Source organism: Singulisphaera sp. GP187, assembly GCF_900129635.1.
Classification (GTDB): Bacteria; Planctomycetota; Planctomycetia; order Isosphaerales; family Isosphaeraceae; genus Singulisphaera.
This window is the reverse complement of sequence record NZ_FSRB01000001.1, coordinates 1,577,527-1,692,869: the sequence shown is the minus strand read 5'-3', so window position 1 is coordinate 1,692,869 and position 115,343 is coordinate 1,577,527. Positions and strand designations below refer to the sequence as shown.

The following is a 115,343-nucleotide window of genomic DNA, read 5'->3' as shown; positions in this document are numbered from 1 at the left end:
CTCCTGCCCGAGGACGACCTGATCGAGGCGGGTCGAGGACTCGGACTCGCCCTGACCGGCGTCAGTATCGCGGGGTGGAGGCGAATGCTCAACACCAAGGGCCAGAACGCCCTGATCGCCGCCATCAACACCGCCGAGTGGGCCTATGGCGCCTCAGCCGAGAAGACCGACTGGTATTTCGCCAGCCCGTGTGGCCTGGCGATGCTGGAACTCGGGCCGATGCTCTCCAGGCGCACGCTCGCGACGGAGCTCAAGGTCCAGTCCGATCTGTCCGTTTTCGCGGGCGCGGGCTTGCCCTGGGAAACGCTCTTGCCCTTGTTCCGGTACAGCACAATCAAGCGGATCGATCAGGTCTACGAATTCCGGCTGGACCGCAAACGAATCGCCGAGTCCTCCTCGACAAGCCAACCGGGGGAGGAGTTGCGGGAGGCGCTCCGCGAATCGGCCCCTTTGCCTTCCACGGTCGCGGATCTACTGACCACGAAATCCAAGGCAGGCGGCAAGATCGGCATCCGCTGGTGTAGCGCCCTGCTCAAGCCCGACAGCGCCGAGACGCTCGCGGCGATCCACGGACACCCGAAACTCAAGGGCTACCTTGAACCAGGCGCACCGCCCGGCTACCTGCTGATCAAGAGCCGCTCAGACCCCGACAACTTCATCCTCAGGTGCCGGTCCCTGGGCTTCAAGGTGACTTCGATGTAAGCCACCGCCCGGGCAGGCGATAAAAAAACGGCGAGCGATCACAATAAACATGCACAAATTCACAATCAACACAATTCACCCAATTTATTCCGTGGAGACTGAGCCATGACCAGGTTCATCGCCTTGGAGACGACCTTGGTCGTCGCGATGCTGGCTCAGTCATTCTCACCCGGCACGTCCCCGGCGCCCGTGTCGAGCCCAAGCCGATGCTCACCCTTCGCCCCCGGGTCGGGCTCCCCATGATTGTTCATCCGAGTTTTTATGGAACCATTGCCTGAGATTCCCTTGCTCATGCCGTGAACTCCCCATTCATTGAACAATGAAACGATCTGAGCGAGGGTGGCCGCAAAGGCTTGCAGTCGAGGTGGCAGCACCCCCCAAAAAAAGTCTCGACTTCAACCAGGGAGGAGCATCAAAGTCATACGTGCCAATCGAACTCACTTGGCAACGGGCGCGGCTTGCCGTCGAGAGTTGTCCCCTCAATCGGTTGGGGAACCGTGCCCGCTCCCCGGGGGGGGGATCCTTAGCGCGACGGCGATTGATCGTCCTCGTTCAATCTCGCGGCTTCGCTTGTGTTTGGCCGGTACACACCAATCTGAAGCGTCCCCAGATCGATCAAGCCAGGCGCCTTGGGCCGGACCGCTCCGGTCGCGGGGTATACGTTTCCCCGAAGGGTCGAGATGTAGTACGCTTGCCCGACGACCAGCGACGGCAAGGTAAATCGGCCCTCGGCATCGGTCACGACCTTCGGGGCAAAGCAGTCCATGAACAGGGTGGACGCGCCGGCGCCAAGAGGGACGCGACGGCCCCAATAGAGCTCAAGCTTCGGGGCCGGTTTGCCGCCTTCGTCGAGAAGAAGGCCGGTGGCCGTTGCCGTCGGGGCAACCGCGAGGACCACCTCGGAGTCGTCAGCCCCAGCCTCAACAATCGCTCCGAGCCTTCCGTCGGAGCTCTTCGCGCAAATGACCAGCGGGTCAAGCTCTCGTTCGGCATGAAACCGCCCCTCATCATCGGTGGTGACGGAGAAGGGGTTGTTGGTCCTGATGGCGGCGACGATCTCTACCTTCGCCCCGGCGACTCCCTTTTCTCTTGCACTCGCAAGAACAACCCGGCCTGTGAGTGGTCCCTTCTCCGGCCGAGGCATCCAGAAGTCGCGAACCAACTCAACCTCGTCCTTGATGGTGATCTCCTCATCACCCGTCCGCGGCGGCCCCAACACCGTGTAGGTCCCGGGACCGACCCGGAACGAATAATGGCCAACCGAGTCGGTCCTGATACCGATATGCCGACGGACTTGGTGAGTGAAGTGATCGCCCTTCTCACGCAATTCCTCCGGGGCCGGATCACCGGATTCGTCGAGCCCGACGGCAACGTTGGGTGCCGGCCTGTGATCGGGTCCGACAGTGACCGTCCCACGGAGTACAGTCCCCCGGGTGAGTGTGAAGTCAACCCCATCGGCCGGCTTCCCCTCGCGGACGGTGACGTCTAGGCGAGAGGGTGCGGCCCAGTCTTTGTCGTCGACATAGACGGCATAGACCTCGCCCGCATTGACGCGTAGCCAATACGACCCGTCGGTGGCCGTGCGAGTGCGATCCTCGCCGTTGTCCATCCCGTGGCCCGAGCCAGACGCGTGGACTTCGATACCTTCCGCGGGCGAACCGTCGGGGTGAACGACACGACCGCGGATCGACTCGATTGGGCTCAGCTTGGCAATCACCGGCCCTTCATGCCCCTCTTCCCAGATCACCCGACGATGGGCATAGCCATCGCCAATCGGCCAGAAATTGAGGGGTTGCTGCGCCCGCGGCAACCAGTCGAAATCGGCGACTCCGTCGGGTCCCGTCGTCGCGGTGAAGATCCGACTCGCGAAATTGAGATGGCTTCGCCGACCCTCCTTCTGCAAAACCCAGAGGTAGAAGTCAACCCCGGCCAACGGCTTACCGCCGCTGTCGACGGCCTTGATCCGTGCGGTCTGAGCGCCGTCAAGCGTGAGTGCGACCGACTCGGGGAGATCCGCGGCCGGGATCCCACCACGCAGCCGGCCCGCCTCATCGATCGGGCCGTATTCGGCGTAGTCGAACCCTCGCCCCGACTTCTGCGCGACCACCCACCCGACCGTGGCGTCGGCCGGGATGTGGAGCAATGCGGAGCCGTCGGGGCCGGTCTTCGCATCGTCATAGACGCACGACCCGGCGACCTCGACGGTGGCTCCGGGCACCGGGGCATTGTTCAAGTCGGTAACGCGGATCGTAATTTCCCGACTCGATTTCAGGACAACCTGGACCGGCACCTCGGCCGCCGTCTTGGTCAAACCGTGGTCAAAAAGGAAGACCCCAAGTCGATTCCCGTCGACGGAGCGGGCGAGGAGCGATGCGCCGTCGACTCGAGGGCGGCGGATCGGGATCGCGAACGACCCGTCCACCCCCGAGACGCCGCGGGCCTCGCGGTCGGTAAAAGCAAGGGCCCGAACTTCGGCCCCCGCGACCGGCCGGCCGGCCTCGTCGACGACGACCCCGCGGACCTGGATCGGCTGGGGCGTCGTTTTTTTGTCATTGGCCTCCGCCACGGCCGCCGGAGGGGCAGGCTTGGGATCAGGGGGTTGCCCAACCTGCGTTGGCCCGACGGCCACCGCAAGGCCCGCCGTCAGGCAGGTCGCCGCGCCGAGAAGGGCGATGGCCACGAGGATCAGCTTCAGCTTGGACATGATGATCATCCCGAGCACTCCTTCCGCCAGCGAGGCGACAGCCATCGGAACCGCCCCAGCGGTCGCACCCGTTGCCGCAAACTCCAAGGCAAGTCGCACGGTGGAGGCGGCGAGCGGCTCGGGCAACGAGGCGCTCGCAGGCTCGGAGATCAGCGTGGCGACCAGGCCCGTGCCGAGCCCGACGCCGCGCCGGGCCAGCCGATCGCGAAGCAGCGAACGGCCTCGAGAAAGCCGGCTCGAGAGCGTCCCCTCGGGGACCCCGAGTTGCCGCGCGGCGTCCTGCCGCGACGCTCCCTCCAACTCGCAGAGCAGGACGGGCTCGCGGTAACGGCTCGGCAACCGGTCGATCTCCTCGTCGAGCAGCGCGAGCAGGTCGCTCCGCCCCTGGTCATCCGGCGCAAACAGGGCCGCGGATTCGTCCAACGTTCCCCCCTCCCGCGCCCGCCGCCTCGCCGACCGCCTCCGGGCCTCCTTCGCCGTCCGGACCGCCACCCCGTAGAGCCATGCTTTCAGCCCGTCGACCCGGCGAACGGCCCCGGCCTTTCGCGCCAGGACGAGGAAGACCGCCTGGAACGCATCCTCCACGTCGGCCGAACCGGCGAGCATCCGCCGGCTGACCGACAAGACCATCGGCCCGTGCCGCTGCACCAGCGCCGCGAACGCATCCTCCCTGTCGGCCCCGTCCCGGCCGAGAAACCGTTCGACCAACTGCGCATCAGTCAGCCCTCCGACGGCCCCCGTCGCATAAAGCGTCTGGATCTGTCGGAGGACCTGATTCGCTGATTCTCTTGCCATCGAAAGGCTCCCGGACCCTCGACCCACGTCCCCGTAGTCTACTGGTCGCGAGAGGCCGGGCGCGTCCGGGAATCGGAAAAAAATTTGTAGGCGTTCACACCCCGAACCCAGGGATGTTAGCCTACAATTTCGCGACCAGATGGTGTTGGACGAGCAGGGAGATCGCGGGAATCCTTAAGGACATCCCATCGTCCCCTTTTTTTCGTACACCCCAATGACTCCCGGTGGAAAAACCCGGTAATTGGGCGACGGTCTCGTAATTCAAGCCCGCCGAGCCCCCTCCATGTTGATCCTGCCCCACTTACGATTCACGGTGTGGCGAATGATGGTCGGAGTGGCAATCGTCGGTGTTGCGCTGGGGGGCGCCGTTTGGCTCAGGCGGATCACGATCGCTGACCTTTGCGAGTGGGCCACGCAAGTGCCCTTCTTCGTTTTTCTCGCCCTACCGTTCGCTCTGGCGTTCGCCGCGACTTTGGCGGTGACGATGGCTCAACAGAAGGCTAAATGACACCTATAAACCGAATGAATGGTTAGCGATTCCCAACGTGAGTCTCCGATGCTCACGCCAGCCGACCATCGGCGATTATGCACGGGCGAGGAACCCACCGTCGACGACCAGGGTCGTGCCGGTCATGTAGCGGCCGGCATCACTGGCCAAGAGGAGCGCGGGGCCAACCAGTTCTTCAGGGTCAGCCCAACGGCCGAGGATGGTTCGCGCCGCGATGGCAGCCTTTTGCTCCTCGGTGAAGACGGCCGCCGGTAGGTCGGTCAGGAACGGGCCGGGCCGGGCCGGGGGCCAGGCAGTTCACCGTGATGCCGTCGGGGCCGAGTTCGATGGCGCTGGCACGGGTCAAACCCATCAGAGCCGCCTTGGTCGCCGAGTAAGACGCTCGGCCAGCCGTCGAGACGAAGCCCATGATCGAGCCGATGTGGATGATCCGGCCCCAACCATTGGCTCGCATCGCAGGGGCGAGAGCACGCGTCAGAGCCATTCCGGCACTAAGGTTCAGCTCGACCAGCCGGTCCCATTCCTCGTCCTGAATCTGCTCGACCGGCTGGGGGTTACTATTGCCGGCGTTGTTCACGAGGATGTCGATCCTCCCGAATGCCCCCAGCGCCTCGCGCGCAAGCCGCGCGGCCTCCTCGCGGCGAGACAGATCGGCCACGAACCAGGCCACACGCGACTTCCCACCGATCGCCTCAGCCGCAGCCTTGAGCTCGTTCTCGGTCCGGCTGGCAATCACGATGTCCGCCCCGGCCTCGGCGAAACCTCGAGCCATCGCCAAGCCCAAGCCCTTACTGCCGCCAGTCACGAGAGCCACCCGGCCCGTCAGGTCGAACTGCTTCCCGATCATCGCACTGCCTCATGTTCCGGTGGAATCGTCCCGCTGAGGCTGAGATTGTATCGCTCTGGAGGACTTGATGTGAGCAGGGGGCGGCCGAACACTTCTCGCCCCCGTCGTCCTCATCCATCAATTCAACCGATTAAGAGCGGCTGGACGCCTCGCGCGGCCGGAGCAAATGGTTTCGGGCATCCTCGAAGAGTCCGAACCGAATCGGGAAGTGCGGAGCCGCCGCGGCCCGACGCGCCAGGTGGACGCGAACCCGCCGGCGACTTCGCAATGTCGGCAGCTCTTTGAGCGCATCGAGCTTGCCAAGCAGGAACGGCCGCGCGCGACCGCGGAGCGCGCGCCACAGGCCTTGAGTGACCGTGAAGAGAAGGTGGGGGATGAGCGCAACGGCAAGCCAACGCTTCGGTAGATCGCTCCAGAACAGGATCTCGGCGTTCCGCGACATCCGGCGCTGGAGTGCGGGACGGCCGTGGTCGTAGCTCGCCGAGACTTCATGGAGGATCCGGCAGGCAGGGGTGAAGACGCAGCCGTAACCCGCCCAGCGGAGCCGGAACGCGAGGTCGACGTCCTCGTAATAGGAGCCGAACGAAGGATCGAGGGCGCCCACGGCTCGCAATGCCTCGGTCCGGTAGAAGGCACTCGACCCACTGGCGCCGAAGACTGGGTCGGAGGGATGCTCGAGCCAACGTTGCGCGGATTGTCCGTGGCCGCGCTTGCTCGGCCAACCGACCAACGAGTACGAATCGCCGGCGGAATCCACCCGCGAGGGGTCGGAACGCACGAGGACCAACGGGGCGACCGAACCGACCCGCAGGTCGACGAACGGAGCCAGGCCGGACTCGATCCAACCGGGGGTGACTTCGGTATCGTTATTGAGGAGCTGAACGTAAAGCCCGCGAGCTTCCGCGATTCCCGCGTTAGCCGCAGCACAGAAGCCCCCGTTACGCTCGAGACACACAAGGCGCACGTCAGGATGCGTCTGAGCGAGCCACTCCGCGGTGTCGTCGCTCGATGCGTCGTCGGCGACGATGACCTCGATCGCGGGCTGGTCGAGGCGGTGGCGCGCAATGCTGGCCAGGCAGATCTCGAGCAAGGGTCGGCCGTTATAGCTCGGGATGACGACCGAACAGACCGGCCGGACGGACGTCGAGGCCGGGCTCATTGCTCGCCGCTCCGCGGCTTCGGGCTCACCCAGGTGGTTTTTCCCCAGGCCACGTGCTGAACGGTCATCAGCAGGATCCGAAAGTCGAGCATGAACGACCAGCGCTGGATGTAGTCGAGATCATACTGGATCCGCTTGCGGAGCGAGGTCCGCCCGCGCCAGCCATGGACTTGCGCCCAGCCCGTCATGCCGCCGGGCACCGCGTGGCGGAGGTCATAGTCGGGGATCGTGTCGCGGAATTGCTCGACGAAGATCGGCCGCTCGGGGCGCGGCCCGACCAGGCTCATATCGCCCCAGAACACATTGAAGAGCTGGGGCAGCTCGTCGATGTTGGTATGCCGCAGCCAATCACCGATGGGCGTGCAACGGGCGTCGTGGTTCGAGGCCCAGATCGGGCCGGTGGTCCCTTCGGCGTCCGTCCTCATGCTCCGGAACTTGAGGATCCGAAATAGCTTCCCCCCCTGCCCCACGCGCTCTTGCGAGTAGAAGATCGGCCGCCCCGTAGTCACGAGGATCAAGAACGCGACCACCAGGAACAAGGGAGCGAGCAGGGTCAAGCCGATCGCCGAACCGATGAGGTCAACCAGACGTTTGCCCAACCGATCCCAGGGGAGCGACCAGGACGGTCGCTCCACCGGCACAAACGTCCCGTGCGGGGGCCGCGTGGCTCGATCGACTTGCTCGGTCACCCAGTGCACCGACACCTCGGGATTGGTCAGGTTGGGGATCCGGGTTCGAAGCCGCTTCGCCGGCCCCCCCGAGACCGCGACGACGACATGGGTGGCACGCGAGCGATCGACCAGTTCGTCGAGCCGGTCGATGCCCCCGAGGACGGGGACGGGATCGCTCTGGGCGTGGACGGCCAGTTGTCGTCCTCGACCGATGCCTCCCGAATATCGAGGGTGGCCCGCGTCGATAAAACCGACGACCGGAAGCCCGGCCCAGGGGCCTTCGCCCAGGCTGCGCGCCAGGCGACGGCTATCCCGGCGGGCTCCCACGATCAAGACGCGCCCCGCTGACGGACGACTCAATGGCCGCACCCGTCCGGTCAGTTCGAGAGGATTGTTCATGGGTTTCCACCGATCCATCGGTGTCTGGCGTAGGGGCGAGAGTCCGTCCGGGCCCGCGCCCGGCTCAACCCCAACGGTCTCCTTGGAGTCTCTCCGCCGATCCATGGCGGACCTCGATCGTAATTCCCTCAAGCTCTTCCATCGACCGAACCGACGCTTTATTCCAGTGAATTCGGTAAACTTGCCGTTATCGTTACCCCGATTGCCCGCAGCAAGGTCGAACGCGTGAATCGATCGTCCCTGAAAAATCCCGAATCCCCCACTGAGCGGACTCCGTTGCTGACGGTTGTCATCGTCAACTATGACAGTTGGCCCGAGGTGCGCCGGCTCGTCGAGTCGCTGGAGGCCACTCCGGAAGTGGCCCAAGGGATCTGCGAGGTCATCGTCGTCGATAACGCATCTCCCAACCGGCCCCCCACCGACCTCTTGCAGGCCATTGCTCGAGGTGCGGGAACCCAACTCCTTGCCCAGCCCGACAACGGAGGCTTCTCCGCCGGCGTGAACGCCGGTTGGCAAGCCGCTCGCAGCCGGTGGCTCCTGGTTCTCAACCCCGACGTCCTCATCCCGGATGGGGAACTCCGCTCGATCATTGACCGAATCGTTCGATTCGAGGCGGATCCGACCACCCAGGCGCCCGGCGTCGTCGGATTCAAGCTGCTGAACCCGGACGGCACCCGACAACCCTCGGTCGGCGTCTTCCCTAGCTTGGTCAGAACGGCCTGGGAGCAGTTGATACCGCGCTCGCGGCGGAAATACCAGCCCGGTTGGCGGACACGCCCCGGCCCGGTCGCCTGGGTCACCGGTGCCTGCATGCTCCTGAATACCCGCATGCTCGCCATGGTGGGGGGGATGGACGAAGACTTCTTTCTCTACCACGAAGAGGTCGACCTCTGCCGCTCCGCTCAAAATCGCGGTTGGTCGGTGATTTATGACCAGGATGTGCGGGTTGTCCATCTACATCCCTTGCAAAATCGAGCGATTTCCCCCAGAATGCGGGTCATCACTCGACACAGCAAGCTCTTGTATTTCCGTAAACACTTGCCCCGATGGCAGTTCCTAACGCTTTCGAGGATTATTTCGCTCGAAGCGATCGTAAGGCGCAGCGGGTCAATGGTCCAAGGAAGGACCGATGATGGACGAGCGTGGCGGACGATTGGAGAGATGGCACGAGCGTTTCGTCGAGGACTCGAACCGCGGGGTCGCCAAGTGTTGACCCTCGCCGATTCGATCACCGCGAAGTCTTTGGCCGTGACTCGTGGGTCCCGTGAGGGATCGCACACCACTCCTCAAATTGTTCCGGCAGGGAAGCGACGAGGACCGTCAACTGCGACGCTCCTCAAACCGCGAAAGGACGGACCGGCGTGTCGCTGATTCAACATGGAGTTCGAGTCGGCCTCCTTATGGTCGGAGTTGCTGGGCTTCTCTTGTGGCTCAGCTACCACTCGGACGCCACCTTCGCCGACGGCCTGCGCTATATCCACCAGGCTGAACGGATCGAACGCGGAGCCTGGTCCGAAGGCCTGATCAAGTCGGTGGATCATCCGCTCCACTCAATGGCAATCGCGGCGGTCCACCGGGTCATCGGCGGAACCGATCCGGTCTCCTGGCAGCGCTCCGCCCAGATCGTTTCGGCCAGCGCCATGATCTTGCTGGTCATCCCGCTCTACTTGCTCGGCCTGGAAATCTATGGCCCGACAACGGCCTGGATCGGCTGCCTGCTCTGCCTCGGTAACCCGATCTCCGGGTTCGTGGTGATCAACGTCCTGAGCGAGTGTACCTTCTTGCTCTTCTGGACGTGCGGCCTCTGGGCCGCGGTCCGGTTCTTACGCGAGGGCCGCTTCCTCTGGCTCCCGTTGATGATCAGCTTCAGTGCGTTCGCTTACCTGACGCGCCCCGAAGGGATGCTCCTCCCGTTGGCCCTGGTGGCGACGCTCCTGCTCCTGCCCCTCCACTGGGCGACTCGCATCTACTGGCCCCGTTGGTGGGCTGCGGTGGCCTTCCTGGTTGTCGGGCCGCTGCTGCTCGTCGGACCGTACATGGCAGCCAAAGGGGGGCTTGGGACGAAGCCGTCGATCGCACGGCTCCTCGGCACGGCGCCGAAGTCGGACGCGATGGCCATCGAGCGCGAACGCCCCCTGGCGCCAAACCAGACCACGCTTGAAACTTATCGGATGGCGACCCGCCGGATGCTCAAGGTCGTTCGGACCGCGGTGTCGACCGCGCTCTTACCCCTGGTCTTGCTTGGCCTGATCACCGCGCGTCCCTGGTCGGCCCGCGCTCGGGTCTGGCTGTTCATGGGGGTCATTGTCGTGGCTTCGACCCTCGGCTTGATCCGGTTGCACGCGACCGGCGGCTACTGTACGGTCCGCCACGGCCTCGTCCCGGCAATGCTCCTGACCCTTGCGGCCGCTAATGGCATCGCTTGGTTGATGCGTTCGATCGTGATCCCAGGGCAGTGGCTCGGGCAGGGCGAGGAACGGTTCCGGCTCGGCCCCGGGGTCTGGGCCGCCATCCTGGCCGGATTCATCGCCGTGCCGCACGTTCAGGGCATGACTTCCTATCACGGAAGTTTCTCGGCCTATCGCGACGCCGGTACCTGGATCGCACAGACCAAGGCCCACGACCACGGCAAGGTTCTCGACATGACCGACTGGTCGCTCTTCTTCAGCGGCCAGCCCGGCTTCCGTTTTTCCGAGGTGAATTGGGCCGCGATCGATCCGAACACCCGCTGGGTCGTCGTCCGAGACGCCCATCTTCGAGGGCGCTGGAACTACGGACCGGTGGTTCGCAAGATGATCGCGGGCCGCGACCCGATCCTCACGATCCCGGCGCACCCGAAACCGCGCGAGGTGCAGATCCAGATCTACGACCGCCGCGGCCCGTTGCGGCCCACCGTCGCCCAGCAGACCCCCGCGAAGGAAGATCCGGGCACCCCGCCAACGACTCGGCGATAGCCCACCCGTCCCGCTTGCTTTCCGGTTCCCAGCCTTGAGTTGTGATTGGTGGCCTGTTCGCAGGGACGCTCAGAACCGAAACGAGCGTCCGACAAGCGGCGGCGGATGCTCGTCAAGGAGGACAACACCCGATGCGGATCGCCTGGTTTACCCACCGTTATTACCCGTGTGTGGGTGGGGCAGAGAACTACGGACGGGCGATCGTCCGCCGGTTTGTCGCGGACGGCCATTCCGTGGATGTCTTGACGAGCGACGCCCACGACCTCTGGTATTTCACCGATCAGAGCCGTCGGCGCGTCGACGAACCGAGCGAGACCGAGGTCGATGGAGCGCGGGTTCGCCGATTCGCGGTCCGGCATCGTCCCCTCCAGCGCTATGTCGGACGGCTCTTGAGCTACGCGCCCCACTGGCCCACTCAATGCCGCGCCGACTCGTTCATGCCAATCCTGCCGGGCATCGAACAGGTCCGAGGCAACTACGACGCCGTTTTCGCGGTCGGGTTCCCTTACACCGTCTTCTCGTACGGTGCACTCCGGACCGCTCAGGACGCCGGGGCTCCGTTGATCCTCACTCCGTTCCTCCACCTGGCGACCCCCGGCGACCCGGTCCGCAAGTACTACACCAAACCGCACCAGATTCGCCTCCTCGCTCGCGCCGACGTCGTGGTCGTCCAGACCAGCCTGGAAGCCGACGTGGTTCGCGACTGGGGCATCGCCGACGCCCGAATCCTCACGCTCGGCATGGCCGTCGAGCATCAGGAAGTCACCGGCGGCGATCGCCAATCCGTTCGCCAAAAGTTGCGGATCCCGGCGGGACGGCCGGTGGTCGGGCACCTGGCGACCCTGGACCCGAACAAGGGAAGCAACGACCTGGTTCGAGCGGTCGCCCGTTTGAACGAAGCGCGGTCGTCGGACGATCCGATCCACCTGGTCATGGCCGGACCAAGCTCCCCCTGCTTCGAACGGTTCCTCGCCGAATTTCCCGGCGGAGTTCCCTCCTGGCTATCCCTCCTCGGTCCCCTTCCCCTCGACCAGCGCGCCGACTTCTTCGCCGCGATCGACCTCTTCTCGATGCCCTCCCGGACCGACTCGTTCGGGATCGTCTTCCTCGAGGCCTGGGCGAATGGCCTTCCCGTGGTCGCCGCCGACGCGGGGGGCGTACCCGAGGTCGTCCGCCACGAACAGACCGGGCTTCTCGTCCCCTTCGGTGACCTCGACCGCTTGAGCGAGTCGATCGGCGGACTCCTGAACGATCCGGCCAGGGCGCGGCAACTCGGCGAGGCAGGGCGAAAACTCGTCGATCAGGGCTATACCTGGGACGATCGGTACGCCACGCTTCGCGCCCGAACCGAACAGGCGATCGCCAATCCCCGACAGCACGCGCTGGGCTGGTTCGGTCGCCAGGCCGGGTAAGGAACGGGACGTAAATCACTTTCCGATTTCAGGACGATTCACGGGACAGCGGTTTGTCCTCGAGTCGCTCACGTCCTTGTCGCTGGGGTCTCCGACCCCGGGAGAAAAAAGGGGTCAGGAGCCGATATGGCCATATCGGCTCCTGACCCCTTTGAATTCCCAGGGGAGGCCACCCTCATTCCGGAACAAACGCTCAATCGCACGAGCACATAAAAAGTCCAATCGTATTAGCCATACCATCATGCCTGACGCCTTATCGCGTGTTAAAAAAATATTTCTAAATAAATAGTCGTATTATCCTCGTGCCATTCGCTCCTGACCCCCCTTTGAATTCCCGGGGTTTCTTCCTGATTCCGTAACGTTTTTTCTATCAACGAGTAAAGTGTGCGCTGGCCCTGGCTCAAAGCCTGTCCCAGAAGGCGAATCCGTCGGGTTCGTTGTGGCGGCGTCCCAAGCGCCCGGTTAAGGTGAGCCTCTGAACTGGGTCGATCCCGTTCGAGGGTGCTACGGACATGAGTCTGCATCGTCGAGACTGGCTTCGCCTGGCCGCTGTCGGCCTCGTGGGAGCGAAAACGCAGTCGTCGGTCCTCGCCGCTCAGGACGGTCAGGCGCCGCTCAGGATCACCGGGTTGAAGGTCACGCCGATCGCGCTTCCCGACCCACCGTTGCTCTTTGCGGGGGGCTGCCACGGCCCTTATTTCTTGAGGAACGTGGTCGAGCTGGAGACGGACGGCAAGATCATCGGGATCGGCGAGACCTCGGGGAACCGGGATGTGACGGATGCGCTCGAGCGGGCGCGGGCAATCGTCGTCGGGCGGAACGCTTTCAGCTATCGCGAGCTCGCGCGGGAAATCCTGCCGCGAGAGCCGGGGGCCTATGCGGCGATTGAGATGGCGTGCCTCGACGCTTGCGGGAAGGCGACCGGCCGGCGGCTCTGCGAGTTGGTCGGAGGCCCGGTGCGTGACCAGGTCCCTGTCGCGGCCTACCTCTTCTACCGGTATGCCGCCGACCATCCGACCGTCCTTGCCGACCCTCGGGTCAGCGATGCGCGGGGGCGGGGAGTTCGGGCGCTCGACGACTGGGGCGAGGTCCGAACGCCCGAGGCGATGGCTGCGATGGCAGGGAAGTTTCGCGAGCGCTGGGGGTTTCGAAGCTTCAAGCTCAAGGCGGGAGTGCTCTCACCCGAAGCCGAGCGCGACACCTTGAAGGCGATGGTCAGTACGCTCGGGACCGATTGCCTGCTCCGGATCGACCCCAACGCGCGCTGGCGAACGGAGACGGCGGTCCGGATCGGTAAGGAGCTGGCGGGCTTGCCGATGGAGTATTATGAAGACCCGGTCCGAGGCCAGACGGCCATGGCCGAGGTTCGCAAGGCGACGGGGCTCAAGATGAGCACCAACATGTGCGTGACCCGCTTCGCCCACCTAGCCGAGGCGTTCCGTCGGAAGCCGATCGACGTGCTTCTGACCGACCTTCATTACTTCGGCGGTTTTGCCGGCAACCTGGCGCTCGGGCCGATCGCCGAGGCGGCGGGTTGGACCTTGAGCCAGCACAGCAACAATCACGCGGGGATCAGCATGGCCGCCATGATCCACCTGGCCGCGAGCTTGCCCCAACTGACGATGGCCAGCGACACGCATTACGTGTGGCTGCCCGAGAATGCCGATATCATCGAAGGACCCAAGCTGCCGATCCAAGGGGGGACCATGGCGATCCCCAACGGGCCGGGCCTGGGCGTGACGCTCGACCGGGACAAGCTCGCCCGCGCCCATGAGGTCTATCGCAAATGCGGCATGGCGAAACGTGAGGACGCGTCGCTGATGCGGAGACTCGAACCGGGCTGGACCGGCGGCCTGCTCTGATCCGAAGCGCCCTTGGTAGCTCTACTTTAACGGATGCGGGGAATTCAAAGGGGTCAGGAGCCGACATGGTCATATCGGCTCTTGCCCCCTTTGAATACTCGTTCCCTAAATTCGCTCCATCCCCTTTGATTTTTCCCAGGCGCTAAGAGGAACAGGACAGGTTTGTTCAAGTAGCCGACAGCCTCAAGCCAAGTCTCACCGGCGCTGGTAGCAGTAACGACCGCCAATAACCCTGCGTCGGCATGAGGCCCTTTCTTACTGCGGACCAGCCGTTTCTGGTCAATCCCGCTCCCACTCACTCTCGCTGAGAGGCTCTGTGCCTTCATACGGCACGTCTAGGGTCATGGTCAACGTGGCACCTTGGGTGAACCCGGAAAGCGGGACGCTCTCGCAGCCAATTAGGTCACCGGCCATCGGACTGAGGTGGGCCGCCAAACGCGGAAGCCTACGAACAAGGCCGGTGGTCATGAAATCGTGCTCGTAAAACGGCACGGCCGATTGGATAAGTAGCTGCTCAATTCCGTAAAGCAGAATCATGTGTGGAAAAATAAAACTCGGCCAGACCCTCCGAAGAAGCATGACCCAGGGTTCGGTGTAGGGAATCCTCCTCAGATAGAGGTTGCAAGCTGGCCTGCCCCCCATAATCTGGTCCAGTCTTAATGGGAATCGTATAACTGGCTGACCCAGCCAGGGAGCGACCCATGCGAAAGCGGCCCAGACCCGACCAGATCGCCAAGATCCTCCGCGAGGTCCAAGCGGACCTCCAGGCCGGATTGAACATCAACCAGGCGTGCCGCAAGGGCGGCATCGGACTGACGACCTACTACCGTTGGAAGGCCCTCCAGGAGAACCCAGCATCGGGCGAACAAATCAAAATCACTGAACTTGAAAACGAGAACGGACGTCTCAAGGAACTCGTGGCCGAACTGGCGCTCGACCGTCGCATGCTCCAGGAGTCCTTGAAAAAAAAGCCATGACCGCCGCACGTCGCCGCACGATCGTCGCCGAGTTGTGTGACGCCTTCGACGTCTCGCAGCGCCGCGCCTGTCGCGCCCTGGGGATCAATCGCTCTGGCCTGCGCTACGCCCCCATGCACAGCGACGAGAGGCTCGCGTTGGCACGTCGCATTGAGGTATTGGCCGGCGAGCACCCTCGATATGAAGTGGTCCCCAATGTCCAGACCACTCGGCCCGGTTTTTAAGTTATGCTTCGTCCCTGCTCTCCCCTCTCAAGGCCCGACCGGCTCGGCACTATGGTAGACCTCGGCGGGCGTGCGATAGGCCAAGCTCTGGTGCAAGCGCTCGTGGTTGTAAAACGCAAACCACCTTTCAAGACCGGCTTCCAATTCTCTGACGCTACGATATGCTTTCAAATAAATGTCCTCGTATTTAAGAGACCGCCACAGCCGCTCGACGAACACGTTATCCAACGCCCTCCCGCGTCCGTCCATGCTCACGGCGATCCCTTCCGCCTCAAGCCGGCCGGTGAAGGCCCGCGCCGTGAACTGCACGCCCTGGTCGGTGTTGAAGATCTCGGGGCGTCCTCCCTCCAACGCCGCGTTCAACGCCTCCAGGCAGAACCGGCCGTCGAGCGTGTTCGACAGCCGCCAAGAAAGCACGAACCGGCTGTGCCAGTCGATCACCGCCGCCAGGAACATGAAGCCCTGGTTGAGCGGGAGGTACGTCACGTCGGTGGACCAAACCTGATTGCGTCGGTCGATCGTCACGTCTCGAAGCAAGTAGGGGTAAACCTTGTGGTCAGGGTTCCGCGTCGTGGTTCGAGGCCCGGGATGAAGCGCTTCCAAACCCATCAATTCCATCAGGCGGCTCACGCGTTTGCGGTTGACCTCCTCTCCCTGCCTCGTCAGCCAGGCCGTCATGCGGCGGCTGCCGTAGAACGGCGTCTTGAGATATTGCTCGTCGATCCGCCTCATCAGGCTCAGGTTCTCGAGGGTCTCCGTCGCCGGCTCGTAGTAAGCAGGTGGTCCTAGTTTTCGTTGACATTGAATCATGTGCAAGCCGCTGGGTGCCACGGGTTGTACTCAACCCGTGAGCCTAAAACCCGGGCGATCGCTCACGGGTTGAGTACACAATAGTGTCCGGGATTCCTGATGGCGAGGAGGCTTTTCGTCAGGACATCCCAGAATAATTCGATTTGAACAGCCTTGCAGCCGCCTCCTTCGGTTTGGAGGGCGATCCCGGCGCATGCCGCGGCATGACCTCGTCCGCAGCGCGTGGACGGGCCCTGATCGCTTATTTGGGTTTTTCGGCACGCTTCCGCGCAACGCGGTCACGCTGTAATTGGCACTGACGCTCCCGCTCGCGAAGGATCGGCATGATCTCGTCCATCGTCGCCGTGCCGTTGGCCACCATTCCCAGCAGGCTAAACATATACTTGCTGGGGCGATTTCCTGTATGGATGTGCATGAGCGTGACGCCGATCACGGCGACGTAGAAGCTCAACAGCACACCCTCGCGGCTGTGACTGATCAGATGATCGAACCGCGCGTAGCTTTTCAGCCAGCGGAAAAACAGTTCAACTTGCCATCTATGACGATATAATACTCCGATAATTGATGCGTCGGGCTCGAGCAGGGTCGTCAAGAGGTAGACCGGATTCTCGGGGTCATCCTTGGGGACGATGACCACTTCGCGAAGGACGATGCCCAGCGGTTTGCGATGCGTCGAGCCGGGAAAACGGACCAGTCGATCGGAGATGACGTCCGCGTCGCGGGCCTCTTGGGTGAGTTCCCTCGTCTCGGTCGTCTCGAGGTTGGGGGTGCGTTCTCCGGGTTTCCGGAACCGCATCACGAAATCCGCCGCCGGTTCTACGTGGGCCTTGATCAGCTTGAAGCTGAAGATCCCCCGGTCGTAGAGATGGATCGCCCCGGGGGTGATGGAGTACGCGGCGGTGGTCGCCTCGCTCTGGCCGGCCTCGGGGACGACGATCAGCTCGGGGAGCCAGGTTTGGGCATCGACATGGAAGTCGAGTCGAGCGCCGGTCTTGCCGCCGCGGCGGCGGACGCTCCAGGCCACTGAGGCGGCGGCATGAAGGAAGGTGCCATCGACGGCGAGGACCTGGCGGTGAAGCGAGCTCAGGGGATCGGCGGCCTGGTTCGGGTTGGGACTGGGCTTGAGAACGTTGCGTCGGAGCTGATCGAGGATCGGCTGCAAGCGAGTGTGGTCGGCCAACTTATTGAAGTCGGAGAGGGTGCTTTTGCAGAGTTTCTGGATCGAGAGGAATTTTTGGGCTTGTCGGGTTTGGCTGAAATCCTCGCTCGTCCTGAGGGTCCGCAGAGTGGGGTTGAAGAAGGCCAGGAGCATGGCAACGAAGACGTCGTCGAGGAAGAGGTCGCGGTTGCCATGGGGGTCCTGGTCGCGAAGTTGTGCGATGAGCCGTTCGATCGAATGGATGTGCTTGGCCCCGACCACTTGATCGGGCCAGATGGGCAAATCACGAGAGAGCCACCCCGGTGCCCCGACCCGTTCAGGTCGCTGGGAAGGGGGAGTGTCAACCAGGGGTGGTTTCTTGGCCGCCATGACGAATACTGTGGCTGACCGTAACCAAAAGCGCAAGCGAAGATTTGATGAAGGTCAATCCCGGACACTATTGTGAGTACAACCCGTGGCACCCAGCGGCCTTTTGCATCACTGCGGTCGCCCATCAAAAAGCAAAGAAAACCATGACCCATGGCTTAGAAGCTCGATCGATTGAGTCCCAGCAACTCACATTGGCGACGAACACTCAACTGAGGATGCGTGGATTCGATCAAGGCTCTTTTGACCTCGACCTCACAAGGCAGATTTTTTTTTCACCCAGGCCAGCTCCATCTGGAGCCGCCCGATCTGCTCGTACAATTCGGTCTGGAGCTTCTCCTGGTCGGGCCGGCGGGCGGCCGACCCGTTCTCGAAGAGGCCCTCCAGGCCATCGAGGAGTTGCTTCTTCCACTGGCTGATCTGCACCGGGTGGATCTGGTGCTGCTTGGCCAGTTCGGAGATCGTCTTGTCCTGCTTGGCAGCTTCCAAGGCGACCTTCGCCTTGAACGCCGCCGAGTGTCGCTTGCGGATTTGTCCCATGCTTCGCCCTCGATAAGATCTCCCTCGATGATAACTTACCGAGTGGTCCAATTTCCGGGGTCCACTATAGCCTATCGAAGAAGAAGAGGAGCCGCATGACGCACCACCTACTGAACAACCGTGCGGATAGATTTCCATTATGGCTGGACCAAGATATGGGGAGCAGGCCAACTTTGAAGAGTGAATTACAATAATTTCCTCCGTCCCCTTTTCTGCCTCCTGTGCGCTATCTTCGTGGCATTCCGCTATGACTCCTTTTTTCCCCCTCGTTCAGTCTACGGTGGGAACGCCTGCCCCGTTATTGCCGATCTGGTACTCACCCCCCGCAGGAGTCCAGCAGAATGTGCGTCCCTCGTAATCGTCAATACAACCAGAATACTTGCTCCAAAGATATTTGTAGGCTTCTCCCGGATAGAGCTCCTGCTGGGCCTCCGACGCCACAACGTTGCAACCAGATTCGACGGCCATGCTTCTGCAGAAGTCATGGCCATAGGGGAGTGCGGCCGCGCTACAACCATGTAGCCAGATGGTGCCGATGTCCTTAGCCCTGAGCTGTCTGAAGATGGCCACGTTTTGAATGTTGATGGTGCTGGCGATCGTTTTTGGAGGGTCCGCCCATTCGTCGAAGCCCTCTGGGTACCTCCCGCCGATATACAACTTGTTCCATATCGGCGGTTGGAAGCCGCCATGGGTATTAATGAGGACGTTAGGTAACATCTGTTCTGGCGCCTGATCACGAGCGTAGAGGATCCAATAAACGACATCTTCGGGGCGCGCACCCCTGGGCATTTGCCAGTTTTGCCACATCTTGAACCTGCGCATCGGCGGTTCCAGATCGCAGGCATGGAGACCCAACGCAGGTTGCCTGAGCTTGATCATGGCAAGCAGTCCTTCCAACAGCAGGGAACTGAACCGGTTGCTATAGTGCACTTCCGACAAGAAAAAGTCTGACGCGGGTCTCGGCGGCCGAGACTGCCAGCACGATGTGGATCCGGCAGTCGGCCTCAAGGGCCGCCTTCGGGTACTGGAAAGTGTCGCTTCCTGGGAATTGAACAGGTGACATTCCTATATCTTGACGTAGTTTGCGTAAACTGGACAAGATCATCCCCGAAAAAATATTCGAAAATATTCGGCGTCAGATCATGATTCTTCCTGGAGTCGAGATGATTTTTGACTAGCCCTGAACCAAGCGTAATTGGTTGGGGATTTTGGCCGATATTGCAGAAAAAGCTCGAAAGCCTCCTTGTTTTCAGGGATAATGAAGTTGTCGAGACATCATAATTCCTGAACGCAAAAGAGGCTTTCGAGTGACTCCTACTGTCCACAAGAAGTCCCAGCAACGCAAGCAGAGAATTCGCCGACGGAAATTCAAAGGGGGGCAGGTCAATCGGCCGGTTCCTCTCTTCTCAGGCCTTGCGTGTACCGCCCAGGAAGCCGAAGAAAAGGCCTTGGGGATCGTACTTGGCGCGAACCTCCTCCAACCGCTTCCACTTCTCGGCGGAATAGGATTCCTGCACCCGCGCCGGATCCTGGACGTAGTCGGTCTCGCCGATGTAGTGCTGGCTGGTGAACGGTTTCATGATCGCGATCACCTCGTCCTGCCACTTCCTGTTGGCGGCATCGTCGGCTTCGTCCTCCCAGATGGCCCACGAACCGCCGTACGAGGTGGCATCAATCGAAAGCGCGACCTCGGGATTCGGCTCGAGCAGATTCCTGGATCCGGTGCTCTGGCAGAAAACGATCACGGACTTTGCGGAGGGCGCCTCGACGAATTTATCACGCAAGGCCATCAGCATGTCGGAAGGCCTGGCCTTGGAGCACTGGTTCTCACAAAGGTTGCGATGGTTTTCCGGCCACGATTCCCCGGAGGCGATCGACAATCCTTCAAAATCGGTCGGCTCGTTGAAAGTCCTGGCGAGCGCCTTCTTGACCACTGTGCCCTGTTCCAGCGGCGCGAGTGCCGCTTCGGATTCTTCCTTCGTCATCCCGAAGGCCACGGCAACGACCATGCAGACTTTGCCGTTGTGATCCTTGCAGGCCTCGGCAAGCTCGGCCGGCGCTTTGATCAAGAAGATCGACAATTCCACATTGTCGGGCATCGTCCGCCCCAGCGCCACCACTTCATCGACGGCGGCTTTGAGGTCGTTCAGCGAATAGAAATAGTTGCTCGTGGCGATGGCCTTTGGCAATGGGTAACATTTCAAATGAAAACGTGTGGCTACGGCAAACATGCCCGGCCCGCATCCTCGGGCCGCCCAGTAGAGATCCTGGTGCTCGGTGGCGCTCGCCTTGATCATCTTGCCGTCGGCGGTGACGAATTCCACGGCCTCCACGCTCAAACAGGCCGGTCCCCAGTGACCCATATTCCAGGACATGCCGCCGTTCAAGAGGTAGCCGCCTGCCTTGACCGTGGGACAGTGACCGATCGGAAAGGCCAGGTTGTGCTCACCCAGCCGGCGTGCCAGCTCGCGGTTGCTGATCACGGGCTGGATCACGGCGGTTTGCGTGGCCTCGTCGATCCAGGATTCGTTGAGCCCCGAAAGATCGATCGTCATCCCACCATGGCGTACGGACAGGCCGCACCAGGTGTGGCCGCCTCCCTTGTTGACGACCTTCAGCCCGTTCTCACGCGCGAAATTGATGGCCTCGACCACGTCCTGCTCATTCTTGACCCGCACGATCACATCCGGCGAGCGGTCGGGCTTGATCTTGTTCCAGACCAAGGAACTTCGCACCGAGGCGAAATCAGGGTCATTCGGCGTGACGACCTCCCCCTTGATACGACGGCGCAGCGCCCCCCAATCGGGTTCGGCACGAGTCACGGTGGCTTCGGCTCCCGCACCTTCCTCCGGGAAGACCGCACCTCCCACGAGGAGCGAGCCCGCGGCCGCGACCGTCGAAGCGAGGAAGCCCCTCCGCGTGGCAGGATCCCCTTCGCTGGCTCCCGGATCCGAACACTCCACGAACTGAGCGATGGGATGGCCTGGCTCGGCCCAGGGTACGCGAATTGGGTTGACCCCGTGCTCGGGGCAGGAGCAGCGAGGCACGTTCCCTTCCAGCACGGTTTGGAACTGGTCCTCGTCGAGGAGTCGCCATCGCCGAGGTTGCGAATCGTAGCCGGCGCAGGGACGCTCACATTCGGGACACGTCAGGGGGGAATCGCCCGGTCTCGCCAGCCAGTACACCACGCTCCGGGCCGACTCATCCCGAAGGACGTCCGCGAGGGTCCAAGGTTGGACCATGTCCAGGATCCAAGCATCGCGCTCGTGGTTGTGCATTGCAGGCATCCTCTGAAGTGCTTGGGCGTCTCATGCATGATTCGCCGATGCAATACGGTAGTACAGCAACCCCCCTCAAGCAAGCGAAGGCCACCAATCACGCCCATTGGCGGTTTGTCCCCGCTCGGAGCGGATCGCGCGGGGAGCGAAATGAATTGCCACATACCAGGGTCAGGAACGAATGGTACGAGGAAAAGGATTCCGTACATTACCTTTCCAGGCTCCTGTACACTGTTTTTGTGACGAAAACCAGTGCACACCCGCTCGTAACCTCGTGCCATTCGTGTCAGCGCTCAAATCAGGTCGTTCCCGGGTTTTTTCAGTCAGACCTTGATTTTCAACCATTTGCAGAGCAATGTTGAACGGTGGGGAAGCGAGAGTCGTGGATTTCGGGTTCGTCGCCTCGACTCTCTCACTCCCTCACGGCTGATCGGTCCTTCCCCCCGCGCGTCTTTGGTTTCGCGACGAGGTCGGGTTCTAGCGACGACTCGAACGCTGCGAAAGCCTGCGCGGGAGCTCCTCCGACTCCGACGACGAGAGCCTACCCAATGCGCGTCCTTCGCTTCCTTGGCGTCAGCTTGGTGGCATTCGTTGGGCTGCCGGCCCCGGCCTTAAACGCGGCACTCGGGGCTCCTGTTCCCGCCAAGCTCGAGGTCTTGCCCGCCAAGGCGACCCTGTTCGGCCCGCAAGCCAGCCAGCGGCTGGTCGTCATCGGGACCTTCGCCGACGGCAGTCGGCTCGACCTGACGGCGGATGCGCAATTCGCGGTGGGCGATCCCAAGGTCGCGGCGGTCGATCCTCGCGGTTTTCTCCACCCGGTCGCGGACGGGAAGGCCGAGGTCCTGATTCGCGTGGGTTCGGTCGAGGCGCGCGTCCCGGTTGAGGTCAGCGGCGCGGTGTCACCCCGCCAGGTCAGCTTTCGCAACGAAATTCAGCCCGTGCTGACCAAGCTCGGCTGCAACCAAGGGTCCTGTCACGGGTCTCAGCATGGCAAGGGCGGGTTCAGGCTTTCGCTCCTCGGCTTCGAGGCCGAGCCCGACTACACGGCCATCGTCAAAAGCGCGGAGGGACGGCGAGTCACGCCGTTTGCCCCCGAGGAGAGCCTGCTCCTCCTCAAGCCGACCTTGAGTGTCGCCCACGGCGGCGGCAAACGGATGGAACCAGGCTCGCCCGAGAGCGAACTCTTGAAGCTCTGGCTCGAGCAAGGTGCCCCCGCGCCGAGCCGCGACGATCCGATCGTCACCGGGATCTCGGTTTTCCCCACTCAGCGGCGAATGGAGCCCGGTCAGGAGCAGCGGCTGATCGCGCTTGCCAGGTTCAGCGACGGCACGACTCGCGACGTCACCGACCAGGCCAAGTTCGACCCCCTGAACGAAGGCGTCGCCAAGGTCGGGCCCACCGGCCTGGCGACCACCGTCGGCCAGGGGGAAACGAATCTGATGGTGCGTTACCAGGGCCACGCCGCCCTGGCTCGGGTCACCGTTCCCTATGCCTATGAGAAATCGTTTGATTTCCCCGCGCATAACATCCTCGATGAAAAGGTCGCGACCAAGTGGCGCGAACTGGGACTCGTCCCTTCGGGGCTGAGCACCGACGCCGAATTCCTCCGCCGCGCCATGCTCGACACGATCGGGACCACGCCGTCGCGCTCCGAGCTCGAAGACTTTCTCGCCGACACCGACCCCGCGAAGCGCGCCAAGCTGATCGACCGCTTGCTCGATCGCCCTGAATATGTCGACTTCTGGTCGCTGAAGTGGGGCGATCTGCTGCGGATCGACGGAACCAAGCTTGGCGCCCAGGGAATGCTCGCGTTCAACCTCTGGCTTCGCGATGCGTTCCGCGCCAACAAGCCGGTGAGCGCGATGGTCGACGAGCTCATCACCGCGCAAGGATCAATCTACACCAACGGACCGGCCAACTACTTCCGAGTCGCAACCGGCCCCGACGACCTCGCCGAGACCACCGCCCAGGTCTTCATGGGCGTCCGGCTCCAGTGCGCCAAGTGCCATCACCACCCTTTCGAAGCCTACGGCCAGGATGATTACTACGGGCTGGCCGCCTACTTCGCCCGGATCAAAACCAAGCAGAGCCAGGAGTTCGGACTCTTCGGCCGCGAGCAGGTGATCTACGTCGCCAAGACCGGCGAAGTCGGTCAGCCGCGGACCGGGAAGACCATGAAGCCAACCCCGTTGGGGGACGAGGCCGCCGACGACCCGGTCGATCGCCGCCGCGCCCTGGCCCGCTGGCTCACCGCCTCGAACAACCCCTGGCTCGCTCGAAACGTGGTGAACCGGTATTGGGGCTACTTGCTCGGCAAGGGACTCGTCAACCCGATCGACGACCTCCGCGAGACCAACCCCCCCTCCAACCCCGATTTGCTCGACGCCCTTGCCCAAGAGTTCGTGGCTGGCGGCTTCGACCTCAAGAAACTCCTTCGTTTGATCCTCAACAGCCGGGTCTACCAACTCAGCTCGCTCCCGAATCCCGATAACCGGCTCGATACCACGTTCTTCACCCACTATCGCGTCAAACGCCTGACCGCCGAGCAACTGCTCGACGCGATCAACCTGGCGACCGGCACGTTTGAAAAGTTTCCGTTGAAGCCGGCGGGCACTCGGGCCATCGCGCTGCCCGACACCAATTATCCCTCCTACTTCCTCGACACGTTTGGCCGACCCGAGCGCGCCTTGGCTTGCGAATGCGAACGCGCGTCCGACCCAACCATGAGCCAGGCCTTGCACTTGATGAACGGCGACCTGATCAATCGCAAGCTCACTCAGGCCGACGGTCGCCTCACCCGGCTCTTGCGCGACCCGAGGCTGACCGATGAGACCCTGGTCGAGACCCTCTACGTCGTCACCTTCAACCGGCTTCCCTCGCCCCAAGAGAACGAGGCCGCCCGCCAGTTGATCGTCGACGCCCCGAGTCGGGCCCTCGGTGCCCAAGACCTCTTCTGGGGTCTCCTGAATTCCAAGGAATTCCTGTTCAATCACTAACAGACTTCCTCGAGCGTCACCGATGCTTCTCCCTGCACCCGCGAGACTCATTGAATGAGCCGTTTTCGTAGGGTGGGCACGGCCCACCATCCCTGGCCGCTGATGGTGGGCCGTGCCCACCCTACGATTGCATTCGCCACAAAGATGCGAACTGCGAGCGCACGTGTGGTGTTCGGCCTGATCGCCATAGGGATGGCGCTGGCCTCTTCGTCGGTCTGGGGCGACGAGCCGCCGACCTACGAACGCGACATCAAGCCGCTCTTCGCAAAACGGTGCACGGTCTGCCATAACACAAAAAAACTTAATAACATCGACATTTCCGGCGGCTTGGCGCTCGACTCGTTCGACGCGGTGCTGGCCGGCACGAAGGATCAGAAGGTCATCGTGCCGGGCCGGTCGCTCGAAAGCGCGTTGCTCAAGCGGCTCAACGAAGTGGACGAAGACACCCGGATGCCGCTGCTCGAGAAGCCGCTGCCGCAGGCGCAACGCGACCTGGTCCGCCATTGGATCGACGCGGGCGCTCCGCGAGGGGTTGTCGTCGCCGACGCGGCGGCAAGTTCCGCAAACCGACCGCGGCGAATCGTCCGGTCGCTCGACGTCGTCCTTGGGGTGGAGCGGAAGATCCCGCCCAAAACCGAAGGGTTCGGCAACGGGGGAGCGATGCAGGTCGTCCTCAAGGTCGGCCCGTTGCCGGCGATCTCCGCGCTTGCGTTTCGAGGCGACGGGAGGCAGCTCGCCGTGGGAACCCATGGCGAGGTCCTGATCTGGGACCTGGTTGACGCCCGCCCCGCCCTCGTCCTGAACGACGTCCCCGGACCAGTGCATGCGCTGGTGTTCAGCCGGGACGGCAAGCGGCTCGCCGTGGGGGCCGGCATGCCCGCGCGGAGCGGTTCGGTTCGGGTCTACTCCGTCCCCGACGGAACACTGATCCACGACTTCGCCGGCCACGATGACGTCGTCTTCGGTCTCGCCTTCCGTCCCGACGGCGGTCAACTCGCCTCGGCCTCGTTCGATCAGTCGGTTCGGCTCTGGAATCTGGCCAACGATCGACCGGACGGTGTCTTCACCGGTCATTCCGACTTCGTGTACGACGTGGCCTACGCACCCGACGGCCATTCGCTCCTGAGCGTGAGCAAGGATCGGACGATCAAGCTCATCGACGCGAAAACGCTTAAAGAAAAACGCACGTATAGCAACCACAACGAGGACGTCATGGCCCTGGCGGTCCAGCCAGGGGGCGCCAAGTTCGTCAGCGCGGGCCTCGAGCCCCAACTGCGGTGGTGGGGGCTCGACGACGTGAAGCCGGCCAACCGGATCGGCGGCCATGGGGGGCCGGTCCATCAACTCGCGTTCAGCGGCAACGGCAAGCGCCTGATCTCGGCCGGGGGCGACTCATCGGTCCGGCTCTGGGACGGAGCCTCCGGAACCTTTCAACGCAGCTTGCCGGGCCCCACCGAATGGCAATATGCCGTGGCCCTCTCGGACGACGCCCAGTGCGCCGCGGGCGGGGGCTGGGACGGGATCGTCCGGGTCTGGGATGCCGACTCGGGCAAGCTCCGAGCCACGCTCCTGCAACCCCCTTCGCCCAGCCCGTCGACCTTCGACTGGCTGATCCTCACCCCCAGCGGCTACTTGCACGCGTCACCCGACATGCGGGACCTGCTTCGATGGCGCATCGGGGGAGCGGACGTCCCCGGAACGATCCCCTTGTCTGTCTTCGACCGAGAAGAGGAGGTCGCCCACCAGCTCCGAGGGGAACCGGTCGCGGAACCCAGCTTCTCACAGCCGAAGCCTCAATGATGTGTATCGCGGAGCGATGAAACCCCGGCAGACTCTGCTCACCTCGAGATTCCGGAGCCCTTCGATGCCACGCCCCCACTGGATCGCCGCCGCGCTCGCCTTGCTCCTGGCTCCCGAACTCGCCCGCGCTCAGACGTCGTATCCGATGCTGACTCGGGTCACCCCCACCGCCGCGCGGAGGGGCGAGACGGTCGAGATCACAATCGTCGGTGGGGGACGGTTCGACGGGGCCTGGCAACTGCTCTGCGAAGGGCCCGGCCTGGCGGGAACGGTGCTCGACGGGGCGACTCCACCCGCCGGTGACCCGAAAGCGATGAGGCGAGGGGGACGGACGTCGGGCACCGTCAAGGCAAGCGTCACCATCGCTCCGGACGCCCCACTCGGTCCACGCGAGATCCGTGTCGCCACGCCGCAAGGGATTTCGTCGGTCGGGCTGATCGTCGTCGTCGACGACCGCGTCGTCACCGAGGCTGACGACGCCGCCAACGACCGGCCCGAATCGGCGCAAGCCCTCGAGCTTCCCGCCGTCGTCAGCGGTCTGATCGGAAAAACGGAGGATGTGGATTGGTATTCGTTCTCGGCGACCGCCGGCCAAACCCTCACGTTCAGCGTCTGGGCGAACCGACTCGAAAACAAGATCCACGACCTCCAGACCCACTTCGACCCGATCCTCGCGATCCACGACGCCCAAGGGCGCGAGCTTGCGGTCGACGACAATCACGACTTTGCGGACCCGCTGCTCTCGTACAAGTTCAAGGATGCAGGGACCTATCGACTCCAGATTCGCGACACCACGTACACGGGCAACGCGAACTGGACCTACGTGCTCCACGCGACCGGCGGTCCGGTGGCCACCTCCCTCTTTCCACTTGCCGTCAACCCCGGCACGAGCGCCGTGTTCGAAGCCCGCGGAGCCAACCTCGACGCAACGCAGAAAACACTTCCGCTCGAGATCCCGGCCAACTTGAAGCCGGGCGTTCAGTTGATGGCCTTACCCACGGAGCGGGGGACCACCTTGCCCGTGCCACTGCTCTCGACTCCCCTGCCCCTGGCCCTGGAAGTGGGGGATGCGCCCGCCGAGATTGAAAAGGGGCAAGCAGTCAGTCTTCCGGTCGCGCTCAGTGGCCGCCTTCTCGAACCCAACGACATCGACACTTATCGTTTCGATGCGAAGAAGGGGCAAATCTACGCCTTCGAGGTCGTCGCCCGACGCGCGGGAACGGCGACCGACCCAGTGCTCCGGATCGTCAACCTCAAGAATGTAACCCAGGCTGAGGCAGACGACTCACCCGGTAGTAAGGATCCGCGCCTCGAGTGGACCGCTCCGGCCGACGAGAGCTACGCGGTGCAAGTCCTGGACCTGCATAGCCGAGGAGGCGAAGGTTTTGGCTACGTCCTGCTGGCCGAGCCGGCAACGCCTGGTTTTTCCTTGAGTTGCGATCCCGACAAGCTCAACCTCGGCCCGGGTGCGCGGGTCCCCTTGTTTGTTCAGGTCGCCCGTCGCGCCGGGTTCAACGGGCCCGTGGCCATCGCTTGGGAAGGGCTTCCCAAGGGCGTTACGGCGAGCCCACTGACGATCCCGGCCAATATGACCCAAGGGGTCAGCGTGGTCTCCGCCGCCTCCGACGCCGCACCCGCCGCGGCGCTCTTGCGGATCTCGGGACAGGCGGAAATCGCCGGCAAGGCGCACATCGAAACCGCGGAGCCCAAGCAAGAGATCTATCTCCCGGGAGGCGGGCGCGGCCTCTACCCGGTCCAGACGATTGCCCTGGCGGTTACCACCGAGTCGGATATCACCGTCGAAGCCACCCCCGCCGCGCTCACGCTCGTTCCCGGCAAGACCGCCACCATCGACGTCACCGTGACCCGCCACAACGGCTATAACAAGGGGGTCAACCTCGCGATCCTCCTCCAGCACCTGGGCGGCACCTTCGCCAACCCGCTTCCGCCCGGAGTCAGCATCAAGGAGGCCGGGAGCAAGACGCTACTTGGCCCTACTGAGACCCATGGCAAGATCATCCTCGAGGCGAAGCCCGACGCCGCCCCGTGCGACAAGACTCCCGTCGCGGTCATGGGACATGTCTCCATCAATTTTGTGGTAAAAACAGCTTATTCGAGCGCCCCGATCTCCCTGACCATTCCCCCGAAAGCGAGTCAGGCGTCGAAGTGACGCCTTGACGGATCGAGCGCGAATGCTGGAATCACCCAGGAGCGGGGCATCCAACCGAACCGGCGATGAACCAGGCCTTTCTACGAGGGCGGACCGGGCGTTACACTGAAGCGGAGTGCCGCAGATCAAGCTCCACGGCGATCGGCGTTTGAGCGAAACGACATGGGTGAGTCTGAGACGGTCACGCGCGCGTCGCGTTACGATCCAAGAATGCAAGGGTTTCGGGACCGAACCCAGGTCGAGGATGTCGTTGCGCTGATCTCCCGAGGGATCCCACGCCTCGGCGTCGAACCGGTCGAGCTCCGTGAGACGGCGGGTCGTGTGCTGGGCGAGGAGATTCGGGCTGAGGCTCCCGTTCCCTCGTTCGATCGCGCAGCGATGGACGGATATGCGCTCCGAGGTCACGAGACCGTCAGCGCCACCGCACAGAGCCCTGTCCTTTTCCGTTGTGTGGGAGAGGCCCGCCCCGGACAGCTCAGCAACCTCACGGTGGGTCCGGGAGAAACGATTCAGATCACGACCGGCTCGGCCATCCCCAAGGGAGCCGATACCGTCGTGCGCGTCGAATCGACGCAACGCGACGGCCCCACGGTCCGCGTGTTCCAGGCCACGACCGTCGGACGGCATGTGGGTAGGATCGGCGAGGATATCGAGGCCGGGACCGTGGTGCTCTCAGCGGGCCGGGTGCTTCGCCCGCAAGACCTCGGTGTCCTGAGCGCGGTGGGTGCCGGCACCGTCGCCGTCGTTCAACGTCCCCAGGTCGCGGTGATCGTCACGGGGGACGAACTGGTCACGGCCGGTCATATTCCTGCCGACTATCAAATTGCCGACATGAATTCAGGAATGCTCGCGGCCCTGATCGTCCGGGATGGCGGCCTTCCTCGAGTTGTCGGCCCACTGCCCGATGACCGCGACCGCATTCGGGCGGAGATTGCCGAAGCGGCCAGTTGGGCCGATGTCGTGCTCGTCTCCGGGGGAACTTCGACCGGCCCTGAGGACCACGTCCCTGGGATCGTCGCCGAGTTGGGCGAGCTCGCCGTCCATGGCATCGCCCTCCGCCCGGCCGGACCGACGGGCCTCGGTTTCATCGGGGGAGCGGCCGTCGTGCTCTTGCCCGGCAACCCCGTCAGTTGCCTCTGCGCCTACGACTTCTTCGCGGGCCCGATCGTCCGGCTCCAAGGGGGACGACCCCGAAATTGGCCCTACCGACCGAGAGCGCTGCCCCTCGCACGCCCGCTCGACTCGCTCGCCGGCCGTGTCGACTACGTGCGGGTGACGATCGATCAAGGGAGAGTGGAACCCTTGGCGGCCAGCGGCGCCTCGATCCTTTCGAGCACCACCCGCGCGGACGGTTTCGTCATCGTACCGGCCGACCTGAACGGGTATCCCGCGAACGCCCTGGTCACAGTCTGGTTCTATGACTTGTTTCCCGGTTCGGATTCCGACGATCTGATCCGGGGAACAGGGTGAGACCGAATCGATTCGATCGAGACCGATTCATGCGAGGCGCTGTAGTCCTGTGCGGAGGTGAGAGTCGGCGGATGGGTCAGCCAAAGGCAGGGCTCGCGTTCGGTCCCGAGCGACTGCTCCAACGCGTCGTCCGGATCGTGAGCGAACAGGCCAACGTCATTGTGGTCGTCGCCGCGCCAGGACAAGTTTGCCCCCCCCTGCCCGACTCCGTCCGGATCGTCCATGACCCGGTCTCGGGCCGCGGCCCGCTTCAAGGGCTCGCCGCCGGCTTGACCGCCTTGCCCTGTTCCGTCGAGTTTGTCTTCGCCACGGCGACCGATACGCCCTTCCTCCGCCCCGCCTGGATCAAGCGGCTCCACGAGTTGATCGGAGTGAATGACCTGGCGCTTCCGTTCGTCGACGGTTTTCATCACCCCCTGTCCGCGGTCTACCGACGGGCGACCAGTCTGCCTGCCATGGAAAAACTTTTGCGCCAGAATCAGTTTCGTCTGCTTAATCTCATGGATCTGCTTCAAACACACGTCGTTGAAAGTGAAGAACTCCGCCATGTGGATCCCGAACTCGCCTCGCTGCGCAATCTGAACACCCCTGAGGAATACGCGAAGGCGCTGAGCGACGCGGGCCTTCCCGTCCCGTAGGGTGGGCACGGCCCACCAAGGAATCGGCTTGGGAGAAGGTCTTCACCTGGAATTCCAACAATAATCTGAGGTCAGCGGGGAACGAATCGTTCAGGGAGAAGCCTGAGCACGGATCTCGAGAGGAATCGAGACCGTTCCCGACTCGGTTCGACGCGTGATCGGGTGCTGGACATCGACCTCAAACGGGCGGGCGATACTGTTGCCCGCCAGGTCTTCCAAGGTGGTGTCAACCACGACCTGATATCGACCGGGTGTCCAAGCACGATCGGGGTGGAAGCTCCAGCGAGTCGCCAAGGCATTCAGCTCGACCCGGCCCGGTATCTCCTGCTTCTCGGGGTCGAGTACGGACAGGGTACGATTTAACATCGCGCGATCGAGCGACTCGGGAAACTCGAGCGATAACGGGTCGGAAGTCCGAGCCGCCGGCGGCTTGACGATCCAGTTCTTGGGGTCGGGCTGAGTCTCATCAGCAGGCCCCGTCTTGAACGACTTCCGATACGATTCCCGGAGAGGATGGCCCGTCGCGTCGGACCAACTCCGGTCGACGACCAGCGTATACGCCTTGCCGGCCTCGAGGATCGGCCCCAGATCCTCGCGCGGTTTGAGTCCGCGCTTGATCCGCCCCGGATCGAGCAGAAGTGTCAGTCGGGTCCCGGACGGATCCCAAAGCTCCTCGCCCACTTCCAGGAACGGGACATCGAGCGTTCGGCCTTGCGCGTTGATCAGGGTCACGCGTGCGTAGGCCTCTCCCCGGCTCATCGGCGCGGAGAAGTGGAGATAGAACTTGAGCAAGTTTTCAGGCAAGCGATCGCTTGCGGGGTCGACTCGGACGACGAACGCGGGTTCCGGAGGGGGCGGTAGCGGCCGCTTGAATTCCGTGACGACGTCCTTCAGTCCCTGATACGGCTCGAGAGGAAGCTGGGAGGGCCGGAACGCCGCGCGGTGCCTGAGCCCGGGCTCGATCGGGAACCGTGGCTCGAACCGCAACCGAGCGTCGACGACCCGGTACGTCCCCAGGATCGGCGGCCGTTCGTCCTCATCCTGGCCTTCCGGGGCGACGGTGACGGTGAAAACCCGCGACCACGCGAACGTCGTTGGCTTCACCTGGCTCAAGGCCGAAAGTGCGGCCAGGTCGGTCGGGTCGATCCCGTCGACCTCAATGGACGACGGGGCTGCCCCTTCGCCGGCCTGCCAGTGAATGACGAAGTTCGCCGGCCGCGCCGGACTGGGAACGTCCGGCGCGGCGGCAAGCAAGGCGATCGTCAAGCAAGGAACGAGATGCATGCTCAAAGCGATCATGGCAGCGCGATGGTCTCGAGGTTTTGCGCACCGGCCGGGGTCTGAACGAGGATCAACGCATGGTCCTTGTCGAGCTCATCGAGTTGGGTGACCCCCTTAAGGTCCTCGATCTTCTCATAAGCAATTCCATCTGTGTCTTTGACCTGCTTCGTGATCCCCTCCTGCGTCTCAACCTTCTCGGTCGGAATCTTCATGACTCCTCGGCTGCTGTTCGTCAGCAACAGGAAGGCCTTGCCATCCTTGTGGTAAACGATCAGGTCGAGCGGTTTGTTGTGATTGCCGAGCTCGGCGATCGTCGTCCCCTTCACGTGCGTTCCCGGCTTGAGCTGAGCGACGGGAAGCTTGACCAGCGGGGTGCAGGTGTACGCGGCGAGCAGGAACGACTCCCCCTTGATCTGATAAGGGGCAAACGTCCGGACCGGCGAACCGGTTTCAAAGCGGCCGTGGGCACCGTGGTAGATCTCAACACTCGTTCCCTTGCTGGCATCAGCAAACGGGTACGGGATCGACAACAGGCGTGACGCAAACTCTTCGTTGGACAGACCGGCGATGAACACGCGGCCGTCGACGAAAGCCAGGTCGGTGATCGACTCGGCTTTCGCCTTCTCCTTCGTGGGCGGATTCGGCAGGCTCGCCTTGGCAAACGGTACGTTCTCGAGCGAGACGATCTCGAGCTTGCCCGAGCGATCGACCCGAACAAGCACCGGCGCGGCGTCGGGGCCCTTCCCGCGGGCGACGGTCAGGTAGGCCTTGCCCGAAGCCGGATTGACGGCGAGGTCGGTAATCACGATCCCCTTGGAGGTCGTCCCCAACAGAGCGGCGACTTTTTCATCGATCCCGTCGACTTTCAGAGGTCCACCCGCCGAATCGGCCTGAACGTCGGCCGTATCAACCGCGAAAATGGCCGCGCCTTGCGAGTCGGCAAGGAACAAGACCCCCTTGGGACCAAACGAGATCGGCCCCGCGGACTTCCAGTCGGGCGTCCCCTTGGACAACCCCGCGGCGTCGGCGGATCCGGCCGCCAGCACCACCGCGGCGAGAGCGGTCGAGGCGATTCGCAGCTTCAGCATCGCTGTTCTCCCGGTTGAAATTCGAAGGACAAAAACAACCTCTCACCATCCGTCTGCAGAGACCAATGCGTCAAGTCGTGGTGCCAAGGCCCAATTACGGCAAAAACTCAGGCCTGATTCCCCGGACCATACGCGACCCCAACACGCTCTGCAACGAAATAGCGGCGGCAACTCCCAACGATCGTCGCCACTCGGTTCGGCACCAAATATCTACTATTCCGATCGGGATTGCAATACGCAAACCAGACGGGGCTGGTCTCGGGTTCTGAATGGGCGGGCCATCGCACGAGCATGCAGGTACTCTTATTGTTTTCTTCACGCGAGCTTCAGCGCGCGATGATACGATCGGTTATCTTTCCCTTGTCATAGGGTGCGGCCTGGCGATTGCGATCGTCGCGAGTTATAGACAAAGGGAACGGGTTCGGGAACCGTGTCCCGACGAGTTCTCAGTCCGGGCTGTTCGGAATCGTCCTTTGCTCTCCGGGAGTGGTCACGATGGTTTGGTCTTCTGGATTACTGATGCTTCTCTTGGCCGGGAGTTCGCCGGTGGAATTGATTGCTCATCGCGGCGAGTCGGCCGATGCTCCGGAGAACACGCTGGCCGCGTTCCGGCTGGCCTGGGAACGGAAGGTCCCCGCCATCGAGCTCGACGTTCACTTGTCGAAGGATGGCATCCTCGCCGTCTGTCACGATGCCGACACGAAGCGGACCACGGGGGTCTCGAAAAAAATCAAGGAGACCAACTGGGACGAGTTGCGAACCCTCGATGCCGGAAGCTGGAAGGCGGCGAAGTGGTCGGCGGAGAAGTTGCCCAGGCTCGAGGAGGCCCTGGCGACGATCCCCGCGGGGGCCCGTTGTTTCATTGAGGTCAAAGTCGGCGCCGAGGCGATCCCGGCCTTGGTGAAAGCGGTCCGCGAGTCGGGCAAGAAACCCGAGCAACTGGTCGTCATCAGCTTCCAGGCCGACGCGGTCGCCGAGGCGAAGCGCCAGCTCCCGGAGCTCAAGGCGTTTTACCTGGCAAGTTTCAAACAGGACAAGGAAACGAAGGTCTGGACCCCGAGCATTGACGACTTGATTGCGAAGGCCAAAGCGATCAAGGCCGACGGACTCGACCTCGCGGCCAAGGGACCGCTCGACCGCGCGCTCGCTCAGAAAATCAAAGACGCGGGGCTCGAACTCTACGTGTGGACGGTCGACGATCCCAAAGAAGCCCGCAAGCTGATCGACGCTGGGATCAGCGCGATCACCACCAACAAAGCCGAATGGCTCAAAGCGCAACTCGGGCAATAAAGGCCGCTTCGATCCACCTGCGCATCGAAGGAATGGAACAGAGCCGGCAAAACCAGGGGGGCCTCGACTCTCCCCGCGTTCACCGAGAGTCGAGGCCTGCCGACTTGTTCATGAACCGCCTTGACGGATGCTGGCGACAACCGTCTCAAACGCCGGCTTGAGGGTCTTCCAGTTGGTTGCGGGACAGGTGCAGACGACCGTGATGCGGCGGTCGTTGGCGAGCAAGGTCGCTCGGTAGCCGTAGATCTTACCTCCGAGCGTCTGGTCGGCGATGAAGGTCGACCGCCGCCCCTCGCCGATTCCCTTGGACTGGAACGACTTCGGTTCCCGTTCCTTGTAGTTGGTGAAATCCTCCTTCATCTGCCGCTCACCCATCGGGTGGATCCTGGCCACGGGCGGTTCTTCCTCGACCCCGAACGTGGAACCGGTGGACTTGGCCATATCGCCCAACAGCGAACCGGCGAGGTCGGCCTCAACCCGGATCTCCGCATGTCCGCTGGTGAATTTGGCCCACGCATTGGGCGATTCCGGCTTCCCGGCGCTCGTCGTCTCCCATCCTTGCGGATAGTCGCACGAGAATCGGCCGGACGGGGAATGGAACGCGACGAACGTTTTGGGGGCGGGAACCGCGCCGCCACATCCGGAAATCACGACGAGTCCAAATACCACGCCAATCGAGGCGAACGACTTCTTGAGGAACAATTGGGGAAGCATGGAGACGTCCTTCTCGATTCCTAATGGATGATCTGTCTCAAGTTCATCAAACAATCAAGCAGAGAACCGTTCACGGTCCCAAGGAATGGCCATTCCAGACCCGTTTGAATTCAGGAACGAATGAGGAGCACAGGCCCCGCGGTGGATCGGTAAAGCGGGCTTGTTCGAGACGGAGTCATTCGTCTCCGCTCGGAACGAGCCTGGGGAAAAGCGCCAGCGAGTGATGTGCGTCCACTTGACGGATCCTGGTAAGTCTGCGCCGCAACGTAGCGATTGGGTCGCGTGGTGTCAACGCGCAAGGGGAATTCGCATCACCGATGTTTGAGACAAAGTTGTCTCAGTTGACCCGAGGAAGTATGGTAGCTTCCCGGAGGAAACAGTTCCTCTTCTTTGCTGAGCCTGGCCATGATCGTCATTCCGACCGGCACTGACGCCCCGATCTATCACTGGCCGTACGTCACGGTCATGTTGATCGCGCTGAACGTCGCGCTCTTGTTCGTGGTCCCACCCGACACGGGTGTGATCTTGCTGAATGAGGACGACGAGGTCATTGAGAGTGTCGAAAGCGTCTCCCAATTCGATCGGTATGCGCTGGCATTGGGCGACGGCCGCCTGCACCCGGTCCAGTGGGTGACCCACAACTTTCTCCACTACGGGCTGGGCCACCTGGCCGGGAACATGCTGTTCCTCTGGGCTTTCGGAATCGTGGTCGAGGGGAAGCTCGGCGCCATCAAGTACTTGCTGACTTACCTGGCCATCGGCTCGCTCCACGGCGCATTCGTCCAACTCTTGTTAATGAAATCAGGGATGGATGGACACGCGGCCGGGGCCTCGGCCGCAGTCTATGGTCTGCTCGCGACTTGCATGATCTGGGCTCCGAGGAATGAGTTGAACTGCACGGTCGTCATGATGATCGGATTCCGTACATTCGTCTCTCACTGGGATCTCTATTACACAACGGTCGCCTTGCTCTATATCGGTCAGCAGCTTCTCGGCCTGGTGGTCTGGGGAACGCTCGGCAATCAGGTCATGGTCACCGAGATCGGCCACCTCTCCGGCGCCTTCTGGGGTGCCGTCGTCGCCATCACCTTGCTCAAGGTCGGACTCGTCGACTGCGAAGGATGGGACGTCTTCGCGCTCCTTAAGAAACGGGCCAAGCTCGCGCACGAATGGAACCAACGCGGAGAACGGCTCGATCGCGAGAAGCAGGTCCTCCGCTCCAGTCTCAAAGCCAAGGCCAGGGCGAAGGCAGGCGGCAAAGGGTCCCACGGTGAGGCTCAAACGGACGGCCCCAGCACGGACGATCGCGCGGCGGCGGCCGTCCGGCGGGTCCGCGCGCTCATCGACAAGGGGGATGTCGCCGGCGCACTCGTCGCTTATGACACGTCCGCCCGAACCCTGGTCAACTGGCCGGTGCAGCCCGAACTGCTCGGGATGATCAAAGCCTTCGGCTCGGCTGGCGCGGATTCCGATGCAATCCGCCTGATGCGCGACCACTGTCGCTACTACCCCGATGCATCGAACCGGGTTCGACTCAAGCTCGCCCAGGTCTTAATCCGCGACCGCCAGCGCCCCGCCGCCGCCCTTCGGGTTCTCGAGGAGATCAAGCCCGGCGCACTCCCCGCCGACCTCGAAACCGCCCGTCAAAAGCTTGCACTCCAGGCCAGTCGGATGTGCGAGGACGGTGTGCTCGAACTCGAGGACGATGACTGAACGGATCCGGCAACGAGCGAGCCGATTTCCCTGCCGTCTCAACCGTTCAGTGGACCTGCCCGTCAATCCCTCGAAGCGGCAGTTCCATACCATGTCTCGACGGTTTCTCGGTCAAGCTGCGGGGTCGAGTCGGACGCCCCACGGCCGCGTCGAAACCATTGGACATGGCGCGCATCACTGCGAGGGCTCCAACGGCTTGGGCGAGCGTGCCGATGCCCCAGAGGGCCAGCACCAGCCGCGCCTCGAGCCCCGGCTTGTAGCTGGACGGACCATTGCCGAGGGGAAAGAGGCCGCCGTTGAAAACCGTATGGATATCCTCATAAATGAACAGTGAGCAAAGCGCAAGAAGCGGAGGCGAAGCGGCCGCGGCCAGAACGCTCCCTCGTCCCGGCAGCAGGATTGCCAGACCCGACAGGCAAAGCAGATACGGTAGCGTCCCAATCAGATTCTTCGCATCGCGACCATTCACGGCCATTAAGCCTGCGTAAACTCCGAGACCCGCGACGAAGACCCCTGTCACGGCCATCCCCACCAGCGCCGCGATGAAACCGAGGGGGTGAACTGAGCCCGCCAAGACTCCGACCGTCCAGAGCCCGACCATCAAGATGACCGCGGGGCGGGATCTGATGAGAGCCCCCCACATCTTCGCCCAGACAATCTCCCACCCGGAGAGCGGAGTGGCGATCAGACCGGTCCAAGTGTCGCGTTCCCGCTCCGCCTCCATGCTCTGCATCGCTCCAACGCTGAGTGAACATACATAAAAGACCGCAAAAAATGCCGAGAAAGTTCGCAGCGCCAGGTTGAATTCAAGTCGGGCTTGGCCTGAACTCGGGCCCCCGGAGGTCCCGGAGAGTAATTCGTACAGGACTCTCGCCAACGGATTCGCATCCGGCATGGTGAACGCTTCGGGGGTCGCCCCATAGCCGCGAGTGGCGAGTTCCTTGAAGGCGGCCACCGCAAACCAACCCATGACGACACCCAGGACTCCGAGCCAACCGAGGTTGATCAAGTGTCCAAGAATTCGGGCAAACGGACTCGCGGTCCGGTTGGAATAGACCGTGTGCCAGAGCACCGGATCATCGCCGCACGGAGGGCGTGGTAATCGCCAACGGGCCGCCCGGAGAATTCTCCGTCCGGCGACCCGCGTTTCGTTGTCATAGTGGGCGCGCGACCGCAGGCGGAGTTGCCAAATCGCCCAGGCAACCAGCAGCAGCCCGCCGATCAACTCCCAACCGACCATCCGCCAGACCGCCTGGATCGGGCTTCCCCGCCGGACGATTCCACTCAGGTTGGCGACCAAGCCGAACGGGCTGCTCGCGAGCAACTCGATGGCAATCGTGACGATCCAGGCGGGCCCGGACGGCCAGAGCCGAGGTTTCATGATCAGCACGAATAGCGGTAGAGCGAACCACGAGGTCGTCAGCGAGATCGCCATGGCGATCGCCCCCCGCGCGGTCCGTGCCACAATCGAGGCGACCACGGAGATCGCGGCCAGAGCAAAGGCCGTCGATGCCAGTCCCACCCCGCCAAGCAAGATCAATCGCGGGTCGACACCCCCGAACGGGATCAAGAGGACAAGAACCGGCACCAGGGTGGCCAGGCCATTCGCCCAGCGAACCAGGCCCGCGGCCAAGGTGCCCAGAACAATCTCGGCAGACGAGAGCTGCGTGGCTAATAACGCATCCAGCGACTTCCGATCACGCTCCGAAGCGATGGCCTTCGAAACTTGCGCAATCACAAGGCCAAACGTCGCATTCAAGAGCACGCCAAGCGTCAGGACAAAGAGGGTGAGCGCAAATGCTGAGACCCCCGCAAGCGAGCGCCGGTCCCACTCCCGATGGTCCCAAACCCAGGCACACCCCAAGACGACCGCCAACTCCAGCACGATCGCGACATAACGATCCAGGAACGCCGTCTTGCGCCGCACCAAGGTGAGCAACTCACGTTCGAGAATCGGACCAATTCGCATATCCGGATCCTCGATCACGTCAACCGACAAACGTCATAGGTTTCACCAGATTAGACCCAGCGGGACGCAAAGTTTCAAGCCCGTGCCGCCCGAACCGGGAAGGCTTATCGAGTTCGCGGCGGATCCGGACATCAATCCTCCGATGACTCATCCTCGGTCGTTGTCGGATGGCACAGCTCTTTGCTTTCACGACAAAACCAACATTTTAATCAAACACAATTTCACTCTAAATTTTTGCCGTTATTTTACTATTATGATTCCAATGTGAGTATGGGCTGGCGCCCGCAGTCCCGGGATGAGCGATTCTCAGCATGATGACCGGACGGGCAGGGTCGCACCGCGACTCGAGGAATAGCTTCTGCGCAATCGATCGTGGGTCGTTTTTACAAACGAACTCCTGACACAAGGTGCACGCGAGCGTTTGATCGCGTTCCAGGAGCCGCGAGAATCCTGATTGGCGCACTCGATTTGCGATTCAAGGTCTCAGGCCTCGGAGGGGGGAAAACCCGGCTTGGATAGCCGTTTCGAACCGCTTGGACGGCCTGTGTCAGCCATGCGTGCCGACGAGGCCGGCCAACCCTCAAGGACGCCTTTGGCCCGCAAGCTTCCCCAGGCGAGACCAGCCCGGTCAATACGCAGAATCGGCCCCACAAAGGAGTCGGTCATGGCACGTCGACTGCGGCATCGATGCAACCGCCTGGAGAGGCAAGCGTCATGACGGGTTCAGGTCCGGCAGTGGCCGCATGAAATCGAAAGGGATGAACATGTTATACACAATCGCAAGTTGGAAGTGGGCGTCTGGCGATCCCCTGACCCCAGCCATGGCGAGAGGGGGACTGAGTCGGTGGCGGCCCAAGACCGCGGAGAGCGCCGCCGGCGGCCCGATCGTTGCCGTTGCATTACGGTACGATGAGACCCGTGGCCAGGTGGTCGCTGAAGGGGTGACGGCCCGAGGAAGTTGCGGTCCCTGGTCGGCGCCTGCAATCGTCGACTCTGCGGGGGGCGTGTTGGTCCTGGCGGCGATTCCCGCAGCACTCGTTCGAGTCATCGGTGAAGCCGAGATCCGGGTTCATGGAGCGACCAGCCCCGCCGTTGCTCGGGCCCACGTTTCCGTCGGCCAGCCGACACCGACGGGACGAGTTCGGGTCGTCGATGGACGTCCCCTGCCCCAATCCCAACCGCGGCTCATCTCCTTTGGGTTTGGGGAGTCGGCCTCCCGCCTTGGGCCGTCCCGCACCAACGCGGCCGTTCCTCAAACCCCGAGAATCGCTCAACCTGAAACGTGTGAACCGGTCAGCGAACAAGCCGGTACCGCAACTGCAATCCGGAACAAGGTCGAGGTTCTGTGCAGTTCCCGACCACCGCCGAGAGCCGCGCGAGGTCCGCAAAACGGGGACGCGAATTCCTAAAGGCCACGACCGGCTCCACGGCGACAAGTCGCTGACGCCCGCGGCACGGGAGTTGGAATGGCAAGGCGGCGAGATCGCCGTGCTGCCGATTCTGCAGAATTGTCGCTGCCGCCGCGGCCAAGACGAAGGCCGTGGCCCGAGTCGACCTCACCGTGGAGCGACCGAATCCATCCAGGCGGGTCGCCGCGGTCCCTGGGGACGGCAACCCAGGCAGATCGGATTTTCGAGTTGAACAGCCGTGATCGAAACCGTAGAGACCGTGAATCTCGCCACCACGCGGGCCAAACCTGACCCCGATCAATCCGGCGCATCCCATGAGAAAACCCGGCGATGTACAAAGGTTGTCATAACCTTTGGCATGCCGGGCCACTTCTCTCTCGTTGTCAGACGTCAGCGGAGGAGGTGGGATTCGAACCCACGATAGGCTTGCACCTATTCCGGTTTTCGAGACCGGCCCTTTCAACCACTCAGGCACCCCTCCGAAGGAATCTCTGGCTTGCGAACTGGCCTCCTGGCTTGGAAGAACTGCGAGAGCAAAGCACTGCAGTCTTCGGCCAAGACGCCGGCGGTGACTTTCGCCCGGTGATTGAGCCGGGGGTCGGTCACCAGTCGATAGAGGCTATCGCAGGCGCCTGCCTTGGGGTCTTTCGCCCCATAGACGACGCGAGCAATACGACTCTGAACAATCGCACCCGCACACATTGGACACGGCTCGAGTGTGACGAAGAGAGTATACCCTTCGAGTCGCCACGTGCCCAGAGCGCGTCCCGCAAAAGTGAGGGCGAGTCGTTCTGCATGCGCTGTCGGATCGTTCAGTGTCTCGCGCAAATTGAACGCTTGGGAAAGGATACGACCCTCCCGCGCCACAATCGCACCGACCGGAACCTCGCCAAACGACATCGCCTCGTGAGCGAGCGTCAGCGACCGGCGCATCATTTCCCGATCCCAAGAACTTTCGTTCTCCAACAACGATGGGGGAAGGTCCATGTCTCTTTGGCACCGGAAAAATCCAAGACACAGAGACGACCTAGTTTCACCCGCATCGACGGCAGAGGTGGATCGAAAATTTTCCGACACACTCCAAGGACCTGAACCTACGCACGATTCTAGCGACCCCGCTCTCATTTGCAAGGGGAGTTGGCCTCATCGGCGGGCACTTTCCCGACGCGCAACGCTTCGGCCTCTCGAACCTGGCTAGGGTTGCGACCCCGTCTCGAGTTTGGCTCCGACCCACCGGTTCGAATCCCAAAGCCTGGTCCTGCCGTCAGTGCCGCTGGTCACAAGCCAGTTGCCGTCGGGCGAAAAGGTCACGGCCGTGAGACAACGCCCCAACGGAACCGAGCCAAGTGGGCGGCGGCCTGACTTTGCGTCAAGGAGCTCGGCCCTTCCATCCTCGCGCACCACCGCAACCAATGCCCATCTTGGGCGAGTCATCAAATGCATTGTTCGCGGCCGCGGGAAGCGAGCCGAGCGAGGCAACACTCCGGTCGTCTCAAACTCGAACGACCCGATCCTGACGCGAAACGGTCAGGATCCGGGAACCATCGGGTGCGAACTCCATCGCCCCCCTACTCGACTTGCTCTTCGCGCCCGCCAATTATCCCACCAAAGCCAAGGCAATTCCCGAGACTCTGGTCATCGCGTTGTCAGGCAATGACTTTGCCGCCGGAGAGGATGAACGAACCGACGTCCACGCCCTCGGAGATCGTCAGCACACCCGACTTGAGGAAGTCAATGTTCGCATCGACGAGGGTGACAGCGGCGCGGACTTCTTTCTCATCCATTAGCCGGAGGGACCGCTTGAAAGCCTTCCCTCAGCGAAAGCGGATGTGGTAGCGACAGGATTGGGGCTCGAAGTCGAATGAGGTCATGCCCCCATTCCATGGCCCCTGCAAGCCCCCAAATGTGTCAGATTTGTGTCAGCGTTCCTGACACCAACGAAAAAGGGCCCGTGGGTGTTAGCCACAAGCCCTTGATCTGTTTCGACTTACGCTACAAAGTCGACAAGCTCCCCGACTAGGACTCGAACCTAGAACCTAGCGGTTAACAGCCGCTCGCTCTACCGATTGAGCTATCGGGGAATCGGCCCATTGAGCATATCGAGCGGGCCGGCTCGGCTCAAGGGCAATTCTTCCAAGTCTCACGAAAGGGAAGAAATTAAAAAAAGAAGAGACAAAAGTTCACTGGCCGAACCAATCAGGCCTTCGGCGTTTCGAAGAGCTTGAAGGAAACAAACTCTTCGTCACGGCGCGCCGACTGGCTATTCTTTGCTTGCCGTCTTCGCCTCGTGCTGCTCGATGGCCTTCTCGAGAATGCCAACGATCAGGGCATTCAACGACGCCTTGTCTTCTTTCGCCCAACTCGCCAGTTGCTCGTGCAAGACGGGGGGCATTCGGATCTGGAAATGAACCACAGTTTCTGGCATGGATTAGGCTCCTCTGCTCGATGGGATCGTAGAAACCATGCAGCAAGGGATTGAGTCAAGCCCCTCAACGGCTGCATTCGATCCGCGCGTTGGGGCATGCTCCCTTATTGTACCCGATAACGGCGCGGGCTTTTAAAACATTTTCTTCGCAACCCGATCGAGTTCGCAAATTAGGCTGGTCGGGGGGGGATTCTCCGGCACAACCTGCGTGCAAGAGAACGATCAGCGGAATGGAGTGACCCGTGAATGACGCACGATCCCCCTCGCTCTGGAGCGACGTGTCCGGATGCCTCGCGACACTTCTCGGCCGCTCCCCCCGGAAGTCGGGCGAGGCTTGAAAAGAATTCCCGTCCCTTTACAACCCCCGAGGTCATGGCAAATGGGGAAGAGCGAATCGAAGGAAGGCCCGTCGGACCTGCCTGACGTTCGGAGTGGGTCCGAGGTTGAGTTCCAATCCGACGACGTGGTGCGTCAGTTCGTCGAGCACTGGGGGATGATGGCCCGCTCCTGGGGAATCAACGCGACCATGGGGGAGTTGTTTGCGCTCCTCTACATCACCGGGACCGACTGGACCGCGGACGGGCTCCGCGAACGGCTCCAGGTTTCCCGGGGCAACGTCAGTATGAACTTGAGAGAGTTGATGGCCTGGGGCGTCGTTCACAAGGTCCATCGCCAAGGTCAGAGGCGCGAATTCTATCGGGCTGAGACCGACGTCTGGACCTTATTTCGCCGGATCCTCAGCGAGCGGAAACGGCGAGAGCTGGATCCGACACTCGTCGTACTCGAGCGGAGCGTGGAGACGATTCGGCTCGACCCCGAGCTCCGGGAGCTGGAAGGGCGGATCGCTTCGCTCCGTCAGTTCTTTGGGCTGATCAACGGGCTGGCCTCACGGCTCCTGACGCTGGAGTCGGACGACCTGGAGGAACTCCGCCACCTGATTGAGTTTTCGAACGGGGACGTTCCGCCCGGCTAGGGGAATTCTTGAAGGAAATTCCGGTCGTATCGGCCGATAAGAGTTTCAGAGTCTCTCCGTTTCGAGGCAGTCGCGACCGCAACAAGCCGTCGCGACCCTCCGTCTTAACCTAATGGTCGGGCCACGAGACGTTCGCGCGCGATCTGACGGAAACGTCGGTCCTTGTTTTCTCGACGGGTCATGGAAGCGCGGTGCCAATTGCTCTAAACTAAGGGGAGTGAGGGGCGTTCAGCAGTCGCTCGGACGAGACTTCCGGCGTTGGAATCGAATCCCGCCCCTGACCAGTCGGAACGTCCGTCGACGTCGGTTGTCGCTCGACGTCCTGGGATTTGTTACGACCCTCATTGATTCGTCCACAGACGAGGGTACGGACCGGATTTCGACGTTCCCTTCCCGTGCGTCCGGGCATCACGAGAGAACCACGCGCGCGGCGATTTTAGGCCCACCCTGAGCGGAGTCGTGTATGAGCACTGAGTCGGTGGATCGGTATTATCCTGGTCTGGAGGGGGTGATCGCCAACGAGACGGCCATCGCCAACGTGGAGGGTAAGGAGGGGGCCGGGGGGCTGGAATACCGCGGGTATCGCATTGAGGATTTGGCCGACGGCGTCTCCTATGAGGAGACCGCCTTCTTGCTCCTCCATGGCGACTTGCCGACTGCCAGCCAACTGCGTGAATTTGACGGCCGGCTCCGCGCGATGCGCACCCTTCCCCCCGCTCTCGTCGACCTCTATCGCCAGATTCCGGCGTCGATCCATCCCATGGACGTTCTCCGGACGTCCGTCAGCGTCCTTTCGCATTACGACCCCGAGGTCAACGCGCCACCGACTGACCACGCCGCAAACGTGCGCAAAGCGGAGCGGATGATCGCCCAGATGGCAACCGCCGTCGCCTACCGCGAACGGATCAGCAAGGGACTCGAGCTGGTCGCCCCTCGCGATGATCTCGACCATTCGGCCAACTTCCTGAACATGGTCAATGGCCAGGTCCCTTCCGAAACGATGCGCCGCGCCTTCGACCTTTCGCTCGTGCTCTACACGGAGCACGAGTTGAACGCGTCCACCTTCTCGGCCCGGGTGACGGTATCCACCCTCTCCGATATCTATTCAGGGATCGTCGCCGCGGTCGGGACGCTCAAAGGTTCGCTTCACGGAGGTGCCAACGAGGAAGCCTGGAAGGTCCTCGAGCAGGTGGGTTCCCCCGAGAACGCGGAGAACTGGATCCAGGATGCCCTCGCCCGTAAGGAGCGAATCATGGGCTTCGGCCACCGCGTCTACAAGACCGGTGACCCCCGCGCCCGGATCCTCAAGGAATACTGCACCCGGCTGGCGGCCGAGATCGGCGACGATCGTTGGGAACGGATCGCCGAGCCGATCGAGCAGGCCGTGACCTCGCAGAAGAACCTGCCCCCGAACGTCGACTGGCCCAGCGCGCGGCTCTACCACTACATGAACCTCGATATCGAACTTTACACCCCGATCTTCGCCATGGCGCGAGTCGCCGGGTGGTCCGCTCACGTGATCGAGCAGCTCGATCACAATCGACTGATGCGACCAAGGGCTCGCTACATCGGTCCGCCGAACCGTGAGATCAAACCGATCGACCAACGGTGAGCCCAATCGTCTCCGCGGCCTGAGGCGGCATTGGCGCCGCCTCAGACCGCTCGCGATCCGGACGGGAACGGGTTGCTCGCTCCGTCCTCGATTCAAGAGCAGCGCGAGGGGCACTTTCCGAAAAGTGCCCCTTCGCTTTGCGCATCAAAAACCCCCAGGACCTGGCCGAGTGAATCGACCGGGTCCTGGGGGTTTTGAGGAAAGGTCCGCAAGAGAAAGTCGTTATTTCTCTTCTTGCTTCTCCATCGGCGCCTCTTCCTTGGTGGCTTCGGCGTCCGGGGCCTTCGGCTTCATCGCGTCCGTGTGCTTCTGGAGCAAGTTCTTCATCGCGTTCGTATCGATGGCTTCGGCATGTCCCCGAACCGGTGCGTTATACGAATAGCCCAAGAAGTTGAGCAGCCGGCCGATCAGCAGCGGCCGTACGCCATTGTCGCGAGCGATCCGGATGGCGTCGGATCGTTTCTTGACGAAGTCGGCATGCTCGGCCGTCCCCAAGTCTTCGCGACGATTCTGATAGTCAACCAGCGGCGGCCGATCTTCCGGGTTGTCGATGACGTACCAGGAGTCATAGCCCGAGAGCTTGCCCCGCTCCTTGCCGGCGTCGGGCGGAGGAAGGTCGTAGTCGACGATTCCGCCGGCCGCCTCGATCATCCGGATCAGATCCGCCCGATCGTCCTTGCCGTCCCGATTGATGTCCATCTTGCCGATCAGGGCAAACCGCATCGGCTCATTCGGCGACCAGGCCGGGGAATAGACGATGTCGTTGACCCGAATCGGGTCGATCGAGCTCTTGGTCTCGACGATCCGAGCGAGGCTGTACTTGTCGCTCACGTAGGTCAGCTCGATCGTCCCCTTCGGCTTCTCGGTCGGGATCCCCGGCGAGCCGCTATCGAAGATGGTCATCTTCATCTGAGGCCGCGCGCCCATGCCGAAGGTCAGGTTCGTGCGAACTTCCCCACGGTTATAGTCGACGTAGGTGATCTTGCCGTCCGGACGATCGAGAACGGTTTCCTTCTGGGCCTGGGCATCGCGGAGGTCGCGAACCACCAGGTTCAGACGATTTCGCGCGGTGGTTGATTCTTCAACGTACTGCCGATGCTCGGCCTTGTTCGAGGCAAGCTCGGTATTCTTGGTTTCAAGTTCCGCTTCGGTATCCGTCACCTTGTTGTGAAGGTCCGCGCGGGCTTGAACGTGCTTGGTCTGTTCGCTCTCGAGGTCGGCCTTCGTGGTGTCTCTCGACTGCACGACCACGTCCATCTGCTGCTTGTTGACCGTGTTCGCCGCTTCGAGGCTGCGCCTCAACTCGGTGTAGTTGGCCGCCAAGACCGCAGTCATCTTGGCCTGGTTCTTGAGCAGGTCCTTGACGCGGCCGAGCGAAGACAGAAACGTCTTGTTCGGCTCGTTGTTGTAGGCCGCGGAAAGGTTGACCGCGGCGGTCTTCACCTCATCGAGTGCGGGATTGGAGCCCCCGGCGGCCTGCACCTTGGTCACCATGTCCACGACCATCGGACCGATCGTGGCCAGGTCTTCGTCGATCTTCTTGCGCTCGCTGGCGATCTCAGCTTTCACGGCCTCGTATTCTTGGGCGCGAGAGCCGATCGCCTTCTGCAGGTCTTCGGACTGCCGGGTCGCTTCGTCGGCCGTCTTCTGCGCCGTCCGCATCTTCTCTTCAGCGGCGGTCAGCTTCTGAAAGGTCTGATCGTAGTTGGAATAGAGGAAGTAAGACGTGACGGCCAGAATCACGGTGAGCGACACGAAGGCCGCCACGGCGATTTTGAGCCCCTGAGACTCGTTAGCTGCAGCCATGGGTGAAGTCTCCCGCCGATCGGACCGCTCGCGAACTGCGCTTGGGGATCCGCCGGTTTGCAGAAAATATGTCACATGGGAAGGGGCATGCGGCATCAAACTGAGAAATTCGTCGATTTCTCTAGGAAAGTTAGACGCGGAATCCTCAGAAAAGTTCCGACTCGTTTGATTGTAAAGGGCCGATGCCAATCAGTCAAAAGAAAACGACCAGGGGTTCTGGGCTGAGTTGTTAAACGCCGGGCGGGTCGGTGGGCCTCCTCAAGCCTCGGCGACTTGACAGTGCCAAGCCGTCCGATTACCGTTGAAACTTAATGGAGTCGATGGCTCCATCCCCTTTGAGAATTGCTCCCTATCGAACCGATCCCTCCCAACCGCCGACTTGGTCGGACGCGTTCCCCTACGACCCTCAGATCCCCAAACCACGTCTCAGAGCTCGATGAAACCCAGGCCGACGCTCTATATTCTCGATGCCTACTCGTTGATCTACCAGGTCTTCCACGCGATCCCCCTGATGACAGGGCCCGCGGGGCAGCCGACCCAGGCGGTCTTCGGCATTTTCCGCGACCTGGTGAACCTGGTCAGGGATCGCAAGCCCGACTACCTGGCCGCCGCGTTCGACGGCGCGGGGCGGGTCTTCCGGTCCGACCTCTATCCCGAATACAAGGCCCAGCGCCCGGCCATGCCTGAGGAGCTCGTGCCCCAAATCCCGGTGATCCGCCGGGTCTTCGACGGGTTCCGCGTCCCTGTGCTCATGGAAGCGGGGGCCGAGGCGGACGACGTGATCGCGACCGTCTGCCGGCGTGCCGAGGAGCAAGGACTCGACGTCGTCATCTGCACGGCCGACAAGGACGCCCGCCAACTGCTCAACGACCACGTGCGGATCTTCAACCTCCGGACTCAAAAATTCCTTGACGTGGCGGGCTTGAAGGGCGACTGGGGGATCCGCCCCGACCAGGTGGTCGACCTCCTCTCCTTGACCGGCGACACCGCGGACAACGTCCCGGGAATTCCCGGCATCGGCCTCAAAACCGGGGCCAAGCTCCTGGAAGAATTCAACGACCTCGAGAACTTGCTCGCACACGTGGATCAGGTTTCGGGAGCCAAACGCAAGGAAAACCTCCGCCAGTTCGCCGAGACCGCGCGACTGGCCCGGAGCCTGATCGTCCTCCGCGAAGATTTACCGCTCGAGCTCGACTGGGAAAGCCTGAAAACGACGGCACCCGATACGAAACAACTCAAGACGCTCTGCATCGAGAGCGGCTTTCATCGCTTCCTCACCGAGCTCCCCGAGGACGAGAAGCTCCCTGAGGCCGTCTGGCAGACCGACTACCGCACGATTGATACGCCCGAGCTGCTCCGTGAGTTCGTTGCGGAATTGGCCCAACAACCTCGGTTCTGCCTCGATACCGAAACCACCGCGATCGACCCGCTCCGCGCTGACCTCGTCGGCCTGGCATTTAGCTGGAACGAAGGGGTGGCCTACTATCTCCCGGTCCGCGGACCGATGTGGGACAAACACCTCGACGTCACGACCACGCTCGAGGCGCTCCGCCCCATCCTCGCATCGGATTCGAGCGAGAAGATCGGGCAGAACCTCAAATATGACATGCTCGTGCTCAGCCGGTACGGGATCGAGATCGGCGGCCCGATCTCGGACACGATGGTTTTGAGCTATCTGCTCGAAAGCGGTGAACGGAACCACAACCTCGACCAGCTTGCTCACCGGTTCCTCGACCACACGATGGTGCCGATCTCCGACCTCATCGGCAAAGGCAAGACGCAAAAGACCATGGACCAGGTCGAGGTCGCCCGCGTCGCGCACTATGCCGGCGAGGATGCCGACGCCACCTGGAGGCTCGAAGCGATCCTGGCCGCGAAAGTGCGCGACGAAGGGCTCTGGCCCCTCTACGACGAACTCGAACGGCCGCTCATCACGATCTTGGCCAAGATGGAAACGGCCGGAATCAAGGTCGACGTCCCCTTGCTCAGCCGCCTCTCCAAGGAGTTCGGCGGCCGGTTGAGCACCATCGAAGAGGAAATCTACGCGCAGGCCGGACACCCGTTCAACATCGGGTCGGGACCGCAGCTCCGCCAGGTCTTGTTCGAGGAGCTGAAACTACCGTCGCTCCAGAAAACGCCCGGCGGTGAGCCGAGCACCGCGCAAGAGGTGCTCGAAGAGCTCGCCGCGAAGCATCCGCTGCCTCGGCTCCTGATCCAGCACCGCCAGCTCGCCAAGCTCAAAAGCACCTACCTGGATTCCTTGCCGGGCTTGGTTCATCCGGGTGACGGACGGGTTCACGCGTCGTTCAACCAAGGGGTGACGGCCACCGGACGCCTCAGCTCGAGCGACCCGAATCTCCAAAACATCCCGGTGCGAACCGAGGACGGCCGCCAGATCCGCCAGGCGTTCGTGGCCGGCACCGAAGGGTGGTCGCTGCTTACCGCCGACTACTCGCAGATTGAGCTGCGGATCCTCGCGCACTTTTCGGGCGACCCCGCGCTCCGCCAGGCGTTCGCCGCCGATCAGGACATTCACAGCGTCGTCGCCGCGCGAATCTTCGGCGTCGCCGAGTCGGCCGTCGATTCCTCGATGCGCCGGGTCGCCAAGACGGTCAATTTCGGGGTGCTCTACGGCCTGAGCCCCTACGGCCTGGCGGGCCGGCTCGGCATCTCCCAGGTCGACGCCAACGCGTTCATCGAGGCCTATTTCCAGGAGTATGAAGGCGTCGATACGTTCATCACACGGACCCTCGAAACCGCGCTGGCCACCGGCCGGGTCGAGACAATTCTCGGCCGGCGCCGGCCGATCAATGGGATCAAGAACACAACCGGCCACAATCGTAACTTGGCCGAGCGCACCGCGGTCAATACCGTGATTCAAGGGTCGGCCGCCGACCTGATCAAACGGGCGATGCTGACCGTCGACCACCAGCTTCGCAACCAGGGTCTCCAGGCGAGAATGCTGCTCCAGATCCATGACGAACTGATCTTTGAAGCGCCCGATGAGGAAATCGCGGCGCTCGCGCCGCTGGTTCGCGACGCCATGGCAACCGCCCTGAAGCTCGATGTTCCGCTCAAGGTCGACCTCGCCGCCGGACCGAACTGGCTAGACGTCCAGCCCGTGAGTTGACGAGCCTCGTCTCCCTGTTATTTTTCAGGTGCAAAGGAAAACTTGACGACACAACCGGGCCGCGCGGATTCGCGCCGAGAGAATTTCCCTCACGACCACCGGAAAATCGTCCGGGAGCGGTCGAATGCCGTTGCAGCACGAGCGAAGATGGAGTATAAATAGTTCGTCTGTCTGTCATCCGCTCTTGCATCCTTCAATGCCCCTTTCGCGGATACCGGATCCCTCCCATCAACGGCCTGTGCGAGCCAATGAACGTCTCGAGCGGTAAGGTTCGGCGACGTGACACCGTCGGGGACCCGCCCAACTGGATCTGAACGGATCTAAGACTCTTCCCTTGGAACATTCATTCGTTCCCTTCAATGACAAGACTTGAGAATACGTAATCATCGCGCATACGCGACTTGGTCGGGCCTTGTCCCGTCACGATGATTCGCTTTGCTTGCCTAAATGTTCTGGATCGCCTCACCGGTCTGATTTGCCTCGGGCGATTCGACCATTCGAACGAGCGCCGCGGGCTGAAGTCGGCTCAAGGATCATCATGAAATCACGCACTCGCGCCTACCCACGGAACCGTCCCGAGCCGCGGCAAGGCCCTTGGAAGCACGGTCAGGTTCCCGTGATCGGGATCATCGGCGAGATTGGCGGCGGCAAGAGCCAGGTGGCCGCGTTCATGGCAGAGCGTGGCGCCTTGGTGCTTGACGCCGACGCGGTCGGCCATTCCTTGCTCAATCAGCGGCCGGTTCGCGAACAGGTGCTCGACCGGTTCGGGCCGGCGATTCTCGCCCCGGCGACGGATCCGGAGAGCGAGCCGCTGATCGACCGTGGCATCCTCGGTTCGCTCGTCTTCGCGCAACCGGCCCTCCTGGGCGACCTGGAAACGATCCTCCATCCGCGGATGCAGGTGACCTTTGAGAAAGCGATCGCACGCGCCCAGCGCCAGGGTAAGGTGAGCGCCGTCGTGATCGACGCCGCCATCCTGCTCGAGGCCGGTTGGGATTCGCTTTGCGACACGGTGCTTTATGTGGATGCGCCTCGACCCCAGCGGCTCACCCGCCTCGTGGAAACACGGGGCTGGACCGAGGAGAAGCTGGTTCTGCGGGAACGGGCCCAGTCGGCCCCTGAAGAGAAACGGCGGCAAGCCGACTTGGTCTTCGTCAACGATGGCAGCCTGGATCGCCTCAAAGAGGAGGTGAATCGTTTCTGGGACAAGAAGATCACTTCGGCCAACAAACGGGGCGGATCGCCTCGTTCCGACCGCCCGAACTCGCCCGGGCCTGGTCGCCCCTCGAACCCACGCTCGTCCTCGCCCTCGTCCGGTTCCGGCCCGTCGGCCGGCTCCTCCGAGGTTTGAGGACAGTCCCACGTTTTTTCCTCTCGTCCGGTCGCGGGCGAGCCGGATGACTTCGACCTGCATTTTCTTGTGACGTGACCGACCTGACGCCCCGATTTTTTTGATTCAATTGCCTGCCCAAGCTGACCCGCTTCACCCGTGCGGTGGGACATCCTGAAGTCCGCCCCACGGTCGGTTTGGACTTCCGAGCACAACCGTGGCTCAAGGGCAGGCCGTGATTTCGTGAGACAGAACGAACGAGGAGATTCGATCGCCATGGCCAACGAGACTCGCCCCCGCCGGGAGTCCTCCAGCACATCCCGCATTCGTAAGGCCGCTTCCCTTCCTCCCGCGGGCCAGCCTCCCGCATCGGCGGCCGCCGATGAGAACAACACGACACCACCGGTCCCCACCGTCTCCAACTCCGACGTCCCCGAACCGACGGGCGCGGGAAGCGACTATCGCGATCGCCCCGACCGCGACCGGGAGCCCTATCCCCAGGAACGACCCGCCGACCGCGAGCCGATCCGCTACATTCGGCCCGACCGCGACCGCGACCGGGACCGCGAGCCGATTCGCGACCGGACGGAACGCACCGAGACGGGCCTGCCGGTCCGTGAGCGGCTCCGCGACCGGAGCGAACGCGAAGCGACCGGAATCTCACGCGTTCGAGAGCACGAAACCAGCGCCCCGAGCCGCGATCGTAGCGAACGTGAGATTCCCCCGACGGCCCGGGATCGCGACCGCGATCGGGATCGGGACCGAGACTACAGTCCCCCGCCCCGGGTCGAGCGCGAGCCGATCGCAGCGATCGCCGAGGCGTTGGTCAACCCGAAGGCGCCCGGCTTCGGCCAAGAGGACGATGAAGACGTCTTCGGCGACGTGGCGATCCACGATCGCTATGAAGACATCAAGCGCGGTGAGATCCACCTCACCGAGCTCCAGAAGATGACCATGCCCCAACTGATCCGGACGGCCAAGTCCGAAGGGGTGGTCGAGTACACCGGCCTGAAAAAACAGGATCTGATCTTCAAGATCCTCAAGGAGCGGGTCAAGCAGAACGGCCTGATGTTCGGTGAGGGAACCCTCGAGGTGCTCCCCGACGGCTTCGGGTTCCTACGGAGCCCGGACTATAACTACCTCCCCTGCCCCGACGACATCTACGTTTCGCCGAGCCAGATCCGCCGCTTCGGTCTCAAGACAGGCGCGATCGTCGCCGGCCAGATCCGTCCGCCCAAAGAGAACGAGCGTTATTTCGCCCTCCTCCGGGTCGAGGCGATTAACTACGAAGACCCCGATAAGCTCAGCGAGAAGGTCGGCTTCGACGACCTCACGCCGCTGCACCCGCTCGGGCGAATTCAGCTCGAGACCAGCAGCGATGAGATCAACATGCGGGTTGTCGACATGGTCACCCCGATTGGCAAAGGCCAGCGCGGACTGATCGTCGCTCCTCCGCGGACCGGCAAGACGATGCTGCTCCAGAAGATCGCCAACAGCATCCTGACCAATCACCCCGACGCCTACGTGATGGTCTTGCTGATTGACGAACGCCCCGAAGAAGTGACCGACATGGAACGTTCGGTCAAGGGACCGACCGCCGAAGTCATCAGCTCGACGTTCGACGAGCCCGCCTCGCGGCACATTCAGGTGGCCGAGATGGTCATCGAGAAGGCCAAGCGGATGGTCGAGTACGGCCGAGACGTCGTGATCTTGCTCGATTCGATCACCCGGCTCGCTCGCGCCTACAACACCGAGGCGCCGCACTCGGGTAAGATCCTGACCGGTGGTATCGACGCCTCCGCGCTCCAGAAGCCCAAGCGGTTCTTCGGGGCCGCCCGCAAGATCGAGGAGGCCGGTAGCCTCACGATCCTGGCCACCGCCCTGGTCGATACCGGCAGCCGAATGGACGACGTCATCTTCGAGGAGTTCAAGGGCACCGGTAACATGGAGCTCCACCTCGACCGCCGCCTGGTCGACAAGCGCGTCTGGCCGGCGATCGACGTCAACCGTTCGGGCACCCGCCGCGAAGAACTGTTGATGGATCCCGAAGAGCTCCGTCGGGTCTGGATCCTCCGCCGCGTTCTGAACGACATGAACCCGGTCGAGGCGATGGAACTGCTGACGGGCCGGATGCGCAAGGCCAAGACGAACGCCGAGTTCCTGATGAGCATGAACCTGTCGTAACCGATCGGCTGGAATTGACGGGAGCCCGGTATCCCTTTTTTTTAAAAAAAGGGGTACTGGGTTCCGTTTCCCAAGCCATGGATGATCGGCCGACCTAACCTCCAGCACGCCCACTTCCCATGACAATCTTCGCCGGAGATTTTTCTCCACCCCTCGGCCGGTTCGCGATCGTGGTCGCGCGGTTCAACTCCCTGGTGACCGAGGCCCTTCTGGCCGGTTGCCGCGACGGCCTGGTCCGTCACGGCGTCCCGGACGAGAACCTCGACGTCGCCTGGGTCCCCGGCTCATTCGAGATCCCGCTCGTCGCGCGCCGGCTGGCGGAATCGGGCCGGTACGTCGCGGTGATCTGTCTCGGCTGCATCATTCGCGGCGAGACCGGGCACTACGACCACGTCGCCGGTCAAACGTCGGCAGGCATCCTCCAGGCGGGGCTAGCGACCGGAATCCCCGTGATTTTCGGCGTTCTGACCACCGAGTCGGTCGAGCAGGCGTTCGACCGCGCGGGCCTGAAAGCAGGAAACAAGGGGGCTGAGGCTGCCCTTTCCGCCATCGAGATGGTTAACTTACTGGGGAAGATTTCCCCGGCCGTCAATCCAGCGCCGCGCCGGGATGACTTGAACCAAGGCAAGTTGACGTGAGCGGAGCCAACCGACCTGGCCCCGCCCCTTTGGAACGGGAACCCGCGCGATCGAGGGAGCGATCTCCGATGACCACCCCCTTGCTACCCCAAGCCTTCTGGTTCCGGCTCTCCGTACCGTGCCGCAAGGTCTCCGGCCTCCCGAAGACCGGCACCAAGGGGGGACTACTCGGACTCGACGCGAGTTGTTCCCTGCCGGAAATCTCCACGCTCGACGACAAGCCGTCCTGGGCCGACGTCCGGGTCGCCTGGAACCCAGGCGGACTGGCCATCCAGGTCGAGACCGCGAACTCAACCACCCCCGCGCCCAAATTCGCGACCACGGACGACGAGGTCGAGGGAATGCACGGCCTCCAGGTCTGGGTCGATACACGTGACACGCGGAACGTGAGCCGAGCGACCCGGTTTTGCCACCGCTTCAGCGCCCGGCTTATCCGTGGCAATCAGGCTCGGTCGGCCCTCGACGTCGAAGTGACCCAACGGCCGATCGCTCGCGCGGTCGCCGACGCCCCGATCTGTCGGCCGGAAATTCTGGCCGCCCGGGCCGAGCGTCTGAAACAAGGGTGGCGGCTCGAGCTGTTCCTCCCCACCGAAGCGCTCCAGGGCTTCGACCCCGAAACCAACCGACGGCTCGGTTTTGCTTATCAGGTGACTGACCACGACCGCGAGGACCAGTTCCTCGGGGTCGGTCGCGAATTCCCCGTGGGCGAGAATCCGAGTCTCTGGACGACGTTGGAATTGCGTGATTAGGCCTTCCTTCGGGCCGTCTCATTTTGCACGATGGACTCTCTCATGGCCGACACGAACTTTCGGAATTCCAATACGAAGATCGACGACGCCCTCGACGCGGCGCTCGACGCCTCCAAGCAGGGAGCCCCCCAGCGGCCTGCCAACGAAGTCCCGCTCAAGCGGCAATGGGACGCCGAGCTCGAGGCTGAACTGGAAGCCGCGCTCGAAGGGTTCGACGCGTCGAAATTCGACGTCGCCACGCCTCGATCCCAGGCGGCCGGCGAACGCAAGAAACTGGCCGGCGGCGAGCGCGGTCAGGAGAGCCGGTCCGGCCCTCAGACCGGCAAAGTCATTGCCATCCGCGGCAAGAGCATCTTCGTCGACCTGGGCGCCAAGAGCGAAGGGGTCTTGCCGGTCGACCAGTTCGCGGACGCCTTGCCCCAACCGGGTGAGATGATCGAGGTGGTCGTCGACCACTTCGACACCGATGAAGGCCTGCTCATCCTTTCGAGGAAAGGCGCGGCCGTCGAGGCGAACTGGGAAAACCTCCGCAAAGGCCTGATCGTCGAGGCCCGGGTCACCAAGACCAACAAAGGGGGGCTCGACGTCGAGGTCGACGGCATCCGCGGCTTCTTGCCGATCGGCCAGATCAGCATCAACCGTGTTGAAGATGCCTCGGTCTACATCAACCAGAAGCTCCGCGTCGTCGTCACCGAGGCCAACCAGCGCGAGAAGAACCTCGTCGTCTCCTGCCGCGAACTCCTCGAACGCGAACGTGAAGAGCAACGGGAAAAGACCTGGGCCGTGCTCGAGGAAGGCCAAGTCCGCCACGGAGTCATCCGCTCGGTCAAGGACTTCGGCGCGTTCGTCGACATTGGCGGCGTCGACGGCCTGCTCCACGTCGGCGAGATGAGCTGGAGTCGCATCTCCAACGCGGGCGAATTCGTCAAGGTCGGCCAAGAAGTCGAGGTCAAGATCCTCAAGCTCGACCGCCAGACGAAGAAGGTCAGCCTCGGCCTCAAGCAGCTCACCCCCAGCCCCTGGGACCGGATCGGCGAAACCTACTCGCGCGGAATGGTAGTCACGGGCCGCGTGACCCGGCTGATGGACTTCGGCGCGTTCGTCGAGCTCGAGCCCGGCATCGAGGGCCTGATCCACATCACCGAGCTTTCCCCGAGCCGGGTCCGCCGCGTGACCGACATCGTCAAGCCCGAGCAGGAGGTCGAGGTCCGGATCCTCAAGATCGAGGCCGAGGCCAAGAAGATCGCGCTCTCGCTTCGCCCGCTCCCGACCGTTTCGACGGTCGTCGAAGAGGAGGAAGCAGAAGACGAGACGCCTGCCACCCCGAAGCCGGAACGCAAGGTGCCGCTCAAGGGGGGGAAGAGCGGCCCCGGGACCGGTGAAGGCGGCCTCTTCTCATTGAGCCCGAAAGAGTAAACAACAGCCGAGACCACCGGGCGACGCGAGCCAACCGCGCCGCGTCGTCCGGCTACGCCTCATTAACACTTCTGCTTGTTTAAATACATCAAAATCGGTTGTGACGACACCACCGGGCGACGCGAGCCAACCGCGCCACGTCGTCCGGCAACGCTTTATTAGCACTTCTGCTTGTTTAAATGTCTCAAAATCGGTTGTGACGACATTACTCCCTCTTACCCGCCGCGACCAGCATCGGTCACTTGATACGGATCTCTTCCGTAACCGTCTTTCCAGGCGCCAATTCGACCGAGCCGGAGCAGAGCACGGGACCGGCGCTTGGGATGACGTTCAGCATGCACTTGCCCAAGCCCTGCTCATCGTCCAGGGGGCGACGGACACAGCCACGTTCGAGGCCTACGTGGAACAGGCGTTAGCACCGCAACTGCATCCATGCGATGCGGTGATCTGGGACAACCTGAAGCCGCACAAAGCGAAGTCGATGGTGAAGGCGGTCAAGGGGGTTGGCGTGAAAGTGATCCCATTGCCGCCCTCAAGCCCGGATTACTCACCGATCGAGGAAATGTTCTCCAGAGTGAAAGACTCGCTGAAGTCGGCGGCGGCCCGAACGACGGATACACTCACGACCGCGATCGGCTGTGGCCTAGGTGACGTCTTGCAACAAGATATCATTGGTTGGTTCAAATCGCGTGCGACGTACGCTATGCAATCGTGAGACGCTCTAGAAACTCTGATCTCCGGGTTTTGTCTCTTGCGGCCGTTGCCGAAGCTTGCTCAAACTATTGATTTCTTGATTGAGCAATTTCTTCACTTCGAGGTAACTCTTGCGGGCCTCGTCGTATCGTTTCCTGGCGGCGTCGAGTGCCGTTTTAAGTTTCTCGTCCCCCTTGCTCTCGGAATCGGCGGCTTGAACTTGTAGTTTCGCGAGCTCATTCATTCTCAGATCCAAGGAATTTCTGAGAATATTCATTCGTGAATTCAAAAGATTGAAGTCGAGTTGGGCGGCTTCGAACTGGTCGCCAAGTTCCTCCTGCTTTGGGCCAACTTCGCGAGACTTTTGCTGCTCGACTTTCGTCGACCGCCCTTGCTTCATGAACTCCAGTTGCGCCTTGTCGGCCCGCGATATTTCTTCGGAGTAAGGTTGCTGTGTCTGTTTTTCGGATTCCGCCAACTCCTTCCTCAATCTTGCTGACTCGACCGCTTGTTCTTCGAGGTGCTTCCGTTCCTTCTCGACGAAATTCCGAAGAGCCTCCCGCTTGGCGTCGTCCTGTTTCAATTGCTCTCCTGGCCGGTCTCGATCGACTTGAAGTGTGCGTTCCGCTCGCCGTAAGAGTGAAAGGGTCTCCTTGAGCAGGTCCCGTCCGACCTCGTAGTCCAGTTCCGCGAGTTCCAGCCTGACCTTGAGGCGGATTCGATCTTCGGCCTTGTCTTGAGGCATTTGCCCCAGCGCCGTTGCCACCACGAGCGTGATCCCCAGCATGGTCCCAATCTGCATCTTCATCGTCGGACTCCTTTGCAACGCCGGCGTGTTCCGTTGAGCTTAATGAGATTGCCATCGGCACTTGTGCCTCAGGTAAGCCGCTTTACAGAATACTCCCCTCCTTCGATCGAAGGTTGGGCAAAATTATCAAGTGATCCACCCAAGGCTTGAGTGGTGCATCCGACAAGTCCTGAACGGCGGCAGTGCCACCCTGTTGCGCTCGAAGTTTAGCCGTGCTTCCCGCGCGACGACTGGCTGGCGACGAAGAACATACCGGATGAATCATGAAGTGAGTGGTCTCCTGTTCGTTGCACAGACTCCAGGAAACGAGGGGGCTGGCTTCCGGCACGATTGGTCCGGGTTCCCGATAGCCCGGCAGGCCCCTGCCAAGGCCGCGGTGAGACACCAGTGCAATACCTTCCCTGCCGAGAGATTCCGGCTGGCGTCCCGCGACGGGAAGTACGAGGTTAGGGGTTGCCCCCCGCTCGGCGCGTCGGCCAGAGCTTCAGGGCCGCGCGAGCGGCCAAGGGGTGGACCCAGTAACCGCCGCAGCACGACGGGGTGTGCAGCCGCGCAGCATCTGGGAACTCGAGCGGGGAGTGATGCCCCCACCCCTTGCCCGCCTCTACGATATCATCAATGCCCTCGACCTGGACGATACTGCGACCTGGTGAGACCCAAGGCCGAACGGACCACCACCGATCAAAGGAGTGATTCGTGTGCCACAAATTCATCCGGCCCCGATGACAACGATGAGGTATTACCACAACCGCCGGGACCGCGCTGGGTCGATGGCCAAGCTCATCGCCGAGGAGTGAAGACGCCTTGCGAATCGCCCGTATTCACAGGAGGGCTGGATGAGATCGCCAAGTGTGCAGTTTACGGTTCGAGGAATGATGGCCGTAGCGGCAGTCACGGCGGTCTACCTGCTCTTCTTTCGAACTGACATGATGCTTGGCCTATGGGCGATAGGGGTTTCCCTCCCGGGTTTACTTTGGACGATCGAAGCGGCGTGGTTGGCCAAAATGCGCAGTCAAATCATGACGATTGGGGAGCAGTCCGTCATCTTCGTCCGTGTCCTGATGTTGACGCTCGCCGTCTATGCCGTGGTCATCGCGACGTACATCGTGATCTTTTCACTGATTCGCAGGTGGTCTTGATAGCTAGTTCGCCTGACCGCCGACGAATGATCCACCATTCGGAACCACCCGCTTCCTCGCGTCGACTGGCGGGCGGCTGGATGCAATCACTCTAGTGCGAGAGGGCCACACTGAGACCATACAAGCACGTTTCCAGTCACTCTATCCGCGGGCAACGGGGCAATAAATTATTAATTCAACATTATTTCAACTATAACCTTGTCGTCCGGATTCCCAAATAGCGAAGACGTCTTCCCTGCCGCACATCGTCCAAACCTGCGAGCACGCACGTGCTTCGCCATGGATGTTTTTCGCTTTCTTGGATGATGATACCTGCCAGGCTCCATTCATTGGGGTGAGAAGGGGAGACGGAGGGAATAAAGAAGTAGATTCCCTCGAACCCTTTGATTTTCGCCCGCCCTACCCGACCCCGCGAGCGATTCGTCGCGTTTATCCAGCATCGGGCTGTAACGCCTGCCCCCGCCTGAGCGACTATCTAAGGGAAAGGGGGCATGATGACCGACTGGCAGAAGATCGTGGCGAAGCATGGCCTACCGGCTGCTGGACCACCACGCCGACGCGCTCGAGTGCTACCAGGAGACTTTCTTGGCGGCCTGGCGGTTTGTGGAGCGTCGGTCGGTTGACGATTGGCCCGCCTTCCTCGTCAGCTTGGCGACCCGTCGGGCCACCGACAGGTTGCGTCAACGATATCGAGAGCGGACTCGCATCCGCAGCATTGGTGCCGACACCGAGTCGTCCGTAGCGGCCGATTGCCCCATTCAGGAGGCCATGGCCGGCGAGCTTATGGACCGCGTGCGTTCGGGAATGGCCGAATTGCCGCCCAAACAAGCCGAAGTGTTCTGGCTAAGTTGCGTCGAAGAGCTGTCCCACCAGGGCATAGGCATACAACTCCGAATCAACGAGGGTGAAGTTCGCGTCCTGCTCCACCGCGCCCGATCGCGCCTTCGCGCGACGCTCGAGCCCAAGGTGCAAGACGAGAGGGAGAAGCGATGAGCGAAGACCATCGATCCGGGCACGACACGCTGGAGTCGGCGGTCAGGGAATTCCAGCGGATGCCCGCCCCGGACAGGCCATCGGACGAGGCACTGCTCGCCCTGCTTGCAACGCACCGGCCAGCTGCCGGCCGGAGTCTTCTCTTTCCCTACACCTTCACAAGGAGATTCCTTATGCGACCCGCGTTCCGTTACACGGTAGCAGCCGTCGTGGTCGTGGCCCTCGGCTGGCTGCTCATGGGCCCAGCGGGGACTATCGCCCTGGCCGACGTCGTCAAGGCCGCGAAGAAACACAGCTTCGTGCACTACACGGAGACACAAGTCACCGAGGGCAAAGGCAACGGAATGCGTGGCGAGCTCACTTGGTCAGTCGACGGTGACCTCAAGGTAGCCCGGTATCGCAAAGTGAGCCGTATCAAGTACGCGGATGGGGAGGCGATCCTCGTCGATGTCCAGGATTTGCCCCGGGGCGTTCACCTCATGACCAACTCCAGGGAGAAGACCGCCTGGATCTCGCGCCACGCACCGAAGTGGACCAAGACCTTTGTCGAAAGCCTGCAAGAGCTACAGCAAAAGAAGGGGGTTACCTCGGCGAAGGAACGGCTCGAAGAACGCGAGACGGTGAAATTCCTCGTGGAAAAGGACGGGGGCACTGTTACTCTCTGGATCGATTCAACGACGAGGCTCCCCGTCCGCTTAGAGTACGAGTTCCCCTTGAACAAGATAATCTGGAGTGACTTCCAATGGGACCCCGAGGTGAAGGAGCCCGACCGGCTCTTCAACACGGAGATTCCGGAGGGCTACGCCGTGACCGAAGACTCTGGGCCGGCCAAGAAGGACCGGTAATCACGACACAGATGCCGCGTTCAGGTAGGTAGGACCGGCCCGACCGTATCCCCCGCGGCCCATGGCAATCCCTCGGACTCGCGCCGAACTCGAGGGAAATACGGCCAGGCCGGCCGTGCTACTGCAAACCAACCCGTTGCGGAAACTGCGAAAATCATCGGTGCTTTCGCTCTGTCGCGGCTCGTCGAAAATGAATGCCCGCGCTCGAAGGGTTCGACGCGTCGAAATTCGACGTCGCCACGCCTCGATCCCAGGCGGCCGGCGAACGCAAGGTGCCGCTCAAGGGGGGAAGAGCGGCCCCGGGACCGGTGAAGGCGGCCTCTTCTCATTGAGCCCGAAAGAGTAAACAACAGCCAAATCCACCGGGCGACGCGAGCCAACGGCTCCGCGTCGCCCGGCTTCGTTCCATCAGCATTTCTGTTCGTTTAAAAAATCGAAATTGGCTGTGACGGCGTCACTCGGCGATTCGTACCAGCGTATGCAGCGCTTCGGGCTCGAAATCCAGATTGACCACAAGCGCCGATTTGTTCGCGGCATCACTCCTCCCCAGCGAACCGTGCTCGACGAGCAATTTCCGCCCAAATCGCCTGACGGAATACCGGCCGGTTCCTCCATGCCCGAAGACGGCCCGGACGAGGTAGGGCGTCTTTCCCCGCGGGCATCGAAAGTAGTGGCCGGTGAAATAGACGGCATCATCATGCATGAGCTTCACGTGGTTCTGACTTTTGAGGTCCCGGTCGGTCGCCACGTACTTCTTCGAGGCCACAACCTCATAAATCGCAGCGTCCTCCACATCCTGGGTTCCTTCCTCAGGAAAAAGGCCCTCGGGTGGCGGCTTGATCCATTCACGGCCGTGGTATTTCGACGCAGAACCGGAGCTGGCGGCAGGTGGTGTCTTCGTGGGGGCTTGGGCAAGCCCCAATTGATCGAGCCCCCCGTAAGCCAGCAAACCCGAGAGAATGAACAGAAATTGCCGGTAACTCATCATCCCTCCTTCTCAAGCAAACACTTCGCCGCCCCGAGTCGTCCTACCACGGGCCCAGAATCAGGCACTCCAGGATCGATACCGATCGGTCACACGTCTTGATTTTATCAAGACGGCTATCCTCCCCCAATCAGGGGCATCGTTCATCGATCGACAAGCCGTCACATTGAGGATTTCGCCGCTACGGCAAGGGGCAACGATCGCGTCGTCGTTCCCATCGCCGCAGGCTGAGTATTCCCCTTGAGGACGAGACGCCGGACGCGTCGAGGTACGAGTTCCCTACGCTCATCCAGCAAAAAAACGGCCAGGTCTTGACAGCGTTCATTTGAACACCACAATCACTTTCAAACCCTTTGCGCGTGGCGTGATGGGGTACGTGGCGAGTGCGAGCAAGGGAGGGACCGTCTGCGGGGCATTCTACGAGGCACGTCCGAACAACCAGGGACAGTTTCTCGGAGCCGTCCTGTCCGGGCCAGGGGTCCTCGGCTTCAGCCATCGGTGCCGACCTGGCGACGAGTCTCGTGCGGATCGTAAACCGGTGGTGGCCTTCCCCGACGGCGAGAACCACGTCGAGTAGACCCCCAACGACCACGGCGGCCCGATCGGATTCGTACCGATCAGCACGGATCCGCTGCTCTGGACGGACCTCCCCCTTGGCCAGTTCGATGCGGTGATCGCGATCGACCCGAGTGAAGACGCGAATGTGGTCACTTACGAGATTCGGATCCCCCGCGATAAGGAATAGGCCGGGGATAACTTCCGTGGTTGGCATCGGTTAGGATGTCAGACCAGATGTTTGGAGGGAGTATACGGGAGGGTCACATGGAAGCCTACACACCGACAGTCCAACGGATGATGAAACGGCTCTTCGGCTCGTTGAAAGAGAACGACCGGCGGCGGTATGCGGCGATCGAGGCCGCGAAGTTGGGGCACGGCGGGGTCGAATACATCGCGGGTGTCCTGGAGTGCGACCCGAAGACGATCCGGTTAGGCCTCGGGGAGTTGGAAGGCGAGGACGACCTGGACACGGGCCGCACTCGCAAAAAAGGGGCGGCCGGAAACGGTTGATCGAGGTCGACTCGGCCATCGAAGCGAACTTTCACAAGGTCCTTGAGGACCACACCGCGGGCGACCCGATGCGACTCGAAGTGAAATGGACCAACTTGTCGCGGCGCCAGATCGCCAAGCGGATGGAGGAATTGGGGACACGCGTCAGTCGCGACATCGTCTCGAAGTTGCTCCGGAAGCATGGTTACCGCAGGCGGAAGGCGGTGAAGAAGAAGACGATGGGGCCGCGCCACCCGGATCGCAACGCCCAGTTCGAGAATATCTCCCGTCTCAAGAAGAGGTACTTGAAGGCCGGCTTGCCGGTAATCAGCATCGACACGAAGAAGAAGGAATTGCTGGGCGATTTCCAACGCGACGGGGTGATCGATACTCAAGAAACGATCGTGGTCAACGACCATGACTTCGGGAGCATGGGCTCGGGTACTGTGATCCCGCACGGGATCTACGACGTGGGGCGGAACCTTGGATTCGTCCACCTCAACACCAGCCACGACACCAGCGAACTGGCCTGTGACAGCATTGCGGCTTGGTGGGAATACCACGGTCGGTTGGCCTATCCCGGGGCAAAGAAACTGCTGGTGCTGTGCGACGGCGGAGGTAGCAATAGTGCGTCGAGATATGTATTCAAGGAGCAACTTCAGAAGTTGGCGAATCGGCTGGGCATCGAGATCCGAATCGCCCATTACCCGCCGTACTGCTCGAAGTACAACCCGATCGAGCACCGCCTCTTCCCGCACGTGACGCGGGCCTGCCGCGGGGTGATCTTTCGAACGTTGGAGACCGTCCAGTACTACATCTCCAAGACCGAGACTGCCACGGGCTTGAAGGTGGCAGTGCGAATCCTTGAGAAGGTGTATCAGACCGGCATGAAGTGCGCCGAGGGATTCAAGGAGGGCATGAAAATTGTCTTCGACAAAGTCCTGCCCAAATGGAACTACCGGGCTCTCCCCAAACCAGCATGAAAACGGGAAGTTATTCCCGGCCTATTCCTAAGTTCAAGTTTCGCACTTTTCCCAAATGTCAAATTCCGACTTGTAGATTCAATAGGGCTCCAAAAAAAACGTCGGCGTCTCTGTCAGTTTTTGGCAAATTGTTTGGGCCTTACACCGAACAATTTCCCCTGACACAGGACGCCGACCCATGGAACTTACACCCTCCTTCCTCCTCTTGCTACAGCAATTCACACCCGTCTTCACCAATCCCTCCTTCCACACCTTCACCTTGATCGCCTCCGGCTGGATCCTCTCGAATCGCCACCGCTATATTACCGAACTCATCTTCTCCAGCGGCCAGGTTGGCATCGGACATTGGTCACGCTTCCATCGCTTCTTCAGCCATGCCGCTTGGGACCTCGATCACTTCTCGATGTCCCTGGCCAAGCTTGTCGTCTCCATCCTCGCACCGGGCGCCACTTTTTACTGGGCCGTCGACGACACCCTCTGCCGAAAACGCGGACTCACCCTCTACGGCGCCGGCATGCACTACGACCCACTCATCTCCAGTCGAGCCAAAGCTCTCGTCAGTTGGGGACACGACTGGGTCGTCCTCTGCCTGATCGTCGTCCACCCGTTCTGGGCACCGACCAAAGTCTTTGCCTTGCCCATCGCCATGCGGCTCTATGTCAACCGCCAAGGCTTAACCAAGGGCAAAAAGAACCAGAAAAAGAAAAAGGCAAAGCCCGATCCCAATCATCGCACCCGCCCCGAACTCGCGATGGAATTGATCCACTTGGCGGCGGACTGGTTCCCCGACGACGAGATCGTCATCACCGGCGACAGCGCCTATGGGGGCCAGAGCATCCTCGGCCAACTTCCGCCCACGGTCCATCTCATTAGCCATGTCCATCCCAAGGGGGCCCTCTATGAGCCAGCGCCTCCCAAGGAGGAGAAATCCAAAGGGGCGCCCCGCAAGAAAGGCCAGCGCCTCCCCGGCATGAAGGAGTGGGCCGAGGATGCGAATCAACCCTGGACCCCACACGACTTTGACCAGTTCGGGCTCCATGCCAGCTTGGCGGTCAAGACGATCCAGGCCCTCTACTACAAGGCCGGCAAGGACCGACTCCTGACGATCGTCTTGGTGCGTGACCTCCAGGGGAAACGTCCCGATCAGATGTTCTACTGCACCAAGCTCGATTGGACCGTCCCGCAGATTCTCTCGGCCTACTCGTACCGTTGGGCAATCGAATGTACTTTTGAAAATACCAAGCAACTTCTCGGCCTCGAGGATCCCGCCAATCGCCTCCCCAAGGCCATCGAGCGAACCGCGCCGATGGCGTTGTTTCTCTACAGCTTGGTGGTGGTTTGGTTCCACCAGACCGGTCATCGATTTCTTCGTTTTCCGGTCCGCCCGTGGTATCCGAAGAAGCAAGAGGCCTCGTTTGCCGACCTGCTGACGACCTTGAGGCGGGTCAGCTATGAGGAGAAAACCGAGGGAGCGCTATCCAACCGGTATGACCTAAAAGCCTGGATTGCGCAGCTCACCGAGTTTCTCAGCCGCGCGGGCTGAGCCGACATCGGCCGGAGATTTCGGCCCTCACTCGCACTTGATCAAGGGGTCGCCGGGGTCGATAACAGGCCTCGGGCCGCTCCCGATCCGTCCCTGTTTATGCGAAACTTGAACTAAGGCCACCAAATGATTGAGTGGAGCGACGCACCGCATCGAAATCGAAGACTCGATTCATCTCGATGAGTCGCCCCATGCACGGGCCAAGCCTCGGAGAGTTGGCCCGTGCAGTTTCGTGCTTTCTAACCTCACCAGCAGCCCACCGCCGGAATCGCTTTAGAGTGCGAGTCCCGTGGTCTCCGGATGCCCGAACATCAGGTTGAAGTTCTGGACGGCGACACCGGACGCGCCTTTGAGCAGGTTATCGAGACAGGCCAGGACCACGACCTTGCCTCGCACCACTCGTACGGTGATATCACAATAATTGGTGAACGCCGAATCCTTGGTCGCGGGAAGGTGGCTCACGACCCGGACGAACGGGCTTTGCTCGTAGAACGACCGATAGAGGTCGAGCAGGTCGTGCTCGACGACTGGCCCTCGGGGGGTCGCGTAGATCGTGGCGAAGATACCGCGATCCATCGGGACCAGGTGCGGGGTGAAGATGACTTCGACCGGATCACCCTGGGCGCGGCCGACATCGCTGAGGACCTGGTCGATCTCGGGTGTGTGGCGGTGCTTGCCGACGCTGTAGGCGGAAAAACTCTCGTTGCATTCGGGTAATGGGTGGACAACTTCGGCGACCGGCCCGCGCCCGAGACTCCGCTCTTGGCGTCGATCACGATCCCGGTCCGCTCAACGAGGTTCTCACGAATCAGAGGCGCCAGCGCCAGAATACTCGTCGAGGTATAACAGCCCGGGTTGGCGATCAGACCGGCCGGTGGGATCGACGCGCGATAGAGTTCGGGGAGCCCGTACACGGCCTCTTTCAGACCGGCGGAATCGGTGTGGGGGTGGCCGTACCAATCGGCATAGACTTGCGCATCGGTCAGCCGATAATCCGCGCTCAGGTCGATGACCCGGACGTCGCGCTCACGGAGCGACGCGACGACCGCCATGCTCGCCGTGTGCGGCAGCGCGAGAAAGGCCACGCGAGCGCGTTCCGCCAGCCGATCCGCATCGAACGGCTCGCAGGCAAGGTCGATCCGACCCGCCAGGCTCGGGTGCAGCGCATCGACCCGGGGCGACTCGTCCTGGCGCGAGGTCGCCACCCGGATCTCCGCGCCCGGGTGATTCAAAAGAATGCGGATTAGTTCCCGCGACGCATATCCCGAGGCACCGACAATCGCCACGCCCGTCTTCATGAGTGACCCTTCGTTCGTTTCACAATTCGAGAAGTGAGAAAATAAATCAGAAAAAGGACCGCCCAGGCGATCGTCGAGACGATCAGGCCGATTCGCACATCCCGGGCCTCGTAGTTCATCCGCAACGTCCAGCGCCCCGAGTCGGGTGTCTCCACCACCTGCCAGCCCACGTCGTCTTTCGCCGTGAAGATCGGCCTGATGGGCGCGTCTCGCTCCCCCTCGGGGCCGACCCAGCGGGCACGCCACTGCGGGTCGGCCAGTTGCGAGACGATCACGACCGCGGGCCCGGCCACGTCGATGGTGAGATTGACCTGCGTTGGGCTCACTCGTTCGGCCGGTAGAGGAGTGGCGTCACGAAGCGTGTGAAAAACTTGCTCCGTCTGACTCGTGCGGGATTTTAGGATCTCCGCTTTTCGCTCGGTCGTCAAGGGGATGAGCCAGGCAACCGCCGGCGCGTGCCGGGGACGCAAGAGCGAAAAGTGAGTGGCGCGCGGGCCTTGCTGGGCGACCCAGGCGTCGGAGTAGAGCCAGCCGGCGAGCGTGGCATCCTGCACGGTCTCCTGGACGTCCCATCCCGGCAGGCTGAGGGAAGAGTTCTGCCATTGGCGCGTCTCGAACGGGTCGAGGATCCGCGTGGAGACACCGCTGATCCGCAACGCCTCGGCGATCGCTGGGTCCCGCCCGGGAAGTCCCAGGGGCGAGACCGCCACACCGGTCAGTTCCGCCATGCAGGGCAGGTCGAGCGTGCGGTACGCGAGGATCGGCGCCGCGCCGGCGACCATCGGCATGTTCCGTAGCGTGTCGGCCGTTCGACTCCCCGGCCGTTTCGTAGCGAGGTTTGCAAGCACGGGACTCTGGTCCACCAAGGGTCGGATCGGTCCCAGGTCCGTCAAGCGATGACGCCCCGCAAGACAAAGATCGAGCGCGGTCAAACCGACAAGCGCCGTTGCGAAAAACCGCGTTCGCCCCGCAAACGGAGCGATCGCAAGTAACGCAACGACGAGGATCGATGACACCCCCAGTTCCTGGCGATAGATCGAAAACCGTTGTTTTTCAAACGTACGATCCGAGGCGCTCCGCCAAGGTCGGTTCTGCCGCGCGAGCGTCGCCTGGATCCGAAGATCGTCCTGCGGCGTTCGGGCGAGCCTCCTCATCGTTTCCAGGGAGGAGGAAGTCGCGGCAGGTCGACCGAGTGGATCGTCGCCCCCTTCTCGTGCGAAGACACGGGCCACCGAGAACGAGTTCAGTGTCCGACTGACCGTCGCGGCGATTCCCGAACCTCCTGCTGGCTGCGTGGGACTCGCCAGCGCAAGTTCCAGCACCAGCAGCACCAACAAGGGGGCCACCACGGCCATGCCGGCAAACCCGGCGAGAGTCATCCGAGTGCGACGCCACCCTTGCCAAAGATCGAACCCTTTTCCCGCCAACAGGGAGAGTGCCAGTCCGGTCGCCAGCGACCAGCGCGCCGACGCCCGAAAGAACGAGAAGCCGGGGACTCGGATCAAGAGCCGAAAACCTGGCACGTAAGGACCAAAGCTCAGGAGGGCCGTCACGAGCACCAGCAAGGCCAAGGCCCTGGCCGCCGGATCGCGGCGAAAGCCACGGAGGATCGCCACCAAGGCGAGATAAAGCGGGACAAGCCCGATGTAGCCGAGATACTCCTCCGGCGACGTATGAAACGGATCCCAGGCAAGCGGACGCCAGAGCGGGGAGCGATGAAAGAGCCCCGGCGCCACAAAACTCACCAGGTGAAGCGGCGTGGCGGAAAACCCGGAGAGATACTCGAAGTCGCGCGCGGCCGCGGCAAGATGCGCCAGGCGGGCGGTCGGAATCACCTGGAGCGCCGCCAAGGGGGCAACCGCCAGCAATGCGACCGCGACTGTCAGAGGCCCCTGCCAGGCCCTCGGACCTCGGGAAACCCCGGCCAGCGTGAGCACGATCACGCCGACCTCCGTGTAGAAGGCCAACTGGAAATGGCCAGGAAGAATCTGCAAGGTCAGAACGAGGGCCAGGACGAACGGGGTGCGCCAGGTCCCTTGGCCCCGGACTATGAGCCAGGCGAGCCCCCAGGCCCAGGGCATCCAGGCGCCAACGGTGTACCCCCACTGGTGCGGCAGATGGATGAGGAAGAACCCCGACGAGCACCAGGCGAACCCGGCGAAAGCCGACCCGACGGGCGACGCGCCGAACCGACGCGCGGCCCAGTATGTTCCCAGGCCGCCAAACAAGGTGTGAAAGACCAGGCTCGCGGTGTACGCCGCTTCGAGCGGGAAGAGTCCGTAGAGCACCCAGTGGGGCGGGTAGTAGACCCCCATCTGGCTCTCCGCCAGACCGGGAAAGCCGTACCCCCAACGGTCGTTCCAGACCGGGAGCCGGGCGGATCGAATGGCATCCCGAAGCACGGCCATCAGCCCAAGCGAAAACTGGGTGACATCCCCCCCAACCGGCATCTGCCCGCCGAACCCGATCGGCCAAAGCCAGGCGGCAATCCCGAGGCAGAGCAAGCCGACTGCGATCGTCGTGGTCCGTCCGGTTTCCGACAGTCGAAACTTCACTCGGCGCTCCCGAACAACGTCATGATTGGAACGAACGACACGAATCTGGGCATCTCTTTGGTCGATTTCGCTCAAGTCTGAAGGAAAAACTTACAATCAGGACGGACACTTTTACACAGACAGCCGTCCGAACAATGACCCTACGATCCTTTACAAAGATCCAACCCATGAGCCAATCATAGCTTGCAACTTTCTCCCATTCTTTCAATCGGGAGAACCGTCAAATTTGGCATGGCAGGTGCAATCACATCTCTCTCGTTGTGGCCAGTCAACTTCGGCTTTCCAGTTTCTGAAGTTCCTCAGGGAGGAGTGAGCCATGTTGGTACTGAGCAGGAAGCTCGGTCAACGGGTCAAGGTGGGGCAGGACGTCCGGATCACGATCGTGAAGATCGATCGTAACTCGGTCCGGATCGGCATCGAAGCCCCCAACGACGTGACCGTCTACCGCGAAGAAATCGTCCCGCTCGAGCTGGATCTCGCATTCGACTTCGACCTTGACCTCGATGAAGATCAAGAGCCGGCGCATGAACACGAGCCATCGCTGAACGCGGACGTGGCCTGACGCAAAACCAATGTCCGGCGCACTCTCCTACGCCGTTACAGCTTGCAAGCGTCGCTCCACCAAGTCATTTTTTTTTCGAGAGTCTGGTACTGGCCCGTCGATCCCGAGTTGGGGTCAAGTAGGTTGGAGTCCCCGTGTCGTTTCCGGTATCGTGGTGATTCTCGCGAATTCCACGAGATCGAGATTCAACAAGACCGAGCGGACGAACCGATGCGGGTCGTGGTAGCCCCCGATAAATTTAAAGGTAGCCTGTCCGCCCTCGCGGCCGCCCGAGCGATGGCACGCGGGATCGCTAAGGCATGCCCTCAGGCGTTGATCGACCCTGTCCCCATGGCCGATGGCGGCGAAGGGACCGTGGATGCCCTTGTGGAGGCAACCCACGGGTCGTTTCGTGAGGCCGTGGTCACGGGCCCACTCGGTTCCCCCGTCACGGCACGGTTCGGATTACTCGGTGATGGATCCACGGCCGTCGTTGAGATGGCCTCGGCTTCGGGCCTGGTCCTCATCCCGCGCGATTCGCGCGACCCGTTGCGAAGCTCAACCCGAGGAACCGGCGAGCTGATCCTCGCCGCAGTCGCCGCCGGCGCCCGGCGAATCATTGTGGGCATCGGCGGGAGCGCAACCAACGACGGCGGCGCTGGGCTCGCCCAGGCCATCGGTTATCGCCTGCTCGATGCGGCGAATCGCGAGATCGAATCCGGCGGCGGCTCGTTGAACCGTCTCGAGCGGATCGATGCCAGCCTGCGCAATCGAAAGCTCGACGACGTCGAAATCGCAGTCGCTTGCGACGTGGACAATCCCCTCTGCGGCCCCCACGGTGCCTCCGCCATCTACGGCCCTCAGAAAGGGGCCGACGCGGACATGGTTGCGGTTTTGGATCAAAACCTCGGCCACTTCGCGCGGATCATCGAACGCGACTTGCATTGCTCGATCCGCGACCTCCCGGGCGCAGGCGCGGCCGGCGGCTTGGGGGGCGGGCTCGTCGCCTTCACCGCGGGGAAGCTGGAGCCCGGGATCGCGCTCGTGATTCGCGCGGTGGGACTCGAAGCCCGACTCAAAGAGGCCGACCTCTGCCTGACCGGCGAGGGGGCCATCGATGCCTCGAGCGCCTTCGGCAAAACGGCGGTCGGGGTGGCGCGGCTGGCGCGATCGCTGGGCTGCCCCACGATCGCCCTGGCGGGCTCGATCGGGCCAGGAGCCGAGGCGGTCCTCGATCAAGGCATCGACGCCTACTTCAGCCTCTGTCCTGCCCCGATCGCGCTCGACGATGCGATCGCCCAAGGCGAACCCCTCCTCGAGCGGGCCGCCGAACAGGCGATGCGGGCGTTCCTCGCCGGTCGGAGACGTGCCACGTGACCGATCCGCTCAACCCGGCCCCTCCGACCGGGGAATTCTCCCTGATCGACTGGATTCGTCGCCGGTCAGGAGTCGGCCGAACCACGGTTCTCGGCATCGGCGACGACTGCGCCATCCTGCGGCCCTCACCGGACGCGAACTGGCTCGTCACGACCGACATGCTGATGGACGGGCGGCACTTTCGCCTCGACCACGACGGCCCGGAGGCTGTCGGGTTCAAGGCGCTCGGCGTGAACCTGTCCGACATCGCGGCGATGGCGGGCGTCCCGGTCGCGGCAGTCGTGGCGGTCGCCTTGCCCAAGGCCCACGCGGTCGCGCTCGCGCAAGGGATCCATTCCGGAATGGCCCCGTTGGCCGAACGCTATGGAGTCGACCTCGTCGGCGGCGACACGAATGCCTGGGACGGACCGCTCGTCATCAGCATCACGGTCCTCGGCGAGACCACCGCAAAAGGCGCGGTGCGACGATCCGGGGCGATCCCGGGGGACGCGATCGTCGTGACCGGACCACTCGGCGGCAGCCTCCAGTCGGGAAGGCACCTCCGTCCTCAGCCCAGGCTCCTCGAAGCGTTGGCGCTCCACCAGGCCGTTCCGCTGCACGCGATGATCGACATCTCCGACGGCCTCGCGTCCGACCTCGGACATATTCTCGAGGAGAGTGGCGGCCTGGGAGCGATCCTCGACGCCGACGCGATCCCAATCCACCCTGACGCGGTGAATCAAAGCCTCGACGATGGACGCTCACCACTCGACCATGCGCTCAACGATGGAGAGGACTTTGAACTTTGCGTCGTGGTCGCTCCCGAAGACGCGACTCGACTCATCAACGCTCCTCCGAGCCCGGCCACCATCCACCGCGTCGGTCAAATCCGGGCCGAACCGGGACTTTGGCTCCGCACCCGGGATGGCCAGCTCATCGCGATCGATGCCCGAGGGTTTGACCACCTCCAACAATAAAATGGATAACGCGATTGGCGGATCGAGCCAACTTCTCAACAGCGATGATTGTTTCCATGAACATCGAACGTACCGCCCAAGGTTTGACGATCCAGCTCGCATCCGAGCAGGACACCGACCAGCTCGGCCGTGCGCTGGCGGAGGTGGTCAGCCCCGGGGTGGTGATCGGCCTGGTCGGACCGCTCGGCGCGGGCAAAACGCGTTTCACGCGTGCGCTGGCCGAAGCGCTCGACGTCGACCCGACATGCATCGCCAGCCCCACCTTCGTGTTGATCCACGAATACGAAGGGCGGATCCCGGTCTATCACTTCGATGCCTACCGACTGCCGGACGCGGACGAGTTCGAAAATCTGGGAGTTTCGGACTATTTCGCGGGAGACGGAGTTTGCCTGGTCGAGTGGGCCGATCTCGTCCTCGATCGACTCCCGTTGAATGCCTGGATGATCCGGATTGAGCCGACCGGCCCAGAACAGCGAACCGCTCACGTCTGGATTCCCGACAATTCCAAAATTATTGATCGAATCGCGAGATTTCTCACCGAGGACTGAAAGGTTCGCTTCCTCCCCCCCCCTTTATTTTGAGACTGTAGCAAGGATACCGGGATCTCATTTCCCACGCTCTGCGTGGGAACGAGTTTCTCCCGCGAATTTCGGCCTCCGGGGCAGACAGACGGCCCGGTTTCCTCGCGACAGACTCTTTTTTTTCGGTTATTTCACGGTCATGTGAGTCTCACGGTTGTTCTTGTCGACGGGCAGCTCATCACACACTTCGGCCGGGAAGCATTCCGTCAACTTGTGCTGATACTGTTGTGCCACCTCGCGATATCGCCCCGAGAGCGCCTCGAGTTGCTCGTCTGTCAATGTTTCGATATTCACGAGCTCGTTGCGGGCACGATTGACCCCCATGATCAGCTCGTCGAGCTTCAAGTGGATCGCTTTCGACTCCCGATTCTGGGCTCCTTGAATGAGAAAGACCATCAAAAAGGTCACAATCGTCGTGCCTGTGTTGATGATGAGCTGCCAGTTTTCGGAATAATGGAAGAATGGGCCAGAAGCTGCCCATACAATGACGACTCCAAACGCGGTGAGGAATGCCCACCGCCCCCCCGTGATCCGGATCGTCCAGCCCGACACGCGCGTAAACAGGTCATGGCGAGAGTTCGGAGTCGGCGTGTTGGTCAAAGTCGCGGTCACCGGCGCTTGCCTCTCACTGTCTTTCATCGACTCGACCCCAAGGTTCGCAGAGAACCGCTGATTGAATGAGCCTGGGGGGATATGATCCACTCGGGGCAAATAGGATGCCAAATGGACGACGCCTCGCTTTCCTTTGACGTAGATGCGGTCATCCTCGGTGCCGGGGCTGCCGGCTTGATCGCCGCGATTCGCGCGGCCGAGCTGGGGCGGCGGATTCTCTTGCTCGAGAAGAATCGCCGCCCCGGTGTGAAAATCCTGATGTCGGGAGGGACGCGCTGCAACATCACCAATGCGCGTGGCGTGAGAAACTTGCAGGTGATCTCCGGGCCGATCGATCCGGCCTATGATCCGCATGAGGCCCGCGGCGCCCAGAGCATTCAGCAGGCGTTTGGAGCGGGGGGGCGATTCCTCGGTCCTTCGCTCCGGGCCCTGAGTGTCGAGCGGACGATCGCACTCTTCGAGAGTGAGGGGATCGCCACCAAGGTCGAGGGAAACGGCAAAGTCTTTCCCGTCTCCGATCGGGCGGCCGACGTCTTGCACGCCCTGCTTCAACGACTCGGGCGATCGCCCGCGGTGGTTCGCTGTGACAGCCCCGCGCTCGGGGTCGAGTCGTTGGGCGAGGGCTTTGCTATTCGGCTCGCGGATTCGACCGTCACCGCGCGCCGGGTGATCTTGGCGGTGGGCGGCCAGTCGTTTCCCGGTTGCGGCACCACCGGCGACGGCTATGCCATCGCACGTCGCTTCGGCCATACCATCGTCGAGCCGAAGCCAGCGCTCGTCCCGATTCGAGTGACCGATCGCTGGGTCCCCGAGTTGAAAGGGATCACGATCCCCGACGCCCTCGCAAGAATCCAAGGGCCTACCGGTCCGGTCTTGCTCGAGCGTAGAGAAGCGGTCCTGTTCGCCCACTTCGGCCTGACGGGTCCGGCCATCCTTGATGTGAGCCGCGCGGTCGCACGGCATCAGGGTCCCGAGGTCCTCGACCTCGTTCTCGACTTCCTGCCCGCCGATAAACGTGACGCCCTCGACCAGCAGCTTCAGTCGGTCTGCCGCGCGGGACGCCGCCAGGTGGTCGGACTCCTCCCACCCGCAATCCCGCGCCGACTGGCAGAGGCGATCCTGGCCGCGACCGGGATCGCAGCCGACCGAATGGGTCCCGACTTATCGCGCGACGAGCGGCACCGCTTGTTGACCGGTTTAAAGGGCCTGCGTTTACCAGTCGCGGGAACACTCGGATTCGCCAAGGCAGAGGTCACTTCCGGCGGTGTCGCTCTCGACGAAGTCGAGGCCGATACCCTGGAAAGCAAGCTCTGTCCCGGACTCCATTTCGCCGGCGAGGTCCTCGACATCGACGGCCTGATCGGCGGCTACAACTTCCAGGCGGCCTGGAGCACCGGCTGGCTCGCGGGGAGTTCCGTTTAGAGCGGTTTTCCTTTGCATTGCGCACAGCGGAGGAAAATGGGGACCGGCTCCCGGCCCCTGAGCCCTTGAATCTCGCCGAACGCTTTGGAGGCCGGGTGCTTGTCCCCTGGTATGTAGGTTTAATCTGAGAGAGAACTCTTCTCTCCCAGTCCTCCGGACTACTCTACGGTTTTGGGACCTTCCCGTTCCGATCCCGTGGAGGTGTCCGTATGACCACTGCAACCCCGCGAAGAACCCGCCGTCCCCATCGCCTCACCTCGGTCGCCAAGCCCTCCGGGGTCCTTCATCCCAGGGGCCTCAAGGTCGGCCCGGAGCACTTCGGCATCGTCGCCTTCGATTGTGCCAAGGCCCGCTCCAAGGGGATGCTCGCCGACTTCTACGGCCGCATCCTTGTCCCTCCCACCACCGTCGAACACTCCCGTCTGGGGTTCGAGAACGCCATCGCCGCGCTCCGCCAAGCGATCACCACTCACGACCTTCGCGACGTCATCATCGCCATCGAGCAAACCGGCGTCTATCACCGGCCCATCCAGCGCGCCTTCACCGCCGCCGGGTTCGAGACCCGGATCGTCCATCCCCTGACCAGCAAGCAATTCCGCCTCCCCGCCGATCCCCAGAACAAGACCGACGACACCGACCTGAACGCCATCCATCGCGCCGCCGTCAACGGCTTCGGGTTGATCGAACCAAAGCGAAACAGAACATATCAAGAATTGCAACTTATTGAACGGCATCGTCGCGATCTCGTGCGGAAGAACGCCACGCTCCGCAATCAGATCCATGTCGAGCTCGACGCCCTGCTGCCCGGCCTCTCCGCGGCGGTCGGCAACCTCTTCGACCACGAACCCGCCCGCGTGATCGCCCGACAAGTCGGCTCGGCCCAGGAGATCCGGGCCCTCGGCCTGGAGGGATTGGCAGCGATCCTCAAGGCCCAGTCGGTGCGTTATCAACGCCGCAGCCTGACGCGGATCCTGGCCTGGGCCGAGCAGACTCACAATGGAACTGAACTTTCAGGTGTTCACCATAAAATCTTCACGATCCTGGATGATGAGCGTCTCGCCCGGCTGCGGACGATCCGGTCCCTGGAACGCGACCTGGCGGCGCAGTTGGTGCAGACTCCCTACGTGCTCCTGATGAGCATCCCCGGGATCAACGTGGTCAGCGCCGCCGAGTTCGCCGGCGAGATGGGGCCGATCGAGAACTACCCCAGCGACCGGGCGATCACGGGCCGCGCGGGACTGTTCCCGGCACGCGACCAGAGCGACACGGTCGATCGCTGCAACGGTCCCTTGGTCCATCAGGCCAATCACGCCTTGCGGTACGCGATCCTTCAGATCGCGGACAACCTGCTGCAGTGCAACTCGTATTTCCGAGGGTTGTACGCCGGCTGGAACCAGGCGGGCGTGAATCGCCGTCTCATGTGCGTGCGGGCCGCGAAGCGGTTCTGCCGAATCGCCTACCGGATGGTGGCCGGAAGGCAGGTGTTCCGCCATCCGAGCTGTCGCGAAAGGCATTATATTATTGAGAAATTGAGCACGTTTTATGTTGAACATGAAACAGCAATGGATCAGGTCCTGCGCGACCTGGGCGCCGCCGCGGGGTGGATCCCGCTCGCCGAGCGCGGCGCGGAAGCCGTGCCGCTGAAGGCCGCGATGACCCAGGTTCCGAGCCGACGCCGATCCGGGCCGTATCGGCTGGGTGAGATCCTTCCCGAAGTGTTGCTCAGACTGGGGGTGCCGATGGTAGAATCGCAGTCGAAGGGGGAGGCCGACCTCACGTGACCGCGAGGGCCAAGGGAGCCGAACAACGCCTTCTGTCCCCGTGGCTGTTTGAAAGCCTTGGCAATAAAGCGTGGCGCTCTGTCGGATCACCGAACGCCTGATACGGCAGCGTGGGGTCGCTCCCCTGATGAACCAGTATGGCGAAGCGTGATCAGTACGCACGGCAGAGGTGGTCCCTTGACCCAGCGGTTGCCTGGTCAAATGTCTCCTGCAACCTCGCCATTCGGCGAGGCCGATGAAGGTACGCGCTCAGCTCCCCGTCTCAAAACCAGTATGGCAGTCTTTTTCCGTGCGCCAGCCGGTCGGGAACCGCTCTAGCCAGAATCGCGCGGCGACGAGCGCCCAGCCTTGCGAGGAGTCCTCGGGAGCATGGACCTGGAGAAAGTAGGATTCAAGCGGACGCCGGACAGGCCTCGTTCGGTTCCGGCACCCGTGAATGGTTCCACGCCCTGTGGGAACACCGCCGTGTCGGTCGCCTCACCGTGGGCAAGACCAGGCTGAATCACTTCACCATCGACCCTGTGCTGTTTCGCGCCCAGGGTGATGGCGAGTCAACGAACCGTAAAACTCGTTGAGAGAGTGCAGGTCGATCCGGGTTCTTAAGACGTGCCAAGCAACAGGCAGCCAAGGAACATGGCGACCTGCTTCAATCAGGTCGCCATGGTGGGACGGGCCGGCGAGTCGAATCGAATCGAGTCCCGTGAGGAACCTGGTCAATTCCAACTCACTTCGACGCCGCTGCGGATTTGACGTCGAAGTCTTGCTGGCCTCCCTCCGGGGGAACCTCGCGTTCGAATGTCCCTTCGATCTGCCCTTTGTCCTTCTTCTTACCGGAACGACCTGCAGCATCGGTCGCGGAAAGCTGGGCCATATACGGGTCGTCCCAATAGTGTTCGGCACTCCGTTTGCTGTGGGGGGGGGCGATCCGAGCAACGGCAAGCCGGCAACCCGGGGAACTCCCCCTCAGAGCGTTTCACACGACCCTGTGGGGCGGGCGGGGGACCTGCGGCCCCAGTGGGCACGAGCTTTCGGCTTTGCTGGGGGAGGGACAGGGAGCTCACGCTCCCCACTTGCCTTTCGCACAAGCGAAACCAGCCACCAGGCCAGCGCATGCTCGCCTCCCAGGCGAGCGGGGAGCGTGAGCTCCCTGTCTTCCTGAAGCGAGGAAGCCTGGCCGACACGGCCGCCCCGCAGAGGCGTGCGGGACGTTCTCGGTGACCTGGGGCGAGCCGACGACTCGGGTGAACTACAAACCACCGCGCAGCAGCGAACACCGCGGACTTGGGAGTCGAGCCGCGGGCACTACGTCTCTTCAGATTTTAATTTACTAATATGGTCCAAGAGTTCCTCAAGGCTCGCCCAGCCTGCGAAGTACAGACAGATCATCTCGTAAGACCGGAGCGTCGGCTTGCGGCCCGTCCACAGGCTGATCAGCAGACACGCGATGATCGCGCAGTACGCCTGGATCTCGATCCCCTTGGGATGCGTACTCAGCAGGTGGCGACAGCCGAGCACGTGCTTGAAAAATCTAAAGAAGAGTTCAATTGTCCACCTGTGTCGGTAGATGTCAGCGATCACCTCGGCGGGAACATCCAGGAGGTTCGTGGCGATCCGCAGCACGCCGTCGCTGGGAGGACCGGCCGTGCCCCCTTTGCGGCCCCCACGCTTGGTGTGGGGCGTCGTTTTCACCAGAATCACCCGCACCCGATGGGCCGGCCGCTCGTCGGGCTTCTTGGCGGCGCCGAGGTCCACGATGAAGTCGCGGAGGACGTCGGCAGCCGCGGCTGTCGCCGAGACCGGGCGCTCTTCGATGACCGCATTGAGGTTGCTGTTGTCGCGGATGCGGCAAACATAGCTGCTCCCCGCGGCCACGATGTCGTTCCAGAGGGTGAACTGGGCATACCAACGGTCCAGGACGTAGCAGTGGTCGGACTGCAAGGCGGCGCGGAGTCGGTTCTTCTCGTCGTTATGGCCACTGTTGGCAGCGGCGCTGACCTCGATCCGGGTGGGGACGTGGCGGTCGATGGCGAAGTGGGTGTGGAGTCGCCAGCCGCTGTGAGAGCCGCCGTTCTTGTCGTTCATGAAGGCGGCCTCGGCGATGGTCTTGAGCGTCTTGACCACGCTGCCATCGACGGCCGTCAGGGCATGGGCGAGGTGGCCGCCGCGCACGTCGCGGACGGGCTTCACTTCGGCGGCGAGGGACTCGATGATGCCGCGCAGCCGCTCGGGTTCGAAGACCTCGACGGCCTCGGAGAGCGACCCCAACGAGGCCCGGGCGCAGCCGAGCTTGCGCTGCACGTTGTTGAGTGTGCTCGCCTGTTGCAAGGAGCGCAAGGAACGGAGGACTGGGTTGAAGAGGAAGAGTAAGACGAGCATGCAATACTGATCGTAATGCAGGCTGCGATTACCGGACCTGTCGCGTTGGCAGCCGACATCGTGGAGTTGGTCGAGCAGCGGCAGTAACCGCTCGACGTACTTCAACCCCTGGAAATCTCGGGGTTTCAGAGGTTTTGCTGAGCGTTTTGCCATTCCCAAGGCCCTGCCAAAATGACGGCAAGATGCACTTGAGTGGAGAAGGCGCAAATTCTGTGCCGAAAGTCCTTGCGAAATCCCCGTTTTCGGCCCTTGAGGGCAAGATTGGCCTGGGTGGAGATGTCGCAAATTTCGTGCCGAACACTATTGGGGTCGTCCTTGAAATCCGCACTCAGATTGGCGGCGGCAACCTCCATCTTCGTCACAGACACATGATATTTCCCCGGGACGAGCCCGAAGCGTCCCTTCGTCGAGACCATGTAGTTCCCTGACTCACCCGTGATATCCTCACCGGGCTGGCCGTCTTTATTGGACGGATCGGGGTGGAACGCGATCACGGCTCCCTCGAGCGGCTTCCCATCAAGCGTCACGGTGCCTTTGACCGAAACGAGCCTGGGCCCCGACCCCCCACAGCCCGCGATCAGGCCCGCGACCATCGCTGCGGCCACGGTGCAGTGTCTTATCTTCATCATCACACAACCTAATGATTGATTGGGGACAGGAAGCACTAGACAACCACCCCCGTCGATTCCAGAGGTGGTTGTCTGTTGCGCCAACAGTGAGAAATGAAGCTCCGTCAGGAAATTCGCTCAGTAGGAGTCTGAGCTGACCACTTCACCGTTGTGAGACGTCTGGATCGAAAACCATGTGACGGGATTGATCGACGTCTTGATAAAGCGGACGCTTCCATCGGCGAAACCTGCATTGATGCCACCCGAGTGCGTGCTCCCGATCGACCAGGCATAACCGAGCCTCCGGGGATTGACCGCCAGTTGCGCGAGCGTCGCAGACCCGTTGGGCATCGTCGACGTCCAGTTCGTCGAGTAGGCGATCGTATTCCCTGGGTTCGAGTCGTAAACGATCGCGTGCGTGGACGTCCAGAGCCCCTGTCCCCAATATCCGCCGTACTGGACCGCAGTCTTCTCGAGCCGGGACTCAAGAATCAGGCAGGTATTACTCGTACCATCCTTGATGCTTGCCAGCGAGGTCGACCAGTCGCTCCCTGAGAAGATTGCTTCCTGAGCCGGTCGACCTCCGTATGTTGCCTGCATGTAACCAGGATTGTAGGCATCATACCAGCGGGTGCAAGGCAACAGATAGCTACAACGCGCGGCATTATTACCCGGGTAAGGCCCAGGCGTGTTGGGCGCGTTCGTGTAGGGTGTCGGCGTCATGTCGGATGGACAAAGGAACGTGGCGACCACGCTGCATGTGGTCGTGGTGTTCGCCAGGTAGGCCGTGGCACCACCGACCGGAGTCATGTTCGGCGCCTGATTGATTGCCGAGCACGAAGGAACCGAGAAGTTGTAAGCGTTCAGGAGGGACGTCTGCTCCATCGAGCCCAAAATCATCGTAAACGCGGTGGTATTCAGCACCCGGCCGACCGCCGCGGGGTCGTTGGCCGGAACGCCTGTGACGCCCGCGGAATAGATCTTCGCTGGCGGAAAGCCGCCGTTGGCGCTCTCTTAATTCATCATCGCCAAGCCCATTTGCTTCAAATTGTTGACGCACTGTGATCGGCGAGCCGCTTCGCGAGCGGCCTGAACGGCCGGCAACAACAGAGCGATCAAGACCGCGATGATCGCGATCACGACCAAGAGTTCAATCAGCGTGAATCCTCGACGCAAGCGCATAGCAAAACATCCTTCAAAAAAAAGAGAAATGTGAAGAATGCAGAAATGTGCCGACTGTCAAATCGAACCGTCGTCGAACCCGACTCGCCAATCAAGAGGATTGACACCCGACGACCAGAGCGGCCTGGGGAAGATTGTCGCCCGACGACTGAGGCACCAACGTATTTAGGCTACGGCCAACTCTAATCGTTTCAATGGCACCGTCGTGATAAGTCTAAATCAATCCTCCCACATTGCAATGCAAAATATTCCAAATTCCACAATGTTTGCAATCGACAAATACGCATCGCCCGAGCGAGCCAAAAATGACCCGACTCCACCAAAAAGACCCGCCTTCCCGCGGGTAGAGTCCCGTTCGCTCAACCTTTTCCACGCCATCAATGACCATTACCCCACAAATGCAACTCTTATTATCACCAAGCCTGACCCTTGAAAATCAGGCCTTTGCCGCAAACACGCTTGCACTTAACCCACGTCCTATCCCAGAATTTCTCGTGGGCGGCGGGCACGAGAAATTCTCAAAGGATTCAGCACCGAACAGTCTCCTCACGGGAGCCAAGGCGACCTCATCGCACAGACAAGCGTGGCTGCCAACAAGTACCTAAGCATGCAATCAAGGAGGCAGGATTGTAGAGGAGAGGGAGGCGGAGGATCATCACGAAAGGGCGGCGAGACCTCGAACGCATCGACGGTGAACTCCAACCGACTCGCCCTCCGCCCTTCCTCCCTCTCTCCCTTGGCCCGATTTCATCAAGAGTCTCGGACTCATACTCCTTACGGATGAGTCGACGGCGAGGCCTCCTCGGCTTTGGCTTCTTCCGTCCCCGATTCCGCAGCTTTCGCTTTGGGTGTCGCGAGATCCGCAACCGGGGACACGAGATTAAAATCGAAGGTTCCCCCAGAAGTGTCGACCCGGGCCGAAAGCTTGGTCTGCTTCAGGTCGGAGTACTCAGGCGGCAACTTCTCCACGGCGGACACCATTGTGGACGACGGTTGCATTGAGGAGCGGACTCCAAGTCCTTGCGGCTCGCCTTCAGGCGAGACCAGGTAGCTCACCGAAACCTTATAGTCCCCCGGCAAAATCCCTTTGTGCCCAGCCGATTCCACCACGTACTGGCCCTCCGCATTTGTCTCTCCCACACTGGACATCCCCGAGGAGGTCATAAAGGCCACGACCGCCTTGGCCAGAGGCTTGCCATCGAGAGTGACAACCCCTTTGGCTGGCACCAGTTTGGCGGGATCAACCTCCCACGGGCTCTGGCTCGGTTCAGAGCTCGAACATCCCAGGACGAAGGCGACTCCGCAGACCCAGGCGAGCCGGCGGCGCAACGGTTTGATCAAAGTCATGAGCAGGATATCCCCTTCCCAGCGACGAAAGTCACGTGACGCGAACGTTTGCAAAACTGGATGACGGCTCGAATTCCAATCGAAATGCATGAGCGGGCCGATTCATCGACGTGATTCTTCGCCATCTGCTCAAGCCAACGATAACAATGGATCACGATTGGCTTGAGCCAGCCCAGGCGAACGCAATTCTCCAACCAGGCTAAGCCCCGTTCCAGAGAATTCCGACAGAATTGTGGCACTCGGAAACGCATTCGCTTGAAACGTCGAGGGAGTTCTCAAGCCCGTCCGAACCGAAGCGCCCCCCTGGAGTTAAGTTCCGCCGACTTACACAGCCAGTAGCCATGACGACGAGGCTTACCGCCGTTTACTGTCGGTTTGGGCCTTCGATGCGAACATCCCCCCTTGCCAGCCCCAGAGAGGCGACCGTTTTTTCACTGGGCGCGAGCCTCTAAAACCAAATAAACCACAAATGTTTGCGTTTCGATCACTAAACACCGCCGCTGGTTGCACTGACGCGGATGACGTCGAGAACTCCCCTGGGCTTGCAAGGGAATTGCACGAGAGCTCGCAAGTCGTTTCGTGGTCATCACCATAAAAATTATTCCTAGTGCTCGGCAGTTGGCGCGCGAATCCGAGTAAGGAACGCTGCCTGAAAAGGAAGTTTACGGCCTGAACGGGTAGATCGGGGGACCTGGCGGTCTTGAGCGACCTCCGTCGAATTCAGACGCGCGCACCAACTGCCGAGAGTTTACAAAGAAACGGGAGGGGCACCCTTCACCTCTGGCTTACCTCGATCAGAGAAGAGTGTCAGTGCATCGGCTCTCGTAACGGCTCTTCGGACCGAAGCGCGGCGCTCTCCCGGCCAGCGAGCGCCAACACGTCATCGACGGACCACTGGTCGTACACATACACGCCGTATTTACACGCGAGGACACGGCCGTCAGTCGCGATCAGGAACTCGGCCGGCAGGCCGAACCGCCCCCCGTGCGGGTTGACCGTGGGAATCGGTTGCCGTTTGCGAACGACCGCCATGAAGCTGCGATAGATCCCCCGCAAGATGGGGAGCCAGGCGCGGGGATCGAGCAGGGCGCGGGTACCCGATTCGACGCCGAACTCGACGTAAAGCCGTTTGTCCGGGTCGGCGATGACGTCGAACGGGAGGTCGGACGCGTGAGCCGACAGTTCCTCGGCGGTCGAGTGGAACACGACCACCTCGCGAATGCCCGCCGCCACCAGTTCTGAATGCCGCCGCGCCACCGACCGCAAGTGCAGGTCGCACACCGGGCAGCCCGCGAACCGGCGGAACTGGAGGTGGACTCGTTGGTCGTCGGGAATCTGGACCGTTCCGCCCGAGATCGTTACCATCCGATGGTCGCTGACCACATCACCAGGCCGGAATCGACTTGAGGAGGGGAGAAGTGACACGGCTTGCCCCTTTCGGCCGTAGGAGTACTTTGTACGCCTAAAGTGTAGGTCCCATGCTCAGTGAGGTCAAGTCATGCCCCGCCCACGGTCGCTCACCCTCCCCGGGATCGCCGCCGCCGCGTTGGGGGTGATCGACCGCGACGGGCTCGCGGCTCTGACCATGCGGGCGGTTGCCGGCGCGCTCGGGACCGGCACGATGTCGTTGTACCGCTACGTCGATGACCGCGAGCAGCTCGAACGGCTGGTGGTCGATCTCGTCCTCCTTGGCGTCGATCTCGAACTGCCCCCCGGCGACCCGTGGGACAAGGGGGTGGTCGTGCTGGCCGAACGGGTCCGCGCCGCGATCGGGGCGCACGCCTCGGTCGTGCCGCTGCTGCTGGCCCACCGCCACGCCGCCGAGGGATCACTTCGGTTCGGTGAGGCGATGCTCGGCCTCCTCTCCGATGGCGGGTTTACCGGTGAAAACCGGGTCATCGCCTTCCGCACCCTGCTGAGCTACGTGCTCGGCGTATTGCAGTACCAGTACTTAGCACTCCCCGGGGCGGGCACGACGGTACTGGCGCAATTGCCGCAAGCCGAGTATCAACTCTTGGCCGAGACGGCCCGCGATGCACAGCGGATCGCACCGGACGAGGAATTCCGCCGGGGCTTGGAAGTCGTCCTGCGGGGGCTTCGTGCAGGAGGTTCTCACTGCTGATGGACACGTTAAAGTTACAGGTCCGTTTCGGCATAATATAAACACTCCAAAACCACAAGAAGATTTGCTTATTAAATCTGATCCGAGAGATCCTCCCGTGGCTCGGATTGACGGTGGCCGGAACGGTGTCGACCTTGATTAAAGCGTACGGGTTCAGGTCCGAACAATCCGTTCCGTCAAGGCGTTCGAGCACTCCACCGGGCACGGGCGCGATGAACCCCTTGCTTGGCGTCCTCGAAGTCTTGTCGGTCGTTGAATGGCACCTGTCCGTAGACATCGGCGGTTGCCTTGGAATCGACAGAAGAATCCCCCCCCTGCCCTTGAGGAGATCGCCGTGCGACCGCCCGAGATGAAACCACCGAGTTCCAAGGACGTCGAAGTGTTTCTCACTTCACTCGAGCACCCGTTGAAGCCGGAGCTTCTCGCCGTCGGTGAGATCATCCTCAGCGCTTGCCCCAGCATCATTGAGGGTATCAAGTGGAACGCGCCGAGCTTCCGCACGTCCGAATGGTTCGCCACGTTCCATCTCCGCGGGAAGACTGGTCTGCGGGTGATCCTCCACCTGGGCGCAAAGGTGAGGGGCGGACCTGACATCGCGTTCGATGACCCGCTCTTGGTCTGGCTCGGCAAAGACCGAGCGTCGGTCAGCTTCCAGGATGCGGGAGATGTCGCCGCAAAGCGGGACGCCTTCGCGGAGCTGATCCGCCGATGGATCAAGCTCGTTTAGCGCGGCTCCATGTCGGGTAGGTGTTCCAGCAGCTCAGAGCACGAGGAATGCCTGGTCAACGCTTCGACAACAACAGGAAGAGGCGAAGGCCAGACCTCGTCGAAGGTCGCCTCGCCGTCCAACCGGGGAGCGAAGGCCAACCGCTCGGAGGGCGGCTCGAATCGCGTGGTGATGCCCGGTCGATTCCCCCGAGCGTCAATCCGATACCAGCCAGTTCCCGGCAAGTGGACGGCGTTGAGCCCGTGCAGACAAAAGGGCGGCCCGGTGTCGTCGATGCTCAGACGCTGGTAGCAGAACCCCGCCGGTATCGCATTCGCCCTCAGCAACGCCGCCAGGAGATGACTCTTGGCATAGCAAAACCCCGTCCGGTGGTGAAGGACTTGAGAAGCCAAGCAGGTCACCGGGTCCAATCGGTAATCGCCGCTGTGCTTGATCTCGTCCCGCACCCAATCGAAACAGCTCCGGGCCACCGCGATTGGATCCTCCCGCCCGTCGGCCAACGCCTTGGCGAGGGCGAAGACTTCCCAGCTCTCCCAATCAACGATCGGGGTCGCTTCGAGATACTCGTGCACGATTTGGCCTCGGTCGGCTTCAGTGAGGGGCGTCAATCTCGTGGATGAGCTTTTTCAGGAAGGTGATCCGTTCACGAAGCTCGTTGGCCTTGGCCTGTTCAGGCCTCGTGTCCCGCAACGCGCTCTCCACCAGCTCGACTTCCAGTTTCAGGCGCCCGAGCACCCACGGGTAGAGCCGGGTCAACTGCCCCGCGTCGACCGCGGCCTTCCGTAACTCCTTTGCCTGGGCGTGGTCCGCGTCAGTGGCTTTGGCCGGAAGCCGGTATTCGAGTAACCGGTCAACCGCCTGGATCGACCGGCCGATCTCGGCAGGGTCGTCCGAGGATGCGACCAGGCCGATGAGTGCCACGGTGACGACGAGACTGGTCATGGGTATATGCCTCCGTGAGGGGGATCTCGCCTGGATCTTTACCAGCAGACCACCGGTTCGAATCCGGCCGTCCCAAGTTGCGGGAGAACAATTTCTCGAAGAAGATATCAAGGTGACCGTGGTTCACGACCGGTTCCCGTGGCGGAGCCTGTGCGTTCAACTGCAAGGGACAAAGTCAGACTCCCGAGATGCGTGCCCCCCCTCCCCCACTCGCTGAGCGCATTTTAACCCTCCTGGCAGGCGTCTTGATTCTCAAAGTCACGATGAGCATCGTATCGAATTATCACAACTACTTCCCACCCAATTTCACATCGGACTTCTTGCGTGGTCGCGAACGCCACTTCTTCGGCGTTTATCAATGGGCGTTCTGCACGCACATTCTGTCCGGACCCGTCTCACTGATCTTGGGGCTGTTTCTGGTCGGTGAACGGACTCGAACCTGTTTTCCGAAATGGCATCGATCGCTCGGCCGACTTCAAGTCGCGTGCGTCTTGTTGCTGGTGACGCCCAGCGGACTTTGGATGGCCGCTCATGCCGCGGGGGGCCCGGTCGCAGCGGGTGGGTTGGCAACTTTGGCAATCGCGACCGCGATCTGCGTCTCACTCGGCGCACGGTCGGCGGTGAAGCGCCGGTTTGCGGATCATCGCCGTTGGATGTGGCGTTGTTATCTTTTATTAGCCTCGGCCGTCGTGCTCAGGTTGATCGGCGGATTGGCAACGGTCACGGGAGTGGTCGCTCCATGGGTCGATCCCCTGGCGACCTGGGTGAGTTGGCTCGTGCCACTCACGGCTTTCGAGTTACGCGAGTGGACAAGGCGAAAAGCAGGTTTTCTCGAGTCCGATCGGCCACGAGCCCGAGCGACACACGGTCGGCGGGATACGTCGGTTCCTTGAGCTCAAGGCGGTCACTTCGCCCGCAGTGACGACCACCGCAACTGGGCACCAGGCCTGAGTGGGATGGTTACCGCTCGTTGGCGACGTCATCGTCGTTGCCAGAAATCGACATTAACGCTCGACGTACCGTGGCCGGAGTGTTGGCTTTCAGAAACGCCACGTGATTATCGACAAAGCATGCGTGCATGCCTCCCGAGTGATGGAGTTGGCTGGTCGGCCCAAGACTCAACACCAACGACTCGTCCGCATCCACCGGAGCCATCCAGAAGACGGCATTCTCCGCACCGGCTTCGATCGCCATGAGGGTCGACGCGTGAGCGTCCGTGATCTCCGCCAGGCGTCGAGACTCCCTGGGAAGAAAGCAGCCATTGGGAGCGGCGATCGCCAGGTAAGTCGTCCGGTTCTGTGGCCCGACCGCCTCGGGGCAACGAAAAACGGGAAGGTAGGTCTCAAGCGCCTTGACGTTGGCCGGGGCGTTCCAGGGTTTCGAGAGGTCAATTGTCTGGTACAGCGGTGCTTGCTCCAGATAGGGCAGGATCAAGGTGCGCCAACCGTGCAATGGTCTGCCGTTCGCGTCCACGGTGCATGCAGGTGGCAAGGCCTTGTATGCTTGTTCATAGCTTTGCAAAGCCAGCGCGATTTGCCGCAGGTTGTTGGCGCATTGGCTACGGCGTGCAGCAGGACGTGCGCTCCGAGTGGCCGGTATGAGAAGCGCGATCAGAAACGCAAGGATGCCCACGACCACGAGAAGCTCAACGAGAGTGAATCCTCGCACCAAGCTCAGCTCGGGGATGGGGGCGTTGAACTCTCGGTCGTTCTTTCGAGGCTTTCGCATGGTGAGACTCCTGCCAAGTTGTCGGGTCACTCGGGTGGGTCGTCTCTCCATGTTCCGTCAGAAGCAAAAGACAATCCAGTACTCGAGTGGGAGGAACGCTGATGAGCCTGGCGACAATTCAGTCGATTGAGGAGCGGCTTGGAACGCTCGAGGCGGCCAACGCCCAGTTGCGAATGGAATGTCGGCGGTGGCGCCACAGCGGGCTCGTTGCGCTGGCCGGGGTCAGTCTGCTGGCCATGGGGGCCGCGGCGGCCAAGGCCTGGCCCACGATCGAGGCCAATGCGTTCGTGCTCCGAGACGCAGAGGGACACGCACGGGGGACTTTCGCGATCCGCCCCGATGGTACCCCCGGCCTTACGCTCTTCGATCGGCAGGGCCAGACACGCCTCTCCCTCGACCTGGCTCCGAACCATGCGCCTGGGGTAAACCTCTACGGCCAAGAGGGAGCGCTGCGGGCGGCCATCGCGATCCGCCCGGATGGCACCCCAGGCATCGGCCTGTTCGACAGGCTGCGACGACCACGACTCGCGTTGGATCTCGGAATGGACGACGCCGCGGGTGTCAACGTCTACGGCGAGGGGGGAGTGCTCCGCGCGGCACTTGCCGTGCGAGCTGACGGCTCCCCGGGACTCGGTCTCTTCGATCGCCAAGGCAAGGTGGTCCAGTCGCTCGACCTCTGGCCCGACGCGAAACCCGCTCAGCCGCAACCCGGACTCCCATAAGTGAGCCCGGTCGATTCAGGGCTGATTGGGTAACCAAGGTTTGTGCATGAACACGTTGCGCCCCGTGCCGAATTCGCGATAGTGCGCGGGTTTGAAATCTTTGGTCGTACGGGTGGAATTGGCTCGAGCAGCCGGTCTCGGTTGGGAAACGACTCCCGGCCGATCGAATCGCCGGACCACCCCGGCGTTGGCTCCGCTCCGAGCCGTCGCCAACGAGTCGCCACGCCAAGTCGACTTCGGAGCAGGTTGCGCTGAGACGGGGGGCGTGTAGACATTCGGGCTGTAGCCACTCCAACCGTAACCGGGCGCATAGCCGTTCCAGCCCGGCGCGTATCCACCACCACGTTGATACTCAACGGTTTGCGCATCGGTCCTTGATGAGCCAATCCCCGTCAAAACATTCAGCGCCACGAGAGCAGCAAGGCCACTCACTTTTTGCAGTAATTGCATATCGATAGTCTCGCCTCTATCAACCTGTAAGCCTTGTCCTCCGGCCCGTACCGAGCTGCGAGAGCCCCATAATCAAAACCCATGCCTCGCAGAAAATGACGAGACGAGATCGTCCAGAAAATCGACGCAAGCTATTGATCTTGAGTACAATAGCTCAATCGATTGGCCATTGCGGGCACAATCAAATCAACGAGCAATGATTCGATAGAATGTTTGTTCCGGTCGACCGGCGATCAGCTTGGATGCCAATCGACCACGCCGTCTGACCCGAAATCGCCAGCGAGCCATTCCAGGAGTGGGGCGCATGGTCGTGCCCGTCGGAACCAAGCCCGCGCCAATGCTCAAGCCAGGTCCTGAGCCCCGCGGCGTGGAACAGGTTCGAACCGATCAGAATTCAACAAGACAAATCCATGCAGAGGACGGCGATTACCCGTCCTTGCGATCGGTCAGGGGGTGTAACCACTTGTAGAAGGCGCGATCGGAGAGGATTCCGGAAACGCCTCGGACCGGGTCAAACCAGAGATGTTCCCGGTTGTACTGGAACGAACGCGGGACGATTTGCCCGGTGTCATCGACGGCGAAACAGCCGACCAGGTCGCTCGCCGAGGGATCCAGGCTGTATTCGCCGGGGGTCCTTGGGTCGAGGAGATAGATCCAGTCGCTGATTCGGCTCGCCGCCTCCCGGATGATTTCGGGTGAATGAATGGCGTTCTCGTTCATGTACTGAACGAACACCTCGATGAAGGTGGGATTGACCTGGAACGTCTCGAGATCGAATGCGCCACCACTCGAAGGGGTGAACTGACCGATGACCGAACGCGAGTCGATCCCCCGACTTCCCGCGAGGATTACATCGAGGAAACAGATGAGGTGATGATGAACGCCATCGGTTTCCACCTCAAATACATTGAGGAGGGGAAGTTCGGTCTTGGACATTCGAATCGACTCGAGTCTCGACAAGAAAAAAGAGGCGCCTCGTCAGGGATCAACGAGGCGGTATCCCGTGCGTTTGGATCGATAAGACATTTACAAGATAAACCGACTGAGATCTTCATCTTTTGCCAGTTCCTCGAGCCGTTCGAGGACGTAGGCGCCGTTGATGACGACCTTTTTCTCGGTTCGATCGGAAGCATCGAAGCTGAGTGCTTCGACGACGCGTTCGAGGATCGTATGCAGGCGTCGGGCGCCGATGTTCTGGGTCGACTGGTTCACCTGGTGGGCCAGGTCGGCCATGGCGTCGATCGCGTCCGGAGTGAACTCGAGCTCGATGCCCTCCGTGGCCAGGAGGGCCTGGTACTGGCGGATCAGCGAGGCGCGAGGTTCACGGAGGATGCGGGCGAAGTCATCACGGGTCAGGTCCTGCAACTCAACCCGGATCGGGAACCGGCCCTGGAGCTCAGGCATCAGGTCGGAGGGTTTGCTTCGGTGGAAGGCACCGGCCGCCAGGAAGAGGACATGGTCGGTCTTGATCGGCCCGTATTTGGTGGTGACGGTGGTCCCCTCGACGATGGGCAAGAGGTCGCGCTGAACGCCTTGCCGTGAGACGTCGGGGCCCCGGCCGCCGCCGTCATCGCCGGCGATCTTGTCGATCTCGTCGAGGAAGACGATCCCCGACTCCTCGGCAAGGTGGACCGCGGCCTGGCTGACCTTCTCCGGGTCAATCAGGGCGTCGATTTCCTGAGCGATCAGGATCGGCCGCGCCTCGGCGACCGTCATGGTTCGGGTCTGGGACGACTTGGGCATGATCTTCTCGAACATGCCCTGCAAATCCATCTCCATCTGTTCCATGTTGCCCGCGCCGAGGATTGAGACCGGCGCCGCGGCCCGACCCGGCAGGGTGATCTCGACCTCGCGATCCTCGATTTCGCGGGCATCGAGCCGGTGCTTCATCTTCTCGCGTGAGCGTTGCCTGCGCTCGGCGGCCTCGGCCGCCTCCGGCGTATCCGGATCGTTCCACTGATGCGGCGGGGCGGGGAGGAGCAGGTCGAGCAACCGTTGGTCGGCACGGACCGCGGCCTGCTCGCTGACCCGTTCGCGCTCGGCCCCGCGGACCAGGGTCACGGCCGCCTCGACCAGGTCGCGCACCAGGCTCTCGACGTCCCGGCCGTAGTAGCCTACTTCCGTATACTTGGTCGCTTCCACCTTCACGAACGGAGCACCGACGAGCTTGGCCAGCCGGCGCGCGATCTCGGTCTTGCCTACCCCCGTCGGGCCGATCAAGAGAATGTTCTTGGGGGTGACCTGGGCCCGCAGTTCGTCGGAAAGCTGTCGGCGCCGCCAGCGATTCCGCAACGCGATCGCCACGGCACGCTTGGCATCGGCCTGCCCGACGATGTCATGGTCGAGTTCGGCCACGATTTCCCGAGGGGTCAGGTCGCGCACTTCAATTCCTCCACCGTCAAATGACCGTTCGTATAAATATCGATACCCGCGGCAATCTGGAGCGATTCGCGAACGATCTCGGTGGCGGAGAGCTCCGAGTGAGCCGACAGAGCCCGCGCCGCGGCCAGGGCATAGGGGCCCCCGGAGCCGGTCGCCAGGATGCCGTCGCTCGGTTGAATCACATCGCCCGAGCCGCTCAGCAGCAGGCTGTGGCGTGCGTCGACCACGATCAGGACGGCTTCCAGGCGTCTGAGCATGCGGTCGGTCCGCCAGAGCTTGGCCAGTTCCGTGGCCGCCCGAGGAATGTTATTCGGGTAGTCACGTAGCTTCGATTCAAAGCGTTCGAGCAATGCGAATCCGTCGGCCGCGCTGCCGGCGAAACCGGTGAGCACCTGGCCATCGAGAAGTTTGCGGACCTTGACGGCATCGGCCTTCATGACGGTCGTGCCGAGCGTCACTTGGCCATCGCCCCCCAAAGCTACCCGGTCCCCGCGCCGGACTGAAAGGATCGTTGTGGCATGCCAGTCCAAATTGGTGATCCTCCCGCTTGGAACCTGGGTCACTTTCGTTTCGTTCCCCTGAGCATACAGCCACCACGAAGTCATTGCCAGGCGACCAAGCGCTTGAACCCGTGACAATCGCGCCCCCCCCGGCAAGATGGCATGACTTGGGAAGTGGGGTCGATGCCGGATGTGCCGGAATATTCAATCCCGCGGAAAAACGTGACGATAACTCATTGTAGGGTTTTTGGGAGTGAGACGCCCGCTCCGCTTAGGACGAGGCAGGCAGGAGGCCACGATGCGCCATCGTTGGATCAAGACCGCACTGAGAGCAGTCATTCTGGTTGGGGTAACAGCGATTCCGGCGAGCGCGGCAACCTGGGCGGATCCTCTCTTCGCCGAGCAAGGGCATGACTTCGGAGCGGTGCCTCGAGGCGGTAAGGTCCGTCACAATTTCTTGATGACCAACCGCCTCAATGAAGCGATCACGATCGCCAACGTGCGGGCCTCGTGCGGTTGCACATCCGGTAAGGCAAGCGCCACGTTGGTCCAGCCCGGCCAATCGGCGGTCATCGAAGCCGAGATGGACACGAAGAACTTCGTCGGCCCCAAGGCGACGACCCTCTTCGTCTCCCTGATCTCGGCCAGTCGGGGCGAGGCCGAGGTGAGCCTGGCGGTCTCGTCGCTGATCCTGAGCGACATCGTCCTAAATCCGGGAGCGATCGACTTCGGTTCGGTCGCGCGGGGACAGTCGCCAGCGCAGACGCTCACGCTCGACCGCATCGGCTCGGCGCAATGGCGGGTGGTGCGGATGATCTCGGCCAGCCGAGTCTTGAACGCCACGCTCACCGAGACCGCCCGCCACGAATCCACGGTCTCCTACTCACTCACGGTTTCCATCAAGCCGGATGCGCCGGCGGGGGTCATCCGGGATGAGATTCGGCTCCTGACCAACGACAAGGAGACCGCCAACATCCCGATCCTGGTGACCGCCCAGGTACGGGGCGAGCTCTCGGCCAGGCCGAGTGTCGTGCCGTTGGGCAACGTCCATTCACCCTCCGGTGGCCAAGGCCGGTTCCTCGTGATGTCCTCGAAGCCGTTCTCGATCGTCGAGATCGAAGGCGCGGGGGATGGTTTTCAGCTCGGTCCGATTCCGAAAGAGCCCAAGCCGGTTCACGTCGTGACCTTCAGCTACAAGCCCGAGGAGGGCAAGACACGCGGCGACCTCCGTCATCTCTTCCGGGTCAAAACCGACCTCCCCGGCGAAGCACCGCTGGAAGTCACCGCCACACTGCACATCGACCCCTGACGACGATCGATCCGCCACGGTGGAAAACCCAAGTCGTCGATCGCTTCCATGGCGATCGACGACCTTGCATTTCGAAGAGTGAGTTAGCCGCGTCGAATCGTGGCGTCTGAGACGGCATCCCAACTTACCACAACAGACGAGGTCGTCCCGCCGCACACCGCACCATCCTATCCAAACACGATCCATTGCCAATATAACTTCAGGACGGGTTCACCATCGCCTCCCGAGGGAATCAGCCGTGCCACACGACCACTCCGAACCTCAACCGTGGAACGTTTTGTCGTCCCGTTACCTCTGCCGCAAGCCCTGGATGACGCTCCGGGAAGATCGGGTCCGATTGCCAACCGGGGCCGTGATTGACGACTACTTCGTGCTGGAGTACCCGGCCTGGGTGAACGTCATCGCCCTGACCACCGACGACGGGTTCGTCCTCGTGCGACAGTACCGGCACGGCAGCCAAGAGGTTCACTACGAACTACCCGCCGGGGTGTGCGAACCGAACGACCTCGATCCGGAGGCGACGGCTCGACGGGAATTGCTCGAGGAAACCGGATACGGCGGGGGCGACTGGACCGCCTTCATGACCCTCTCGGCGAACCCCGGAACGCACTCCAACCGATCGCACACCTACCTGGCCACCGGTGTGATCCGAATCCAGGAGCAGCAACAAGAGGACACCGAAGACTTGCGCGTCCATCTCGTCGGCCGATCCGAAATCGTGGAGGTCGTTCTCGGCGGCGGCATGCTCCAGGCCCTGCACGCCGCCCCACTCTTGAAATACCTGCTCATCCAGTCCCCTTCCCCGTAATTGATCCTCCCTGATCGAAGCGGGGAGCTTGTGCGACGCCGTTACTGCCCGGTCTCCAACGAACGCGGCCACTCATTTCGCATCAGCCAAATCACAATTAACTGCCATAAAATCACTCGTAACTTCCTACGTAACAATATCCAACTTGGCAATCTGGTTTACTCGTTCAACATTCAGTGACCCCGGATCGACCGGTCGTCGTGCGAAACGATTGTTGCCGGTTGATTTCATGTTTTTATGTCACAGCCGCGGCTCGACTCCGACAATTCGCCCCTCGGTCCTGTCATCCATCCAACCAGCCTCAGTTCCAGCAAAAGTGTGGGGCCGTGCTAAATGATGACCGCGAGACCAAGGTTCTGGCGGAAGTTGACGCATGGCTCGCGATTGGCGTCGCCGATACTCTTTTGATAGAGCGGCACGGGTGGCAAGTCCACGGGATTGGTCGCAGTTGGATCGTTGGCGTAGAATGTCATGTGTGGAGGAGCCAGAGCGCCGCGAGACCCACGAGAAAGGACTGACCCGCCATGGCGAGCGACGAACGTCGGACCTCGACGGACGATCTGGTCGGCGAGGATGTGGAGGTCCGCGGGCACATCATTGACTCGCTCCTCCTGCCCAAGATTCTCGACCGGATCCTCCAGATGGGAGGGAGCTTCGAGATCCGCGAGTGCACGATCGGCGCCCGCCGAATCGATCCCAGCTATGCGCGGATCACGATCAAGGCGGCGAACACTGAGAAGCTCGAGGAGATCCTCGGCGACCTCGTCGAGCATGGCGCATCGGCGGTAAATCCCGAAGACGCGCGGGTCGTCCTCGCCGACATTCCGGGGGCCTTCCCCGACGATTTTTACAGCACGACCAATCAGCGCACCCAGGTCCGGCTCGGCGGGCGTTGGATCGACGTCGCCGACCAGGAAATGGATTGCGGCATCGCCGTCGATCCCAGCGGCGAGACCGCCCGCTGCGTGGCGATGACGGACGTGACACCCGGTTTGCCGATCGTCGTCGGGCACGATGGAGTCCGCGTCGTCCCCGCGGAACGACCGCGAGGCGCCAACCTGTTCGGCTTCATGGGGTCGAACGTCTCGAGCGAAAAGCCCAAGGCGATCAGCTTTCAAGGGGTGGCCGACTCGATCCGGGAGACGCGTGCGGAGGGAAAAAAAGTGCTTTTGGTGGGCGGCCCCGCCATCGTTCATACGGGCTCGTCCGGCCATGTTGCGCAGTTGATCCGCGATGGGTGGATCCAGACCTTATTCGCCGGTAATGCCTTGGCCACCCACGACATCGAGCAAGCGTTCTACGGCACGAGCCTGGGCGTCTCGATCTCCAAGGGGGAAGCCCTCGAGCATGGGCACGAACACCATTTACGCACGATCAATACGATTCGACGGTTAGGAGGCATCAACAAAGCGGTCGAGTTGGGCGTATTAAAGTCGGGGATCATGTTCGAGTGTGTCAAGGCGGGCGTTGAAGTCGTCCTGGCCGGTTCGATTCGCGACGACGGTCCCTTGCCTGAGGTGATCACGAATACGTTACAGGCTCAGGCGAGGATGCGCGAAGCGATTCAAGGCGTTGGCTTCGCGCTCTTGATTGCGACCGCCCTGCACTCGATCGCGACCGGGAACCTCTTGCCGGCCTGGGTCAAGGTCGTCTGCGTCGACATCAATCCGGCGACCGTGACCAAGCTCAGCGACCGAGGCACCTTTCAAACGATCGGTCTGGTGACCGATGTCGAACCCTTCTTCCGCAGCCTGGTCGCCGAACTCGCGTAACGAGTTTCGCGGCCCGACGACCCGACGCAGCGAACACCAATCGAGCCGCGCGAGTCGTTCTGAGTGTATTCATCTTTACCTTCAAGATGAAGGGAGGCCCGCTCATGTCCTCCGCTCCTCAGTTCTTGATGTGCCCACCCGACCACTACGGGATCGAATATGAGATCAACCCGTGGATGAACCGTGCGGTCGGCACCGACCCCACCCGAGCGCAACAGCAGTGGTGGGCCTTGCACGACGCGTTGCATGCTTTGGGAGCGAGAGTCGAGCGGCTCGCGCCGGTGCCCGGCTTGCCCGACCTCGTGTTCACCGCAAACGCAGGGCTCATCCACCACCGAATCTTCGTCAGTTCGCAGTTCCGTCATGGGGTCCGCCAGGGCGAGACCCCTCACTTCGATCGTTGGGCGCACGACCACGGGTTCCAGGTCGTCACGCTCCCCGCCGGGCATTACTTCGAAGGGGCCGGGGATGCCCTCTTCCTCGGTGAGACCTTGTACGGCGGTTATCGGTTTCGGAGCGATGCGAAGAGCCACCTCTGGATCGGCCACCTGCTCAACGTCGAGGCCCTGCCGCTTGAACTGGTCGACCCGAGGTTTTACCACCTCGACACCTGCTTCTGCCCCATCGACCTGGAGACGGCCATTTATTATCCGGGCGCTTTCGACGAGTATGGACGATCGGTCCTCAAGGACCGAATCCCCCACTTGATCGCGGTCTCGGCCGATGAGGCCGTCTCGTTCAGTTGTAATGCGGTGGTGGTGGGCCGCACGATCCTGCTGAATGACGGAGCGCCGAAACTGGCGCAGGCCTTGCAAGCCTCGGGGTACGCGGTCGAGCCACTGCCGTTCAGCGAGTTTATCAAGGCGGGGGGAAGCGCCAAGTGTCTTACTTTACGACTCGACGGTGAAGAAGCCGCGGCCTGGCGGCTCGTCCCTGAGGTGGCGGGGAGCGCCGCTTGAAGCGCGAAGGCATCTCCCCGTTTCTTGGATTAAGGATGGCCGACCGCGATGAACCAACTTTATCTCCTCCGACACGGGGTCGCCGTTGACCATGGCGACCCCGGTTTCGCCGACGATGATCGTCCCTTGACGCCCGAAGGGGAGAAACGCGTAAAACAGGTGGCGAAGGGCTTGCTCCAGCTCGACCTGAAAGTCGATCGGATCTTCTCGAGCCCGCTGCCTCGCGCCCGGAAAACCGCGGAGATCGTCGCGGAAGTCCTCGCAATGAGCGACCACCTCGAGTTCACCGACGTCCTTCTCGCCGGCTCCTCGGCGCCGACGATCCGTGAGTGGATCGGCACCCGCACCGAGAATCGGATCATGCTGGTGGGTCACAATCCCGCTTTGTCCGATCTGATCAGCCTGCTAATTGTCGCCGGACCCCGCTCATCCCCCTTCGAACTCCGAAAAGCCGGAATCGCCGCACTCAGTGGAACGACCAGTGCGCCCATGACACTCGATTGGCTGGCTCGCCCACGGCTGCTCCGTAAGCTCGGAGGCGACTAGGCTTTGTTGGAGAAATTGGGTCTGGTCCAACTCCGGCGATGATCTTCGCATGAGCCGAAGCATGCACGCATCGCAGCAAGCAATCGCAGGACTGACGTCCCGACATGCCAAGCGCAACCTGATTGCTTGCTGCGCTGCGTGCGGGGCTCGGTTAGTAAGAAGCCGCGGCCCGACAGCAACTCATCGAAAAACGCCGGCCTGAGTGGTTCCCAGGGGGGTTACGGGACGGATCGGATCGGTACTCGAGAGTTCGCGGGCCATATTTTGAAACTCGACCTGGGAACGGACGACCGGTTCTCCCGACTCCGCGGAGGCGATTCGACGATAGGTCCCGTCCGGCTGAAGCACGCGCGCTTTCACATTGTCCATCAAGGCCACGCCAAGGATGCCGTCAACGATCCGATTCCGGAGTCGAGGGTCTTCGATCGGGAACATGATCTCGACCCGACGGCGGAAGTTGCGCGGCATCCAGTCGGCCGAGGAGAGAAAGACTTGCGGAGCGTCGTTGTTTTGGAAATAGGCGATCCGCGAGTGTTCCAGGAACTTGTCGACGATGCTGATGACGCGGATGTTCTCGGACAGTTTGGGCATGCCGGGACGGAGGCAGCAGATCCCTCGCACGATCAGATCGATGCGGACACCCGCTTGGGACGCGGCGTAGAGCGCTTCGATGGCTCCCGGATCGACCAGCGAGTTCATCTTGGCGATGATCCGCGCAGGCAGACCGCGCTCGGCATTTGACCGCTCGCGATCGATGAGCGCGGTGATTCGATCGGCCAGATGCATCGGCGCGACGATCAGCTTGTGCCAGCCATGCCCCTGGGAGTAGCCGGTCAGGAGGTTAAACAGGGCGCTTGCATCCTCGCCGAAGTCGGACCGGCAGGTGAAGAGGCTCAGGTCGGTGTAGAACCGGGCCGTGGTCGGGTTGTAGTTCCCGGTGCCGAGGTGAACATAACGGCGGATCCCATCATGATCGCGGCGCACGACCAGGGCCGCCTTGCAATGGGTTTTGAGACCGACCATCCCATAGACAACGTGGACGCCCGCTTTCTGAAGCGCACGAGCCTTGACGATGTTGTTCTCCTCGTCCAACCGTGCCTGGAGTTCCACCAGGGCCGTCACCTGCTTGCCGTTCTCCGCCGCGCGGGCCAGAGCGGTGATAATCGGATTATCGTCGGAGGTCCGGTAGAGCGTCTGCTTGATCGCCAGGACTTGGGGATCTTCCGAGGCCTGCTCGATGAACTGAACGACCGAGCCGAACGACTCATAGGGATGGTGGACCAGGATGTCCTGCTCGCGGATCGCGGCGAAGACGTTGGCCCGATTCGCTAACGACGCCACAATCTGGGGCTCGAACGCGGGCTCCTTCAGCTCCCGGAAGCCTTCGAGCTTATAGAGCGCCACCAGGGCGGTCAGATCGACGGGTCCCGAGACCTTGTAGACGTCGCGATCGTCGAGGTCGAGCGCGGGGGCGGTCTGGAGTTGAGCGAGGAAGCCCTCATCGGCTCGGTCGGAGATTTCCAGGCGAACGGCGGCTCCCCATTTCCGTTGCCGCAAGGTCTCCTGAATCGTCGACAGGAGGCTACTCTTGACCTCGGTCTCCTGGATCGTCAGATCGCTGTTGCGGGTGACGCGGAAAGCAGCTCGCGCGGCGACCTTGAACCCTCCGAACAGGGCGTCGAGCCGCGGTCCGATCACGTCCTCGAGCAACACGAACCGACGCTGGCCGTCCCCCTCGTCGGGCAGTGGCACCAGTCGATTCAGGACCGAGGGCACTTGGAGCACCGCATAGAGCTGACGAGGCGGATCCTGGCCGATCGTTTCGATCCGCAGGATCAGGTTCAGGCTCTTGTTGTGCAAGTGCGGGAACGGATGAGCGGGGTCGATCGCCAGCGGGGTCAAGACCGGATAGACCTGCCAGTCGAAATACTTATCGAGAAAGGCGTTCTGAGTCTCGGACAGCTCGTCGGGCCCACAGACATGGATTCCATGCGCCGCGAGTTGGGGGTGGATCTCGGTCCGATAGATTTCATATTGCCGGCCGACGAAATCATGAGCCCGGCGCGAGATTTCGGTTAACTGCGAGAGTGGCCCCATCCCGTCGGGCGGGGCGTCCTGGGGCTCGAGGTTGTCATAAAGCTGAGCCTGGAGCCCGGCGACGCGAACCTCGAAGAACTCGTCGAGGTTCGAGGCACAGATCGCCAGGAACCGGAGCCGCTCCAGCAGCGGATTCGACGGATCGCGTGCCTCTTCCAGCACGCGTTCGTCGAAATTGAGCCAGCTCAACTCGCGATTGATAAAGAGAGCGGGATCGAGGGGATTGGACGATCGAGCGACCGGAGCAGTGCCCGATCCGTTGAGTTGGTGTTGGGCCATGACCGACCGCGCTCCATCACGTTCGCACCGGCGACGACCGCTCAGGCCGTCTGGGACGATCGCGTTTCGAGTTGCCGAAGGAGGCGAAGGTTCACGGCGTCGAACTCCTCGCCCTGCTCGTCCGTTCCCTTGGGCGTCTCGAGGATCATTGGAATGTCCCGGAAACGAGGGTCAGTGACGACGAAACGAAACGGTTCCAGACCGAGATGGCCCTGACCGATCCCCGCATGGCGATCGACCCGGCTCCCCCGCTCACGACGGCTGTCGTTGAGATGCCAGACCCGGACGCGGTCCACGCCGACCGTCCGGTCAAAATCATGCATTGTCCCATCGTACTCATCTACGGTCGCGAGAGAATAGCCCGCCGCGAAAATATGGCAGGTATCGACGCAAACCCCAAGTCGGCTAGGATCTTTCACCAGGCCGAGGATCGTACCAAGATGCTCGAATTTGTGCCCCAGGCACGTGCCCTGCCCCGCGGTCGTCTCCAGATCGATCCGAACGGCAAAACCAGGGGTCCGGCGATGGATCTCATCGATCCCGGCCGCGATCCGTTTCAGCCCTTCGTCCTCCCCGGATCCCACGTGGGCCCCCGGGTGCGCAACGAGATCGAGAATCCCAAGCACTTCACAACGCTCAAGCTCGACGATCATCGCGTCGATCGATTTGTTCCAGAGCGTGTCGTCAGGACTACCGAGATTGATCAGGTAGGAATTGTGAGCAACCGGCGTACCAACTCCTGTCGTTTTCAGCGCGGCGCGAAACGCCGCGACGTGCGCGTCGGTCAACGTCGGCGCTTTCCACTGATTGTTATTCTTGGTAAAGAGTTGCACCGTGTCGAACCCAAACCGGTGCGCGGCCGTCACGGCGCGATCACAGCCACCGGCAATCGACATGTGAGCCCCAAGTCTCGCAGCTCCCAATGCAAAGTCCTTTCGCCCGAAACCCGAGGGCTCGTTCCGGAATCTTCCTCATTTCCAGACGAGTCCTTGCGGATCGCGTCGGGTTGGATCTAGAATAAAATTGCTCGAAATGCCCAAGGAATAGGCAGGAACTCCGCGATGATCCAGTTCATCTGGGTGGGAATTTTACCGGCCTGCCTCGTCGCGCTCGTCCTCATCCTCCGTCGCCCCGCGCGGCAATTCGCCGAGGAAATGCACGTCGACCATGCGCGCGACCTGTTTCGCCAGCAACGTGAGTGGCTCGAGGCCCGGTTTCTCACCGCGCTCGGCAAGGTCGATCCCATTGAGGGGCTGCGCTGGGAAGAGGCCCACTGGCACGATGAGGTCCTCTGGGCTCGCGATCGGCAGACGCGCAGGCTGCTCGCCTTGATCGGCGTCCACTTCGATTCGAGCCCGTTTGAGGACTTGCCCGAGGTAACGGCCCCGCGGCACGCCACCGCCCTGTTTGAATTCCGAAAAGGGCGCTGGTTCGCCGAAGGGAAACGCCTCGACGAGATTCGCCCCGACGAGGCGGTCCGACGCAACCAGCGGTTCGAACCGGTCGTGCTTCATCCCCGCCGCGGCTACTGAACCGAACCGACGGCGACCGCCGATTTTACTCGCGAATCTTCGCCTTCATCGCCGCGCGGACTTCCAGGAAGGCGTCCAGCGAGAACGGTTCGGTGCGGCACACATCCAACAAGGGTCGCTCCAGACGCTCAACCTCGGCACAGGCGTCGGCCAGTTGGGCCGCGATCGCGAGCGGGATGATACAGACGCCATGCTTGTCGGCATGGATCAAGTCGCCGGGCCGGATCTCAACTCCCGCGAGCTTGACCGGTTGGCCGAAGGAGACGAGCCGGACGTAGGCATGGCTCACGCACGGGTTGAGCCCGAAGAGCTGGAATCCCATCTCCCGGACCTCGTCGAGGTCACGGGGACAGCCGTCGGTAATGTGCCCAATGCACCCAAGCTTCTTGTGAATCGTCGAGTTGATCTCGCCGAACTGCGCCCCGAGCCCGGGAGGATTATCGACGTCCTGGCCGACCGCGATCTTGGGGCCGGGCTGTGCGGCCACATAGCGCAGGTAGTCGTCGGTGAGGTCGGGTGATGGATCGGGCGAATACGACGCCCGAGTCTGCGAGGTCACGGCATAGCCGACGATCGGCCCCATGTCGGGAAAGAGGCAGCGAATCTGGTGCGGGAGAAAACCGAGATGGCGCGATCGAATGTTGAAGATCTCGATCGCGTTGGAGATCGTGGGCGTGTTGTAGCGGCGCAGGGCGGCGAGTTGATCGGCGGTCAGGGTCTCTGTGGACGTGGACATAAACGAAAGTCTCCGACCTCGGTTGAAGGGCGATGGGGCGTCTGGTGCGGACGCCGATACCATCGTGGCTGGGGAGAGAAATCGATTGAGGCCCGTGCTCGTGGCGGAGGTTTCCCCCCTCCGCCCCAGCCTCAATTCATCGGACGGGGGGGCGGCGTCTTCAATTCCCAGCGCTCGTTGAAGAAGTCGGCGGCGACCACGGAACCAGGCGTTCGCGAGTCGGGCGGAGTCTCCAGGTTAATGACAGCCCAGTCAGGCAGCTTGGGAACTTGGCGGGCATTATTCAGATAGTCGTAATCGCGGTAAGTGAATCCACTGTTCAACACCACATAGCGATGGGTGTTGAGCGGGTTGGGGGCGACCAGAATCAGGCCATGGTTCTCTGCTGAGAACTCGTGGTCACCCGCCTTGATTCTCTCGTGATTCCAGGAAATTGGCAAGCGGTCGGCGATCCGGGTCAGCACCACGTTCGTGGTCGGGTCACCCCAGAGGACGAGGTTTGTGGAGGCGATGTCGGCCTCGGTGACGTCGACATCCTTTTTCACGCGCGGCTCCCCGCGGAATTGCCTCCGCCAATGTTCGATGGCCCGTGCCGACTCTTGATCGGCCCACGCGTTGAACCGGGGGTTGCCTCCCTTACCGGTGGGCAGGACGAAGACGAACGAGTCCATGAACGCATCATCAATCGGACCTTGAAGGTCGTGCCGCTTGCGGACTTCTTGATCGGAGGACGAACCGACTTTCCAGCCACCGTCCTTCCGTTCCAGCCGGCAGACCCAAGACTGGTCGGAGAGGGGACGCCCTCCATCCAGCTTGACCCCGTCGATCGTGACCTCGACCGGTGCGTTGACCTTGAACGGAGCCCAGCCTGGCGGAAACTCCAGGGAGAGCGCATCGACGTTTTCGGATTTGACCGTTACTTTTTGGTCGCCCAACGACGCATCGACCCGTGCCCGTTTCCAATGCTCGCCCAAGCCGTCAATGGACAGCCAGTGCATGCGATTATACTTGAGCGTGTAGGCGACGAGTGTGACTTCGGAGGGGAACTTTTGCCGACCTCGGGCCGCCAGGCTCTCCATCCGCCGTTCCACCTCGCGCTTCGCCTCGGGATGGTAGGCATGCTTCGTCTGGGGACCGATGATGTGAGTCAGCTCGATACCTTCTGCCTTCAGCGCCTCGGCCATCACGTCGGCCGCCTGCTTCTGGCTGTCGTTCTCGCCGCTGTAGGCGACGGTCGGACACGCGATCAAGTTCGCCGCATAGTCCGTGCAGTCGTAGAGGTGCCAGAGCGTCTTCTCATAAACCGACGGTGTCAGCGTCTCCTTCTGAAACTCCTTCAGGAATCGGGGCGTCTCCGAAAAGCCCGCGCCCGGGTTGGCGGCGAACCAACGGTCCGGGTAATGGACCGCGAATTGCCAGGCCGCCGCGCCTCCCATCGAGAAGCCGCGAACCGAGATCCGATCTTCGTCGATCCGATAGCGCCGCTTGACCGACTCGAGGGCCTCGAGAACATCCACCTCGCCGGCAAACTTGAAGGCGTTGCAGTACCGACCGTAAGGCTTGAGCACGATCGTGTCAGCCGGGGTGAACTGGCCCGGCTGGTGGCTGTGCTGGTCGACAAAGTTGACTTCGCTGAGCGTTTCGCCGCGGCCGTTGAACCAGACGTCCAGCCGATGCTCGGGACGCACGCCCCCCCGCTTCGACTCCGGCACGACCAACCCATAAGGCTGCACCGATCCGTCGATTTTTGAGACGTAGCCCCGCACGACGAGTCCGGTCTGATCACTCCAGGGCGCCTGCTTCTGGCTCAATTGCTCGGCACGTTTCTGGCCCTCCTTGAGCAACGCCTTCGCCTTGCCGATTTCTTTGGCATCAAAAAATTCGTGATATTTCAAGGCATCGTGAACCGCCCGCTGATAGATCTGCACGTCGGGGATCAGTTCGAGAACCCAGGCGTCGCGCCCCTCTTTGAGCTTGTCGATCACGGCTTGAAGCTCGGTCAGTCCCGTTTCGAGCGCCTCGCGATCGGCGGGGGGGACCTCGATTCCGAGCTTCGGGATCCGGCGCACCGCTTCTGGCAGGTTGTCGTTGGGACCATCGGCCCCCGCGAACGTCGCGGTCACGACGACGAAGAATGCGGCAAGTCTCACTCGAGGCATCATCACTTCTCGATCCTCTCCTGGTTACGACCGTCTTTTCTAGACGTCCAGACCAACCGCACGCATCAACGCCAGTGCATTGCTCTTGCGGACCACCCCCGGACGCATCAGGTAGTCGAAGTGCAACGTTCCGTTCTCGAAGTGATCGACGAAGTGGACGTTTTTCGCGATCGTGCCCAGCCGATCGGCAATCTCGGCGAGCGCCAGGTCGTGCGTTGTCACCAGCCCGATCGCCCCGCGACCGATCAAGCCTCGAATCACCGACTCGCCCCCGACACTTCGATCGTGCGAGTTCGTCCCGTTCAGGATCTCGTCGATCAGGAAGAGCAAAGGGATCGGCCCCCGCGACAGGTCGACCAACTGGCGTAAGCGCGTGATCTCGGCATAGAACCGGGAACGCCCCGCCTGGAGCGAATCCTGCACCCGAAGCGTGGCGCCGATGGCGAGCGGTGAGAGGGTCAGTTTTCGCGCGCAGACCGGGGATCCGGCCAGAGCGAGCACCGTGTTGATCCCGACCGAGCGGAGCAAGGTGCTCTTGCCCGACATGTTCGATCCGCTCACCACGAGCACTTGCAAGTCGCCCCCCAGAGCGACGTCGTTGCGAACGAGGACGCTCTCGGCGAGCAGGGGATGTCCCAGGTCAAGCGCCTCGAAGCGGGCGCCCTCTGCCTGGATCGTCGGGAAGACGTCGGTCGGGTTCTCCCAGGCATAGGCCGCGAGCGCACACAAGGCCTCGAACTCGCCGATCGCGGCGAGCCAGCCCGCGATCGCGGGCCCCGACTTGGCCCGCCAGGAATCGATCAAGGTCGCCAACTGGAACGACCAGAGGAGCATCGCCGCAAACGGCAAGAAGAGCTGATTCTTCTGGGAGTCGAGCAGTTGCAGGAGTTGAGCCAGCTTCGCGATTTGCCGCGAGGCGGGAACCCCCTCGCACTGGAGTTGCACCTGGAGCCGACGAAGCGCCGGGGCCTGGAACGTTTCGCGCTCGAGGCGTTCCAGGAGATGCGAGAGCAGCACCAGTTCGGGCGCTCGGCGGTCGAGCGGAGCAAGCACGTGATGAATAGATCCCGACATCTTCCAAGCAAACAGAAGTTCAATAATAACAAGCACGAAGAACGGGGCAGGACCGAGATCGATGAGCTCCCAAGCGATCAGGGCGGCGACCGTCAGTGCGGAGAGCAAACCCGCGCCGATCCGCAGCAGTCGACTCGAGAAAAGGCGAGGTGTCTTCCCCCAGGCCGCCAGCGCCTCCGGATCGATCCCGGCGCGAACATCGGCCCCGAGCAACTCGATATCTTCACGGAGATCAACCTGCGCACGCAGTTCGGCGACCGCCGCCTGCCGTTCGAGTACGACCTCGGGAGTCGCGGGCTTGAGCAGCCAGGCGGCCAGCGTATCTTCCCCCGAGCGGGTCCGGGCGGTGCAGAGTCGCTCGAACATCGAGCCGACTCCAAACAGGTCCAGGTCCGCGGCGTACGGATGCTCAGGATCAAGGAACCGATGCCCCGGCTCCCCCTTGCCCGCCCAACGGTTCTCAACCCGGGCGATCCCCTTCTCGTAGAACTCGACCGCCCTACCTGCTCGGTGGCTCAGACGAGCGAGACGGGCATGGATGAGGATCAGGAGGAGAAAGAGGAAGATAGGAAGGGCGACCCACGCCCCGCTGATTCGTTCCGCGCCGAAGGCGACACCTGCCAGGACAAGCCCCGCGATGAAAACGAGAAGCCTCGCCTCGGTGATCACACGCTCTCGGAACGTGAATTGGGCTCGAGTCGCACGTCGGCCTTCGAGCCGACGGGTGTAGTCAAGACGAACTCCCTCTTGGGATGGCGACTCCACATCCTCCATGAAACCCCTCTCAAACAGAGTGATGACCGGCCCGCGGATTCGGGTCTGAACGTTGAAGAACAAAAAAAAGGAGAGTCCCCATCGCAATGCACGAGCAAACCAAAGTCAACCCGGCCCGCCTCAGCACAGTAACCGACATCGAACGGGTGCTCAAGTCGCGGGGAATCTTAAACCTCGAAGCGAATCGGCACGAACCGCATGACAGCGTGTTCACCTGAAGCTTGGACTTGACGGATCAGCGAACTTGGTGCAGAAAGGCTCTCATCCTCATCTCTCGCCTGAAGCTTCGGAAATCGAGACGCTCAATCCAAAAGACGATCCAGGACGGACCGTATGATTGCACAGGGAGGTCCAGAGCGTCTCTTGCTGGCTCTCCTCTTCGTCCTCGCCCCCGGATGCGCGCTCCGGCCCGTCACGGTCGAACGCCCGGACCTGGTCGATCGGATCACCGGAACGGCTGCGAGTGCAGGTGCGGACGTCAAGCATGACGAGGGCGAAGCGTCGGCTGATCCCTTCGTCCGGCCGGTCTCCGACGTACGGAACGAGGAGACCGGCGCCAAATCGGAAGCGAACTCGATCCCGGCCGAATCATTGACCCTGGAAGCGGCCCGCACGATCGCGCTGCGGCAAAGCCCGATCCTCGCCCAATCCCAGGCGGGCGTCGATTTGGCCCGAGGCAACCTCGAAATCACCGATTCCGGGTTCCTGCCGACACTCCAGGGAAACTACGGCTTCCAGGCATTCTCGTCCGCCGTTGGCTTCACCGGGACTCGCGGGCGGTTCCCAGTCCTCCCGGTGCGTGGGTTCGGACCGGGGACGCAGGATTTCCATGTGGCCGAAGCCCAACTCAAATGGACAATCTTCCAGTTCGGCAAGCAAGTGGCGAAACACGACCAGTCGGAACTCAAAACAGAGATCGCCAAGCTCGAGCTGGAACGGACGCACCAGACGGTCTTCTATGACGTCGCCCAATGCTACTTCCGGGTCCTTGAGGCAAAGTCGGCGTTGGAGATCGCCGAGCGGTCGGTCGAGCGTTCCGAAGCCTTCATGAAAGAGTCGGGCGACCTGCTGCGCCGGGGCGTGATCACCCGGGAGGAGCATCTGCGAGCCGAGGCGAGTCTGGCCGGGGTCCGCCAGGAGCAGTTCGACGCGAAGAGCGAGGAAGAGGTCACTGTGGCCGCCCTGAACCGGTCGATGGGGATCAACGTCAACGCACCGTCGAAGGTGGCCGAACGGCGGGAGGCTCCGCGGTTCGAGCTCTCGCTCGAGCAGACCCTGAGCCTGGCGGTGGCCAACCGTCGTGAGATCCCGGTCGTCATCCGCGGGATCTCGGTCGCGCGGGGAGATGTGGATATCGCCCGCGCCGACTTCTTGCCGAGCGTCTCGATCCAGGCCGGGTACTCGAACGTCACCGGGACCGGGATTCAGAACGCCAACGTCGGGGCAGGCGGAATCTTCGTGACTCACGAGATTTACGGGGGTGGAAGACGCCGGGGCCAGTACCACGCAGCGCTGGCCGGGGTCCGCTCGGCCGAGGCGCAGGCCCAGCAGATCTGCGATGGCATCGCCTACGAAGTGAACGTCGCCTTTCGTGGGGTCGAGGACGCGCGGGAGCGGATCGGCGCTGCGCGGGCCGTCTTCCACCAGGCCGAGGAGAACTTCCGGCTCGTCACAAGCCGATCCCGCGCGGGAGACGCAACCCCGGCCGAGTTGATCGAAGCCCAGGCCTCCGAAACACGGTCCGAGCAGACGCTGAATGCGGCGATCTACCAGTATCAGCGGGCGCTCGCTCGCCTCGAGTTCGCCGTCGGCGTGGAATTGCCCCTCGTCCCTGGCCCGCTGCCGACGGCCCTCCCAGGAGAAGCCGAGCCGGGACGGCCCCCGACCCCTCCCGAAACTCCGTCGCCGTTCCTTCTCCGCTCCCCCTCCACGCCCGTGCCCGATTTACTCCCCCCTCTCGACCTCGGTGGTCTTACCCCGCCGCCGACGACCACACGGCCGACTCCCTTGCGCCCCGAGTCGTCGGACAGACCGCGACTCTTCGGCCCCCCGTCGCTGGCCCGCCCGCCCTATGAATCGACCTCGCCCTTCGGCAACAAACCGTAACCCACGGCGATCGGGCCGGACGTCACCCACAAGGTGTGGGGCACAATCGCCCTGCCGCTGCTGGCCCGGTTGTGTAGAAAAGGGGCCATTCGGGGCATTCGTCAATTTCGACGTAGCCTGCACAAATTAGGCAGGCATCGACTTTCAGCTAACGTCTTTGGAGGCTGATATCGACGCAGCCTGCGTAGATTCTTTTGTTGATGTTAACATCCGCATTATTGGCGAATGTCCCCATTTCGTTCCCTCGTCGCGACTCGGAACTCACTATTTCGGCCCCAGGGCGAACGCATCTTTGGCTTGGATTCCCTGTCTTTCGGCTGACCCGTTATTCCTTTCCCAGCAACGAATCAACGACCCAACAACCCCGGTAATGGGGGCCACTCCCGCGGCAGTGGGTAAGGATATCGGCGTCGTTGCACCCGGATTCTTCCAGTGCGTTGGCGAGGATGGGCAAACGGTCAAACGCCCGGTCGGCGTACGAGCCCTGTGCGAGGGAGACGACCGGGGATGTGAGCCAGGACGGGTCGAAGGCGACAGAGCGGAACGGGTTTCCGAAGATGTCCCGAATCGCGGCGAGTTGCTCGTTCGGCCCGCCCTCCTCGGAGTTCGGGTTATTCCAGAGGAACGGGTTTCTCGCAAGCATAGCATTATGCCATGCAGCTGACCACTCGGTCTGGCTGAAGGGATGGACGGGATCCCGACAACTCTGGAGGAGGTGGGACGCTTCGACCTCCCCGCGCTGCGCCTCCCGGCCCCGAGCGTTGATCGAATGTTGGGCGGCATAATCCCTGAGTTCCTCAATGGGGAGGCGTATCGTGGTGGCGTTTCCTCCCTCGTCGGTCGCATCTTCGGCCTGGCGAAGCAAAGTGGGACCGTCCAGCCCGACAAGGAGGTAGAGCGAACGGCGACACATGGCACAGGCGAATAGGCGCAACTTCCGCCTCGTCGCTCTTCCTTTTAAGAACAGAAGCAAAGGGCGCGCATCCGGGCATCTAAGCCATTGGGCCTCAGTCATCGTTTTGCTCAGGACCTCGATCGACAACCTGTGCAAAAGTTCCGCTCGGAGGCCGTCAGTCAGTGGCTCGCCATCTTGGACCTTCGTGGAGGCCGAGGTCCCCGTGGGGGGGTGCCTGAGTACATACAATCGCTGGGGACCCAGCGTGAACGAGTCGGTGGTGATGTCCAGCGGGTCCATCACGCAAACAGGCGAGTTGGCCACCCCTCCCTCGACACGAAAGGCAGTCCGATCGGTGCCGCTGTTCGACTCTGGTTCGGTCATTGGCTTACTCCCATCTGAATCTACTGGCTTAAAGATAGGGGAACACTATTGGGGTCATTCGTCATTTCCGACGAAGCCTGCACAAATCAGGCAGGCATCGAATTTCAGCTAACGTCTTTGGAGGTTGATATCGACGCAACCTGCGTAGATTCATTTACTGACGTTAACATCCGACTTATTGGCGAATGTTCCTTTGATATTCTCGGGTCAGGGCCATTTCGTCTCCAGCCCACTCGCCCTCGGCTTGACGGCTTCCGACATGGGTGTTTTTTTGTTCCAAAATAATTGTCTCCGGGAGGAGCACCCCCTTGTCGTGAAGTGAAAAGTGACGTATCTAGGAAGACTCCCTCCTTATTTCGTGACAATTGTGGAAGGGACATAATGGTCTCCGCGAGTCGCCCCCCCCTTGTCGTGAAGTGAAAAGTGACGGAATTAGGAAGCCTCTTCCATCGTCGGGAGACAATTGCGCGAGGCACGGGTTCAACCGTACAGCAGCAACAGCAACTTTGTCGGTAATGAAGGTTACGTCGAAGTTAAGTCGCTGGAGCTTGTTCAAAACGCTCCATGACGTCAGCAGGATCGTTGTCGGCTCGATGGTGGCGAGGCATATCGCAAAACCCTTCGCCATCCAATTAGGTGTGCGAAACGCGGATCCAGGTTGCTCCGTATTCGAACTTGACTTCACGCCTCCAGATGCTAAACGCCGTGCCGAATACGATGGAGCCGGGGGGATCGGAAAACCAACGGGAGTTTGTCCGAATCGTCCTTGGCCGCGCCGCACTCGGTTTTGTCATCCTCTGATTTTTTTTTGGGGTTTCTACCCTAGCCTAGAGGGTTACTTTTATGCGTTCGCGTCGCGGATTCACTTTGATCGAACTTCTCGTGGTCATAGCGATCATCGCGGTTTTGATCGCCCTGCTGCTGCCCGCGGTCCAAGCGGCGCGCGAAGCGGCCCGTCGCTCCCAGTGCGTCAACAACCTCAAGCAACTGGGACTGGCGGCGCACAATTACCTTTCGCTGAACAACGTCTACCCGTTGGGCGACATGTTCCCGACCGGCAACTTTCCCGGCAACGGGTGGAGCATGTCCTGGACAGTGTCCATCCTGCCGCAAATGGAACAGCAAGCCCTATTCAACGCCGTCAACGTCAGCTTTAACTATACCGATCCCTACGGTGGCCACATCAACACGACGGTGGGCTACACGCAGGTTGTCGCCTACCTCTGTCCGTCGGACGGCGCTACGCAGCGTCCCTCTCCTCCCTGGGGCGCACTGAACTACATGGGCAACTGGGGCGGTCCGGGCGAGATCGCGACCTTCACCGGTACATGCCTCTCTCCCTACTGGGGCGATTCCACAAACGCCCCATCGACGAATGCCATCGGTGTCGAGGCCTTGACCGACGGCACGTCCAACACAGCGCTCTACAGTGAACGCCTCTTGGGCCTGAATGGCGCACCGCCGGTGTACCCCGGCAAGACTTCCGATTCGTTGCGTGGCTCCTTCCCTGCCGGCGTGCCGGTCACAATCAACAACCCCACTCGCGGAACTCCGACCACCATCGCGCTCCTGGCGGCCTGCCAGAACTTGCCCGCCACGACCGTAGGGATCTCAAATTATAACGGTCGGCTCTGGCTCGTCGGCTATCCGTGGAACTACGTGATCAATCGATACAATCACGTTGGACCGCCCAACAGCCTGACCTGCTACGCCAGCAACTCGTTCTCCAACGCCGATGGTGGCCCCCAGGACTCGATTCCGCCCACGAGCAACCACTCCGGCGGCGTCAATATGGCCATGGCCGACGGGTCAGTTCGGTTCATCAAGGAAACCGTGAACCGCCAGGCTTGGTGGGCGATCGGAACCCGTGGCAAGGGCGAGGTCGTCAGCGCTGACGCCTATTGAGCGAGTGCGAAGTCAAGTCCTGGAAAAAATCACGTGGAGTCAGTCGCGGCTCGTCGGACTCCCTTCGGAACCGGCGACCGCTTTTTTTTCGGCCACCCAACGGTCCCTGGAGGATGAATAAGATGCGGAGAGCGATGTCCTGGTTCATGTTGTTGACCGTGTCGGTGCTACTGTCCGGTTGCGGATCAGGTGGAATTGAGCCGGGAATTCCCACCGGTACGGACGCGTCCAAGGTGACGGACCCGATGGCCGGTGTCGAATTGAAATCCATCGGAAAGGGCGCGAAAAAGTGACGGAGCCGAGGGCCGGTATCCAGTCGAAATCGCTCGGAAAGAGCACTCAGAAAACAACTCATTGATCCGTGATAAATAATGGGGGCCATTCGTCAATTTTGACGTAGCCTGCACAAACGAGGCAGGATCGACTTTCAGCTCACGACTTTGGAAGCTGATATCGACGCAACCTGCGTAGACTCCTCGATTCAGGCAAGCATCCGCATGATTTGCGAATGCCCCCATTTCGTTCCCTCCACGTCTTTACCGCCGGCAAACCGGCCCAGCCGATCCCCAAGGGCTTGCCCGAACCGCGAACTCTTGCTCACGCGTTCATGCAAATACACATCAATCATATTCCACTTCATCGCCAGGATCGCCGGGTTATCCGCCCGACCCCGGGTGGCCCGGGTCCATCAACCCGGCGCCGTTGCGACCGTATCGTTTAACCGCTGCAGCACTCGCCCGATAAATCGACCTCGCCATTCGGCAACAAGTCGTGAGCCGCGATGGTCTGGATTGATCAGCCGCGACGAGGCCCGGTCGCCTGCGGTGGTAGCGGTTTGAGGCAGCAAGCCAGCACGACGGCCAACATCATGATCAACGCCAGGATCTGGAAAGCCGACTGGAAGGCGAAGACCGTCGCGTAGTCGTGGGTGAAACGAGTCAGCAGCCGAACCGCCTGCGCCGCGGCGTCTGCTGGCCCGAGCCCCTGGAGCGTGAAATAGTCAACCAGGTTGAGCCGGACATCCTCCAGGGGGGGGCGGTTCGGCACGAAGCTCTGGCGCATCGCATCGAAGTGGGAATCGCCCCGGCGCTCGATGAAGATGCCCAGCAGGTTGTTGCCAACGAACGCCGGCAGAACGAGCATCAGGTTCTTGATGCCGGCCGACGAGGCAATCTGGTCCGGAGTCATCTCCTCCTGCGAGATGCAGATCAAAGGGGAAGCGACCAGCCCCGCCGCGGCGGCCCAGGCGGCCGTGATCAAGGCCGTCCAGAACTTATCGGTGTACAAGTCCAACGACGAGAGGTACCAGGTCCCCAGGGACATGCCGATCAGGCCGACGACGAGCCGAGCCTTGCGATCGTCCCGCGTTCCCAGCCAGGCCGTCAGCGCCAAGGTCGTGCCCATCGCCGCCACTGCCGGCAAGAGCACCAGTCCCGTCGTGACTCGCTCGTAGTCGCGGGTCACGGCCATGTAACGAACCAGGACCGAGACGACGGTGAAGAAACAGAGGTCGGCCAGCGCCTTGATCGCCACGCTCAGAGTGAACCGAGGGATCGCAAAAAGCCGGAGGTCAAGTAACGGATGATGACAGACAAATTCATGAACAACGAACGAGACGAACAAGGCGAGTCCCATCGCCGTCACCAGCCAAAAGTCGTTCGAGGTATACCACCCCCACTTCTGGAATCGAAACAGTCCAAGCATTAAGCAGAGGACCCAGCCCAGCAACAGAACCAGACCCTCGAAGTCAAAGCGGGCGCGTACTCGCTCACGTGGCTCGTCCGCCTGGAGAAGGTGGGAGGTCAACACCACGGAGATCGCGGCGATCGGAACATTGAAGTAGAAAATCGACCGCCAGGACGGCAGGTTGATCAAATAGGCGCTGACGCTCGGCGCGACGATCCGCCCGAAATAGAGTCCGAGCACATAGGCCGCGATCGCGGCGTCGCGATGGTCGGGGAACTCGCGCCAGAAGACCGCCAGCACGGTCGTCACGACCATGCCGTTGCCCCAGCCTTGGACGAACCGGGTCACGCCAAGCAGCTCCATATTGGGGGCCGTCGCACAGGCCAGGCTCCCCAAGGTGAAGATGATGAGGCCGATCACATAGCTGTTCTTGAGGCCGATCCGATTCCGCATCCAGGCGATCAGCGACATCCCCGTGACCGAGCCGAGCAAGGTGCAGGCGAGCACCCACTGATAGCGATAGCGATCGGAGGAAAGCTCGTTGACCACGAACGGCCGGGCCAGGTCGGTGAACGTCGAGGTCATTCCGGCCAGGAGGAGGGTCGGGAGGATCGCCACCACGACGAGATCGCGGCGCGGAATGCCATGCCAGACGCGAACGTCCGGGGCAATCGGATCGTTGGATGGGATCGGTGCGGGTTCGAGCCTGGTCGTCACCGCTCACCCCCGAGCACGGCCGTCGGGCTGACCCCGAATTGGCCCCTATGCCGCTGCCGCTCCGCCTCGGCCGCCGCCCACTCCGGGTCGCCCGGGCCATGCGAGATCGCCACCGTGACCGACAGGCCAGGACGAAGTTGCCCCCAGCGGGGGCCGCGGTCGACCGCGATCCGGACCGGCACCCGCTGCGTAACCTTGGTGAACTCCCCGGAGGTCACGTCGCGGGGCAAGAGCGAGAAATTCGCACCGGTCGCCTGACCGATCCAGACGACGCGCCCGTCCATGGCTCCCGGGATGGCATCGACCCAGATCCGCACCCGATTGCCGGGCGCGACCCCCTCGAGCCGGTCCTCTTCAAGATAAGCCGTGACGTAGATGAGTTCCGGGTCGTAGACGCTTAAAACGGGCGAGCCGAGCGGTGCGTGGTCGCCGGGATTGCGGTAGCGGCGGACGACCACGCCGTCGAAAGGCGCCACGATCCGAGCGTTCTGGAGGCGGGTGGCGACCGTCGCCTCGGTGCGCGCGGCCTGCTCGACCTCATCGCGGCGGAGCTGGACCTGGTGCTTCTGAACCTCGATCTCGAGGTCGCCTAATTCCGCCAGTCGGAGCGACTCCTTCGCCTTCTCGCGCGCCCGATCCTTTTGGTCGAGGGAGCGGCGCGCGACCTCGACCTGACCGCGGTCAACCTCGGCCCGTTCAACCTTGGCCTTGGCGGACTCGGCCTTGGCCTGCGCCGCGCGGTACTCCCGGGTCATGTCTTGCAGCTTCCGTTCGGGGGCGGACCGATCGGCGAAGAGCTTCGTGTAGCGATCGAACTCTTCCTTGGCGTTGGTGAGCGCGGCCTGGACCGCCGCGGCGTCGGCCTTCGCCTCATTCACGGCCTTGTCGACGTCCTGCACCGTCATTTTGAGCATCGCGCTCGACTCTTCGTAGGCCGCGTCGGCCGAGGCCAACTCCTTCTCGGCGACCGCCACCCGACGCGGATGCTCGCGTTCGAGCCGATCCAGGGTCGCCTCCTCGAGCCTCAAGGTCGCCTCGGCGACTTTTCGCTTGGCTTGTGCCTCCTCGACTGCCCGTTGCAACGGGACCGGGTCGATCTCGGCGAGGACTTGTCCGGCCTTGATCGCGTCCCGTTCCTCAACGAGGACCCTCGTCAAGATCCCCGCCTCTTGGGGGGCAAGGTGCACGATGTGCGACTCCACGAAGGCGTCGTTGGTCATCGACTTCGTGAATCGATAGTAGGCAAAATCGGCGAGGACCCCCGCGCCGATCGCCACGCCCAGAATCCCGACCGACCAAATCCCCCAACGGGCCAGCCAGCGGCGATCGATCAGGGCCTTCCGGACCGGCAGAGTCAGCCCGGTTGAGTTGCCTGCCGGCACCGGGTCCAACACGATCGTTCCTTCCCTCGGCGCCTGCTTCTCCAGCATGGGTTCGGGCAGATCCGAAGGCGCAGGGGAGACAGATGCGTTGGTTTGTTCCGTCTGACTCATCGTGGGGTCCCCCCGCAAGCCACTCACCGGCGACTCGTCCGCCTGATTTCGATCCGCCGTTGTCTCGATCCTGCTGTCCTGGCTACAATTATCGCGCGCCAGTGACTCCGATGCACAAAAGGGCCGCCCGACGCCCTCAAGGAAACGCATGATGTCCGCGGACGCCCTTCTCGAAACCCCGCTTCATGCCTGGCATCAGGCTCATCAGGCCCGATTGGTCGACTTCGCCGGCTGGTCGATGCCCGTGCAGTACACGTCGATCGTCGAGGAACATCAGGCGGTGCGCAAAGGGGTCGGACTATTCGATATCAGCCACATGGGACGGCTGACCTTCAATGGAACCGGCGCCGAGAGCTGGCTGGAATACGCCACCACGAACCATGTCGCCCGGCTGGCGGTCGACCAAATTCAGTATAGCCTGATGGCCAACGGCGGCGGTGGCCTGATCGACGATATTCTGGTCTACCGCCTCTCGTCCGGGTATGCCGTCGTCTGCAACGCTTCCAATCGCCTGGCGGTCGTCTCCGAGTTCGAACGGCTCAAGGGCAAGCACGACGCCACGTTGCTCGACCGAACCGTGGATACGGCCATGATCGCCGTGCAGGGTCCGCGCGCTCTGGAGACCCTCCAACCGTTGATCAGCACGCCGTTGTCAGCCATCAAGTATTACTACCTCACGATGGGTCGATTGTTCGATCG

At 62.1% G+C, this 115,343-nt stretch carries 96 protein-coding genes, 2 tRNA genes and 3 pseudogenes (2 of these 101 only partly in view); 54 read left to right on the top strand and 47 right to left on the bottom strand.

Annotated elements, in window-relative coordinates; all coding sequences use genetic code 11:
* Positions 1-702, top strand: partial view of a hypothetical protein gene (locus BUS42_RS06685; RefSeq protein ID WP_143206261.1) — the 3' portion only. The gene continues 540 nt to the left of window position 1, outside the view; only the last 702 of its 1,242 coding nucleotides appear in the window; its start codon lies off the left edge, out of view; its stop codon occupies positions 700-702.
* Between the two features lie 523 nt (positions 703-1,225).
* Here BUS42_RS06685 and BUS42_RS06680 read toward each other — a convergent pair.
* On the bottom strand, positions 1,226-4,201 hold the full coding sequence (locus tag BUS42_RS06680; protein WP_074306249.1) for a sigma-70 family RNA polymerase sigma factor: 2,976 nt from the start codon (positions 4,199-4,201) through the stop codon (positions 1,226-1,228).
* 283 nt (positions 4,202-4,484) lie between these two features.
* Between BUS42_RS06680 and BUS42_RS06675 the strand changes: the two genes are divergently transcribed.
* A complete protein-coding gene (locus tag BUS42_RS06675) occupies positions 4,485-4,709 on the top strand; it encodes a hypothetical protein (protein ID WP_074306248.1) in 225 nt (74 codons plus the stop codon).
* Positions 4,710-4,784: 75 nt separating this feature from the next.
* Here BUS42_RS06675 and BUS42_RS46340 read toward each other — a convergent pair whose 3' ends face one another.
* The 4 genes from BUS42_RS46340 to BUS42_RS06660 form a co-directional block, all read right to left on the bottom strand.
* Entirely contained in the window at positions 4,785-4,925 is a 141-nt protein-coding gene (locus BUS42_RS46340) for an SDR family oxidoreductase (protein WP_410001695.1), read from the bottom strand.
* Positions 4,891-5,556 (bottom strand): SDR family NAD(P)-dependent oxidoreductase, encoded by a 666-nt coding sequence (locus BUS42_RS06670; RefSeq protein WP_254053344.1) that lies wholly within the window; start codon positions 5,554-5,556, stop codon positions 4,891-4,893. Before BUS42_RS06670 ends, BUS42_RS46340 begins: the two co-directional genes overlap by 35 nt.
* A 130-nt stretch (positions 5,557-5,686) precedes the next feature.
* On the bottom strand, positions 5,687-6,715 hold the full coding sequence (locus tag BUS42_RS06665) for a glycosyltransferase family 2 protein (protein ID WP_074306247.1): 1,029 nt from the start codon (positions 6,713-6,715) through the stop codon (positions 5,687-5,689).
* Positions 6,712-7,785 carry a sugar transferase gene (locus tag BUS42_RS06660; RefSeq protein ID WP_074310777.1) on the bottom strand — a complete coding sequence of 358 codons (1,074 nt, stop codon included), beginning with the start codon at positions 7,783-7,785 and terminating at the stop codon, positions 6,712-6,714. Before BUS42_RS06660 ends, BUS42_RS06665 begins: the two co-directional genes overlap by 4 nt.
* Before the next feature lie 276 nt (positions 7,786-8,061).
* Between BUS42_RS06660 and BUS42_RS06655 the strand changes: the two genes are divergently transcribed.
* From BUS42_RS06655 to BUS42_RS06625, 6 genes are all read left to right on the top strand, one after another.
* Entirely contained in the window at positions 8,062-9,156 is a 1,095-nt protein-coding gene (locus tag BUS42_RS06655) for a glycosyltransferase family 2 protein (RefSeq protein ID WP_254053343.1), read from the top strand.
* Positions 9,147-10,739 (top strand): ArnT family glycosyltransferase, encoded by a 1,593-nt coding sequence (locus tag BUS42_RS06650; protein WP_254053342.1) that lies wholly within the window; start codon positions 9,147-9,149, stop codon positions 10,737-10,739. Before BUS42_RS06655 ends, BUS42_RS06650 begins: the two co-directional genes overlap by 10 nt.
* A gap of 131 nt (positions 10,740-10,870) precedes the next feature.
* Entirely contained in the window at positions 10,871-12,151 is a 1,281-nt protein-coding gene (locus BUS42_RS06645) for a glycosyltransferase family 4 protein (protein ID WP_074306244.1), read from the top strand.
* Between the two features lie 512 nt (positions 12,152-12,663).
* Entirely contained in the window at positions 12,664-14,013 is a 1,350-nt protein-coding gene (locus tag BUS42_RS06640; protein ID WP_083670081.1) for an enolase C-terminal domain-like protein, read from the top strand.
* A 701-nt stretch (positions 14,014-14,714) separates the two neighbouring features.
* Positions 14,715-14,990: a transposase gene (locus tag BUS42_RS06630; protein WP_074306242.1), complete on the top strand. Its 276-nt coding sequence runs from the start codon at positions 14,715-14,717 to the stop codon at positions 14,988-14,990.
* Positions 14,987-15,214, top strand: a complete 228-nt coding sequence (locus tag BUS42_RS06625; RefSeq protein ID WP_074306241.1) for a hypothetical protein — start codon at positions 14,987-14,989, stop codon at positions 15,212-15,214. The genes BUS42_RS06630 and BUS42_RS06625 overlap by 4 nt, the downstream gene beginning before the upstream one ends.
* Before the next feature lie 27 nt (positions 15,215-15,241).
* On the opposite strand, the pseudogene BUS42_RS06620 reads toward BUS42_RS06625, so the two are convergent.
* The 5 genes and pseudogenes from BUS42_RS06620 to BUS42_RS06600 form a co-directional block, all read right to left on the bottom strand.
* A pseudogene (locus tag BUS42_RS06620) lies at positions 15,242-15,979 on the bottom strand (IS3 family transposase); the annotation flags it as partial.
* A 286-nt stretch (positions 15,980-16,265) separates the two neighbouring features.
* Positions 16,266-17,552, bottom strand: a complete 1,287-nt coding sequence (locus BUS42_RS06615; RefSeq protein WP_254053341.1) for an IS4 family transposase — start codon at positions 17,550-17,552, stop codon at positions 16,266-16,268.
* Positions 17,553-17,804: 252 nt separating this feature from the next.
* Positions 17,805-18,089, bottom strand: a complete 285-nt coding sequence (locus tag BUS42_RS06610; RefSeq protein ID WP_074306238.1) for an IS3 family transposase — start codon at positions 18,087-18,089, stop codon at positions 17,805-17,807.
* 270 nt (positions 18,090-18,359) lie between these two features.
* Positions 18,360-18,968, bottom strand: coding sequence for a hypothetical protein (locus BUS42_RS06605; RefSeq protein WP_074306237.1), 609 nt, complete (start codon positions 18,966-18,968; stop codon positions 18,360-18,362).
* A gap of 527 nt (positions 18,969-19,495) precedes the next feature.
* A complete protein-coding gene (locus BUS42_RS06600; RefSeq protein WP_159452181.1) occupies positions 19,496-21,367 on the bottom strand; it encodes an FAD-binding oxidoreductase in 1,872 nt (623 codons plus the stop codon).
* 548 nt (positions 21,368-21,915) lie between these two features.
* On the opposite strand from BUS42_RS06600, the gene BUS42_RS06590 reads away from it, so the two are divergent.
* The 5 genes from BUS42_RS06590 (at position 21,916) to BUS42_RS06570 (ending at position 30,441) form a co-directional block, all read left to right on the top strand.
* Entirely contained in the window at positions 21,916-24,363 is a 2,448-nt protein-coding gene (locus tag BUS42_RS06590) for a DUF1549 and DUF1553 domain-containing protein (protein WP_074306236.1), read from the top strand.
* 54 nt (positions 24,364-24,417) lie between these two features.
* Positions 24,418-26,163, top strand: a complete 1,746-nt coding sequence (locus tag BUS42_RS06585; protein ID WP_074306235.1) for a c-type cytochrome domain-containing protein — start codon at positions 24,418-24,420, stop codon at positions 26,161-26,163.
* Positions 26,164-26,227: 64 nt separating this feature from the next.
* Positions 26,228-28,333, top strand: a complete 2,106-nt coding sequence (locus BUS42_RS06580) for a PPC domain-containing protein (protein WP_074310771.1) — start codon at positions 26,228-26,230, stop codon at positions 28,331-28,333.
* Positions 28,334-28,543: 210 nt separating this feature from the next.
* On the top strand, positions 28,544-29,803 hold the full coding sequence (glp, locus tag BUS42_RS06575; RefSeq protein WP_074306234.1) for a molybdopterin molybdotransferase MoeA: 1,260 nt from the start codon (positions 28,544-28,546) through the stop codon (positions 29,801-29,803).
* 29 nt (positions 29,804-29,832) lie between these two features.
* A complete protein-coding gene (locus tag BUS42_RS06570) occupies positions 29,833-30,441 on the top strand; it encodes a molybdenum cofactor guanylyltransferase (protein ID WP_074306233.1) in 609 nt (202 codons plus the stop codon).
* Between the two features lie 90 nt (positions 30,442-30,531).
* On the opposite strand, the gene BUS42_RS06565 is transcribed toward BUS42_RS06570, so the two are convergent.
* Together BUS42_RS06565 and BUS42_RS06560 are read right to left on the bottom strand one after the other, a co-directional pair.
* Positions 30,532-31,725, bottom strand: coding sequence for an Ig-like domain-containing domain (locus BUS42_RS06565; RefSeq protein WP_254053339.1), 1,194 nt, complete (start codon positions 31,723-31,725; stop codon positions 30,532-30,534).
* Between the two features lie 11 nt (positions 31,726-31,736).
* Positions 31,737-32,810, bottom strand: a complete 1,074-nt coding sequence (locus BUS42_RS06560) for a hypothetical protein (protein WP_074306231.1) — start codon at positions 32,808-32,810, stop codon at positions 31,737-31,739.
* 495 nt (positions 32,811-33,305) lie between these two features.
* Here BUS42_RS06560 and BUS42_RS06555 point away from each other — a divergent pair, with 495 nt between their 5' ends.
* Positions 33,306-34,100 (top strand): glycerophosphodiester phosphodiesterase, encoded by a 795-nt coding sequence (locus tag BUS42_RS06555; protein WP_074306230.1) that lies wholly within the window; start codon positions 33,306-33,308, stop codon positions 34,098-34,100.
* 108 nt (positions 34,101-34,208) lie between these two features.
* On the opposite strand, the gene BUS42_RS06550 is transcribed toward BUS42_RS06555, so the two are convergent.
* Positions 34,209-34,814 carry a hypothetical protein gene (locus BUS42_RS06550; protein WP_074306229.1) on the bottom strand — a complete coding sequence of 202 codons (606 nt, stop codon included), beginning with the start codon at positions 34,812-34,814 and terminating at the stop codon, positions 34,209-34,211.
* Positions 34,815-35,219: 405 nt separating this feature from the next.
* Here BUS42_RS06550 and BUS42_RS06545 point away from each other — a divergent pair, with 405 nt between their 5' ends.
* Entirely contained in the window at positions 35,220-36,527 is a 1,308-nt protein-coding gene (locus BUS42_RS06545) for a rhomboid family intramembrane serine protease (RefSeq protein ID WP_074310769.1), read from the top strand.
* A gap of 46 nt (positions 36,528-36,573) precedes the next feature.
* Here BUS42_RS06545 and BUS42_RS06540 read toward each other — a convergent pair whose 3' ends face one another.
* The 7 genes from BUS42_RS06540 to BUS42_RS06510 form a co-directional block, all read right to left on the bottom strand.
* The gene (locus tag BUS42_RS06540; protein WP_074306228.1) at positions 36,574-38,496 is read right to left on the bottom strand and encodes an ABC transporter permease subunit; all 1,923 of its coding nucleotides are present in this window, start codon (positions 38,494-38,496) and stop codon (positions 36,574-36,576) included.
* A 1,803-nt stretch (positions 38,497-40,299) separates the two neighbouring features.
* Positions 40,300-40,386: transfer RNA gene (locus tag BUS42_RS06530), tRNA-Ser, on the bottom strand.
* Positions 40,365-40,892, bottom strand: a complete 528-nt coding sequence (gene tadA, locus BUS42_RS06525) for a tRNA adenosine(34) deaminase TadA (RefSeq protein ID WP_074306226.1) — start codon at positions 40,890-40,892, stop codon at positions 40,365-40,367. The genes BUS42_RS06530 and tadA overlap by 22 nt, the downstream gene beginning before the upstream one ends.
* 207 nt (positions 40,893-41,099) lie before the next feature.
* Positions 41,100-41,339, bottom strand: coding sequence for a WD40 repeat domain-containing protein (locus BUS42_RS46335; RefSeq protein ID WP_159452180.1), 240 nt, complete (start codon positions 41,337-41,339; stop codon positions 41,100-41,102).
* A 212-nt stretch (positions 41,340-41,551) separates the two neighbouring features.
* The gene (locus tag BUS42_RS43535; protein WP_159452179.1) at positions 41,552-41,689 is read right to left on the bottom strand and encodes a hypothetical protein; all 138 of its coding nucleotides are present in this window, start codon (positions 41,687-41,689) and stop codon (positions 41,552-41,554) included.
* Positions 41,690-41,913: 224 nt separating this feature from the next.
* Positions 41,914-41,986: transfer RNA gene (locus BUS42_RS06515), tRNA-Asn, on the bottom strand.
* Positions 41,987-42,165: 179 nt separating this feature from the next.
* Positions 42,166-42,330 (bottom strand): type II toxin-antitoxin system antitoxin, encoded by a 165-nt coding sequence (locus tag BUS42_RS06510; protein WP_074306224.1) that lies wholly within the window; start codon positions 42,328-42,330, stop codon positions 42,166-42,168.
* Positions 42,331-42,709: 379 nt separating this feature from the next.
* On the opposite strand from BUS42_RS06510, the gene BUS42_RS06505 reads away from it, so the two are divergent.
* Positions 42,710-43,303: a GbsR/MarR family transcriptional regulator gene (locus BUS42_RS06505; protein WP_074306223.1), complete on the top strand. Its 594-nt coding sequence runs from the start codon at positions 42,710-42,712 to the stop codon at positions 43,301-43,303.
* Between the two features lie 463 nt (positions 43,304-43,766).
* Positions 43,767-44,915 (top strand): citrate/2-methylcitrate synthase, encoded by a 1,149-nt coding sequence (locus BUS42_RS06500; RefSeq protein WP_074306222.1) that lies wholly within the window; start codon positions 43,767-43,769, stop codon positions 44,913-44,915.
* Positions 44,916-45,137: 222 nt separating this feature from the next.
* Here BUS42_RS06500 and BUS42_RS06495 read toward each other — a convergent pair whose 3' ends face one another.
* A complete protein-coding gene (locus tag BUS42_RS06495) occupies positions 45,138-46,721 on the bottom strand; it encodes a coiled-coil domain-containing protein (RefSeq protein WP_074306221.1) in 1,584 nt (527 codons plus the stop codon).
* A gap of 436 nt (positions 46,722-47,157) precedes the next feature.
* Here BUS42_RS06495 and polA point away from each other — a divergent pair, with 436 nt between their 5' ends.
* The 7 genes from polA (at position 47,158) to BUS42_RS45980 (ending at position 56,883) form a co-directional block, all read left to right on the top strand.
* Entirely contained in the window at positions 47,158-49,851 is a 2,694-nt protein-coding gene (polA, locus tag BUS42_RS06490; protein WP_074306220.1) for a DNA polymerase I, read from the top strand.
* Positions 49,852-50,389: 538 nt separating this feature from the next.
* Positions 50,390-51,202, top strand: a complete 813-nt coding sequence (gene coaE, locus BUS42_RS06485; protein WP_074306219.1) for a dephospho-CoA kinase — start codon at positions 50,390-50,392, stop codon at positions 51,200-51,202.
* A 255-nt stretch (positions 51,203-51,457) separates the two neighbouring features.
* Positions 51,458-53,365, top strand: a complete 1,908-nt coding sequence (gene rho / locus BUS42_RS06480) for a transcription termination factor Rho (RefSeq protein ID WP_074306218.1) — start codon at positions 51,458-51,460, stop codon at positions 53,363-53,365.
* Positions 53,366-53,484: 119 nt separating this feature from the next.
* Positions 53,485-54,003, top strand: coding sequence for a 6,7-dimethyl-8-ribityllumazine synthase (gene ribE / locus BUS42_RS06475; protein ID WP_074306217.1), 519 nt, complete (start codon positions 53,485-53,487; stop codon positions 54,001-54,003).
* A 68-nt stretch (positions 54,004-54,071) separates the two neighbouring features.
* Positions 54,072-54,752: a DOMON domain-containing protein gene (locus BUS42_RS06470; protein WP_074306216.1), complete on the top strand. Its 681-nt coding sequence runs from the start codon at positions 54,072-54,074 to the stop codon at positions 54,750-54,752.
* A gap of 42 nt (positions 54,753-54,794) precedes the next feature.
* Positions 54,795-56,168 (top strand): 30S ribosomal protein S1, encoded by a 1,374-nt coding sequence (locus BUS42_RS06465; protein ID WP_074306215.1) that lies wholly within the window; start codon positions 54,795-54,797, stop codon positions 56,166-56,168.
* Positions 56,169-56,268: 100 nt separating this feature from the next.
* Positions 56,269-56,883 carry a transposase gene (locus BUS42_RS45980; protein WP_159452178.1) on the top strand — a complete coding sequence of 205 codons (615 nt, stop codon included), beginning with the start codon at positions 56,269-56,271 and terminating at the stop codon, positions 56,881-56,883.
* Positions 56,884-56,889: 6 nt separating this feature from the next.
* Here the strand turns inward: BUS42_RS45980 and BUS42_RS06455 are convergent, their stop codons facing one another.
* Positions 56,890-57,444: a hypothetical protein gene (locus BUS42_RS06455; RefSeq protein WP_143206258.1), complete on the bottom strand. Its 555-nt coding sequence runs from the start codon at positions 57,442-57,444 to the stop codon at positions 56,890-56,892.
* A 734-nt stretch (positions 57,445-58,178) separates the two neighbouring features.
* Here BUS42_RS06455 and BUS42_RS43530 point away from each other — a divergent pair.
* The 5 genes from BUS42_RS43530 to BUS42_RS43525 all read left to right on the top strand — a co-directional run bounded on the left by BUS42_RS43530 (position 58,179) and on the right by BUS42_RS43525 (position 60,978).
* The gene (locus BUS42_RS43530) at positions 58,179-58,322 is read left to right on the top strand and encodes a hypothetical protein (RefSeq protein WP_159452177.1); all 144 of its coding nucleotides are present in this window, start codon (positions 58,179-58,181) and stop codon (positions 58,320-58,322) included.
* A gap of 183 nt (positions 58,323-58,505) precedes the next feature.
* A complete protein-coding gene (locus tag BUS42_RS06450) occupies positions 58,506-58,808 on the top strand; it encodes a hypothetical protein (protein WP_143206257.1) in 303 nt (100 codons plus the stop codon).
* Between the two features lie 525 nt (positions 58,809-59,333).
* On the top strand, positions 59,334-59,801 hold the full coding sequence (locus BUS42_RS06445) for an RNA polymerase sigma factor (protein WP_074306212.1): 468 nt from the start codon (positions 59,334-59,336) through the stop codon (positions 59,799-59,801).
* Positions 59,798-60,646: a hypothetical protein gene (locus BUS42_RS06440; RefSeq protein ID WP_074306211.1), complete on the top strand. Its 849-nt coding sequence runs from the start codon at positions 59,798-59,800 to the stop codon at positions 60,644-60,646. Before BUS42_RS06445 ends, BUS42_RS06440 begins: the two co-directional genes overlap by 4 nt.
* A 194-nt stretch (positions 60,647-60,840) precedes the next feature.
* Entirely contained in the window at positions 60,841-60,978 is a 138-nt protein-coding gene (locus BUS42_RS43525; protein ID WP_159452176.1) for a hypothetical protein, read from the top strand.
* A gap of 122 nt (positions 60,979-61,100) precedes the next feature.
* Here BUS42_RS43525 and BUS42_RS06435 read toward each other — a convergent pair whose 3' ends face one another.
* Entirely contained in the window at positions 61,101-61,634 is a 534-nt protein-coding gene (locus BUS42_RS06435; RefSeq protein ID WP_074306210.1) for a hypothetical protein, read from the bottom strand.
* A 373-nt stretch (positions 61,635-62,007) separates the two neighbouring features.
* On the opposite strand from BUS42_RS06435, the gene BUS42_RS06430 reads away from it, so the two are divergent.
* The 4 genes from BUS42_RS06430 to BUS42_RS06415 all read left to right on the top strand — a co-directional run bounded on the left by BUS42_RS06430 (position 62,008) and on the right by BUS42_RS06415 (position 65,204).
* The gene (locus BUS42_RS06430) at positions 62,008-62,208 is read left to right on the top strand and encodes a hypothetical protein (RefSeq protein WP_143206256.1); all 201 of its coding nucleotides are present in this window, start codon (positions 62,008-62,010) and stop codon (positions 62,206-62,208) included.
* Between the two features lie 245 nt (positions 62,209-62,453).
* Entirely contained in the window at positions 62,454-62,699 is a 246-nt protein-coding gene (locus BUS42_RS44285) for a hypothetical protein (RefSeq protein WP_074306014.1), read from the top strand.
* On the top strand, positions 62,696-63,661 hold the full coding sequence (locus BUS42_RS06420) for an ISAzo13 family transposase (RefSeq protein ID WP_074306208.1): 966 nt from the start codon (positions 62,696-62,698) through the stop codon (positions 63,659-63,661). The genes BUS42_RS44285 and BUS42_RS06420 overlap by 4 nt, the downstream gene beginning before the upstream one ends.
* 178 nt (positions 63,662-63,839) lie before the next feature.
* Positions 63,840-65,204, top strand: coding sequence for an IS701 family transposase (locus BUS42_RS06415; RefSeq protein WP_074304624.1), 1,365 nt, complete (start codon positions 63,840-63,842; stop codon positions 65,202-65,204).
* A 273-nt stretch (positions 65,205-65,477) separates the two neighbouring features.
* Here the strand turns inward: BUS42_RS06415 and argC are convergent.
* Together argC and BUS42_RS06405 are read right to left on the bottom strand one after the other, a co-directional pair.
* Positions 65,478-66,502, bottom strand: a pseudogene (gene argC, locus BUS42_RS46330) (N-acetyl-gamma-glutamyl-phosphate reductase).
* Entirely contained in the window at positions 66,499-69,057 is a 2,559-nt protein-coding gene (locus tag BUS42_RS06405) for a hypothetical protein (protein ID WP_074306207.1), read from the bottom strand. Before BUS42_RS06405 ends, argC begins: the two are co-directional and overlap by 4 nt.
* 316 nt (positions 69,058-69,373) lie before the next feature.
* Here BUS42_RS06405 and BUS42_RS06400 point away from each other — a divergent pair, with 316 nt between their 5' ends.
* The 4 genes from BUS42_RS06400 (at position 69,374) to tsaE (ending at position 72,479) form a co-directional block, all read left to right on the top strand.
* Positions 69,374-69,619: a carbon storage regulator gene (locus tag BUS42_RS06400; RefSeq protein ID WP_074306206.1), complete on the top strand. Its 246-nt coding sequence runs from the start codon at positions 69,374-69,376 to the stop codon at positions 69,617-69,619.
* A gap of 210 nt (positions 69,620-69,829) precedes the next feature.
* Entirely contained in the window at positions 69,830-70,975 is a 1,146-nt protein-coding gene (locus BUS42_RS06395; protein WP_074310765.1) for a glycerate kinase, read from the top strand.
* The gene (gene thiL, locus BUS42_RS06390; protein WP_074306205.1) at positions 70,972-71,931 is read left to right on the top strand and encodes a thiamine-phosphate kinase; all 960 of its coding nucleotides are present in this window, start codon (positions 70,972-70,974) and stop codon (positions 71,929-71,931) included. The genes BUS42_RS06395 and thiL overlap by 4 nt, the downstream gene beginning before the upstream one ends.
* A gap of 56 nt (positions 71,932-71,987) precedes the next feature.
* Positions 71,988-72,479 (top strand): tRNA (adenosine(37)-N6)-threonylcarbamoyltransferase complex ATPase subunit type 1 TsaE, encoded by a 492-nt coding sequence (gene tsaE / locus BUS42_RS06385; protein ID WP_074306204.1) that lies wholly within the window; start codon positions 71,988-71,990, stop codon positions 72,477-72,479.
* Between the two features lie 159 nt (positions 72,480-72,638).
* Here the strand turns inward: tsaE and BUS42_RS06380 are convergent, their stop codons facing one another.
* Entirely contained in the window at positions 72,639-73,151 is a 513-nt protein-coding gene (locus BUS42_RS06380) for a low affinity iron permease family protein (RefSeq protein WP_074310763.1), read from the bottom strand.
* Between the two features lie 84 nt (positions 73,152-73,235).
* On the opposite strand from BUS42_RS06380, the gene BUS42_RS06375 reads away from it, so the two are divergent.
* On the top strand, positions 73,236-74,546 hold the full coding sequence (locus BUS42_RS06375; RefSeq protein ID WP_074306203.1) for a BaiN/RdsA family NAD(P)/FAD-dependent oxidoreductase: 1,311 nt from the start codon (positions 73,236-73,238) through the stop codon (positions 74,544-74,546).
* Positions 74,547-74,755: 209 nt separating this feature from the next.
* Positions 74,756-76,327, top strand: a complete 1,572-nt coding sequence (locus tag BUS42_RS06370; protein ID WP_074306202.1) for an IS110 family transposase — start codon at positions 74,756-74,758, stop codon at positions 76,325-76,327.
* 724 nt (positions 76,328-77,051) lie between these two features.
* Here the strand turns inward: BUS42_RS06370 and BUS42_RS43520 are convergent.
* From BUS42_RS43520 to BUS42_RS06345, 6 genes and pseudogenes are all read right to left on the bottom strand, one after another.
* On the bottom strand, positions 77,052-77,198 hold the full coding sequence (locus BUS42_RS43520) for a hypothetical protein (RefSeq protein ID WP_159452175.1): 147 nt from the start codon (positions 77,196-77,198) through the stop codon (positions 77,052-77,054).
* A 431-nt stretch (positions 77,199-77,629) separates the two neighbouring features.
* Positions 77,630-78,856, bottom strand: a complete 1,227-nt coding sequence (locus BUS42_RS06365; protein WP_074305559.1) for an IS4 family transposase — start codon at positions 78,854-78,856, stop codon at positions 77,630-77,632.
* Complete coding sequence (locus BUS42_RS06360; RefSeq protein WP_143206255.1) at positions 78,829-79,368, bottom strand: carboxypeptidase-like regulatory domain-containing protein; 540 nt, start codon at positions 79,366-79,368, stop codon at positions 78,829-78,831. Before BUS42_RS06360 ends, BUS42_RS06365 begins: the two co-directional genes overlap by 28 nt.
* Before the next feature lie 81 nt (positions 79,369-79,449).
* Positions 79,450-80,493: pseudogene (locus BUS42_RS06355) on the bottom strand (DUF1559 domain-containing protein).
* A gap of 774 nt (positions 80,494-81,267) precedes the next feature.
* Complete coding sequence (locus BUS42_RS06350; RefSeq protein ID WP_143206254.1) at positions 81,268-81,840, bottom strand: carboxypeptidase-like regulatory domain-containing protein; 573 nt, start codon at positions 81,838-81,840, stop codon at positions 81,268-81,270.
* A gap of 807 nt (positions 81,841-82,647) precedes the next feature.
* The gene (locus BUS42_RS06345; RefSeq protein WP_074310761.1) at positions 82,648-83,205 is read right to left on the bottom strand and encodes a peroxiredoxin-like family protein; all 558 of its coding nucleotides are present in this window, start codon (positions 83,203-83,205) and stop codon (positions 82,648-82,650) included.
* Positions 83,206-83,338: 133 nt separating this feature from the next.
* On the opposite strand from BUS42_RS06345, the gene BUS42_RS06340 reads away from it, so the two are divergent.
* The gene (locus BUS42_RS06340; RefSeq protein WP_074306199.1) at positions 83,339-83,962 is read left to right on the top strand and encodes a TetR/AcrR family transcriptional regulator; all 624 of its coding nucleotides are present in this window, start codon (positions 83,339-83,341) and stop codon (positions 83,960-83,962) included.
* A 334-nt stretch (positions 83,963-84,296) separates the two neighbouring features.
* Entirely contained in the window at positions 84,297-84,689 is a 393-nt protein-coding gene (locus tag BUS42_RS06335; protein WP_216821012.1) for a DUF1801 domain-containing protein, read from the top strand.
* Here the strand turns inward: BUS42_RS06335 and BUS42_RS06330 are convergent.
* Together BUS42_RS06330 and BUS42_RS06325 are read right to left on the bottom strand one after the other, a co-directional pair.
* On the bottom strand, positions 84,686-85,261 hold the full coding sequence (locus BUS42_RS06330) for a transglutaminase-like domain-containing protein (RefSeq protein WP_074310759.1): 576 nt from the start codon (positions 85,259-85,261) through the stop codon (positions 84,686-84,688). The genes BUS42_RS06335 and BUS42_RS06330 overlap by 4 nt on opposite strands.
* 19 nt (positions 85,262-85,280) lie before the next feature.
* The gene (locus tag BUS42_RS06325) at positions 85,281-85,631 is read right to left on the bottom strand and encodes a hypothetical protein (RefSeq protein ID WP_074306197.1); all 351 of its coding nucleotides are present in this window, start codon (positions 85,629-85,631) and stop codon (positions 85,281-85,283) included.
* 188 nt (positions 85,632-85,819) lie between these two features.
* Between BUS42_RS06325 and BUS42_RS46325 the strand changes: the two genes are divergently transcribed.
* Positions 85,820-86,524: a DUF2306 domain-containing protein gene (locus tag BUS42_RS46325; protein WP_083670078.1), complete on the top strand. Its 705-nt coding sequence runs from the start codon at positions 85,820-85,822 to the stop codon at positions 86,522-86,524.
* A gap of 67 nt (positions 86,525-86,591) precedes the next feature.
* Here the strand turns inward: BUS42_RS46325 and BUS42_RS06315 are convergent, their stop codons facing one another.
* Positions 86,592-87,359 carry a DUF1559 family PulG-like putative transporter gene (locus BUS42_RS06315; protein WP_074306195.1) on the bottom strand — a complete coding sequence of 256 codons (768 nt, stop codon included), beginning with the start codon at positions 87,357-87,359 and terminating at the stop codon, positions 86,592-86,594.
* A gap of 101 nt (positions 87,360-87,460) precedes the next feature.
* On the opposite strand from BUS42_RS06315, the gene BUS42_RS06310 reads away from it, so the two are divergent.
* Positions 87,461-88,081, top strand: a complete 621-nt coding sequence (locus BUS42_RS06310) for a hypothetical protein (protein ID WP_074306194.1) — start codon at positions 87,461-87,463, stop codon at positions 88,079-88,081.
* Between the two features lie 15 nt (positions 88,082-88,096).
* On the opposite strand, the gene BUS42_RS06305 is transcribed toward BUS42_RS06310, so the two are convergent.
* The 4 genes from BUS42_RS06305 to hslV all read right to left on the bottom strand — a co-directional run bounded on the left by BUS42_RS06305 (position 88,097) and on the right by hslV (position 91,443).
* Positions 88,097-88,531: a hypothetical protein gene (locus BUS42_RS06305; protein ID WP_074306193.1), complete on the bottom strand. Its 435-nt coding sequence runs from the start codon at positions 88,529-88,531 to the stop codon at positions 88,097-88,099.
* A 426-nt stretch (positions 88,532-88,957) separates the two neighbouring features.
* Positions 88,958-89,467 (bottom strand): hypothetical protein, encoded by a 510-nt coding sequence (locus tag BUS42_RS06300; protein ID WP_074306192.1) that lies wholly within the window; start codon positions 89,465-89,467, stop codon positions 88,958-88,960.
* Between the two features lie 90 nt (positions 89,468-89,557).
* Positions 89,558-90,913 (bottom strand): ATP-dependent protease ATPase subunit HslU, encoded by a 1,356-nt coding sequence (gene hslU / locus BUS42_RS06295; protein WP_074306191.1) that lies wholly within the window; start codon positions 90,911-90,913, stop codon positions 89,558-89,560.
* Entirely contained in the window at positions 90,901-91,443 is a 543-nt protein-coding gene (hslV, locus tag BUS42_RS06290) for an ATP-dependent protease subunit HslV (protein ID WP_074310757.1), read from the bottom strand. The genes hslU and hslV overlap by 13 nt, the downstream gene beginning before the upstream one ends.
* Before the next feature lie 268 nt (positions 91,444-91,711).
* On the opposite strand from hslV, the gene BUS42_RS06285 reads away from it, so the two are divergent.
* The 5 genes from BUS42_RS06285 (at position 91,712) to sixA (ending at position 96,807) form a co-directional block, all read left to right on the top strand.
* Positions 91,712-92,722, top strand: coding sequence for a DUF1573 domain-containing protein (locus tag BUS42_RS06285; RefSeq protein WP_074306190.1), 1,011 nt, complete (start codon positions 91,712-91,714; stop codon positions 92,720-92,722).
* A gap of 238 nt (positions 92,723-92,960) precedes the next feature.
* Positions 92,961-93,530, top strand: a complete 570-nt coding sequence (locus BUS42_RS06280) for an NUDIX hydrolase (protein ID WP_074306189.1) — start codon at positions 92,961-92,963, stop codon at positions 93,528-93,530.
* Between the two features lie 524 nt (positions 93,531-94,054).
* The gene (locus BUS42_RS06275; protein ID WP_074306188.1) at positions 94,055-95,302 is read left to right on the top strand and encodes an ornithine cyclodeaminase, nickel-pincer nucleotide-dependent; all 1,248 of its coding nucleotides are present in this window, start codon (positions 94,055-94,057) and stop codon (positions 95,300-95,302) included.
* Between the two features lie 104 nt (positions 95,303-95,406).
* Positions 95,407-96,261: a dimethylarginine dimethylaminohydrolase family protein gene (locus BUS42_RS06270; protein ID WP_074306187.1), complete on the top strand. Its 855-nt coding sequence runs from the start codon at positions 95,407-95,409 to the stop codon at positions 96,259-96,261.
* A 48-nt stretch (positions 96,262-96,309) separates the two neighbouring features.
* Positions 96,310-96,807 (top strand): phosphohistidine phosphatase SixA, encoded by a 498-nt coding sequence (gene sixA / locus BUS42_RS06265; RefSeq protein WP_074306186.1) that lies wholly within the window; start codon positions 96,310-96,312, stop codon positions 96,805-96,807.
* 180 nt (positions 96,808-96,987) lie between these two features.
* Here the strand turns inward: sixA and ppk1 are convergent, their stop codons facing one another.
* Positions 96,988-99,183, bottom strand: a complete 2,196-nt coding sequence (ppk1, locus tag BUS42_RS06260; protein ID WP_074306185.1) for a polyphosphate kinase 1 — start codon at positions 99,181-99,183, stop codon at positions 96,988-96,990.
* A gap of 41 nt (positions 99,184-99,224) precedes the next feature.
* Complete coding sequence (locus BUS42_RS06255) at positions 99,225-100,106, bottom strand: deoxyribonuclease IV (RefSeq protein WP_256386127.1); 882 nt, start codon at positions 100,104-100,106, stop codon at positions 99,225-99,227.
* 138 nt (positions 100,107-100,244) lie between these two features.
* Between BUS42_RS06255 and BUS42_RS06250 the strand changes: the two genes are divergently transcribed.
* On the top strand, positions 100,245-100,715 hold the full coding sequence (locus BUS42_RS06250) for a hypothetical protein (protein WP_074306183.1): 471 nt from the start codon (positions 100,245-100,247) through the stop codon (positions 100,713-100,715).
* 25 nt (positions 100,716-100,740) lie between these two features.
* Here BUS42_RS06250 and BUS42_RS06245 read toward each other — a convergent pair whose 3' ends face one another.
* From BUS42_RS06245 to BUS42_RS06235, 3 genes are all read right to left on the bottom strand, one after another.
* Positions 100,741-101,451, bottom strand: a complete 711-nt coding sequence (locus tag BUS42_RS06245) for an RraA family protein (RefSeq protein WP_074306182.1) — start codon at positions 101,449-101,451, stop codon at positions 100,741-100,743.
* A 131-nt stretch (positions 101,452-101,582) separates the two neighbouring features.
* The gene (locus BUS42_RS06240) at positions 101,583-103,613 is read right to left on the bottom strand and encodes a prolyl oligopeptidase family serine peptidase (RefSeq protein WP_074306181.1); all 2,031 of its coding nucleotides are present in this window, start codon (positions 103,611-103,613) and stop codon (positions 101,583-101,585) included.
* Positions 103,614-103,649: 36 nt separating this feature from the next.
* Positions 103,650-105,458 (bottom strand): MutS-related protein, encoded by a 1,809-nt coding sequence (locus BUS42_RS06235; protein WP_074310755.1) that lies wholly within the window; start codon positions 105,456-105,458, stop codon positions 103,650-103,652.
* An 86-nt stretch (positions 105,459-105,544) separates the two neighbouring features.
* Between BUS42_RS06235 and BUS42_RS45975 the strand changes: the two genes are divergently transcribed.
* Together BUS42_RS45975 and BUS42_RS06230 are read left to right on the top strand one after the other, a co-directional pair.
* Entirely contained in the window at positions 105,545-105,676 is a 132-nt protein-coding gene (locus BUS42_RS45975) for a hypothetical protein (protein ID WP_256386126.1), read from the top strand.
* Positions 105,677-105,791: 115 nt separating this feature from the next.
* The gene (locus BUS42_RS06230) at positions 105,792-107,564 is read left to right on the top strand and encodes a TolC family protein (RefSeq protein ID WP_083670076.1); all 1,773 of its coding nucleotides are present in this window, start codon (positions 105,792-105,794) and stop codon (positions 107,562-107,564) included.
* 325 nt (positions 107,565-107,889) lie between these two features.
* Here BUS42_RS06230 and BUS42_RS44275 read toward each other — a convergent pair whose 3' ends face one another.
* Complete coding sequence (locus BUS42_RS44275) at positions 107,890-108,498, bottom strand: hypothetical protein (protein ID WP_216821010.1); 609 nt, start codon at positions 108,496-108,498, stop codon at positions 107,890-107,892.
* A gap of 1,188 nt (positions 108,499-109,686) precedes the next feature.
* On the opposite strand from BUS42_RS44275, the gene BUS42_RS06220 reads away from it, so the two are divergent.
* Both BUS42_RS06220 and BUS42_RS43515 read left to right on the top strand, forming a co-directional pair.
* Positions 109,687-110,748, top strand: a complete 1,062-nt coding sequence (locus tag BUS42_RS06220) for a DUF1559 domain-containing protein (protein ID WP_074306179.1) — start codon at positions 109,687-109,689, stop codon at positions 110,746-110,748.
* A 134-nt stretch (positions 110,749-110,882) separates the two neighbouring features.
* The gene (locus BUS42_RS43515; RefSeq protein WP_159452174.1) at positions 110,883-111,041 is read left to right on the top strand and encodes a hypothetical protein; all 159 of its coding nucleotides are present in this window, start codon (positions 110,883-110,885) and stop codon (positions 111,039-111,041) included.
* 502 nt (positions 111,042-111,543) lie between these two features.
* Here BUS42_RS43515 and BUS42_RS06215 read toward each other — a convergent pair.
* Both BUS42_RS06215 and BUS42_RS06210 read right to left on the bottom strand, forming a co-directional pair.
* Positions 111,544-113,151: an MFS transporter gene (locus BUS42_RS06215; protein ID WP_074306178.1), complete on the bottom strand. Its 1,608-nt coding sequence runs from the start codon at positions 113,149-113,151 to the stop codon at positions 111,544-111,546.
* Positions 113,148-114,644: an HlyD family secretion protein gene (locus BUS42_RS06210; RefSeq protein ID WP_143206253.1), complete on the bottom strand. Its 1,497-nt coding sequence runs from the start codon at positions 114,642-114,644 to the stop codon at positions 113,148-113,150. The genes BUS42_RS06215 and BUS42_RS06210 overlap by 4 nt, the downstream gene beginning before the upstream one ends.
* A 148-nt stretch (positions 114,645-114,792) precedes the next feature.
* Between BUS42_RS06210 and gcvT the strand changes: the two genes are divergently transcribed.
* Positions 114,793-115,343, top strand: partial view of a glycine cleavage system aminomethyltransferase GcvT gene (gene gcvT / locus BUS42_RS06205; protein WP_254053336.1) — the beginning only. Its footprint extends 571 nt past the window's final position; the window shows 551 of its 1,122 coding nt (coding positions 1-551); the start codon lies at positions 114,793-114,795; its stop codon lies off the right edge, out of view.

Coding starts and splice junctions, on each gene's coding strand:
- BUS42_RS06435 (WP_074306210.1), bottom strand. CDS start 61,634: ATGATGAGTTACCGGCAATTTCTGTTCATTCTCTCGGGTTTGCTGGCT.
- BUS42_RS06470 (WP_074306216.1), top strand. CDS start 54,072: ATGACCACCCCCTTGCTACCCCAAGCCTTCTGGTTCCGGCTCTCCGTA.
- BUS42_RS06235 (WP_074310755.1), bottom strand. CDS start 105,458: ATGGAGGATGTGGAGTCGCCATCCCAAGAGGGAGTTCGTCTTGACTAC.
- BUS42_RS06310 (WP_074306194.1), top strand. CDS start 87,461: ATGAGCCTGGCGACAATTCAGTCGATTGAGGAGCGGCTTGGAACGCTC.
- BUS42_RS43535 (WP_159452179.1), bottom strand. CDS start 41,689: ATGGATGAGAAAGAAGTCCGCGCCGCTGTCACCCTCGTCGATGCGAAC.
- BUS42_RS06305 (WP_074306193.1), bottom strand. CDS start 88,531: ATGCAATTACTGCAAAAAGTGAGTGGCCTTGCTGCTCTCGTGGCGCTG.
- BUS42_RS06285 (WP_074306190.1), top strand. CDS start 91,712: ATGCGCCATCGTTGGATCAAGACCGCACTGAGAGCAGTCATTCTGGTT.
- BUS42_RS06400 (WP_074306206.1), top strand. CDS start 69,374: ATGTTGGTACTGAGCAGGAAGCTCGGTCAACGGGTCAAGGTGGGGCAG.
- BUS42_RS06380 (WP_074310763.1), bottom strand. CDS start 73,151: ATGAAAGACAGTGAGAGGCAAGCGCCGGTGACCGCGACTTTGACCAAC.
- BUS42_RS45975 (WP_256386126.1), top strand. CDS start 105,545: ATGCACGAGCAAACCAAAGTCAACCCGGCCCGCCTCAGCACAGTAACC.
- BUS42_RS06565 (WP_254053339.1), bottom strand. CDS start 31,725: ATGCATCTCGTTCCTTGCTTGACGATCGCCTTGCTTGCCGCCGCGCCG.
- BUS42_RS06345 (WP_074310761.1), bottom strand. CDS start 83,205: ATGGTAACGATCTCGGGCGGAACGGTCCAGATTCCCGACGACCAACGA.
- BUS42_RS06450 (WP_143206257.1), top strand. CDS start 58,506: ATGAGATCGCCAAGTGTGCAGTTTACGGTTCGAGGAATGATGGCCGTA.
- BUS42_RS06545 (WP_074310769.1), top strand. CDS start 35,220: ATGATCGTCATTCCGACCGGCACTGACGCCCCGATCTATCACTGGCCG.
- BUS42_RS06600 (WP_159452181.1), bottom strand. CDS start 21,367: ATGCACAACCACGAGCGCGATGCTTGGATCCTGGACATGGTCCAACCT.
- BUS42_RS06640 (WP_083670081.1), top strand. CDS start 12,664: ATGAGTCTGCATCGTCGAGACTGGCTTCGCCTGGCCGCTGTCGGCCTC.
- BUS42_RS06445 (WP_074306212.1), top strand. CDS start 59,334: ATGGCCTACCGGCTGCTGGACCACCACGCCGACGCGCTCGAGTGCTAC.
- BUS42_RS06220 (WP_074306179.1), top strand. CDS start 109,687: ATGCGTTCGCGTCGCGGATTCACTTTGATCGAACTTCTCGTGGTCATA.
- ppk1 (WP_074306185.1), bottom strand. CDS start 99,183: ATGGCCCAACACCAACTCAACGGATCGGGCACTGCTCCGGTCGCTCGA.
- BUS42_RS06250 (WP_074306183.1), top strand. CDS start 100,245: ATGATCCAGTTCATCTGGGTGGGAATTTTACCGGCCTGCCTCGTCGCG.
- coaE (WP_074306219.1), top strand. CDS start 50,390: ATGAAATCACGCACTCGCGCCTACCCACGGAACCGTCCCGAGCCGCGG.
- tadA (WP_074306226.1), bottom strand. CDS start 40,892: ATGGACCTTCCCCCATCGTTGTTGGAGAACGAAAGTTCTTGGGATCGG.
- BUS42_RS06325 (WP_074306197.1), bottom strand. CDS start 85,631: ATGACCAGTCTCGTCGTCACCGTGGCACTCATCGGCCTGGTCGCATCC.
- BUS42_RS06415 (WP_074304624.1), top strand. CDS start 63,840: ATGGAACTTACACCCTCCTTCCTCCTCTTGCTACAGCAATTCACACCC.
- BUS42_RS06500 (WP_074306222.1), top strand. CDS start 43,767: ATGAGCACTGAGTCGGTGGATCGGTATTATCCTGGTCTGGAGGGGGTG.
- BUS42_RS06210 (WP_143206253.1), bottom strand. CDS start 114,644: ATGAGTCAGACGGAACAAACCAACGCATCTGTCTCCCCTGCGCCTTCG.
- BUS42_RS06570 (WP_074306233.1), top strand. CDS start 29,833: ATGCGAGGCGCTGTAGTCCTGTGCGGAGGTGAGAGTCGGCGGATGGGT.
- BUS42_RS06495 (WP_074306221.1), bottom strand. CDS start 46,721: ATGGCTGCAGCTAACGAGTCTCAGGGGCTCAAAATCGCCGTGGCGGCC.
- BUS42_RS06555 (WP_074306230.1), top strand. CDS start 33,306: ATGGTTTGGTCTTCTGGATTACTGATGCTTCTCTTGGCCGGGAGTTCG.
- BUS42_RS06645 (WP_074306244.1), top strand. CDS start 10,871: ATGCGGATCGCCTGGTTTACCCACCGTTATTACCCGTGTGTGGGTGGG.
- BUS42_RS06300 (WP_074306192.1), bottom strand. CDS start 89,467: ATGTCCAAGACCGAACTTCCCCTCCTCAATGTATTTGAGGTGGAAACC.
- BUS42_RS06350 (WP_143206254.1), bottom strand. CDS start 81,840: ATGACTTTGATCAAACCGTTGCGCCGCCGGCTCGCCTGGGTCTGCGGA.
- BUS42_RS06670 (WP_254053344.1), bottom strand. CDS start 5,556: ATGATCGGGAAGCAGTTCGACCTGACGGGCCGGGTGGCTCTCGTGACT.
- BUS42_RS06560 (WP_074306231.1), bottom strand. CDS start 32,810: ATGCTGAAGCTGCGAATCGCCTCGACCGCTCTCGCCGCGGTGGTGCTG.
- BUS42_RS06395 (WP_074310765.1), top strand. CDS start 69,830: ATGCGGGTCGTGGTAGCCCCCGATAAATTTAAAGGTAGCCTGTCCGCC.
- tsaE (WP_074306204.1), top strand. CDS start 71,988: ATGAACATCGAACGTACCGCCCAAGGTTTGACGATCCAGCTCGCATCC.
- BUS42_RS06625 (WP_074306241.1), top strand. CDS start 14,987: ATGACCGCCGCACGTCGCCGCACGATCGTCGCCGAGTTGTGTGACGCC.
- BUS42_RS06680 (WP_074306249.1), bottom strand. CDS start 4,201: ATGGCAAGAGAATCAGCGAATCAGGTCCTCCGACAGATCCAGACGCTT.
- BUS42_RS06665 (WP_074306247.1), bottom strand. CDS start 6,715: ATGAGCCCGGCCTCGACGTCCGTCCGGCCGGTCTGTTCGGTCGTCATC.
- BUS42_RS06230 (WP_083670076.1), top strand. CDS start 105,792: ATGATTGCACAGGGAGGTCCAGAGCGTCTCTTGCTGGCTCTCCTCTTC.
- BUS42_RS06590 (WP_074306236.1), top strand. CDS start 21,916: ATGCGCGTCCTTCGCTTCCTTGGCGTCAGCTTGGTGGCATTCGTTGGG.
- BUS42_RS06340 (WP_074306199.1), top strand. CDS start 83,339: ATGCCCCGCCCACGGTCGCTCACCCTCCCCGGGATCGCCGCCGCCGCG.
- BUS42_RS06375 (WP_074306203.1), top strand. CDS start 73,236: ATGGACGACGCCTCGCTTTCCTTTGACGTAGATGCGGTCATCCTCGGT.
- polA (WP_074306220.1), top strand. CDS start 47,158: ATGAAACCCAGGCCGACGCTCTATATTCTCGATGCCTACTCGTTGATC.
- glp (WP_074306234.1), top strand. CDS start 28,544: ATGCAAGGGTTTCGGGACCGAACCCAGGTCGAGGATGTCGTTGCGCTG.
- BUS42_RS06615 (WP_254053341.1), bottom strand. CDS start 17,552: ATGGCGGCCAAGAAACCACCCCTGGTTGACACTCCCCCTTCCCAGCGA.
- BUS42_RS43525 (WP_159452176.1), top strand. CDS start 60,841: ATGCCCGCGCTCGAAGGGTTCGACGCGTCGAAATTCGACGTCGCCACG.
- BUS42_RS06540 (WP_074306228.1), bottom strand. CDS start 38,496: ATGCGAATTGGTCCGATTCTCGAACGTGAGTTGCTCACCTTGGTGCGG.
- BUS42_RS06275 (WP_074306188.1), top strand. CDS start 94,055: ATGGCGAGCGACGAACGTCGGACCTCGACGGACGATCTGGTCGGCGAG.
- rho (WP_074306218.1), top strand. CDS start 51,458: ATGGCCAACGAGACTCGCCCCCGCCGGGAGTCCTCCAGCACATCCCGC.
- BUS42_RS06505 (WP_074306223.1), top strand. CDS start 42,710: ATGGGGAAGAGCGAATCGAAGGAAGGCCCGTCGGACCTGCCTGACGTT.
- BUS42_RS06660 (WP_074310777.1), bottom strand. CDS start 7,785: ATGAACAATCCTCTCGAACTGACCGGACGGGTGCGGCCATTGAGTCGT.
- BUS42_RS06365 (WP_074305559.1), bottom strand. CDS start 78,856: ATGGCAAAACGCTCAGCAAAACCTCTGAAACCCCGAGATTTCCAGGGG.
- BUS42_RS06675 (WP_074306248.1), top strand. CDS start 4,485: ATGTTGATCCTGCCCCACTTACGATTCACGGTGTGGCGAATGATGGTC.
- BUS42_RS06610 (WP_074306238.1), bottom strand. CDS start 18,089: ATGGGACAAATCCGCAAGCGACACTCGGCGGCGTTCAAGGCGAAGGTC.
- BUS42_RS43520 (WP_159452175.1), bottom strand. CDS start 77,198: ATGGCCCAGCTTTCCGCGACCGATGCTGCAGGTCGTTCCGGTAAGAAG.
- BUS42_RS06245 (WP_074306182.1), bottom strand. CDS start 101,451: ATGTCCACGTCCACAGAGACCCTGACCGCCGATCAACTCGCCGCCCTG.
- BUS42_RS46325 (WP_083670078.1), top strand. CDS start 85,820: ATGCGTGCCCCCCCTCCCCCACTCGCTGAGCGCATTTTAACCCTCCTG.
- BUS42_RS06465 (WP_074306215.1), top strand. CDS start 54,795: ATGGCCGACACGAACTTTCGGAATTCCAATACGAAGATCGACGACGCC.
- BUS42_RS06270 (WP_074306187.1), top strand. CDS start 95,407: ATGTCCTCCGCTCCTCAGTTCTTGATGTGCCCACCCGACCACTACGGG.
- BUS42_RS06440 (WP_074306211.1), top strand. CDS start 59,798: ATGAGCGAAGACCATCGATCCGGGCACGACACGCTGGAGTCGGCGGTC.
- BUS42_RS06585 (WP_074306235.1), top strand. CDS start 24,418: ATGAGCCGTTTTCGTAGGGTGGGCACGGCCCACCATCCCTGGCCGCTG.
- BUS42_RS06630 (WP_074306242.1), top strand. CDS start 14,715: ATGCGAAAGCGGCCCAGACCCGACCAGATCGCCAAGATCCTCCGCGAG.
- BUS42_RS06580 (WP_074310771.1), top strand. CDS start 26,228: ATGCCACGCCCCCACTGGATCGCCGCCGCGCTCGCCTTGCTCCTGGCT.
- sixA (WP_074306186.1), top strand. CDS start 96,310: ATGAACCAACTTTATCTCCTCCGACACGGGGTCGCCGTTGACCATGGC.
- BUS42_RS06550 (WP_074306229.1), bottom strand. CDS start 34,814: ATGCTTCCCCAATTGTTCCTCAAGAAGTCGTTCGCCTCGATTGGCGTG.
- BUS42_RS06315 (WP_074306195.1), bottom strand. CDS start 87,359: ATGCGAAAGCCTCGAAAGAACGACCGAGAGTTCAACGCCCCCATCCCC.
- BUS42_RS06510 (WP_074306224.1), bottom strand. CDS start 42,330: ATGCCAGAAACTGTGGTTCATTTCCAGATCCGAATGCCCCCCGTCTTG.
- BUS42_RS44285 (WP_074306014.1), top strand. CDS start 62,454: ATGGAAGCCTACACACCGACAGTCCAACGGATGATGAAACGGCTCTTC.
- BUS42_RS06605 (WP_074306237.1), bottom strand. CDS start 18,968: ATGATCAAGCTCAGGCAACCTGCGTTGGGTCTCCATGCCTGCGATCTG.
- BUS42_RS46335 (WP_159452180.1), bottom strand. CDS start 41,339: ATGACTCGCCCAAGATGGGCATTGGTTGCGGTGGTGCGCGAGGATGGA.
- ribE (WP_074306217.1), top strand. CDS start 53,485: ATGACAATCTTCGCCGGAGATTTTTCTCCACCCCTCGGCCGGTTCGCG.
- BUS42_RS43515 (WP_159452174.1), top strand. CDS start 110,883: ATGTCCTGGTTCATGTTGTTGACCGTGTCGGTGCTACTGTCCGGTTGC.
- BUS42_RS06240 (WP_074306181.1), bottom strand. CDS start 103,613: ATGATGCCTCGAGTGAGACTTGCCGCATTCTTCGTCGTCGTGACCGCG.
- BUS42_RS06370 (WP_074306202.1), top strand. CDS start 74,756: ATGACCACTGCAACCCCGCGAAGAACCCGCCGTCCCCATCGCCTCACC.